General features: G+C 69.1%; 96 protein-coding genes and 3 pseudogenes (1 of these 99 running past the window's edge). 51 read left to right on the forward strand and 48 right to left on the reverse strand.

Features of this window, described 5'->3' with window-relative positions:
• Positions 1-87: 87 nt before the first annotated feature.
• Positions 88-1,380: an NAD(P)/FAD-dependent oxidoreductase gene (locus M8859_RS02575; protein WP_159920376.1), complete on the reverse strand. Its 1,293-nt coding sequence runs from the start codon at positions 1,378-1,380 to the stop codon at positions 88-90.
• Between the two features lie 112 nt (positions 1,381-1,492).
• Here M8859_RS02575 and M8859_RS02580 point away from each other — a divergent pair, with 112 nt between their 5' ends.
• Positions 1,493-2,350 (forward strand): LysR family transcriptional regulator, encoded by an 858-nt coding sequence (locus M8859_RS02580; RefSeq protein ID WP_223512355.1) that lies wholly within the window; start codon positions 1,493-1,495, stop codon positions 2,348-2,350.
• 88 nt (positions 2,351-2,438) lie between these two features.
• On the opposite strand, the gene M8859_RS02585 is transcribed toward M8859_RS02580, so the two are convergent.
• The 3 genes from M8859_RS02585 to M8859_RS02595 all read right to left on the reverse strand — a co-directional run bounded on the left by M8859_RS02585 (position 2,439) and on the right by M8859_RS02595 (position 5,504).
• Positions 2,439-3,494 (reverse strand): cobalamin-independent methionine synthase II family protein, encoded by a 1,056-nt coding sequence (locus M8859_RS02585; RefSeq protein ID WP_249643700.1) that lies wholly within the window; start codon positions 3,492-3,494, stop codon positions 2,439-2,441.
• Positions 3,495-3,723: 229 nt separating this feature from the next.
• Complete coding sequence (locus M8859_RS02590; RefSeq protein WP_195069328.1) at positions 3,724-4,680, reverse strand: electron transfer flavoprotein subunit alpha/FixB family protein; 957 nt, start codon at positions 4,678-4,680, stop codon at positions 3,724-3,726.
• A gap of 38 nt (positions 4,681-4,718) precedes the next feature.
• A complete protein-coding gene (locus M8859_RS02595) occupies positions 4,719-5,504 on the reverse strand; it encodes an electron transfer flavoprotein subunit beta/FixA family protein (RefSeq protein WP_159920384.1) in 786 nt (261 codons plus the stop codon).
• A gap of 267 nt (positions 5,505-5,771) precedes the next feature.
• Here M8859_RS02595 and M8859_RS02600 point away from each other — a divergent pair, with 267 nt between their 5' ends.
• Genes M8859_RS02600 through M8859_RS02610 form a run of 3 tightly spaced genes read left to right on the forward strand, consistent with a single transcriptional unit; the run spans position 5,772 to position 9,504 of the window.
• Positions 5,772-6,590, forward strand: coding sequence for a class I SAM-dependent methyltransferase (locus tag M8859_RS02600; RefSeq protein WP_195138983.1), 819 nt, complete (start codon positions 5,772-5,774; stop codon positions 6,588-6,590).
• Entirely contained in the window at positions 6,587-8,254 is a 1,668-nt protein-coding gene (locus M8859_RS02605; protein ID WP_249643701.1) for a 1,4-alpha-glucan branching protein domain-containing protein, read from the forward strand. The genes M8859_RS02600 and M8859_RS02605 overlap by 4 nt, the downstream gene beginning before the upstream one ends.
• Positions 8,251-9,504 (forward strand): glycosyltransferase family 4 protein, encoded by a 1,254-nt coding sequence (locus tag M8859_RS02610; protein WP_159920386.1) that lies wholly within the window; start codon positions 8,251-8,253, stop codon positions 9,502-9,504. The genes M8859_RS02605 and M8859_RS02610 overlap by 4 nt, the downstream gene beginning before the upstream one ends.
• A gap of 10 nt (positions 9,505-9,514) precedes the next feature.
• On the opposite strand, the gene M8859_RS02615 is transcribed toward M8859_RS02610, so the two are convergent.
• Positions 9,515-10,060 (reverse strand): DUF1697 domain-containing protein, encoded by a 546-nt coding sequence (locus M8859_RS02615; protein WP_159920388.1) that lies wholly within the window; start codon positions 10,058-10,060, stop codon positions 9,515-9,517.
• Between the two features lie 115 nt (positions 10,061-10,175).
• Positions 10,176-10,925: an acyltransferase gene (locus M8859_RS02620; RefSeq protein ID WP_159920390.1), complete on the reverse strand. Its 750-nt coding sequence runs from the start codon at positions 10,923-10,925 to the stop codon at positions 10,176-10,178.
• Positions 10,926-11,155: 230 nt separating this feature from the next.
• Here M8859_RS02620 and M8859_RS02625 point away from each other — a divergent pair, with 230 nt between their 5' ends.
• Together M8859_RS02625 and M8859_RS02630 are read left to right on the forward strand one after the other, a co-directional pair.
• Positions 11,156-12,463, forward strand: a complete 1,308-nt coding sequence (locus M8859_RS02625; protein ID WP_195138982.1) for an outer membrane protein assembly factor BamB family protein — start codon at positions 11,156-11,158, stop codon at positions 12,461-12,463.
• 150 nt (positions 12,464-12,613) lie between these two features.
• Positions 12,614-12,826, forward strand: coding sequence for a hypothetical protein (locus M8859_RS02630; RefSeq protein WP_195069331.1), 213 nt, complete (start codon positions 12,614-12,616; stop codon positions 12,824-12,826).
• A 170-nt stretch (positions 12,827-12,996) separates the two neighbouring features.
• Here the strand turns inward: M8859_RS02630 and M8859_RS02635 are convergent, their stop codons facing one another.
• The 9 genes from M8859_RS02635 to ctaD all read right to left on the reverse strand — a co-directional run bounded on the left by M8859_RS02635 (position 12,997) and on the right by ctaD (position 22,713).
• A complete protein-coding gene (locus tag M8859_RS02635) occupies positions 12,997-14,220 on the reverse strand; it encodes a class I SAM-dependent methyltransferase (protein WP_249643702.1) in 1,224 nt (407 codons plus the stop codon).
• 151 nt (positions 14,221-14,371) lie between these two features.
• Positions 14,372-15,349 (reverse strand): class I SAM-dependent methyltransferase, encoded by a 978-nt coding sequence (locus tag M8859_RS02640; protein WP_159920398.1) that lies wholly within the window; start codon positions 15,347-15,349, stop codon positions 14,372-14,374.
• Positions 15,350-15,386: 37 nt separating this feature from the next.
• Positions 15,387-16,163 carry an enoyl-CoA hydratase-related protein gene (locus M8859_RS02645; protein ID WP_249643703.1) on the reverse strand — a complete coding sequence of 259 codons (777 nt, stop codon included), beginning with the start codon at positions 16,161-16,163 and terminating at the stop codon, positions 15,387-15,389.
• A 266-nt stretch (positions 16,164-16,429) separates the two neighbouring features.
• Positions 16,430-17,197, reverse strand: coding sequence for an NUDIX hydrolase (locus M8859_RS02650; RefSeq protein ID WP_249643903.1), 768 nt, complete (start codon positions 17,195-17,197; stop codon positions 16,430-16,432).
• Between the two features lie 118 nt (positions 17,198-17,315).
• Entirely contained in the window at positions 17,316-18,149 is an 834-nt protein-coding gene (locus M8859_RS02655) for an ABC transporter ATP-binding protein (RefSeq protein ID WP_159921249.1), read from the reverse strand.
• A 136-nt stretch (positions 18,150-18,285) separates the two neighbouring features.
• Positions 18,286-19,095 (reverse strand): aminoacyl-tRNA hydrolase, encoded by an 810-nt coding sequence (locus M8859_RS02660; protein WP_249643704.1) that lies wholly within the window; start codon positions 19,093-19,095, stop codon positions 18,286-18,288.
• Positions 19,095-19,517: a protease inhibitor I42 family protein gene (locus M8859_RS02665; RefSeq protein ID WP_159921245.1), complete on the reverse strand. Its 423-nt coding sequence runs from the start codon at positions 19,515-19,517 to the stop codon at positions 19,095-19,097. Before M8859_RS02665 ends, M8859_RS02660 begins: the two co-directional genes overlap by 1 nt.
• 95 nt (positions 19,518-19,612) lie before the next feature.
• The gene (gene serB / locus M8859_RS02670; RefSeq protein ID WP_159921243.1) at positions 19,613-20,830 is read right to left on the reverse strand and encodes a phosphoserine phosphatase SerB; all 1,218 of its coding nucleotides are present in this window, start codon (positions 20,828-20,830) and stop codon (positions 19,613-19,615) included.
• Between the two features lie 140 nt (positions 20,831-20,970).
• Positions 20,971-22,713 carry an aa3-type cytochrome oxidase subunit I gene (gene ctaD, locus M8859_RS02675; protein ID WP_159921241.1) on the reverse strand — a complete coding sequence of 581 codons (1,743 nt, stop codon included), beginning with the start codon at positions 22,711-22,713 and terminating at the stop codon, positions 20,971-20,973.
• 305 nt (positions 22,714-23,018) lie between these two features.
• On the opposite strand from ctaD, the gene M8859_RS02680 reads away from it, so the two are divergent.
• The 8 genes from M8859_RS02680 (at position 23,019) to M8859_RS02715 (ending at position 42,722) form a co-directional block, all read left to right on the forward strand.
• Positions 23,019-23,825 carry a VOC family protein gene (locus M8859_RS02680; protein WP_159921239.1) on the forward strand — a complete coding sequence of 269 codons (807 nt, stop codon included), beginning with the start codon at positions 23,019-23,021 and terminating at the stop codon, positions 23,823-23,825.
• 49 nt (positions 23,826-23,874) lie between these two features.
• Positions 23,875-24,963 (forward strand): ABC transporter substrate-binding protein, encoded by a 1,089-nt coding sequence (locus tag M8859_RS02685; protein WP_159921237.1) that lies wholly within the window; start codon positions 23,875-23,877, stop codon positions 24,961-24,963.
• Between the two features lie 138 nt (positions 24,964-25,101).
• Positions 25,102-25,563: an AMP-binding protein gene (locus M8859_RS02690; protein ID WP_195069337.1), complete on the forward strand. Its 462-nt coding sequence runs from the start codon at positions 25,102-25,104 to the stop codon at positions 25,561-25,563.
• Between the two features lie 198 nt (positions 25,564-25,761).
• Entirely contained in the window at positions 25,762-39,066 is a 13,305-nt protein-coding gene (locus M8859_RS02695) for a non-ribosomal peptide synthetase (protein ID WP_249643705.1), read from the forward strand.
• Entirely contained in the window at positions 39,063-40,049 is a 987-nt protein-coding gene (locus tag M8859_RS02700; protein ID WP_159921231.1) for an ATP-binding cassette domain-containing protein, read from the forward strand. Before M8859_RS02695 ends, M8859_RS02700 begins: the two co-directional genes overlap by 4 nt.
• Positions 40,046-40,864, forward strand: a complete 819-nt coding sequence (locus M8859_RS02705) for an ABC-2 transporter permease (protein WP_159921229.1) — start codon at positions 40,046-40,048, stop codon at positions 40,862-40,864. The genes M8859_RS02700 and M8859_RS02705 overlap by 4 nt, the downstream gene beginning before the upstream one ends.
• Entirely contained in the window at positions 40,864-41,682 is an 819-nt protein-coding gene (locus tag M8859_RS02710; protein WP_159921227.1) for an ABC transporter permease, read from the forward strand. Before M8859_RS02705 ends, M8859_RS02710 begins: the two co-directional genes overlap by 1 nt.
• A gap of 80 nt (positions 41,683-41,762) precedes the next feature.
• Positions 41,763-42,722: a dioxygenase family protein gene (locus tag M8859_RS02715; RefSeq protein WP_159921225.1), complete on the forward strand. Its 960-nt coding sequence runs from the start codon at positions 41,763-41,765 to the stop codon at positions 42,720-42,722.
• A gap of 15 nt (positions 42,723-42,737) precedes the next feature.
• Here the strand turns inward: M8859_RS02715 and M8859_RS02720 are convergent, their stop codons facing one another.
• The gene (locus tag M8859_RS02720; RefSeq protein ID WP_159921223.1) at positions 42,738-43,130 is read right to left on the reverse strand and encodes a DUF7144 family membrane protein; all 393 of its coding nucleotides are present in this window, start codon (positions 43,128-43,130) and stop codon (positions 42,738-42,740) included.
• A gap of 517 nt (positions 43,131-43,647) precedes the next feature.
• Between M8859_RS02720 and nrdF the strand changes: the two genes are divergently transcribed.
• Complete coding sequence (nrdF, locus tag M8859_RS02725; RefSeq protein WP_159921221.1) at positions 43,648-44,610, forward strand: class 1b ribonucleoside-diphosphate reductase subunit beta; 963 nt, start codon at positions 43,648-43,650, stop codon at positions 44,608-44,610.
• 156 nt (positions 44,611-44,766) lie between these two features.
• On the opposite strand, the gene mgtE is transcribed toward nrdF, so the two are convergent.
• Entirely contained in the window at positions 44,767-46,131 is a 1,365-nt protein-coding gene (mgtE, locus tag M8859_RS02730) for a magnesium transporter (protein WP_159921219.1), read from the reverse strand.
• Between the two features lie 663 nt (positions 46,132-46,794).
• On the opposite strand from mgtE, the gene M8859_RS02735 reads away from it, so the two are divergent.
• The 4 genes from M8859_RS02735 to M8859_RS02750 all read left to right on the forward strand — a co-directional run bounded on the left by M8859_RS02735 (position 46,795) and on the right by M8859_RS02750 (position 50,737).
• Positions 46,795-47,877 carry an ABC transporter substrate-binding protein gene (locus M8859_RS02735; protein WP_159921217.1) on the forward strand — a complete coding sequence of 361 codons (1,083 nt, stop codon included), beginning with the start codon at positions 46,795-46,797 and terminating at the stop codon, positions 47,875-47,877.
• On the forward strand, positions 47,874-48,731 hold the full coding sequence (locus M8859_RS02740; protein ID WP_159921215.1) for an ABC transporter ATP-binding protein: 858 nt from the start codon (positions 47,874-47,876) through the stop codon (positions 48,729-48,731). The genes M8859_RS02735 and M8859_RS02740 overlap by 4 nt, the downstream gene beginning before the upstream one ends.
• Entirely contained in the window at positions 48,724-49,614 is an 891-nt protein-coding gene (locus M8859_RS02745) for an ABC transporter permease (protein WP_159921213.1), read from the forward strand. The genes M8859_RS02740 and M8859_RS02745 overlap by 8 nt, the downstream gene beginning before the upstream one ends.
• A gap of 175 nt (positions 49,615-49,789) precedes the next feature.
• Complete coding sequence (locus M8859_RS02750) at positions 49,790-50,737, forward strand: TauD/TfdA dioxygenase family protein (protein WP_159921211.1); 948 nt, start codon at positions 49,790-49,792, stop codon at positions 50,735-50,737.
• Between the two features lie 213 nt (positions 50,738-50,950).
• On the opposite strand, the gene M8859_RS02755 is transcribed toward M8859_RS02750, so the two are convergent.
• Positions 50,951-51,493 (reverse strand): hypothetical protein, encoded by a 543-nt coding sequence (locus M8859_RS02755; protein WP_195069340.1) that lies wholly within the window; start codon positions 51,491-51,493, stop codon positions 50,951-50,953.
• Positions 51,494-51,695: 202 nt separating this feature from the next.
• Here M8859_RS02755 and M8859_RS02760 point away from each other — a divergent pair, with 202 nt between their 5' ends.
• Positions 51,696-52,688, forward strand: coding sequence for an LLM class F420-dependent oxidoreductase (locus M8859_RS02760; RefSeq protein WP_159921209.1), 993 nt, complete (start codon positions 51,696-51,698; stop codon positions 52,686-52,688).
• Between the two features lie 105 nt (positions 52,689-52,793).
• On the opposite strand, the gene M8859_RS02765 is transcribed toward M8859_RS02760, so the two are convergent.
• The 7 genes and pseudogenes from M8859_RS02765 to M8859_RS02785 form a co-directional block, all read right to left on the reverse strand.
• Positions 52,794-53,615 (reverse strand): SAM-dependent methyltransferase, encoded by an 822-nt coding sequence (locus M8859_RS02765; protein WP_159921207.1) that lies wholly within the window; start codon positions 53,613-53,615, stop codon positions 52,794-52,796.
• A 142-nt stretch (positions 53,616-53,757) separates the two neighbouring features.
• Positions 53,758-55,374, reverse strand: a pseudogene (nrdE, locus tag M8859_RS37465) (class 1b ribonucleoside-diphosphate reductase subunit alpha); the annotation flags it as partial.
• Between the two features lie 24 nt (positions 55,375-55,398).
• Positions 55,399-56,604, reverse strand: a pseudogene (locus M8859_RS37470) (LAGLIDADG family homing endonuclease); the annotation flags it as partial.
• Positions 56,593-57,066: pseudogene (locus M8859_RS37475) on the reverse strand (ribonucleotide reductase N-terminal alpha domain-containing protein); the annotation flags it as partial. The pseudogenes M8859_RS37470 and M8859_RS37475, both read right to left, overlap by 12 nt.
• 62 nt (positions 57,067-57,128) lie before the next feature.
• Positions 57,129-57,590: a class Ib ribonucleoside-diphosphate reductase assembly flavoprotein NrdI gene (nrdI, locus tag M8859_RS02775; protein WP_159921205.1), complete on the reverse strand. Its 462-nt coding sequence runs from the start codon at positions 57,588-57,590 to the stop codon at positions 57,129-57,131.
• Positions 57,591-57,673: 83 nt separating this feature from the next.
• Positions 57,674-57,907 (reverse strand): redoxin NrdH, encoded by a 234-nt coding sequence (locus M8859_RS02780; RefSeq protein ID WP_039799742.1) that lies wholly within the window; start codon positions 57,905-57,907, stop codon positions 57,674-57,676.
• 391 nt (positions 57,908-58,298) lie between these two features.
• Complete coding sequence (locus tag M8859_RS02785) at positions 58,299-58,868, reverse strand: NAD(P)H-dependent oxidoreductase (RefSeq protein ID WP_159921203.1); 570 nt, start codon at positions 58,866-58,868, stop codon at positions 58,299-58,301.
• A gap of 144 nt (positions 58,869-59,012) precedes the next feature.
• On the opposite strand from M8859_RS02785, the gene M8859_RS02790 reads away from it, so the two are divergent.
• Entirely contained in the window at positions 59,013-59,618 is a 606-nt protein-coding gene (locus M8859_RS02790) for a TetR/AcrR family transcriptional regulator (RefSeq protein ID WP_159921344.1), read from the forward strand.
• A 22-nt stretch (positions 59,619-59,640) separates the two neighbouring features.
• On the forward strand, positions 59,641-60,465 hold the full coding sequence (gene nadE, locus M8859_RS02795) for an NAD(+) synthase (protein ID WP_195069342.1): 825 nt from the start codon (positions 59,641-59,643) through the stop codon (positions 60,463-60,465).
• Positions 60,466-60,469: 4 nt separating this feature from the next.
• On the opposite strand, the gene M8859_RS02800 is transcribed toward nadE, so the two are convergent.
• The 4 genes from M8859_RS02800 to moaA form a co-directional block, all read right to left on the reverse strand.
• Positions 60,470-61,705 carry an RNA polymerase sigma factor gene (locus M8859_RS02800; RefSeq protein WP_249643706.1) on the reverse strand — a complete coding sequence of 412 codons (1,236 nt, stop codon included), beginning with the start codon at positions 61,703-61,705 and terminating at the stop codon, positions 60,470-60,472.
• A 1-nt stretch (position 61,706) separates the two neighbouring features.
• Entirely contained in the window at positions 61,707-62,420 is a 714-nt protein-coding gene (locus tag M8859_RS02805) for a YciI family protein (RefSeq protein WP_159921197.1), read from the reverse strand.
• Between the two features lie 258 nt (positions 62,421-62,678).
• Positions 62,679-62,921, reverse strand: a complete 243-nt coding sequence (locus M8859_RS02810) for a MoaD/ThiS family protein (RefSeq protein ID WP_159921195.1) — start codon at positions 62,919-62,921, stop codon at positions 62,679-62,681.
• A complete protein-coding gene (gene moaA, locus M8859_RS02815) occupies positions 62,914-63,972 on the reverse strand; it encodes a GTP 3',8-cyclase MoaA (RefSeq protein WP_195069343.1) in 1,059 nt (352 codons plus the stop codon). The genes M8859_RS02810 and moaA overlap by 8 nt, the downstream gene beginning before the upstream one ends.
• A gap of 174 nt (positions 63,973-64,146) precedes the next feature.
• On the opposite strand from moaA, the gene M8859_RS02820 reads away from it, so the two are divergent.
• From M8859_RS02820 to M8859_RS02835, 4 genes are all read left to right on the forward strand, one after another.
• A complete protein-coding gene (locus M8859_RS02820; RefSeq protein ID WP_195069344.1) occupies positions 64,147-65,382 on the forward strand; it encodes a molybdopterin molybdotransferase MoeA in 1,236 nt (411 codons plus the stop codon).
• Complete coding sequence (moaCB, locus tag M8859_RS02825; protein ID WP_249643707.1) at positions 65,379-66,455, forward strand: bifunctional molybdenum cofactor biosynthesis protein MoaC/MoaB; 1,077 nt, start codon at positions 65,379-65,381, stop codon at positions 66,453-66,455. The genes M8859_RS02820 and moaCB overlap by 4 nt, the downstream gene beginning before the upstream one ends.
• Positions 66,442-66,876: a molybdenum cofactor biosynthesis protein MoaE gene (locus tag M8859_RS02830; protein WP_159921187.1), complete on the forward strand. Its 435-nt coding sequence runs from the start codon at positions 66,442-66,444 to the stop codon at positions 66,874-66,876. Before moaCB ends, M8859_RS02830 begins: the two co-directional genes overlap by 14 nt.
• 140 nt (positions 66,877-67,016) lie before the next feature.
• Positions 67,017-68,039 (forward strand): AraC family transcriptional regulator, encoded by a 1,023-nt coding sequence (locus M8859_RS02835; protein WP_249643708.1) that lies wholly within the window; start codon positions 67,017-67,019, stop codon positions 68,037-68,039.
• On the opposite strand, the gene M8859_RS02840 is transcribed toward M8859_RS02835, so the two are convergent.
• The 3 genes from M8859_RS02840 to M8859_RS37480 all read right to left on the reverse strand — a co-directional run bounded on the left by M8859_RS02840 (position 68,029) and on the right by M8859_RS37480 (position 70,892).
• Complete coding sequence (locus M8859_RS02840) at positions 68,029-68,220, reverse strand: hypothetical protein (RefSeq protein WP_159921183.1); 192 nt, start codon at positions 68,218-68,220, stop codon at positions 68,029-68,031. The genes M8859_RS02835 and M8859_RS02840 overlap by 11 nt on opposite strands.
• A 183-nt stretch (positions 68,221-68,403) precedes the next feature.
• Complete coding sequence (locus M8859_RS02845) at positions 68,404-69,438, reverse strand: CobW family GTP-binding protein (protein WP_249643709.1); 1,035 nt, start codon at positions 69,436-69,438, stop codon at positions 68,404-68,406.
• Positions 69,439-69,533: 95 nt separating this feature from the next.
• Positions 69,534-70,892 carry an N-acetylmuramoyl-L-alanine amidase gene (locus M8859_RS37480; protein WP_159921179.1) on the reverse strand — a complete coding sequence of 453 codons (1,359 nt, stop codon included), beginning with the start codon at positions 70,890-70,892 and terminating at the stop codon, positions 69,534-69,536.
• A 572-nt stretch (positions 70,893-71,464) separates the two neighbouring features.
• Between M8859_RS37480 and M8859_RS02855 the strand changes: the two genes are divergently transcribed.
• From M8859_RS02855 to M8859_RS02870, 4 genes are all read left to right on the forward strand, one after another.
• Entirely contained in the window at positions 71,465-71,836 is a 372-nt protein-coding gene (locus tag M8859_RS02855; RefSeq protein ID WP_195069347.1) for an Rv1352/Rv1906c domain-containing protein, read from the forward strand.
• Between the two features lie 64 nt (positions 71,837-71,900).
• A complete protein-coding gene (locus M8859_RS02860) occupies positions 71,901-72,650 on the forward strand; it encodes an SDR family oxidoreductase (protein ID WP_249643710.1) in 750 nt (249 codons plus the stop codon).
• Positions 72,651-72,750: 100 nt separating this feature from the next.
• Complete coding sequence (locus M8859_RS02865) at positions 72,751-73,950, forward strand: MFS transporter (protein ID WP_223521525.1); 1,200 nt, start codon at positions 72,751-72,753, stop codon at positions 73,948-73,950.
• Positions 73,951-74,004: 54 nt separating this feature from the next.
• Positions 74,005-74,406, forward strand: coding sequence for a PaaI family thioesterase (locus M8859_RS02870; protein ID WP_159921175.1), 402 nt, complete (start codon positions 74,005-74,007; stop codon positions 74,404-74,406).
• On the opposite strand, the gene M8859_RS02875 is transcribed toward M8859_RS02870, so the two are convergent.
• A complete protein-coding gene (locus tag M8859_RS02875) occupies positions 74,403-74,582 on the reverse strand; it encodes a hypothetical protein (protein WP_195138972.1) in 180 nt (59 codons plus the stop codon). The two genes, M8859_RS02870 and M8859_RS02875, sit on opposite strands and share 4 nt — an antisense overlap.
• A gap of 189 nt (positions 74,583-74,771) precedes the next feature.
• Entirely contained in the window at positions 74,772-74,969 is a 198-nt protein-coding gene (locus tag M8859_RS02880) for a hypothetical protein (RefSeq protein WP_195069349.1), read from the reverse strand.
• Between the two features lie 1,123 nt (positions 74,970-76,092).
• Between M8859_RS02880 and M8859_RS02885 the strand changes: the two genes are divergently transcribed.
• Positions 76,093-76,821 carry a TetR/AcrR family transcriptional regulator gene (locus tag M8859_RS02885; RefSeq protein WP_159921169.1) on the forward strand — a complete coding sequence of 243 codons (729 nt, stop codon included), beginning with the start codon at positions 76,093-76,095 and terminating at the stop codon, positions 76,819-76,821.
• A gap of 24 nt (positions 76,822-76,845) precedes the next feature.
• Here M8859_RS02885 and M8859_RS02890 read toward each other — a convergent pair whose 3' ends face one another.
• Positions 76,846-77,394 (reverse strand): ester cyclase, encoded by a 549-nt coding sequence (locus M8859_RS02890; protein ID WP_195069350.1) that lies wholly within the window; start codon positions 77,392-77,394, stop codon positions 76,846-76,848.
• A gap of 448 nt (positions 77,395-77,842) precedes the next feature.
• Between M8859_RS02890 and M8859_RS02895 the strand changes: the two genes are divergently transcribed.
• Genes M8859_RS02895 through M8859_RS02925 form a run of 7 tightly spaced genes read left to right on the forward strand, consistent with a single transcriptional unit; the run spans position 77,843 to position 91,114 of the window.
• Entirely contained in the window at positions 77,843-84,169 is a 6,327-nt protein-coding gene (locus M8859_RS02895; protein ID WP_249643711.1) for a type I polyketide synthase, read from the forward strand.
• Positions 84,166-85,596: an aminotransferase class I/II-fold pyridoxal phosphate-dependent enzyme gene (locus tag M8859_RS02900; protein WP_159921163.1), complete on the forward strand. Its 1,431-nt coding sequence runs from the start codon at positions 84,166-84,168 to the stop codon at positions 85,594-85,596. The genes M8859_RS02895 and M8859_RS02900 overlap by 4 nt, the downstream gene beginning before the upstream one ends.
• A complete protein-coding gene (locus M8859_RS02905; protein ID WP_249643712.1) occupies positions 85,593-87,605 on the forward strand; it encodes a CRTAC1 family protein in 2,013 nt (670 codons plus the stop codon). Before M8859_RS02900 ends, M8859_RS02905 begins: the two co-directional genes overlap by 4 nt.
• Positions 87,602-88,813, forward strand: coding sequence for an RnfABCDGE type electron transport complex subunit D (locus M8859_RS02910; protein WP_249643713.1), 1,212 nt, complete (start codon positions 87,602-87,604; stop codon positions 88,811-88,813). Before M8859_RS02905 ends, M8859_RS02910 begins: the two co-directional genes overlap by 4 nt.
• Positions 88,810-89,304, forward strand: coding sequence for a flavin reductase family protein (locus tag M8859_RS02915; RefSeq protein WP_195138967.1), 495 nt, complete (start codon positions 88,810-88,812; stop codon positions 89,302-89,304). The genes M8859_RS02910 and M8859_RS02915 overlap by 4 nt, the downstream gene beginning before the upstream one ends.
• A 33-nt stretch (positions 89,305-89,337) precedes the next feature.
• Complete coding sequence (locus tag M8859_RS02920) at positions 89,338-90,300, forward strand: DUF1702 family protein (protein ID WP_223521506.1); 963 nt, start codon at positions 89,338-89,340, stop codon at positions 90,298-90,300.
• A 10-nt stretch (positions 90,301-90,310) separates the two neighbouring features.
• Positions 90,311-91,114, forward strand: coding sequence for an SDR family oxidoreductase (locus M8859_RS02925; protein WP_249643714.1), 804 nt, complete (start codon positions 90,311-90,313; stop codon positions 91,112-91,114).
• Between the two features lie 77 nt (positions 91,115-91,191).
• Here M8859_RS02925 and M8859_RS02930 read toward each other — a convergent pair whose 3' ends face one another.
• Positions 91,192-91,629: a DoxX family protein gene (locus M8859_RS02930; RefSeq protein WP_195069354.1), complete on the reverse strand. Its 438-nt coding sequence runs from the start codon at positions 91,627-91,629 to the stop codon at positions 91,192-91,194.
• Positions 91,630-91,726: 97 nt separating this feature from the next.
• Between M8859_RS02930 and M8859_RS02935 the strand changes: the two genes are divergently transcribed.
• On the forward strand, positions 91,727-92,296 hold the full coding sequence (locus tag M8859_RS02935) for a TetR/AcrR family transcriptional regulator (protein ID WP_249643715.1): 570 nt from the start codon (positions 91,727-91,729) through the stop codon (positions 92,294-92,296).
• Positions 92,297-92,380: 84 nt separating this feature from the next.
• Positions 92,381-92,758 (forward strand): SUKH-4 family immunity protein, encoded by a 378-nt coding sequence (locus tag M8859_RS02940; RefSeq protein ID WP_249643716.1) that lies wholly within the window; start codon positions 92,381-92,383, stop codon positions 92,756-92,758.
• A 152-nt stretch (positions 92,759-92,910) separates the two neighbouring features.
• Here M8859_RS02940 and M8859_RS02945 read toward each other — a convergent pair whose 3' ends face one another.
• The 7 genes from M8859_RS02945 to M8859_RS02975 all read right to left on the reverse strand — a co-directional run bounded on the left by M8859_RS02945 (position 92,911) and on the right by M8859_RS02975 (position 101,574).
• Positions 92,911-94,194 (reverse strand): MFS transporter, encoded by a 1,284-nt coding sequence (locus M8859_RS02945; RefSeq protein ID WP_195069557.1) that lies wholly within the window; start codon positions 94,192-94,194, stop codon positions 92,911-92,913.
• Between the two features lie 312 nt (positions 94,195-94,506).
• A complete protein-coding gene (locus M8859_RS02950) occupies positions 94,507-95,295 on the reverse strand; it encodes a 3-oxoacyl-ACP reductase (RefSeq protein WP_370523763.1) in 789 nt (262 codons plus the stop codon).
• Complete coding sequence (locus M8859_RS02955) at positions 95,292-96,653, reverse strand: aldehyde dehydrogenase family protein (protein WP_249643717.1); 1,362 nt, start codon at positions 96,651-96,653, stop codon at positions 95,292-95,294. Before M8859_RS02955 ends, M8859_RS02950 begins: the two co-directional genes overlap by 4 nt.
• On the reverse strand, positions 96,650-97,396 hold the full coding sequence (locus M8859_RS02960) for a gamma-glutamyl-gamma-aminobutyrate hydrolase family protein (RefSeq protein WP_159921143.1): 747 nt from the start codon (positions 97,394-97,396) through the stop codon (positions 96,650-96,652). Before M8859_RS02960 ends, M8859_RS02955 begins: the two co-directional genes overlap by 4 nt.
• Positions 97,377-98,741, reverse strand: coding sequence for a glutamine synthetase family protein (locus M8859_RS02965; RefSeq protein ID WP_249643718.1), 1,365 nt, complete (start codon positions 98,739-98,741; stop codon positions 97,377-97,379). Before M8859_RS02965 ends, M8859_RS02960 begins: the two co-directional genes overlap by 20 nt.
• A 140-nt stretch (positions 98,742-98,881) precedes the next feature.
• Positions 98,882-100,270, reverse strand: coding sequence for a lipase family protein (locus M8859_RS02970; RefSeq protein ID WP_249643719.1), 1,389 nt, complete (start codon positions 100,268-100,270; stop codon positions 98,882-98,884).
• 167 nt (positions 100,271-100,437) lie between these two features.
• The gene (locus M8859_RS02975) at positions 100,438-101,574 is read right to left on the reverse strand and encodes an esterase/lipase family protein (protein WP_223521498.1); all 1,137 of its coding nucleotides are present in this window, start codon (positions 101,572-101,574) and stop codon (positions 100,438-100,440) included.
• A gap of 272 nt (positions 101,575-101,846) precedes the next feature.
• Here M8859_RS02975 and M8859_RS02980 point away from each other — a divergent pair, with 272 nt between their 5' ends.
• The 8 genes from M8859_RS02980 to M8859_RS03015 all read left to right on the forward strand — a co-directional run bounded on the left by M8859_RS02980 (position 101,847) and on the right by M8859_RS03015 (position 108,974).
• Complete coding sequence (locus M8859_RS02980; RefSeq protein WP_159921137.1) at positions 101,847-103,094, forward strand: PucR family transcriptional regulator; 1,248 nt, start codon at positions 101,847-101,849, stop codon at positions 103,092-103,094.
• Between the two features lie 48 nt (positions 103,095-103,142).
• Positions 103,143-103,841, forward strand: coding sequence for a hypothetical protein (locus tag M8859_RS02985; protein ID WP_195138959.1), 699 nt, complete (start codon positions 103,143-103,145; stop codon positions 103,839-103,841).
• Positions 103,842-103,928: 87 nt separating this feature from the next.
• Positions 103,929-104,327: a TOBE domain-containing protein gene (locus M8859_RS02990; RefSeq protein ID WP_159921135.1), complete on the forward strand. Its 399-nt coding sequence runs from the start codon at positions 103,929-103,931 to the stop codon at positions 104,325-104,327.
• A gap of 6 nt (positions 104,328-104,333) precedes the next feature.
• A complete protein-coding gene (gene modA / locus M8859_RS02995) occupies positions 104,334-105,110 on the forward strand; it encodes a molybdate ABC transporter substrate-binding protein (RefSeq protein ID WP_159921133.1) in 777 nt (258 codons plus the stop codon).
• Entirely contained in the window at positions 105,107-105,919 is an 813-nt protein-coding gene (modB, locus tag M8859_RS03000) for a molybdate ABC transporter permease subunit (RefSeq protein ID WP_201295157.1), read from the forward strand. Before modA ends, modB begins: the two co-directional genes overlap by 4 nt.
• A complete protein-coding gene (locus M8859_RS03005) occupies positions 105,916-106,965 on the forward strand; it encodes an ABC transporter ATP-binding protein (protein ID WP_249643720.1) in 1,050 nt (349 codons plus the stop codon). The genes modB and M8859_RS03005 overlap by 4 nt, the downstream gene beginning before the upstream one ends.
• Positions 106,966-107,049: 84 nt before the next feature.
• Entirely contained in the window at positions 107,050-108,237 is a 1,188-nt protein-coding gene (locus tag M8859_RS03010) for a thiolase family protein (protein WP_249643721.1), read from the forward strand.
• The gene (locus M8859_RS03015) at positions 108,234-108,974 is read left to right on the forward strand and encodes an SDR family NAD(P)-dependent oxidoreductase (protein WP_195069365.1); all 741 of its coding nucleotides are present in this window, start codon (positions 108,234-108,236) and stop codon (positions 108,972-108,974) included. Before M8859_RS03010 ends, M8859_RS03015 begins: the two co-directional genes overlap by 4 nt.
• 207 nt (positions 108,975-109,181) lie before the next feature.
• On the opposite strand, the gene M8859_RS03020 is transcribed toward M8859_RS03015, so the two are convergent.
• The 3 genes from M8859_RS03020 to M8859_RS03030 all read right to left on the reverse strand — a co-directional run bounded on the left by M8859_RS03020 (position 109,182) and on the right by M8859_RS03030 (position 111,795).
• The gene (locus M8859_RS03020) at positions 109,182-109,511 is read right to left on the reverse strand and encodes a transglycosylase family protein (RefSeq protein ID WP_159921125.1); all 330 of its coding nucleotides are present in this window, start codon (positions 109,509-109,511) and stop codon (positions 109,182-109,184) included.
• A gap of 527 nt (positions 109,512-110,038) precedes the next feature.
• Entirely contained in the window at positions 110,039-110,503 is a 465-nt protein-coding gene (locus tag M8859_RS03025) for a PaaI family thioesterase (RefSeq protein ID WP_159921123.1), read from the reverse strand.
• 146 nt (positions 110,504-110,649) lie between these two features.
• The gene (locus tag M8859_RS03030) at positions 110,650-111,795 is read right to left on the reverse strand and encodes an acyl-CoA dehydrogenase family protein (RefSeq protein WP_159921121.1); all 1,146 of its coding nucleotides are present in this window, start codon (positions 111,793-111,795) and stop codon (positions 110,650-110,652) included.
• Between the two features lie 111 nt (positions 111,796-111,906).
• Between M8859_RS03030 and M8859_RS03035 the strand changes: the two genes are divergently transcribed.
• A complete protein-coding gene (locus M8859_RS03035) occupies positions 111,907-112,578 on the forward strand; it encodes a TetR/AcrR family transcriptional regulator (protein WP_159921119.1) in 672 nt (223 codons plus the stop codon).
• A gap of 9 nt (positions 112,579-112,587) precedes the next feature.
• Here the strand turns inward: M8859_RS03035 and M8859_RS03040 are convergent, their stop codons facing one another.
• On the reverse strand, positions 112,588-113,154 hold the full coding sequence (locus M8859_RS03040) for a type 1 glutamine amidotransferase domain-containing protein (protein ID WP_159921117.1): 567 nt from the start codon (positions 113,152-113,154) through the stop codon (positions 112,588-112,590).
• 58 nt (positions 113,155-113,212) lie between these two features.
• On the reverse strand, positions 113,213-113,866 hold the full coding sequence (locus M8859_RS03045; protein ID WP_159921115.1) for a MerR family transcriptional regulator: 654 nt from the start codon (positions 113,864-113,866) through the stop codon (positions 113,213-113,215).
• A gap of 107 nt (positions 113,867-113,973) precedes the next feature.
• Here M8859_RS03045 and M8859_RS03050 point away from each other — a divergent pair, with 107 nt between their 5' ends.
• Positions 113,974-114,936 carry a hypothetical protein gene (locus M8859_RS03050; RefSeq protein ID WP_236565295.1) on the forward strand — a complete coding sequence of 321 codons (963 nt, stop codon included), beginning with the start codon at positions 113,974-113,976 and terminating at the stop codon, positions 114,934-114,936.
• Positions 114,933-115,343, forward strand: the 5' portion of a protein-coding gene (locus tag M8859_RS03055; protein WP_159921113.1) for an ABA4-like family protein. 36 nt of this gene lie beyond the right edge of the window; only the first 411 of its 447 coding nucleotides appear in the window; the start codon lies at positions 114,933-114,935; its stop codon lies beyond the right edge, outside the window. Before M8859_RS03050 ends, M8859_RS03055 begins: the two co-directional genes overlap by 4 nt.

Here is a 115,343-nt window from a genome sequence, read left to right on the forward strand (position 1 = left end):
GGACCTCTGGGGCGCCCGCACGCCGGACGCTGTGAAGCGCCCCGCCCCCGGGGGGGCGCGCCGCGATTCCTCAGGTGCGGGAAGCCGTTACGCGGCGCGGCTCTCCGAGGTGCGTACCTTCGTCGGGGTGGTGCGCTCTTCGGCGAAACCGGGACGTCCGGTGCCGATGAACGCGACCAGCCACGAGGCGACCGCGGCGAAGCGGTTGCGGAAGCCGACCAGGTAGAACAGGTGCACCGCGAGCCACATGAACCAGGCGATGACGCCACGGAAGGTGATGCGCTCGTTGAGCTTCGTCACCGCGCTGAACCGGCTGATCACCGCCATGCTGCCCTTGTCCCAGTAGGTGAAGGGGGTGCCGGGCTGCTTCTTGCGGCGGATGATGTCGGCGGCGTGCCTACCCTCCTGCATGGCCACCGGCGACTGGCCGGGGTAGCCGTTGAGCGAGGTCATGTCGCCGATGGCGTAGATGTCGGCGTACCCGCCGACGGTCAGGTCCGGGTTGATCAGCAGCCGGCCGGCCCGGTCGGTCGCCACGCCGGTGGCCTCGGCCAGGATCTTCGCGAATCCGCCCGCCTGCACGCCGGCCGACCAGACCACGGTCTCCGCCGCGATGCCGTGCTCGACGCCGTCGGTGTCCTTGACGGTGACCTTGCCGTGCTCGATGTCGGTGACGAACGTGCCGAGCAGCACGTCCACGCCGCTGCGGATCAGCGACTTCTTCGCGTACTCCGACAGCCCGCCGCCGAAGGGCGGGAGCACCTCACCCGCGCCCTCAACGAGCGTGACCGAGATCTCCTGGTGGAAATGCCGTTTCGCCAGTTCCTTCAGCTGACCCGCCACCTCGACGCCGGTCGCGCCCGCGCCGACCACGACGAAGCTCAACAGCCTGCGCCTGGTCTGCTCGTCGGCGCCCGCGGCTTCGGCGAAGACGCGCTCGATCTGGGCGCGCAGCCGCCGCGCGTCATCGATGGTTTTGAGCGAGAAGGTCTTCTCGGCGAAATCGTCCCGGCCGAAGTAGGACTGGCTGGCGCCGGTGGCCGCGATCAGCGAGCCGTAGCGGATGCGGTGGCGCATGCCCTCGTGCTCGTAGGTGACGATGGCCCGGTCGGGATCGATGTCGACCACCGTGCCCAGGCGCACGTCCGCCTCGCGATGGCGGCGCAGGATGCCCGCGATCGGCGGCGCGATCTCCTCCGATGTGAGCACACCCGTCGCTACCTGGTACAACAGCGGTTGGAACAGATGCTCGGGCGTGCTGGAGATCAGCACATAGTCCACCCCCGACTTGGCCAGCTGTTTGGCGGCGGCGAGCCCGCCGAACCCCGATCCGACAATGACGACACCCGCGGTTTCGATTCCCGCATCCACGTACTGCATGACAGCCTCCTTCTCTCATTACGAACCGCGATCCGGAGGGCGGATATTTCAGGTGTCTGGGCGCATAATTCAGATGACTCTTATCTTGATTCGTAATTAATAGGAGGCCGCTGTGGAACTTCGGCAGCTCACCTACTTCGTCGCGGTGTGCGAAGAGCTCAGCTTCAGCGGCGCCGCCGCGCGCTGCTTCATCTCGCAGTCGGCGATCAGCCATCAGATCTCCCGGCTGGAGCGCGACCTCGGCGTGCAACTATTCGAGCGCTCGACCCGCTCGGTGGTGCCGACCGACGCCACCGCCCGGCTACTTCCCCTCGCGAAACAAATGCTGAGCCTGGAATCAGCGATCCGCGCGGCCGTGCGGACCGTTGGTCCGCGCATCCGGCTGGCCGCGAACATGTCCTTCGCCACCCGCTCGCTGTCGGCGATCGCGGGGGCGCGCGCAGCGCACCCGGAGGCGGAGATCGAGTTCGTGATCAAACCCTTCCGTCAGCGCATCACCGCGGTGGCCGACGGCGACTGCGACCTCGCGTTGATCCGCGGCAGCGTCGACCAACCCGGGCTCGTGGTGGAGCAACTGTGGGTCGAGGATCTGGTGATCGCCACCTCCAGCGCGCATCCGCTGGCGACGAAGGACATGGTGACGCTGGCGGATCTGAGTTCGTATCCCCTGCTGCTGCCACCGGAGCAGGAACAGGTGTTGTTGCACACCGTGATTCGCAAAACGTTCGCCGAACTGCCCACCGGGCCCACGTTCGGGCCACCCATCCCCCCGGACCACACCGCGACGATGGAGCTGATCAACCGGCCCGACGCGTGGACCGTGCTCTACGCCGAGAGCGCCATCGAGGGCTTGGTCGCTTTGCGCTTGGCCGAGCCGAAGTTGCGCATCCCGGTGTCGGCGGTGCTGCGCGCCGACGCCCGGCGCTCACCGATCCTGGACACCCTGCTCACGGCGTTGCACCGCTGCTGACCGGATGGGGCGGGGTCGCGTCGGGCTGCTCTGAACCAGAACCGCAGGCATCGATGCCCGAGCGGTGGAGACGAGCGCGTCACACCGATCAGAGGCGCAGTTGTGTCGCCGCCAGCGCCGTGCCCTCGATGCGGACACGAATCTTGGCGAACGCGGTCTCCCGTGAGGTGGAGGTGTCGTCGGCGAACGGTGAGAACCCGCAGTCGTCACAGGTGCCCAATCGCTCGACGGGAAGGTATCGGGCGGCGAGCAGCACGCGGTCGCGCACTTGCTGCGGGGTCTCGACGACCGGGTCGATAGGGTCGGTGACGCCGATGAACACGCGCGCCGCGGCGGGCAGGTGCTCGGCGACCACGGCGAGCACCTTCTCCGGGTCCGGCTCGCCGGCGAACTGGAGATAGAACGCGCCGACCCGCAGTCGCAGCAGTTTGGGCAGCAGTTCGACGTAATCCACGTCCAGGCTGTGTGTGGAGTCCTGGTCGCCGCCCGGGCAGGTGTGCACGCCGATCCTGGCGCGCTCCTGGTCCGAGAATCGGTCCAGCACCAGGTTGTTCAACTCGATGAACTGATCGAGGACGCCTCCGCTGGGATCCAGCTTCAGCGACAGCCGCCCTTCGGTGAAGTCGAGCTGCACCAGGTGCGCGCCCGCGTCCAGGCAGCCGCGGATGTCGGCCTCGGCCGCGTCGGCGAGGTCGGCGAGGAACCGCTCACGGGGATAGCCTTCGATGCCGTCGGCCGGATACAGCAGGCTCAGCGCCGACGGCGCTATGACGGCTTGCTTCACCGGCACCGTGGCGTGCTGCTGGGCGGCGCGCAGATAGTCCACCGCATGGACGGCGTAGCGGAACGGTCCCGCGGTCAGGCGTGGCAGCTGCCGCTGGTGCCCGTCGGCGAACGGGATGATCGCCCCGTCCGGAGCCAGGTTGTCCAGCCCGGCGATGGGATAGGTGGCGAAGCTCGGCTTGCTCTGCTCACCGTCGGTGACGACGGGAGAGCCGAGTTCCTCCAAGCGGCGTATGGTCTCGGCAACCGCCCGCTGCTGGAGTTCGGCGAGCGCAGCGGCGTCGCCGGATCCGTCGGCCATGGCGGCCAGGAGGTCGTGCGGACGGGGGATGCTACCGATCGGTTCCGTGGGGATGCTCACCGGCCGAGTGTACGTCCGCAGGCTGTGCATCGACGTGAAACCGACTGCCGCCGAATCCTTTTCGCCCGCAGTCACGAGCGCCATACGCTAAACCTGGGACATTGCACCGATTTTGCGCCGACCTTTTCCGAACTACCCCAAAGACATGCGGATATCACCGCAGCCCCGAAGCTTCGGAACGCGAACGGCCCCGGACACGGAGTCCGGGGCCGTTCGACAGCGAGACCGATCAGCCCTTGTGCGACTTGACCGCTTCGGTCAGCTGGGGGGCGACGTTGAACAGGTCGCCCACGATGCCGTAGTCGGCGATCTCGAAGATCGGCGCCTCTTCGTCCTTGTTGACCGCGACGATGGTCTTCGAGGTCTGCATGCCCGCGCGGTGCTGGATCGCGCCGGAGATGCCGAGGGCGATGTACAGCTGCGGTGAGACCGTCTTACCGGTCTGGCCGACCTGGAACTGGCCCGGGTAGTAACCCGAGTCGACCGCGGCGCGCGAGGCGCCGACGGCCGCGCCGAGCGAGTCGGCCAGCGCCTCGACGACCGCGAAGTTGTCGGCGGAACCGACGCCGCGGCCACCGGAGACCACGATGCTCGCCTCGGTGAGTTCCGGACGGTCACCGGCCACGACCGGCTCGCGCGAGGTCACCTTGACCACGCCTTCTTCCTGCGCGGGCACCTCGACGGTCACCTTCTCGCCCGCACCGGCCTGCGCCGAGGCCTCGACGGCGCCGGGACGGACCGAGATCACCGGCACGTCGCCGGTGGCCTTGGCGTCGACGGTGAAGGCGCCACCGAAGATGGAGTGCACCGCGGTGCCGTCGGACTTGACCTCGATGACGTCGACCAGCAGGCCGGACCCGATGCGGGCGGCGAGGCGGCCCGACACCTCTTTGCCTTCGGCGGTGGCGGCGACGATGACCGCGGCGGGCGAGGCCGACTCGGTCAGCCCGGCCAGCACGTCGACCTTCGGGGTCACCAGGTAGTTGTCCACATCGTCGGACTCGGCGATGTAGATCTTCTCGGCGCCCGCGGCGGCCAGCGCGTCGGCCAGCTTCTCACCGGTGCCCGCGGTGCCGAGCACGACGGCGGCGGGCTCGCCGAGGGCGCGAGCGGCGGTGAGCAGTTCGGTGCTGACCTTCTTGATCGCACCGTCGGCGTGCTCCACGAGCACAAGTACTTCTGCCATTTGTGTTCTCTCCTAGGAAGTCTGCAGCGCTGCCGAGATCAGATGATCTTCTGGCCGATCAGGTACTGGGCGATCTTGGAGCCGCCGTCGCCTTCGTCCGCGATCTTCTCGCCCGCGGTGCGCGGGGGCTTCGGCGTGGCCGCGGTGACGGTGGTGCCCGCGTTCGCGACACCCACGGTCGACGGGTCGACGCCCAGATCGGCCAGCGTGAAGGTCTGCACTTCCTTCTTCTTCGCGGCCATGATGCCCTTGAACGACGGGAAGCGCGGCTCGTTGATCTTCTCGGTGACGCTGACGATGGCAGGCAGGCTGGCCTCCAGCTTGAACACGCCATCGTCGGTCTCGCGCTCGCCGGTGATCTTGTCACCGTCGACGGTCAGCTTGCGCAGGTGCGTCAGCTGCGGCAGGCCCAGGTACTCGGCGATGATCGCGGGCACGGCGCCCGCGCGACCGTCGGTGGCCTCGTTGCCCGCGATGACCAACTCGACACCTTCGACCTGGCCGAGCGCGCTGGCCAGCACCCACGCCGTCTGCACGGCGTCGGAACCGTGGATGGCCGGGTCGTTGATGTGGATGGCCTTGTCGGCGCCCATGGACAGCGCCTTGCGGATGGCCTCGGTGGCGCGGTCCGGACCGGCGGCCAGCACGGTGACCTCGCCGCCCTGAGCCTCCTTGATCAGCAGCGCCTCTTCGACGGCGCGCTCGTTGATCTCGTCGAGAACGGCGTCGGCGGCCTCGCGATCGAGGGTGTAGTCACCATCGGTGAGCTTGCGCTCGGACCAGGTGTCGGGAACCTGCTTGATGAGTACGACGATGTTCGGCATCGGTCTTCGTCGACCTCCTGTTCTGGGTACACGTATGTGGTGGCCGCACGAGCGGTGCCGTACGTCCGGGTGTTTTGTGGCTCAGGCCGTGAGATTACCCTACGTTAAGTTACTCGTGGGTAACTTAGTGGCTTCTCTCTCACCAACTGGGTACCACGCGTTACAGTCCGCCGATTCGGCGGGCCCGTCCCGGCCCCGCGAAGCCGCACATCGGGGCCGACCGGGTGGGGTGTTCCGTGCGGAGGCGGTGCCAGTAACGTCGGAGTGATGAGCGAGGCTGTGATCCCTGCCGCAGTGGGCGACCCGACCGGCATCACCGCGGACCCCGAGACGACCGTGGGCACCGCGGAACCGCTGCCGCTGACCGGCGAGCGCACCGTTCCCGGCATCGCCGAGGAGAACTACTGGTTCCGCAGGCACGAGATCGCCTACGCCCGCCTGCTGGACCGCTGCGCCGGAAAGACCGTGCTGGAGGCCGGCTCCGGAGAGGGCTACGGCGCCGACATGATCGCGGGCGTGGCCACCAAGGTGATCGGTGTCGACTACGACACCAGCGCCGTCGAGCACGTGCGCGCGCGCTACCCGCGCGTGGAGATGATCCAGGGCAACCTCGCCGAGCTGCCACTGGAGGACGCCTCGGTCGACGTCGTGGTGAACTTCCAGGTGATCGAGCACCTGTGGGACCAGTCGCAGTTCCTGCGGGAGTGCCTTCGCGTGCTGCGGCCCGGCGGCGAACTGCTGATCAGCACACCCAACCGGATCACCTTCTCCCCCGGTCGCGACACACCGCTCAACCCCTTCCACACCAGGGAACTGAACGCGGCCGAGCTGACCGAACTGCTGATCGACGCCGGTTTCGAAATCGCGCAGATGGTCGGCGTGCACCACGGGCCCGGCTTGAAAGCGTTGGACGCCAAGCACGGTGGATCGTTCATCGACGCGCAGATCGAGCGAGCGCTGGCCGGAGAACCCTGGCCCGCCGAACTGACCGCGGACGTCGCCGCCGTCACGATCGACGACTTCGCGCTGGTCGCCGCGGACATCGACGCGAGCTTGGATCTGGTCGCCATCGCGGTGAAGCCTTGACCGATCGCGGTACCGTGCCCGGCGGGCACGCGGCAAGCCCCGTGCCGGGCCAGTTCACCTTGGTCCTGCACTCCCACCTGCCCTGGCTGGCCCATCACGGCCGCTGGCCGGTCGGCGAGGAATGGCTCTACCAGTCCTGGGCCGCGTCCTACCTGCCCGTCGTCGAGGTCTTGCGAACCCTTGCCGCCGAAGGGCGTTCGCATCTGCTCAGTCTCGGCATCACTCCGGTGCTCGCGGCTCAGCTGGACGACCCGCACTGCCTGGCGGGTATGCACCACTGGCTGGGGAACTGGCAGCTGCGCGCCGACGAAGCGGCCATGGCGGGCAATGTCGCGCTGGGCAGGCACGAACACCGGCTCGCCGCAGCAGCCTTGGCCGAATTCGAGCGGCACTGGCGGCACGGCGCCGCGCCGGTATGGCGGGCGCTCATCGACGCGGAGACCATCGAACTGCTCGGCGGGCCGCTGGCCCATCCGTTCCAGCCGCTACTGGATCCGCGACTGCGGCAATTCCAGCTCACCGAGGGCCTGGCCGACGCGCGGCACCGCTGGGGTCGCACGCCGACCGGCATCTGGGCGCCGGAGTGCGGATACACCCCCGGCATGGAGGCCGGCTACGCCGCCGCGGGTGTGACGCATTTCATGGTCGACGGACCAGCCCTGCGCGGTGACACGACGCTCGGCCGCCCGGTGCGGGATTCCGATGTGGTCGCGTTCGGCCGGGATCTGCAGGTGAGTTACCGGGTCTGGTCACCGAAATCCGGTTATCCGGGCCACGGCGCCTACCGTGACTTTCATCACTACGACCACGCGACGGGTCTCAAACCCGCCCGGGTCACCGGCAAGACCGTCGCAGGTCCCGACAAAGCTCCCTACGATCCGGAACTGGCCGCGGCGGCCGTCGCCCGGGACGTGGAGGACTTCGTGCGCACCGTGCGGGAGCGGTTGGTCTCCGAGTCCGAGCGGATCGGGCGGCCCGCCTTGGTCGTCGCGGCGTTCGACACCGAACTGTTCGGCCACTGGTGGCACGAAGGCCCGCAATGGCTGGCACAGGTGCTGCGCGCGCTGCCGGAGGCGGGCGTCACCGTGGGCACCCTCGCCGACGCGCGGACACGCGGCTACCTGGGCGAACCGGTGCCGCTGGCCGACTCCTCCTGGGGCTCGGGCAAGGACTGGCGGGTGTGGGCGGGCGAGCAGGTGAGCGACCTGGTCGAGCTCAACGACGACATCGTCCGGTTGACCCTGGACACCGTCGACAAGATGCGCGCCGCGCAGGGCGGCGCGCCCGGGTTGCGCGACCACGTGGCCGACCAGCTGCTGCGTGAGGCGATCCTGACCGTCTCCAGCGACTGGGCGTTCATGGTCAGCAAGGACTCCGCGGCGGGTTACGCGCGCGACCGCGCACACCGCCACGCCCACGCGGTCCGGGAAATCGCCACGGCCGTCGGGGCGGGCCAACTCGCGAAAGCACGGCAGTTGGCGGCAGGATGGGGGGCAGCTGACGGACTCTTCCCCGGCGTGGACGCGCGACGACTCATCTCCGCGGGGTCCGTACCCAGCGTCACCGGGGCAGTATCCGCCGCCGCGCCAGGATCGGGCCCCGCCACCGCGGACCACGGACCGGACCCGGCGGACCCGGGCTCGGCCGCAGAAGGACTTGCATGAAGATTTTGATGGTGTCGTGGGAGTACCCGCCGGTCGTGGTGGGTGGGCTCGGCAGGCACGTGCATCACCTCGCCGTCGAGCTGGCCGCGGCGGGCCACGAGGTGGTCGTCCTGTCGCGACGTCCCTCCGGCACCGACGCCGCGACCCATCCCACGCACTCCTACATCGCCGACGGCGTGCTGGTGGTGGCGGTCGCGGAGGACCCGCCGGTGTTCGACTTCGGCGAGGACATGCTCGCCTGGACGCTGGCCATGGGCCACGCCATGGTGCGCGCGGGCGTCGCGCTCGGCAAGCCGGGCATCGGCGACGGCTGGACGCCCGACGTCGTGCACGCGCACGACTGGCTGGTCGCCCACCCCGGCATCGCCCTGGCCGAGTACTACGACGTGCCGCTGGTGTCGACCATCCATGCCACCGAGGCGGGGCGGCACAGCGGTTGGGTCGCGGGCAAGGTCAACAAGCAGGTGCACTCGGTGGAGTGGTGGCTCGCCAACGAATCCGACGCGCTGATCACCTGCTCGGCGTCCATGCAGGACGAGGTCGAGCGGCTCTACGGTCCGGAGCGGATCCCGATGACGGTGATCCGCAACGGAATCGACGTGAGCGCGTGGACGTTTCGTCCGCGCTCGCCGCGCAGCGGTCCGCCCCGGCTGCTGTACGTGGGCAGGCTCGAGTACGAGAAGGGCGTGCAGGACGCGATCGCCGCGCTGCCGCGCATCCGCCGCGCCCACCCCGGCACCACCCTGACCGTCGCGGGCGTCGGCACCCAGTTCGAGTGGTTGCGGGAGCGCGCCCGCGTGCACCGCGTCGCCCGCGCGGTGACCTTCGCCGGTCAGCTCGACCACGCCGAACTGCTCGGCTGGCTGCACGGCGCCGACGCGATCGTGCTGCCCAGCCGGTACGAACCCTTCGGCATCGTCGCGCTCGAGGCGGCCGCGGCGGGCACCCCGCTGATCACCTCGACGGCGGGCGGCCTGGGCGAGGCCGTGATCGACGGCGTCACCGGCGCCTCGTTCGCGCCCGCGGACGTCGACGGATTGGTCGAGGCGGTCCGCGCCACCCTCGACGACCCGGCCGCCGCGCAGCAGCGGGCCTACGCCGCCCGCGAACGGCTCACCGCCGATTTCGCGTGGGACGTGGTTGCCGCGGAAACCGCCCAGGTGTACCACTCGGCCAAGCGGCGGGTGCGCAATCCGCTCGGCCGGCCGACCATCGTGGAACGTCCGCTGCCGGAACGCGATCCGAAGTAGGGCCGCCCGGTCAGGCCGCGAGCTTCTTGACGATGCGCTCGACGGTGAGCCAGGTGCGGGTGGTGATGTCCTTGCCGTACGTCTTGTCCAGCCAGGCCATGAAGTCCGGCGTCTTGCCCGGCTCGCTGTTGTCGATGACCGCGAGGAAGGCGCGCGCTGCCTTGTCGTAGGCGACGATCCTGGTGAGCGGATCGGGTTGCTCGGGCAGTGTCGCCGGATGCTCGGCCGTGTCCTTGAGGAATGTGGCGATCAGATAGGTGCCGCGCCCGTGGGTCAGGCCGGGGAACGGGTCGCTGTCCAGCAGCGCGCGCAGTTCGTCGTGGCTGCGGATGATCGTGCCGCCGCCGATCCCGAGTTCGGCGGTCAGCGCCTGCTGGATACGCTCCTCCAACGCGGGCACGTCGGTCTCCGCGCTGCGGAACACGATGTTGCCGCTGGCCAGCACCGAACCGACTCCCTCGAATCCGAGCGCCTCGAATACCGCCCGCAACTTCGCGTTGCTCATGTTCGGGTTGCTCGGCGTGATCCCCCGCAGCAGGGCGGCATAGGCAGTCATAGCGCCGAACCTACTCGTCCGCACCGACGAATCCAGGGCTTCACCGAGCAGGTCCCACCGGCTCGGATGCCAGGGTGAGTCACCTCGCTGCGCGACTCGTCCGGCTGTTTCGCCGTCAGGCGGTCTGTGTGGCGCCGTTCTTCTTGCGCGCGATGTCCTCCAGCGCGGCGAAGTACTTGGCGCGCTCTTCAGCGCCCGCCTCCCAGGCCGCCTTGCGGTTCTTGACCACCTTGGCCGGTGCGCCGACGGCGATGCTGTAGTCCGGGATCTCGCCTTTGACCACGGCGTGCGCGCCGAGTACGCAGCCGCGGCCGACGCGGGTCTCGCGCAGCACGGTCACCTTGGCGGCGATCCAGGTGTCGGGACCGATGCGGACCGGGCTCTTCACGATGCCCTGGTCCTTGATCGGCACGGTGATGTCGTCCATCTTGTGGTCGAAGTCGCAGATGTAGCACCAGTCGGCCACCAGGGTCGAGTCCCCGATCTCGATGTCGAGGTAGGTGTTGACGACGTTGTCCTTGCCGAACACCACCTTGTCGCCGATGCGCAGCGAACCCTCGTGGCAGCGGATCGCGTTGCCGTCGCCGATGTGCACCCAGCGGCCGATCTCCATGCGGCTCAGCTCCGGCGTCGCATGGATCTCCACGCGGCGGCCGAGGAACACCATGCCGCGCAGCACGATGTGCGGGTTGGCCAGGCGGAATTTGAGCAGCCGGTAGTAGCGCACCAGATACCAGGGCGTGTACGCCCGATTCGCGAGCACCCAGCGCAGCGACGCCAGCGTCAGAAAACGCGCCTGCTGCGGATCCCGGCGGCGCGATCCCCGCCAGCGCGAGCGCAACGGTGCGCCCCACATGCTCGTCACGAACGGTTCTCCTGTCGTGGTCCTACGGCCGTCGCCCGCCTCGCGGCGACGGATAGAGCCTATCGCCCACGACGAGCACCGTGACGAGCACCCGCGACGACAACGCCGGGACGCGTTCACCCGCGCACGGGCCTCCCGTACAGTGACTCGTACGCCGGAGACGGCGACGGCGAACGCCAACGACGACAGGAGTGCGGCAGGTGCGAAGCGGCGGCGTACTGGCTACTTCCATGTGGCGACCGTCCCGGAAACGTGCCCCGGTCGTGCTGGCCGTGCTGGTTACGGTCGGTGCGCTGGCATCGACCGGTTGCGGCACCGATTACGACGACATCACCGTCGGCTCCGGCAAGGGCTGGACCGCCGCCTACCACGACGGCCGCAACAGCGGCACCAGTCCGGTCACCGGATCGCAAAAGATCGAGCTGAGCTGGTCGCGGCCGGTCGGCGGGCCGATCGCCCAGCCGATCACGCTGGGGCCCGACAGTCAGCTGTTCGTCACCACGCAACTGCCGAACTGTTCGATCTTCTCCTTCCAGATGGCCACCGGTCGCAAGCGGTTCTGCAATGCCTTGGGCTCGAGCGCGATCTCGGCGCCGTCCGCGGTCGACGGGATGACCAACGTCTACGTCGGCGACGACAGCAGGGTGATCTCGTTCAACTACCTGGGGCAGCCGCGATGGGCCACGCCCGTTGCCGGAACGCCGGTCTCGGTGCAGTTCACCGGTGACGGAAAGCTGCTGACGGTCACGCAATCCGGCCAGGTCGACGTGCTGTCGCGGCAGACCGGCGATCGAATGGTGCCGACCGTGCAACTGCTCGGCGAGCCGGACTTCCTCGCCCACGCCAACCTCGGCTGGCCTGCCGCAGGTCAGGGACTGGACGACTGCGCCGCCGGAGGGCCGCAGTGCCCCGTCGCGAACATCTCCCCGATCGACACCGCGAGCGGCCGTTTCTATGTGACGTTGTGGCAGCCGGGTCGGCCGTCCGGGGCGGTGGTCGCGCTGCGCTATGCCGATGGCAAGGTCGAGCGGGAGTGGAGCGCCGAACTGCTGCAGCGCGGCAGCGCGACCAGCCCGGCCCTGTCCGCCGACGGCGGCACCCTCTACGTCGGCGACAACAGCAATCGGCTGATCGCCCTCGATACCGCCGACGGGCGGACCAAGTGGGTCCACCAGTTGGAGTGGGCGCCGCGCGGCGGCATCTCGGTATCCGGCGACGGCCTGATCATCCCGTCCGGCGACGACGGCTACCTGCTCGGGCTGCGGGACAACGGCGACGCGGTTGAAACTGTTTGGGAGCGAAAAGATCTCGCGCTGCGCGGGCCTGCGGCGCAGACAGCGGGCGACACCGGATACGCCGCCGCGGCGATCGGAGACGGCCTGAATCTCGTCACCTTCGACACGCAGACCGGAGCCACCATCGACTCCGACGTCCTGCCGGGCGCGAAGGGGACCGTCACGGGCACGTCGGTGGGCGCGAAGGGCGAGGTCGTGGTCGCCACCCGGATCGGCGAGATCTTCGCGTTCGAACCGGAGTAGAGTCACCTCGAACTTGTCGTGTTCCGGTTCGAGCGGGGGGAACTATGGCCAGGGGCCGGAATTCTCCCGCGGCTCGGTAAGGCGACGATAGTCGCGATCGCTCTACTCACGTCTACCGCCGCGTGCGCTGACACGGTCGACGGGCAGCCGGTGGCAGTGCCGCGAAGCCCGGCCGCGACCACACCGGCGAAGGTGACCGGCGAGCCGTTCGCCGAACACGCCGTCGACGACGAATGCGTGCTCAGCGGTGGGGAAATCAGCGCCCTCGCGGATGTGAGCCTCGGCGACGGGCGAGACACCAGCACCGAACGCCACGACGGTTCCTATGGTCGAAGCTGCACCTACCACCTCACAGCCGGCTGAGTACTGTCCTTCAGCGCATCCATCGAAGTGGCGCGGCCACAACAGGGTTCGGTGACCGAGGCGACCATAGCGCGGCTGACGAATCCGACCGACCAGCGATGGGCGGCCGCTGCGAGACTCGTCGTCGCCGCCCTTCCCGCGTAGAAGCGATTCGAGCAGACATCCGATGATCACGGGGTGGAACAGAGGAAGACCGTCGCGGCGCGGCCGATGCGAGTGATAACCAGCGTATGCGGCCGGGTGCCGTGGAGTTTGAGTCGCGAACGCAGCGCGTCAGGATCCACATCGACGCCCCGGACGAGAATTTCGAGAGGCCCGCAATCGCGGCGATGCAGTTCGGCGCGCAGGATTTTCTCGCGAAAATCCATGCGATCGAGGATGCGGAAACCACGTACACCCTCGGGAACGGTGTCGCCGGTGAGATAGGCGATGCGTGGATCCAGTTGCCACAGGCCGTATTTCGAGGCGTAATGACGGACGAGCCCGGCGCGCACGATCGCACCGTCCGGATCGATGATCCACTGCCCCGGCGCGCGCTCATCGATGTCGTCGGGCTCGGCGTCGGTGATGGTCCACGCGGCTCCCTTGGCGGAGAGCACCGTCGCGCGACGGGTGACGCCGGACTCGGTGAGTCCCGCGGACCACAGGCATGCCTCACGCACCGAGCCGTCGAGCGAGACCACCTCCACCTCACCCGACCAGCCGAGCCGGTCGAAATCGAGACCGGGCGCGCACTTCACGGCCAGATCGCGACCCGCGTAGGCAGCGAGCAGGTCCGGCAGCGGCGGGCTCAGCGCGGCCGGGTCATGGGTGCGCCTGCCGTCGGCGCGCCGGGCGGGGTCGGCGATGATCACGGTGTCGCGACTGCTCGGACGCAGCGCATCCGCGCGGACCAGCATCACGTTTCGGGTTCGCTCCGCAGGTCCCCCGGCGGACGCGAGCGGACCCGGCTCCGCCGCCTCGTGCCAGTGCGGCCCCAGATTGTGCGCGGCGAAAGCCAGCCGCACTTCGTCCAGATCGCTGCCGAGCACCGCCGGGCACACCCGGGCCAGCTCGACGAGTTCGGCTCCGATCGAGCAGGTGACGTCGTGCACCGTCCGTCCGGCCAGCCGGGCGGCACGCTGCCGCGCGACGAGCGTCGGGGTGGCCTGTTGCAGCGCGTCGTCGGTGAAGAGCCACTGCGCGGCATCGAGGAGCTTCGCGCCTGCCCTGCGCCGCAAGCGCACGGTCTCGATCAGGGCCGCCGTTCGGTCGCCGTGCGTGCGGCGCACCTGTTCGAGATCGCGCAAGTGCGTCGCCGGGGTCAGCTCCAGCAGGGCCACCTCGGTCAGCGCGGCATTGCCTGCCGCGCTACCCAGGTACCGGACATCCTCGTGGGAGAAGCGATAGCCCACTACCGATCCCCCAGGACGTCCGTCCCACCGCTGTCGCGGCGTGCCGCCTCGGGAGCCCGGCGCGGGAATGCGACCAGGGGCTCGCACCCCTCGACTGCACCGACCGTGCCATCGTGGGGAGCGACATGGTCGCGAAGGGTGACGCGGCCCACTACTTTCCGGCGGAGCTCGGCTTCACGCCGGTGATCATGGCGTTGTAGAAGAACTGACGCGGAACCACGCGGCGCATGACGTTCTCGTCCACCCAACTCAGCCCCAGCCAGGCGCGGTACATCGCCATCCGGTAGCGCCAGGTGAGCTTCTCGGCGGGCACGGCCGCCTCGAAGGTGCGCACCGGCCAGCCCCACAGCGCGGCCGCGAATTCCTCGGTCTTGGCGGCCACCTCGACAGCGCCCGCCGAGCGGGCCATCGCCTCCAGGGCGCGCGGGTCGAAGGTGTGCAGGTCGACGACCGCTTCCAGGGCCGCGGCGCGCGAGGACTCGTCCAGCTCCTCCTGCGGGCGCCGCCAGTCGCTGAGCATCGGCAGCTTGGTGACCGTGGTGGTGGCCTTCCAGGTGATCCGGCCCAACCAGCGCGCGTAGAAGTTGCCGACCGTGGTCGGCTCACCGGCGAACACGAAGCGCCCGCCCGGCTTCAGCACGCGCAGGCACTCCTTGAGCGCCAATTCGACGTCCGGGATGTGGTGCAGCACCGCGTGACCGACCACCAGATCGAAGGTGTCGTCCTCGTAAGGGATGGTCTCGGCGTCGGCGACCCGGCCGTCCACGTCCAACCCGAGGTTCTGCGCGTTGCGCAGCGCGACCTTCACCATGCCCGGCGACAGGTCGGTGACCGAGCCGGACTTCGCCACGCCCGCCTGCATCAGGTTCAGCAGGAAGAAGCCGGTACCGCAACCCAGTTCGAGCGCCTTGTCGTAGGGCAGCGGGGCGGGACCGACGGCCGCGTCGAACCGGCCGCGCGCGTATTCGATACAGCGCTCGTCATAGGAAATGGACCATTTGTCGTCATAGGTCTCGGCTTCCCAGTCGTGGTAGAGAACCTGGGCCAGCTTCGTATCCTTGAGCGCTGCTTCGACCTCTGCCTCGGTGGCGTGCGGGTTCGGCGCGGGGTCGTCGGGACGTACCGTCATGGTCGGCAAGCCTACCCAAATCCCCAGTTGACGCCTGCTATCGCCCCACGAATTGCGCCGACCCCGGACCGTCGGCCAAATAGGAACCTGTTCCTATCAGGCGATCTTCCGTGGTGAACAGGACCGACCACTCGTCACGGGCGCGATCCAGACCGTGCGGACCGGCTTCGAAGACCGCTTTGGCGGCGGCCAGCGCGCGGGCGGGACCATCGGCGAACTGGCGCGCCCAACCCATCGCGGCGGTGTACACGTCGTCCGGCGCGACGACCTCGTCCACCAGGCCGAGAGCCTTCGCCTCCTCCGGCTCGACGAAACGGCCGGTGTAGACGAGGTCCTTGGCCGGGCCCGGCCCGATCAGCAGCGCCAGGCGCCGGATGCCCGCGAGCGGGATCAGGCCGGTTTTGATCTGCGGCAGACCCAGCTTCACGTTGTCACCGATGACGCGGCGATCCGCGCCCAGCGCCAGTTCCAGCCCGCCGCCGAGGCAGTAACCGCTGATCGCCGCGACAGTGGGCTGCGGGATCCTGGCCAGGCAGCCCACGGCCCGCTGGAGATCGGCCGCCATGGCGGTGGCCTCGTCACTGCCCAGCCCGCTCAGTTCGGCCACGTCGTCACCCGCCGAGAACACTCGTTCGTCGCCGTACACGACCACCGCGGCGACGCCCGGGTCCGCGGCGACGGCGTCGGCCGCCTCGGCCAGCTCGCGCACCAGCTGCAGATTCAGCAGATTCAGCGGCGGGCGATCGATCCGGAGGACGGCCACGCGGCGCGCGGCATCACCCTCGGGCAGATCCAGGGTCACGAATTCGGCCATGAGAGGTCACGCTACCGCGTGCTCACCGGCGTGGGCGGTCAGGTCCGGAGGAGGTAGCGCAGCGTAACCACGCAGGACCCCGCCCACGCCGACCAACAGACACAGCGTGGGCGGTCAGGTCCGGAGGAGGTAGCGCAGCGTAACCACGCAGGACCCCGCCCACGCCGACCAACAGACACAGCGTGGGCGGTCAGGACCGGAGGAGGTAGCGCAGCGTAACCACGCAGGACCCCGCCCACGCCGACCAACAGACACAGCGTGGGCGGTCAGCGCGCGGACCCCTTCAGCCGTCGAGCATCCGGAAGATCGGCGAAGTAGCGCTGGTTGTCCGGGAACGACAGCATCCGCTTGCCGTCCAGATCGGCCAGTACGGGCAGGATCGGATCGATGGCCCGCTGCGCGGCCAGGATGTCGGCGGTGGAGCGGAACGCACCCAGCGCGACCAGCTGCGACCAGGTCGGCGGCAGCAGCACGTCGGCGCCCGAACGCCATCGGTCCAGCGCCGCCGCCGGGGTGCTCCAGCGCACCTCCGCCGCCTCGGACGTGGCGCCGTCGGCCCGCTGTCCTTGCGGCAGCACCGCGACGAAGAACCGGGTGTCGTAGCGGCGCGGCTCGATGACCGGGGTGATCCAATTCGCCCACGGCCGCAGCAGGTCGGCGCGCAGCACGAGCCTCTCCTCGGCGAGGAACGACGCCAGCGACAGTTCCCTGCGCTCGAGCCTGCCGCGCGCGTCCCGGTACCCGGCGGTGTCGGAGACGACGCTGTCGGCGGTCGGGCCGGCCAGCAGCACACCGCACTCCTCGAACGTCTCCCGCACCGCCGCGCAGACCAGCGCCTTGGCCCTCGGCTCGGTGGTGGCGAATCGCTCGGCCCACCAGGCGGGCTCCGGTCCGGCCCAGGCGATGTTCGCGGTCGCGTCGGACGGGTCGACGCCGCCACCAGGGAACACGGTCATGCCCGCGGCGAACGCCATGGCGCCGACCCGGCGCTGCAGGAAGATCTCGGGCCCGTCGACGCCGTCGCGCACGAGCATCACCGTTGACGCGTCCTTCAGCGGCGGCGCCTGTTGCTGAGAGTCTGCCTGCGCTTCTGTCTCACTCACGTCTGCACCCTAACGCGCGCTTGGTGAGCGACGACACGGCCGTGGCCGGTCAGCGGGTGCGGTGCCTGCCCGCGCGCCGCGCACGCCGCGCGAAGTAGCGGCCGTCGACTCGATCCAGCGCGATCGATTGCCGGAAGGCGTCGCTGAGGTTCTCCGCGGTGAGCACGTCGGAGAGCAAGCCCTGCGCGACCACTGAGCCTTCGTTGAGCAGCAGGCCGTGGGTGAATCCGGGCGGGATCTCCTCGACGTGATGGGTGACCAGCACGATCGCGGGCGAGTCCGGGTCCGCGGCCAGATCGCCGAGCCGCTCGACCAGTTCCTCCCGGCCGCCCAGATCCAGGCCCGCGGCCGGTTCGTCGAGCAACAACAGCTCGGGATCGGTCATCAGGGCGCGGGCGATGAGCACCCGTTTGCGCTCGCCCTCCGACAGCGTTCCGTAGGTGCGGTCCGACAGGTGCTCGGCGCCGAGACTTTCCAGCATGTCGATGGCGCGATCGGTGTCCATGTCGTCGTAGCGCTCGCGCCAGCGGCCGAGCACCGCGTAACCGGCGGACACCACCAGATCGCTGACCTTCTCATCGATCGGGACCCGGCTGGCCACCGCGGCCGAGGACAGGCCGATGCGCGGACGCAACTCGCTGACGTCCACTTTCCCGATCCGCTCGCCGAGCAGATGGGCGACGCCCGCGGTCGGGTGCATCTCGGCGGCGGCCATTCGCAGCAGCGAGGTCTTGCCCGCGCCGTTGGGGCCGAGGACCACCCAGCGTTCGTCGAGCTCGACCTGCCAGGTGACCGGACCGACGAGGGTATGCCCCGAGCGGCGGACGGTCACGTCGGTGAAATCGATGAGCAGATCGGGATCCGGTTGCGGCACGGGCTCCATCTTGGCCCACCTGAGGGGGCACTTGCCAACGCGGGGAGGGGAAAGCCGAGCCGTGGCTGGAATCCGTGCCCGATCGCAGCCATCAGGGCCGTATCGCCCGAGCGTCCGACACGCCCGCGACGTCACCGCGCGATGTTCACCAGGATCGGGCGGGTACGGCGATCACCGTCATGGAGCCCGGCGCAACCTCGGTGTAGCCCGCGTCGCGCACGGCGACCGCGCCGCCCTCGGCCACCTGCTCGACCAGCGCGGCCCAGCGTCCCGCGTCGGCCTCGCGCACCGCGCAGCGGAAGCCGAGTTCGGCCCAGCGCCGCGCGTGCTCGACCGGCAGCGCGCCCGCCAGCAGCATGCTCGCGTGGCCCACCTGGGCGGCCGCCTTGCCCAGTGTCATCCCGAGCCCGGTGTTCACCCACAGGACGGGCAGGCTCGGATCGGGCGGCCCGGGCTCGTCGTGCTCGAGATCGGTGCCGCCGATCTGCAGACGCTTGATCCGTGGATCGACCCGGCCCACCGGCCCCGGGACCAGCGCCCGCGCCCGCGCACCGTCGATCTCGACGGTGACGCCGTCCACCGCGCAGGTCGCCTGCCACTGGGCGCCCCGCGCGCGACGAGCCACCTTGCGGATGCGGGATCGCTTCCACGCCCGATACGGCTCTTCCCATTCGCCACCCGGCCCGACCCGCTCGTCCAGGCACAGCGCCACCGCGGCGGCCGCCGCCGCGGCCAGCAGGGCGCTGCGCGGGGGCGGATCGGCTTTGGGCAAGTGCAGGACCATCTGCATCGCCTGCACCATGGCGGGGTCGTCCGGGTCGGCCGCCCCGTAGTAGCCGCGGGCCAGTTCCGCATGCCGGGCGTCGAATGCCGCGATATCCGATGTCGTTGTGGTGACGTCCGATGTGGCTGCCGCCGCGGATGGCTCGGCGCCGCAGTCCGGCATGCTCGTCATCACCGCACCTCGATCGTCAACGAGAACGTCCGGGCCGGCTCCAAACCCTGGTCCCACGGACGCGTGTACTCCATCTTCAATGTGGTCGCACCCGTCCCGACGCCTACGAAGCTCCACACGGCCGTGCCGCCGGCGCCCGGCGCGACCGGCGCGGCCGCATCCGGTTCGAAATCGGCCTCGCCGTCCGGTTTCACCACCGACGAGTCGAGTGCCGCGACGCTCCAGGAGTATCCGGTCGACGGGTTGGCAGGCAGGGCGACCACGAGCCGCTGTCCGGCCGACAGCCGCCGCTGCTGCGCGTTGTCGGCCTCACCTACGCGCACAACGGCATTCGCGACCTCGGCGGTGGTCGTCTCCGACGAGCCGTTGCCGCACCCCGCCACCGCCGATCCGATCAGCAGCACAAGCAGGGACTTCCGCACCCTTCCTCCGATCGCCGAATGATCAACCCGCAGTGAGCCTACCGATCGGCGGCTGCGCACACCGGCGCGCTGTCCGGGGTGTGGGTCCGGACCGCTCACCCCAGCGGGACGCGACGCAGCAAACCGTCCCTGGCGTCGGCGGCTTCCACTTCGTGCCGGGTGACTCCGAGAATGAACAGGACGGCGTCCAGGTACGGGTGCGAGAGCGCGGCGTCGGCGACCTCGCGCAGCGCGGGTTTGGCGTTGAAGGCGACGCCCAGCCCGGCGGCGTTGAGCATGTCGATGTCGTTGGCGCCGTCGCCCACCGCGACGGTCTGTTCCATCGGCACCCCGGCCTCGGCCGCGAACTTGCGCAGCGCGGTCGCCTTGGCCGCGCGGTCGACGATCTCGCCGACGACCCGGCCCGTCAGCTTGCCGTCGACGACCTCCAGCGTGTTCGCCTGCACGAAGTCCAACTCCAGCTCGTGCGCCAGCGGTTCGATCACCTGACGGAAACCGCCGGATACCACGCCGCAGCGGAAACCGATCCGGCGCAGCGTGCGGATGGTGGTGCGCGCGCCGGGGGTCAACGCGATCCGGTCGGCCACCTCCTCGATCACCGACTCGTCCAATCCGGCCAGCGTCGCGACCCGCTGCCGCAGCGATTCGGCGAAGTCGATCTCTCCGCGCATGGCGGCCTCGGTCACCTTGCGGACCTCGTCCTCCACACCCGCGTGTGCGGCGAGCATCTCGATGACCTCGCCCTGGATCAGGGTCGAGTCGACGTCGAACACGATCAGCCGCTTGCCGCGGCGGGCCAGACCGGCCCGCTCCACCGCGACGTCCACCTGCTCGGCCACCGCGACCTCGGCCAGTGCCGTGCGCAGCCGCGAATCAGTGTCCGGGCCGGAGTCGATGGCGGTGACCATCAGCTCCATGCCGGTCACCGGGTAATCGGCGATGCCGCGAATGGAGTCGATATTGGCGCCGAGGGCGGCCAGTTGCCGCGACACCGCGCTGAACGCGCGCGCGGTCACCGGGCTACCGAGGATGACCACCGCGTGGGTGGACATCGGCTGCCTGCCGATCGCCGCGTCCACTTCCACGTCGACGTGCATGCCGACGGTGTTCATGGCCTCTTCGAGCTCGTCCTGCAACGCCTCGGCGTCGGTCGGGCAGATGACCAGGACACCCAGGGTCAGCCTCCCCCGGATCACGACCTGCTCCACGTCCAGCAGACTCACCCGGTGCCGGGACATCGCCGCGAGCAGCACGGACGTCACACCGGGGCGGTCCGGCCCGGTGACGGTGACGAGAACGGTGGTGTCGGCCAACTGATGCGCTCCAAACTCGGTGTTCGCCGTCGCTGTCGGTGGACATCGTTGTCGTGACGCCAACGGTGCGTACTGCTCTCCACAAAAGAGTGTGCACCCGCTGTCACCAGCAGGTGCACACTCATGGCGGTATCTTTCGCCTACTTCGTCAACGCGGCCGTCTCGTGGACCTCGGTGGCGTGCTTGCCCGCACCCCAGCCCACATGGGCCTCGGCGCGCATGCGCTCGATCATGTGCGGGTAGTGCAGCTCGAAGGCGGGACGCTCGGAGCGGATGCGCGGCAGCTCGTAGAAGTTGTGCCGCGGCGGCGGGCAGGTGGTGGCCCACTCCAGCGAGTTGCCGTAGCCCCACGGGTCGTCCACGGTGACCACCTCGCCGTAGCGGTAGCTCTTGAAGACGTTCCACAGGAACGGCAGCATCGACGCGCCGAGCACGAAGGCGCCGATCGTGGAGATCGTGTTCAGCGTGGTGAAGCCGTCGCTGGGCAGGTAGTCGGCGTAGCGGCGCGGCATGCCCTCGGCGCCCAGCCAGTGCTGGACGAGGAAGGTGGTGTGGAAGCCGATGAACGTCGTCCAGAAGTGCCACTTGGCCAGGCGCTCGTCCAGCATGCGTCCGGTCATCTTCGGGAACCAGAAGTAGATGCCCGCGTAGGTGGCGAACACGATGGTGCCGAAGAGCACGTAGTGGAAGTGCGCCACGACGAAGTACGAGTCGGTGACGTGGAAGTCCAGCGGCGGGCTGGCCAGGATGACGCCGGACAGGCCACCGAAGAGGAAGGTGACGATGAACCCGATGGAGAACAGCATCGGCGACTCGAAGGTCAGCTGACCGCGCCACATCGTGCCGATCCAGTTGAAGAACTTCACACCGGTCGGGACCGCGATGAGGAAGGTCATGAACGAGAAGTACGGCAGCAGGACCGCGCCGGTGGCGTACATGTGGTGCGCCCACACCGCGATGGACAACGCGGCGATACCCAGGGTGGCGTAGACCAGCGTGGTGTAACCGAAGATCGGCTTACGCGAGAAGACCGGGAAGATCTCCGAGACGATGCCGAAGAACGGCAGCGCGATGATGTACACCTCGGGGTGGCCGAAGAACCAGAACAGGTGCTGGTAGAGCAGGATGCCGCCGGTCGCGGGGTCGTAGATGTGGCCACCCAGGTGGCGGTCGTAGGCCAGGCCGAACAGCGCGGCGGTCAGCAGCGGGAAGGCCAGCAGCACCAGGACGCTGGTGACGGCGATGTTCCAGGTGAAGATCGGCATCCGGAACATGGTCATACCGGGAGCACGCAGGCAGACCACGGTGGTCAGCATGTTCACGCCACCGAGGATGGTGCCCAGACCGGACACCGCGAGGCCCAGGATCCACAGGTCGGTTCCGACGCCGGGCGAGTGCAGGATGTCGGTCAGCGGCACGTACGCCGTCCAGCCGAAGTCCGCGGCGCCGCCCGGGGTGATGAAGCCCGCGGTCGCCATGCTGGCGCCGAACGCGTACAGCCAGTAGCTGAAGGCATTCAGGCGGGGGAAGGCGACGTCGGGGGCGCCGATCTGCAGCGGCAGGATGATGTTGGCGAAGCCGAACACGATCGCGGTCGCGTAGAACAGCAGCATGATCGTGCCGTGCATGGTGAACAGCTGGTTGAACTGCTCGGTCGACAGGAACTGCAGGCCGGGGCGCGCGAGCTCACCGCGCATCAGCAGCGCCATCAGGCCACCGATGAGGAAGAAGCCCATCGACGTGGTCAGGTACATGACACCCAGGACCTTGGGGTCCGTGGTGGTGACCATCTTGTAGATGAACGAGCCCTTCGGCCCGGTCCGAGCCGGATAAGGCCGAGTCGCTTCCAACTGAGGGACTGGCTGGGGCTCTACGGCAGTCACTGATCCTCCTGAAAGGTGCCTTTAGGTCGCTCCGCAGGCTCCGCTGATCGCATCCATCCGCTATGTCGGGACAGACGACAGTTCGCTTGCGCTCTTCGAATCGTAAACCGTGGCGATGGAGCGAGCCGAACGGGTCCTACTCTCTGTCGTATTTGTTCGGCCGCACCTGCGGCACGGCGTGTTCGCGGTCCCCTCGGGGCTCGGGTTGCGATTCTGGTCCTACTGCGGTCGGCACCGATCAGTTCGGCGGGCCGGGTCCGTCTGTACCGGTGACATCAGTTCACCTCGCAGCCAGGAGACCAGTGATGACGAAACCGAACGACACCAAGCCGGGCGATCCCTGTTGGGTAGAGCTGTACACCTCCGATCCCGACCGGAGCATCGCGTTCTATCGCGACCTGTTCGGGTGGACCGCCGAGAGCGCGGGCGAGGAGTTCGGCGGCTATATCACCTTCCGCAAGGACGGGCGCGCGGTGGCGGGCGCGATGGCCAGGATGCCCGGCGACACCGACAGCCCGGAACAGTGGACGGTGTATCTGGCCAGTCCCGATGCCCAGGCCACCGCCGACGCGGCGACCGCGGCGGGGGCGTCGCTGGTCGTGCCGCCGATGGCGGTCGGCGAGCTGGGCACGATGGCCGTGCTCGGCGACGTCGGGGGCGCGGGCGTCGGCATCTGGCAGGCCGGGACGTTCCCCGGTTTCGAGACCATGGGCCTGGTCTCCGGCGGGCAGTGGCGCGACCACGCGGGCGCACCGTCGTGGTTCGAGTTGCACACCCGCGCCTACGACGCCTCGCTGACGTTCTACCGCGACGTGTTCGGCTGGTCGGACGTCTTGACGATCTCCGACGTCCCGGAATTCCGCTACTCCACCATCCACGCGGAGAGTCCGATGCTCGGCGGCGTCATGGACGCCTCGGCGTTCCTGCCCGAAGGCGCACCCGCCGGCTGGACCGTCTACTTCGGCGCCGACGACGTGGACAAGACCGTCGACCGGCTCGCCGAACTGGGCGGCTCGGTGCTCTCGCCCCCGGAGAACACCCCCTACGGCCGCATGGCCGCGGTCACCGACGCCACCGGCGCCCGCTTCAGCATCGGCGGCGAGAAAGCGTGATTCACGGCGCCGTCCGGCGCTGCGAATCAGACACGGTACCCTCAGCCGCATGCCGCTGAGCGCCTTCGTTCGCTTCCGAAACCGCACAGCTTCTCCCACACCCGCCGCCGCGGGTCGCCGGGTGATCGTGGTCGCCGCCGTGTGCGCGACCGTTCTGGCGGCGGGCTGTGGCGGCAAGAGCGACGACGACGTCTCGATCGTGCGCACCACCACGAATATCGCGGGTGCGGGCGTGGTGGGTCTGGAGCGTGACACCACCCGGGCGTGCGCGTTGCCGAGCGCGCCGGACCCGGCGGATGCGCAGACCCGGAGCGTCACGCATGCGGCGGGGGTCTCCGAGGTGCCCGCCGATCCACAGCGCATCGTCGTGCTCACCACCTCCGCGCTGGACGCGGTCTGCGCGCTCGGCCTGTGGGAGCGGGTCGTCGGCACGGTGACCCTCGACGGGCCGAGCCCGCAACCGGCCTATCTGGGGACCGGCGTGCTGAAGATTCCCGGCGTCGGCACCGCCGCGCAACCCGACCCGGCCCGGATCGCCGATCTGCGCCCCGACCTGATCCTCGGCGAGATCCCCACCGGCGCGGCGAGTTTCGCCGCGCTCCAGGCCATCGCCCCGACCGTGCTGGTCGGCTCGAACAACAGCTGGCAGGCCGAATTCGCGGCTTTCGCCGCGGGTTTGGGACGTCTGGGCGCGGCGGAGACCGCCCTGCAGAACTACCGCACCGAGGCGCGCGACACCGGTGTCGCGCTGGCGGCGGGCCAGACCCAGGCATCGGTCATCCGGTTCACCGCCGACACCGACCAGGTGCAGGGCGGCGACAGCTTCGCGGGCCAGGTGCTCGGCGATGGGGGCGTGCAGCGGCCCGCCGCCCAGCGCGGCGCCTCGTTCGACGTGCGCGGGGGCGAGTTCGCCACGAAGGTGGAAGGCGACGTGATCTACGTGATCCTCGCGGGCCGGGAGGGCAAGGAGCACGGTGAAGCGGTGCTGCGCACCGACGAATGGAAGGAACTCGGCGCCGCCACCGACCGCCGGGTGTTCGCCGTGGAGGACAGCGTCTGGCACGGCGAGGGCCTCACCGCCGCCCGCGCCCTGCTCACCGATCTGCGCAACACGCTCAACGGCTACGTGACCGACTGAGCGCCACACCCTTGGGTGGGATTTCGCCCACCCTGGGAGTGCCCGGACCAGCGCTGGGGTTGCTGTCGGAAGGGCCGCTCGAGGACGAGATTAAGAGGTACGCAGAACAACCTCTCAATCGACACTCGAGGACACGAAATGCACACGCTGACCGATTCGCTCGCCGACAACCTCTACGTCCTGCCGCTGGCCGAGCCCGTCGCCGAGGTCGATCCGCAGGCGGTCGTGGTGTCCACCGCCGATTGCGACCTCACCTACGCCGAACTGGATCGCTGGTCCAACCGCCTCGCCCGCCTGCTGCTCGGCATCGGCGCGGGCCCCGGCACCCGCATCGCGGTGGCGATCGACCAGCCCATCGAGTCCGTCGTGGCCGAGCGGGCCGCCACCAAGATCGGCGCAGTGACCGTCCCCGTGACCGAAGACGGCTCCTTCGCGCTCGGCACCCCGGTGGGCGTCACCACCAAGGATCAGCGGCCCGACCAGGCCGGCGCGATCACCTGGCTGGTGCTGGACGAGCGCTCCACTCTCCAGCGCTACCTCACCAGTTCCTCCGCCCCGCTGGGCACCGCCGACCTGGATCTTCTTCCCGCATCCGCCTGACCGGGCATATCCCTCCCCACGCGACCCGAACAGCGATGTTCGGGTCGCGCAGTGTGCGCAATACCCCCGCAGCGCCGACCGCGCCGGTTCAGAATTGACTTGCCGCGAGCTGTGCGGCGGCAGGTACTACCGCAACCGCGGCGGCTACGGGCGGTCATCGCCGAGTAGTCCGACCGCGGTCTGAACGTAGGACACGTCATGCAACAGCCTTCCCTTTCGGCGAAAAATACGGACACGGTTCTTCCCGACGGGGCCTTCGCCTTGTCGGCGGCACAGCGCGGCATCTGGTTCGCCCAGCACGTCGCCGGTGACACTCCGATCTCCATCGCCCAGTACGTCGAACTGAACGGACCGATCGACCTCGACCTGCTCGCGCGTTCGGCGCAGCAGGCCGGGCGCGAGTTCGGCACCGGCTACCTCCGCCTCGTCGAAGTGGAGGGGCACCCGTTCCAATTCGTCGACCCCACCCTCGACGACAGCCTGGAAACGTTCGACTTCCGCTCCGAACCCGACCCCGAGGCGGCCGCGCACACCTGGATGCGCGCCGAGTACGAGGCGCCGTTGGAACTGACCCGCGACCGCCTGGTGCGCATCGCCATGCTGCGCGTCGGAGCGGAACGCTGGTTCTGGTATTCCCGGATCCACCACATCGTGCTGGACGGTATGGGCGCGCTGACCATGGTGCAGCGCACCGGAGAGCTCTACAACGCCGCCGTGGAGGGCCGTGCAGCGCCGCCGGCGAAGGCGGAGGACCTGCGCAAGATTGTCGACGCGGACCTGGCCTACCGCAGTTCGGAGCGGTTCGTCGCCGACCGCGAGCACTGGCTGGCGCATCTGGACGGCATGGCCGATCCGGTGAACCTGGCCGGTCGCACCGCGGGCGTGGACGGGCATCCGAGGCGGGTCGCGGGCGCGCTGCCCGCCGACACCGCCCGACTGCTGGCTGACGTCGCCGAGCAGGTGTCCTCCGGCGTCGCGCCGACCGTGGTCGCCGCGTTCGGCGCGTACCTGTCGGCGATGACCGGCGCACCCGAGGTCGTGCTCAGCCTTCCCGTGTCCGCGCGCACCACCGCCACGCTGCGGCGTTCCGGCGGCATGATCGCCAACGTCGTTCCGCTGCGGCTGCGCCTGACGCCCTCCACGACGGTGGGCGACGTCATCCGCGCCGCCCAGGGCGAGTTGACGGGTGCGCTGCGGCGCCAGCGTTACCGGCAGGAAGACATCTTCCGCGACCTCGGCTGGCCGATGGACGAGGCCGCGTCTTTCGGCCCCTCGGTGAACCTGATGATGGTCGACACCAGGATTCAGCTCGGCCAGGTCACCGGGCGGCTGCACGTGCTGACCTCCGGTTTGATCGATGACCTGTTCGTCAACCTGTATCCGGGCGTCGGCGGCGAGAGCACGCATGTCGACTTCCAGGCCAACGGCAACCTCTACACCGACGCCGAGCTGACCGGGCAGCACCGCCGGTTCCTGTCCTTCCTGCACCGCTTCCTCGCCGCGGGACCGGACGCGCCGTTGGCGACCGTCCCGGTGCTGTCGGCCGACGAGCGCGCGGACTTCGCCCCCGCGCGCGGCCCCGTGGGCGTCGCGGCGCGGACGCTGCCGGACATCCTCGCCGAGGGCGCGGCCCGGAATCCGCTGGCGACCGCGCTCGTCGAAGGCGAGACCGCGCTGACCTACCGCGGGCTGGACGACTACACCAACCGGCTGGCGCGGGTGCTGATCGCCGCGGGCGCCGGCCCCGAACACACCGTGGCGATCTCGATTCCGCGGTCGATCCAGTCGGTCCTGGCGACGATCGCGGTGGCCAAGACCGGCGCGGCGTTCGTGCCGATCGACCCGACCTATCCGGCCGACCGGATCGAGCACATGGTCGGCGACAGCGGAGTCGTCGCCGGGGTGACGACGGCGTCGGCGCGAAAGTCGTTGCCGGATCGGGTGTCCTGGCTGATCCTCGATGACGAGGGCACCGAGCGGGCGTTGGCCGAGCAGGACGCCGCACCGCTGACCGACGCCGAGCGCACCGCCGCGCTGCGTCCCGACCAGGTCGCGTACGTCATCTATACCTCCGGCTCCACCGGACTCCCCAAAGGCGTGCTCGTCCCGCATCGCGGCCTGGCCAACCTGGTGGCGAGTTCCGGCGCCGGTTTCGGCATCGACGCGAATTCGGTTGTCGCCCATGCTGTATCATCGAGTTTCGACATCTCCGTCGAGGAGATTCTGGTCACGCTCGCGGCGGGCGCGACGCTGGCCGTTGTGCCGCCGTCGGCGTACGCGGGCGCGGAGCTGGCTCAGGTGCTGCGCGCCCACCGCGTGACCCATCTCAACGTGACCCCGGCCGTCGTCGGATCGCTCGACCCGGCCACGCTGCCCGACCTGCGCACCGTGATCGTCGGCGGCGACGCCTGCCCGCCCGAGCTGGTCGCGAAATGGTCGGGCCGGACCTTGCTGAACGGCTACGGCCCCACCGAGACCACCGTCACCGTGACCCTCAGCGCCCCGCTGACACCCGACGGCCCGATCACCATCGGCGGTCTGGCCCGCGAGGTGTCGGCCGTCGTCCTCGACCCGTGGCTGCGGCCGCTGCCGCCGGGCACGACCGGCGAACTCTACCTCGCCGGTCCCGGTGTGGCCCGCGGCTATCACCGGCGCAACGGGCTCACCGCCGACCGATTCGTCGCCAACCCCTACGCGACCGGCGAGCGCATGTATCGCACCGGAGACCTGGTGCGCTGGGTCGAGCACGACGGTCGTGCCGAACTGGAGTACCAGGGGCGCAGCGATTTCCAGGTCAAGGTGCGCGGCTTCCGCATCGAGCTCGGCGAGATCGACGCCGCCCTGCAGCGGCATCCCGACGTCGACTTCGCGCTCAGCCTCGGCGTCGAAACCGGTTCGGGCGCGACCGCGCTCGTGTCGTACGTGCTGCCGAAGCCGGGCGCGGAGTTGCATCCGGAGGCCCTGAAAGCCGCTGCGGGCGAAACACTCCCGGCCTACATGGTGCCCTCGGTGGTCATGGTGCTCGACAGCCTCCCGCTCACACCGCTTGGCAAGGTGGACCGCAAGGCGCTGCCCGCACCGGAGTTCGGTGCGCGCACGAGCACGACCAGGCCGCCGTCCACGCCACGCGAGGAGCTCCTCGCCGCGTTGTTCGCGGAGGTGCTCGGGCTGGAATCGGTAGGTGTCGACGAGAGCTTCTTCGCACTCGGCGGCGACAGCATCGTCTCGATCCAGCTGGTGTCGCGGGCGAAGGCGGCAGGGCTCGGGCTCAGCGCGCGCGATGTCTTCGAGCGCAAGACCGTCGCCGCGCTCGCCGCGGTGGCCGCCGAAGTACCGACCGGGGTGGTGCACGAGCTGCCCGGCGGCGGGGTGGGCGAGGTGGAGCCGACGCCGATCGTGCACGCGATGCTCGAGCACGGCGACACGTGGCAGCGGTTCGCCCAGGCCGTGCTGATCGATCTGCCCACCGGCATCGAGCGCGCGAGTCTGGTCGCCGCGCTCCAGGCGCTGCTGGACCGGCACGACGTGCTGCGCTCGACGCTGCGCCGCACGAGCGACGGCTGGAACTGGGTGGTCGCCGAACGCGGTGCGGTGCACGCGGGCCACCTGCTCGACGTCGTGACCGCGGAGACGGATCTCGAGGCGACCTGCGAGGGTGCGTTGCAGCGCGCCGCCGACCTGCTCGACCCGGAGGCGGGCGTGGTCGCGCGCTTCGTGTGGATCGAGCGCGCCGGCGCCGCGCCGCTGCTGTGGCTGGTGCTGCACCATCTCGTCACCGACGGCATCTCCTGGCGCATCCTGCTGCCGGATCTGGCCACCGCCGCGCTGGGCGCCGAGCTCGCGCCGGTCGGTACCTCGTTCCGGCGCTGGGCCCACGGACAGCGCGAGCACGCGGCCACGCGCACCGCGGAATTGCCGATGTGGCAACGCGTTCTGGCCACGCCCGACCCCGCGCTCGGCTCGGCGCCGATGGACCCCGCCCGCGATGTGGTGGGCTCGATGGCGAATCTGACGACCCTCGTTGCGCCGGACATCGCGCGGACCGTGCTCACCACCGCGCCGGACCGTTTCCACTGCGGCGCCGACGACGTGCTGCTGGCAGGGCTCGTGCTGGCGCTGGCCCGTTGGCGAGGGCGCACCTCGGCGCTGTTCACGCTGGAGGGCCACGGCCGCGAGGAGACCATCCTGCCCGGCGCCGACGTGGCGCGCACGGTGGGCTGGTTCACCAGCGTCTACCCGGTCGCGATCGATCTGACCGGCATCGACGTGGCGGAGGCGTTCGCGGGCGGCCCCGCGGCGGGCGCGGCGATCAAGGCGACCAAGGAACAGCTGCGCGTCCTGCCGGACAAGGGCATCGGGTTCGGCATGCTGCGCTACCTGGTCCCGGAGACCGCGGCGGCGCTCGCGGACGCGCCCACCCCCCAGATCAGCTTCAACTACCTCGGTCGCGCGTCCACCGGCGGCGACGCGCAGCCGTGGCTGCCGCGCCGGTTCGCCGCGACCCAGGACGACCGCGCGCCGCTGGCCGCCGCGGTGGACATCAACGCCGTGCTCACCGACGCGGGCCTGGAAGTGACCTGGGCTTACGCCGCACGGCTGTTCGACGAGGCCGACCTCGGCGAGCTCGCCGCGCTGTGGGGGCAGGCGCTGGCCGCGCTCGCCGAGCACGCCGGGTCCGCGAGCGCGGGCGGACGCACACCGTCGGACTTCGACCTGGTCACCGTCACCCAGGCGCAGATCGATGCCTGGGAGCGCGACTACCCGAACCTCGCCGACGTGTGGCCGCTTTCGCCGCTGCAATACGGTCTGCTCTTCCACGCGCTCTACGACTCCGACACCGCGGACGGTTACACGGTGCAGTCGCTGCTCACCCTGGCGGGCACCGTCGACGCGGCCCGGTTGCGTCGCGCCGCACAGGCTTTGGTGACCCGCCACGAGAACCTGCGCGTCGCCTTCGTCGAGACCGAGGAGGGCCCGCGCCAGCTGGTCCTGGCCGACGCCGAGATCGAGTGGCGGGAAGCGGATCTCACCGGCATGGCCGACGAGGACGAGCGCGCCAGGGAGCTGGACCGGCTGATCGCGCTGGACGCGCGCACCCGGTTCGAGCTCACCCGTCCCCCGCTGCTGCGCTGCACGCTCATCCGGATCGCACCCGACACCTACCGCTTCGTGCTGACCAATCACCACTTGGTGCTGGACGGCTGGTCGACGCCGCTGCTCGTGCGCGAACTGCTCACCCTCTACGTCACCGACGGCGACACCACGGCCCTGCCGCAGGCGCATTCCTATCGCGAGTTCCTGACCTGGCTGGCGAGCAGGGACGACAGCGAATCCCTCGCGGCATGGACCGATTCGCTGGCCGGCATCGACACGCCGACCCGCGCGGTGCCCACCCTCGCCGGAATCGAATCGACCGAGACCGGGATGATCTCCGTCGACCTGTCCCGCGCCACCGTCGCCGGGCTGGAGACCACGGGCCGGGAAGCGGGCGCCACGGTGAACACCTTGGTGCAGGCCGCGTGGGCGATGCTGCTGGCCATGCTCACCGGTCGCACCGACGTGGTGTTCGGCGGCACCGTCTCGGGACGGCCGCCGGAACTGGCCGGAGTCGAGGAGATGGTCGGCCTGTTCATCAACACGCTGCCGGTGCGGGTGCGGCTGGATCCGTCGGAGAAGGTCACCGACCTCCTCGCGCGCCTGCAGTCCGAGCAGGTGCGGCTGCTGGACCACCAGCACGTGGGACTGGCCGCCATCCACCAAGCGGTGGGGCTGGCCGAACTGTTCGACACGCTGACCGTTTTCGAGTCCTATCCGATCGATCGCGAGGCGCTGTCGCAGGCGCTGGACATCGCGGGCATGCGGGTGCTCGACGTGGAAGGCACCGACGCGACGCCGTACCCGTTGAATCTCATGGTGATTCCGCTGCGCGGCGACAACGGTCGGGACACGCTGCGGATCACGCTGAAGTACATGGCCGACCAACTTCCGCGGGAAGCGGCCCTGCCGCTGCTGGATCGGTTCGTCCGGCTGCTCACCCAGCTGGCGGACAACCCCCACGCGCTGGTCTCGCAACTGCAGTACTGCGACGAGGCCGAACGCGCCGCGCTCGTGCCGGTGCGCGGCCCGGAGTCGGTGCCGCAGGCCACCATGCCCGAGCTGCTCACCGCGGGCGCGCGGATCGATCCGGACGCGATCGCGATCACCGCCGGTGAACTCACCATGTCCTACGGCGAACTCGACGCCTGGTCCAATCGCTTCGCCCGGATGCTGCTGCGCCGGGGTGTCGGGCGCGAGGTGTTCGTCGTGCTGGCACTCACCCGCTCACTGGAATCGGTGGTCGCGGTGTGGGCGCTGGCCAAGACCGGCGCGGCGTTCGCCCCACTGGACCCGAACTACCCCGTGGAGCGCATCGAGCACATGCTCACCGACTCCAAGGCCCCGATCGGCGTGACGGTCACCGCGACCGGCGAGACGCTGCCAGGCACGATCGACTGGCTGCTGCTCGACGACCTCAACACCATCCGGCGGGTGATGACGGTCTCCGAAGCGCCGATCACCGACGAGGAGCGCGGCGGGCCGATCGACCTGGACCAGACGGCCTACCTGATCTACACCTCCGGCTCCACCGGCAAACCGAAGGCCGTGCTGCTCAGCCACCGCGGAATCGCGAACCTCGTCGCCGCGCAACGGGAGACGCTCGGGTTGGATCACACCGCCAGCGCGCTCCAGGTGGCCTCCCCCAGCTTCGACGCCTCGGTGTTCGAGCTGCTCACCGCGCACGGCGCGGGCGGCAGGCTGGTGGTGTCGCCGCCGGACGTCTACGGCGGAACGGAATTGGAAACCCTGCTGCGCACCCAGCGCGTCACCCACGCGGTGATCACGCCGTCGGCGCTGGCCACCATGGAACCCGCCGGCCTGGAACATCTGCGCGTGCTGGCGGTCGCGGGCGAGGCGGCGACGCCGGAGCTGATCGAGCGATGGGCGCCGGGCAGGCGCATGGTGAACCTGTACGGCCCCACCGAGTTCAGCATCTGGGCGACCGGCCCTGGCGAACTCGTCTCGGGTGAGCCGATCACGATCGGCGGACCGATCCGCGGATCGGCCACGGTGGTGCTGGACACCTGGCTGCGTCCGGTGCCCGTCGGAGTGCCCGGTGAGCTGTATCTGGCGGGCCCCGCGCTCGCCCGCGGCTACTTCAACCGCTTCGAGATGACCGCGAGCCGGTTCGTCGCCGACCCGTTCGGCGAACCCGGCGGCCGGATGTACCGCACCGGCGATATGGTGCGCTGGGTCGACAACGGCAACGGTTACGAGCTGGAGTATCTGGGCCGCAGCGACTTCCAGGTCAAGATCCGCGGCCTGCGCATCGAGCTGGGCGAGATCGACGCGGTGCTCTCCCGTGACGACGAGGTCGAGTACGCGGTGACCATCGGGCGCACCGGCCCTGCCGGGACCACCGTGCTGGTCTCCTATGTGCTGCCCGTCGAGGGCGTTCGGTTGGACGTCGAGCGGCTGCGCGCCCAGGTGGCCGCCGAGTTGCCCGGCTACATGGTGCCCGGCTACCTGGTGGTGCTCGACACGATTCCGCTCACCCCGGTCGGCAAACTGGATCGCAAAGCCCTTCCGGTGCCGGACTTCTCCGAGAGCCACCGCCCCTACCTCGCGCCGCGCACACCGGTCGAGGAGGCGGTGGCCGCGGTGTTCGGCGAGGTGCTCGAGCGCGAGCGAGTCGGCGTCGACCAGTCGTTCTTCGAACTCGGCGGCAATTCGCTCAGCGCGACGAAAGTGGTGGCGCGGGTGAACGCGGCGCTCGGCTCGCGGATCGCGCTGCGCGAGGTGTTCGACGCGCCGACCGTGGCTCAGCTGTCCGCCCGGGTGATCCCGGCCACCGGCGATGCGCCGGGCCGATTCGCCCTGGCGCCGCGGATCCGGCCCGATCGCGTTCCGCTGTCCCCCGCGCAGCAGCGCATGTGGGTGCTCAACCGGATGGATCCCGCCTCGCCCGCCTACAACATCGCGGTGGCGCTGCGGCTCACCGGCGAACTCGACGTCGACGCGCTGCGGGCCGCGCTCGTCGATGTGGTCGACCGGCACGAGAGCCTGCGCACGCTCTATCCGGCGGACGCGGAGGGACCGCGTCAGGTGGTGGTCGGCGCCGACGTCGCCGTGCCCGACATGCCGGTGGTCGGCACCGAGGACGGCGCGGCGCTGCGCGCCCGGATCACCGAACTGGCGGGCACCGGATTCGATCTCGCCACCCAACCGCCGCTGCGGGTGAGCCTGTTCCGGCTCCACGGTGGCCCGGAGCCTTCCGTGAGTGCCGCGCCGGTGTCGTCGGGTCATTCCACCGGTGCGGCGCCGGTCTCCTCCGGCCCCTCCGCGGGCACCGCACCGGTCGCGTCGGGCCATACGGCGAGCCCCGGCGAGATCGCGGCCGCCACGCCGGCGGTGCACGTCGTCGTGCTGGTCGTGCACCACATCAGCGCGGACGGCGCGTCGATGGCGCCGCTGGCCGCCGACCTGGTCGCCGCCTACTCCGAGCGGGCGGGCGGCGGGCACGCCATCCGCGTCCCGCTGCCGGTGCAGTACGCCGACTTCGCGCTCTGGCATCGCGAGGTGCTCGGCGACGAGGCGGACCCGCAATCACTGGCGGCCGATCAGATCCGGTTCTGGCGCGAGACGCTGGCGGGCGCGCCCGAGGTGCTGGAACTGCCCTCCGACCGGCCGCGCCCCGCGGTGCAGACCATGCACAGCGCCGATCACGGCTTCACCGTCGACACCGAGACGCACCGAGCGCTGGTGGACTTCGCCGCCGCGCACAACGTCAGCCCGTTCATGGTCGTGCACGCCGCGCTCGCGGTGCTGCTTGCCCGGCTCGGCGGCACCGACGACGTGGTGATCGGCACCCCGGTCGCCGGACGTGGCGAAGAAGCGCTCGACCAGCTCGTGGGCATGTTCGTCAACACTCTGGCGTTGCGCACTCCGGTCGATACCGCAGCAGGCTTCGTGGCGTTCCTGGACGCCGTCCGGTCCGCGGACCTGGACGCCTTCGCCAACGCGGACGTGCCGTTCGAGCGGCTGGTCCAAGTGCTGGACCCGCCGCGATCGACCGCGCACCATCCGCTGTTCCAGGTCTCGCTGTCGCTGCAGAACTTCGTCGAACCGGTCCTGGAGCTGCCCGGCCTGCGCTTCGAGGTGGAGGATTTCGACCGCAACGCCTCCCAGTTCGACCTGACCCTCGACCTGCGCGAGCGCTTCGCCGACAGTGGTCCGGCCGGCATCGACGCCGTGCTGACCTACGCGACGGATCTGTTCGACTCGGCCACGATGGCCACGTTCGCCAACCGGTGGCGGCGAGTGCTCGCGGCGGTCCTGGCGCGGCCCGAGGTTCGTATCGCCGATATCGACCTCCTCGACGACGGCGAACGCGCGACGCTGGTGCCGGTGCGCGGTCCCGAATCCACCGGGACGACAACGCTCGCGAGGCTGCTGGCCGAGACCGCACACCGATACCCGCAGCGGCCCGCCCTGGTCGTCGGCGGATACACCACCACCTATCGGGAGATCGACGCGCACGCCAATCGCCTGGCGCGGGTGTTGCGTGAGGAAGGCGCGGGCCCGGAAACCGTGGTGGCACTCGGGCTTCCGCGTTCGGCGGAACTGTTGACCGGCGTGTGGGCCGCTGCCAAGGCCGGCGCGGCGTTCCTGCCGGTCGACCCGAAGCACCCGGTGGACCGCATCGACCACATGCTCACCGATTCCGGCGCGACGCTGGGCCTCACCCTCGCCGCGTTCCGCCCGATGCTGCCCGACAGCACGAATTGGCTGGTGCTCGACGACCTGGCCCTCGTGGAACGCTGGAGCGCCGCGAGCAGCCGCCCACTGGACGCGCGTGAACTGCCCAACCCGATCCGGCTGGACAACGCGGCCTGGATGATCTACACCTCCGGCTCCACCGGCACGCCGAAGGGTGTCACGGTCTCGCACCGCGGCATCGCCGATTTCGTCGCCGCGCAACAGAAGTTACTCGAATTGGACGAGCACTCCCGGGTACTGCAAGTGGCGTCGCCGAGTTTCGACGCGTCGCTGTTCGAAGCGCTCATGGCGTTCGGCTCCGGTGGCGCGTCGGTGGTCGCGCCGCCGGAGGTGTTCGGCGGCAGCGAGCTCGCCGAGCTGATCGCCGCCGAGCAGGTCACGCACCTGGTGATCACACCGTCCGCACTGGCCACCCTCGATCCCGCCGAACTGGCCGGCGTGCGGGTACTCGCGTCGGTCGGTGAAGCGGTCAGCGCCGAGCTGGTCGAACGCTGGGCCACCGGACGCACCATGGTCAACCTGTACGGCCCCACCGAATTCACCATCTGGGCAACGGGTTCGACGCCGATGGAGCTCGGCCTGCCCGTTTCCATCGGGACACCGGTCCACGGCGCGGCCGCGCTGGTGCTCGACGACCGGCTGCGCCCGGTCCCGGTGGGCGTGGCGGGCGAGCTGTACCTCGCAGGCCCCGCGCTGGCTCGCGGCTACCACGCGCGGCCGAGTCTCACCGCCGCCCGCTTCCACGCGAACCCGTTCGGCGCGGCGGGCGAACGGATGTACCGGACCGGCGACTTGGTGCGCTGGATCCGCGGCGAGGTGGGACTGGAACTGGAATATCTGGGCCGCACCGATTTCCAGGTGAAGGTGCGCGGCCAGCGCATCGAGCTCGGCGAGATCGATGCGGTGCTCGGCCGCGCCGAGGGCGTGGATTTCGCGCTGACGCTCGGCGTGCCCGGCCCCACCGGGGCGACCGCGCTGGCCGCGTACCTGGTCCACGCGCCCGGGGTCGAACTCGACGTGGCGAAAGTGCGCGCGTTCGCCGCCGACATCCTGCCCGGCTACATGGTGCCCTCGGCGTTCGTGGTGCTGGACGAGATCCCGCGCAACGCGGTCGGCAAACTGGACCGCAAGGCGCTGCCCGAACCGGAATTCACCACCGACCGCACCGAATACCGCGCACCGTCCACGCCGACCGAACAGCAGCTGGCCGGAATCTTCGGTGAACTGCTCGGCGTGGCGAAGGTCGGCGCCGACGATTCGTTCTTCTCCCTCGGCGGAGACAGCATCCTGGCCATCCAGCTGGTGTCGCGGGCCAAGCAGCAAGGCATCAACTGCACGCCTTTGCAGGTGTTCGAGCACCGCACGGTGGCGGCGCTGGCCGCGGCGGTCGACGCCGCGGGCACGACGGTGACGCTGGAGGAACTGCCCGGCGGCGGCGTCGGCGAGCTGCCTGCCCCGCCGATCGTGCACTACATGCTCGAGCGGGGCGGGAACTACGACCGCTTCGCCCAGACCGCGGTTTTGGAACTGCCGGTGGGAATCGAGCGCTCGCAGATCGTCGCGGTGCTCACCGCCGCGGTGGACCGGCACGACATCCTGCGCGCCCGGCTGCTCGCCGACGCCGAAGACGGCCCGCGCATCGTGGTCGGCGCGCCCGGCTCGGTCGACGTGGACGCGCTCGTGCACCGCATCGAATTCGACGCGATCGAGCCGATCGAGCTGCACGAGTTCGCCATGACCGAACTGGACGCCGCGGCCGACCGGCTCGATCCGGCGAACGGCACCGTGCTGCAGTTCATCTGGCTGGACCCGGTGGGCGCCGCGGGCACGCGCACCGGCGCGGGACGGCTGATCGTGCTGGCGCACCACCTCGTCATCGACGGCGTGTCCTGGCGCATCCTGGTGCCGGATCTGGTGGCCGCCTGGGCTCAGGTGTCGGTCGGCAACACCCCGGTGCTCGCCGAGACCGGGACCTCGATGCGGCGGTGGGCGCACGCGCTGGCCGAGGAGGCGCGCTCGGAACATCGGGTCGCCGAGCTGGCGTACTGGCATGACGTGCTCGACGGACCCGATCCGTTGATCGGCGGGCGGGAGCTGGATCCCGAGCTCGACCGGACCGGCACACTGCGCATGGTCGAGCGGGAGGCGTCCGAGGAGGTCACCGCCGCGCTGCTCACCACCCTGCCCGGCTTGTTCCAGGGCAGTGTCAACGACGCGCTGCTGGCCACTTTGGCGCTGGCGCTGGTGCGCTGCCGACAGTCCGACCCGTCGGCGTTGCTGCGCCTGGAAGGTCACGGCCGTCAGGAAGAAGTGGTGCCCGGCGCCGATCTCTCGCGCACCATCGGCTGGTTCACCAGCATGTACCCGGTTCGCCTCGACTTGGCGGGGATCGACATCGAGGACGCGCTCGCCGGCGGGCCCGCGCTGGGCAGGGCGATCCGCGCGGTGAAGCATCAACTGCTCGCGGTCCCGGACAAAGGCATCGGCTTCGGCTTGCTGCGCTACCTCAACCCCGAGACCGCGCGGCAGCTGCCGCGACGGCTGCCGGGACGGGTCGGGTTCAACTACCTCGGCCGGTACTCCACCGGCGACATCCCGGCCGGGCTCGAGGGCCTGGGCTGGCTGCCGGCCGAAGATCTGGGTGACGTGCACGTCACCGAGGATCCCGGCGTGCCCTTGCAGGCGGCGATCGACGTGAACGCCGTGGTGATCGGGGACCGGCTGCGGGCGAGCTTCGGCTTCCCGTCGTCTCTGCTCGGCCGGGACGAGGTCGCCGAGCTGGCCGATCTGTGGATCGACACGCTGCACGCGGCGGCCCGTTTCGCGCAGTCCGCGGCGGCGCGGATCGCCGCCGAGGAAGAAGCGGCGGCCACGGCGCGTCCGGCCCTTCCGGCGGCGGGCGGACTCGGGCTCGACGTGGTGCTGCCGATCCGGCTCGGAGGCTCGCAACCGGCGCTGTTCTGCATCCACCCGTCATCCGGGATGTCGTGGACCTACCTGGGGTTCGCGGACGCGCTCGCGCCCGGCCGCCCGATCTACGGCCTGCAAGCGCCCGATCTGAGCGGCAACGAACCACCCGCGCGCTCGATCGAGGAGTTCGCCGAACGCTACGTGCGCGAGATCCGGACCCTGCAACCCGAAGGGCCCTACCACCTGCTCGGCTGGTCGTTCGGCGGCCTGATCGCCCACGCGGCCGCGGTGAAACTGAAGGCCGAGGGCGCCGAGGTGGGCGTGGTCGCGCTGCTGGACGCCGACACCTCCGATATCGACGGCCACAGCATCGAACGGCTCACCGCCGGGTCGTTCGTCCACTCGTTCGGCGCGGTGTTCGGCATCCACGACGTACCCGCGGACGCGACCGCGCAGCAGGCGGCGGACCTGATCCGGGAACGACTCGGCGGCGTCTCGCTGATCGACGCCCCCACGCTGGAGCGGATGGCCGGGTCGTACAACGCCGCCGCGCGCACCAGAACCGGTTACCGCCGCCCGGTGTTCGACGGCGACATCGTGTACTTCAGCGCGACCGTCGGCACCTCCGACATCTTCGGTCCCGACGGCTGGCGGCCGTATGTGACCGGCGAAATCATCAACCACGACATCGACGTCACCCACGACGAGATGACGGCGCCGCAGGCGCTGCCGATCATCGCGCGCGCACTCGATGCACATCTGGGAGGCCGAGGATGAATTCCGACCAAGGAGTCGTCGTCGAGGGGATCGAGAAATCCTTCGGCGCGGTCAAGGCATTGCGCGGAGTCGATTTCGCGGCCGAGCCGGGCGAGGTGCTCGGCATTCTCGGACCGAACGGCGCGGGCAAGACCACCACGGTGAACATCCTGTCGACGCTGATCCGGCCGGACCGCGGGCGCGCCGTGGTCGCCGGGTACGACGTGGTGGCCGACCCGGCGGCGGTGCGGCGCAGCATCATGCTGACCGGGCAGTACGCCGCGCTGGACGACATGCTCAGCGGCTACGAGAACCTCGTGATGTTCGGCAGGCTGATGGGCCTGCGCAAGCGGGCCGCCCGCGCCCGCGCGGACGAGCTGCTGGCCGAGTTCGATCTCGAGCGCGCGGCCGGCCGCCGGGTCGGCACCTACTCCGGCGGTATGCGCAGGCGCATCGACATCGCCTGCGGTCTGGTCGTCCGGCCCGACGTGGTGTTCCTGGACGAACCCACCACCGGGCTGGACCCGCGCAGCAGACAGGGCGTGTGGGATCTGGTCTCCGGCTTCAAGAAGGCGGGCATCACCACCTTGCTCACCACCCAGTACTTGGAAGAGGCCGACGCGCTCAGCGACCGCATCATCGTCATCGATCACGGCGTGGTGATCGCCCACGGCACCGCCGACGAGCTGAAGTCGCGGACCGGCGGCAGCTACTGCGAGGTCGTACCGCTGGATCTGAAGGATCTGCCCGCCATCGCCGCGGCCCTGGGCTCGCTGCTGCCGCAGGAGACCCGGGCCGCGCTGACCCCTGAGTCCGACCGGATCGCCGTGCCCGCCCCGGACGGCGCGCGGACGCTCGCCGAAGCGCTGCGCCGCCTGGACAGCGCGGGCGTCGAACTGGTGGACATCGCACTGCGCCGCCCCTCGCTCGACGACGTCTTCCTGCAGCTCACCGGGCATCTGGCAACGGTGGAGCAGACCGCGCAGCCGGAGGTCGTGGCGTGACGGCGGCGACCTGGCTCAGCCAGACCCGCGCCGCGCCGCTGCGACCGCAGCAATGGTGGGTGCTGACCACCCGGCTGATCGTGCCCTCGGTGCAGACCGGCGAGGTGCTCACCTCGGTGCTGGCCCCCGCGGCCTTCACCGCCAGCTTCTACATCCCGCTGAAGACGATCATGACCGTCATCGGCACCGGGTTCAGCAGCTACGCGCAGTACATGATGCCGCTGGTGATCCTCCAGGCCGCCGCGTTCACGGCCGTCTCGGCGGCTTTCCGCGCCGCCACCGATTCGGTCGCCGGGCTCAACCGGCGCTTCGGCTCGATGCCGATCGGCCCGCTGGTCCCGGTCGCAGCGCGCCTGTCCGGCAGTGTCTTCCGCCTGAGCATCGGACTGATCACCGCGCTGATCTGCGGCTACGTCATCGGGTTCCGTTTCTACCTCAGCACCGCGCACACGATCGGTTTCGTGCTGTTCTCCTTGCTCATCGGCCTCGCGCTGATCTGGGGCGGGGACGTGATCGGCACCGTCTCGCGCAACCCCGAGGCGACCGCACAGGCGCTGGTGTTGCCGCCTCTGATCTTCGGCATGCTGTCCACCGGGATCGCTCCGGCCGACCAGTTTCCGGCCTGGGTTCAACCGTTCGTGCGCAACCAGCCGGTCTCGCAATGGGCCATCGCGTTGCGGGCGTTCGCCGGTGACATCGGGCCGAACGCCGGGCAGGTGAGCTGGTCGCTGCTGGGACCGCCGCTGGCATGGGCGCTCGGCATCCTCATCGTCTGCGTTCCGCTGTCGATCCGGCTGAGCTCGAGGAGGGCGTGATGGTACTGCTGGCGGATCGCAAGGACGAAGCGCGCACCGCTTCGGAGGTGTCGGTGTCGGCGCTGCTGCGCCACACCCTGATCCAGACCCAACGACTGCTGCTGCGCTGGGCGCGCAATCCGGTCACGCTGCTGGAGACGCTGATCATCCCGTGCCTGCTGTTGGTCATGCTGAACACGGTGATCGGCGGACAGATCCGGAAGTTCACCGGCGAGAGCGCGCTGTATGGGTCGGTGCCCATGGTCGCCCTGGTGGGCGCGCTGTCCGGCGCGGTGGCGGGAGGTGTCCTGCTCGGCCGCGAACGCGACGCGGGCCTGCTCGCACGGTTCTGGGTGCTGCCGGTGCACCGGGCATCGGGTCTGGCCTCCCGAATCCTCGCGGAGGGCTGCCGTATCTTCCTGTGCACCCTCGCCGTCGTCCTGGTCGGCTCCGTGATGGGATTCCGCTTCCACCAGAGCGTCGCGGCGACGATCGTCTTCCTGTTCATTCCGGTTCTGTTCGGCTTGGCCTTCGCCACCATCGTCACCTCCGTGGCCGTCTTCACCGCGAAGTCGACGCTGGTGGAGGGCATCACGATCCTCACCTCACTGATGATGTTCTTCAGCACCGGCTTCGTCCCGCTGGCCGCCTTCCCGAAGTGGATCCAGCCGGTGGTCCGCAACCAACCCATGTCGGTAGCGGTCGACACCATGCGCGCGCTCGCCTCCGGTGGGCCCCTCGCCCGCTCGCTCACCCTCACCGTGGTGTGGTCGCTCGGCGCGATCATCCTGTTCGCAGTGCCCGCGACGATCGGCTACCGCAGGGCCAGCCGACGCTAGATCCCGGCCGCCGGTTCACAGCGAACTCCCAGCGCGATCCCAGCCGATCACGAGCGCACGTTCCTAACGTCACGGGGACGATGTCGACCGACGAAAGGCAGACTGTGGGCGTACGACGCGGTGAGAGGCACGAGCACGATCTCGGCCTCGCACACGATATGAAGGTTCTGGTGTCCCGGCGCCGCGCCCTGTTCTTCCTCGGGGCGACGGCGGGCGCGGCGGCGGTCGTGGGCGGCTGCGCGACGGGATCGGACGAGACGGCGGCCACGACCTCCGGCACCGGATCAGCGACCACCGCGCGATCCGGCGACATCGCCGCCGCGCCACAGGAGACCGCGGGACCGTATCCGGGCGATGGGTCCAACGGACCCAACGTCCTCATCGAGTCGGGTGTGGTGCGCAGCGACATCACCACCTCGTTCGGTTCGTATTCCGGTGTCGCGCTGGGTGTTGCGATGACGCTCGAGTTGACGCTGCGCGATCTGGCGAACAGCGGGGCGGCTGGAGCGGGCATGGCGGTGTACGTCTGGCATTGCGACCGGGACGGCAATTACTCGCTCTACAGCAGCGGTGTCACCGAGCAGAACTACCTGCGCGGCGTCCAGGTGGCCGACGGCGACGGCAAGGTGTCGTTCACGTCGATCTTCCCGGCTTGCTACTCGGGACGGTGGCCGCACATCCATTTCGAGGTCTACGACTCGCTCGAGACCGCGGTCGCCGGCCAGAACGCGCGACTGACCTCGCAGATCGCACTGCCGCAGAACACCTGCGAGGCGGTATTCGCCCACGACTCCGGTTACGCGCGCAGCGTGGCGAACCTTTCGCAAGTCACGCTCGCCTCCGACAACGTCTTCGGCGACGGCTGGGACGCGGAACTGGCCACGGTGTCGGGCGAGCCGTCCTCCGGGATGCGGGCCTCGCTCACCGTTGGCGTCGCCGAGCGATCACAGAACACCCGGTCGGACAACGGTTCCGGTGCCCAGCCCGGTGGACGCCCGCCCGGCGGCAGCGGAGGGCCCGGCGGCCGCCCACCGCGGTAGCCGGGCGGCCCGCGATCACGCGGTGGCGAGTTGCCTGGCCAGCGCCCAGATCACGAGGACGTCGATGGCGATCAGCACCAGCGCCCAGAACGGGTAGATCGACACGAACAGGAAGTTGTCCAGGATGCTGATCGCCGCCAGCCCGATACCGGCGAGAAAACCCCAGGTCCTGCCCGACACTACGCCGAGTGCCGCGCACACCGCCAGCACCCCGATCGTCACATGGATCCATCCCCAGGTGGCGACATCGACCAGAAACACCTGATCCTCGGTCACCAAGAAGACGTCGCGTCCCCCGATCGCCGCCATGGCCGTCAACAGATGCAGGACACCGGCGACGAGGATGAGCACGCCCGCGAAGATCGTCATGTCGCTGAGCACCGGACGGGTGGTGATCGGACTGGTCATGGCAACTCACTCCTTCCGAACACAGGGGACATCCTGCGCCCAACGTAGCCGCTCGCCCGGCCGGATCGGCGCAGGTGGACGGGTGGGTCCGTGGCCGCGCGGCAGCGGTGCGATCCCCGGATCGTCCCGCGGCGGTCGTGACTTCCGGCACGATCGACGCCTCGGCACGCCGGTGGCATGACGAATGGACGGATCCGGCAACGCTTTCGCGGCCGCGGGGCAACGAGCATCCGCCCCTGTGAGTCGCGTCGGCGGTCCACCGATACCAGCTCCCCGGACACCGTATGGCAAACATTCGGCGATCGATTCGTGCGCCGGTGCCGATGTGGCCGCCCGGGGGTGCGTGCCGCACAATGGGTGGCCGCGCGCGGCGCGTCCCCGCGTTCTTTCCCAGGTGGGACACCGGTCGCGGCGACACAAGGTGTTGTGCTGAGCGGAGATGTCACCCCCAAGGAGTAGTGTCCCGGGGGTAGGAATTCCGTGACGGCAGCGTGCTCGGGAAAGGCGTGGAGGCAGGATGAAACTGATCGATCGGGTGTCGGCCATCAACTGGAATCGGGTGCCCGACGAAAAGGACGCCGAGGTCTGGGACCGGCTGACCGGCAACTTCTGGCTGCCGGAGAAGGTGCCGGTCTCCAACGACATTCCGTCGTGGAACACCCTCACCGCCGACGAGAAGCAGCTGACCATGCGGGTCTTCACCGGCCTCACCCTGCTGGACACCATCCAGGGCACGGTCGGCGCGGTGAGCCTGATCCCGGACGCGCTGACCCCGCACGAAGAGGCGGTGCTGACCAACATCGCGTTCATGGAGTCGGTGCATGCCAAGAGCTACAGCTCGATCTTCTCCACGCTGTGCTCCACCCGCGAGATCGATGAGGCGTTCCGCTGGTCGGAGGAGAACCGCAACCTCCAGCGCAAGGCCGAGATCGTGCTGGGGTACTACAACGGAGACGATCCGCTCAAGCGCAAGGTCGCCTCCACACTGCTGGAGAGTTTCCTGTTCTACTCCGGCTTCTACCTGCCGATGCACTGGTCGTCGCGGGCCAAGCTCACCAACACCGCCGACATGATCCGGCTGATCATCCGCGACGAAGCCGTCCACGGTTACTACATCGGCTACAAGTACCAGAAGGGCTTGGAGCTGGCCTCTCCAGCCGAGCGCGCCGAGCTCAAGGACTACACCTTCGAGCTGCTGTTCGAGCTCTACGACAACGAGGTCGAATACACCCAGGACCTCTACGACGAGGTCGGCCTCACCGAGGACGTCAAGAAGTTCCTGCGCTACAACGCCAACAAGGCGCTGATGAACCTCGGCTACGAGGGCCTGTTCCCCAAGGACGAAACCGAGGTCAACCCCGCCATCCTCTCGGCGCTGTCCCCCAACGCCGACGAGAACCACGACTTCTTCTCCGGCTCCGGCTCGAGCTACGTCATCGGCAAGGCCGTGAACACCGAGGACGAGGACTGGGAGTTCTGAACGACCGCCACGATGCGACGCGGCGGCGGACCGGTCCGCCGCCGCGACCCGTTCGGCACACCCCGGGCTGACCCTTTCACGAAACGGTCGGCATCGATCCCGATACGAAGCCGGCTCCCGGCGCGGAATCCCTTCGGGGTCCGCGCATTCGGACCTTCAGATTCCCAGCACCAGTTTCGCCGTGGTGAAGTAGATGATCAGGCCGGTGGCGTCGACCAGGGTGGTGACCATCGGCGCGGACACGACTGCCGGGTCGATGCGCAGCTTCTTGGCCAGCAGCGGCATGGTGCCGCCGATGGTGGCGGCCCAGCCGCAGATCAGGATCAGGGTGATCCCGACGACCAGAGCGATGCGCGGGCCGACGAACAGGGCGCCGATCGCCAGGCCCACCGAGGCCAGCAGCGAACCGAGCACCAGGCCGACCCGGCATTCCCGCCAGATCACCTTCAGCAGGTCCGACGCCCGGACCTCGCCGACCGCGACCGCGCGCACACAGGCGGTGGCGGCCTGCGCGCCCGCGTTGCCGCCCGCGCCGATGAGCAGCGGGATGAACAGCGCGAGGTGCGCGGCCTGCTGCAAGGTGCCCTCGAAGAAGTCGGTCACGCTCACCGTCAGGGTCGCCGCGAACAGCAACAGCAGCAGCCACAGCGCGCGATAGCGGGCCAGCTGGAACACCCCGGCGGCCATGTAGTGGCCCTCCCACGGCGCGGAACCCGCCTGCAGCGCGACGTCCTCGCTGTCGGCGGCCTCGATCACCTCGACCGCGTCATCGATGGTCAGCAGCCCGACCAGCCGGTCCTCGCTGTCCACCACCGGCAGGTTGATGTCGTTGGTCTCGCGCATCAACCGGGCGGCCTTCTCCGCGGAATCGGTGGCGCGAGCGAAGGCGGGCTCGGTGACGACCAGCTCCGACACCATCGTCTCGGGCTTGCTGAGCACCAGCTCGCGCAGTTCGACGATGCCGGTCAGCCGCCTGCCCCCGTCGACGACGGGCAGCGTGTACACCGTCTCGGCGTTGGCGCCTTTGGCTCGCACCATGGCGAGCGCCGCGGCCACGGTGAGGTCGCGCGGCAGCGCAACCACCTCCGGCGTCATGTATTGACCGGCGGAGCCCTCCGGGTAGCCGAGCAGGCTCGCGGTCATCCGCCGCTCGCGCGGGCTCAGCCCGGCCAGCGCCTTCTTGGCGACCTTGGCAGGCGCTTCGCGCAGCATGCGGGCGCGGTCGTCGGGCGCCATGCCCTCGACCAGGTCGCGGAAGCTCTGATCACGCAGCCCCTGCAGGATCTGCTGCTGGTCCACCGGCTCGAGCTCCTCGAAGACGGCCAGCGCCAGGTCTTTGTCGAGCAGGCGGAACGCCATCCCGGCCCGCACCGCGTCCATGCGGGCGAGCTGATCGGCGATGACGTGCGGCGGATGGTTGCCGAGCCAGTCCAACGCGGCGTCCACGCGTCGGGTTTCGACGATGTCCTGGAGGGATTCGGACAGCGTCGGACGTACTTCGATGATGTCGGTCTGCGACATGGGAGGACCTCAGCACATGCGTGAGTGAACAGAGAACGCGAAAATTCACACCGCGGGCGCCGGCCCCTGCCGTCGCGACCTGATCAGGAATGCGAAGGGGCGGCGCCGCGCGGCCTTCGACTGGGAGGTTCGCTGCGCATCGCTACCCCACCTCCCTCTCGTCGTCGCCGCGGATCTCGGATATCCGCACCATTCGGATCAACATCTCGCGGACGCGAAACGTCCTCGTGCAGCTTACATCGCTTCGCAGACAATGATCGCCTTCGATCGGGCGTTGTGACCGAACCGGCTTTCGCGCACCGCTCACGCGGACCATCGGGAGCGCAAGTTTGGACGCACCCGGCGTAGAACTGTTGCTCCCACGCTTGGGAACCGGGACAGTATGAGCCGAGCAGGCCCCGGACCCGGCAAGGTCACCGGAGCAGGCCCACGCCTCAGCACAGCTCACGGAAGTCTCGAAGTGTCGACAGCAACAGCACTGATCCGCCGTCGGGCGGTCGACTTCATGCGCGTTCCGCACGGAATCTGTTGCCGCTGACGTAGCGCGGCCACCGGTCCCGACCGGATCCGCGTGGACATCAACCGCCGCTGCTTCCGCCGCGGTGTCGCCGCATGCCGAGCATCCCCCCGCACGGTGTCTTCTCGTCTTCGAAAGTACGAACAATGCCTCTCCCCCTATCCTCCCGGCGCGTCGCCCGCGCTCTCTCCGCCGCCGCAACGGTGCTCACCGGCCTGTCCGTGCTCACCGGATGCGGTGAGTCCGCTCCCGCCAGAACCGCCGACGGCAAGACCGTGCTCCGCTACCAAGGAAGCACCGGGCAGGTGAACCCCTTCGAACTGGCCGACGACCTCGGTTACTTCACGAAGATCAGCTTGCGGTGGGAGGGCGACACCACCAGTGGCCCGGCCAGCATCCAGGCCGCGGCCACGAATCAGGTCGAGGTCGGCAGTGCGTTCAACGGTGCGGTGGTGAAGCTGATCGCGGGAGGGGCGAAAGTCACCTCCGTGCTCAGTTCCTATGGCGCGGACGAGGAGTCGTTCACCGGCTATTACGTGCGTGACGACTCCGGCATCACCTCGGCACGCGATCTGATCGGCAAGAAGGTCGCCGTCAACACTCTCGGCGCACACCATGAGTTCATCACCAGGGAGTGGCTGCATCGGCAGGGCCTGTCCGACGACGAGATCAAGCAGGTGGAACTGGTCGTCGTGCCACCGGCCAACACCGAGGACGCGGTGCGCAAGGGGCAGGTCGACGTCGGCGCCTTGGGCAGCGTCTTCCGGGACACCGCCCTGCAACGCGGCGGCATCCATCCGCTGTACACCGACAAGGCCATCTTCGGCACCTTCGGCTACGGCACGTATGTCTTCCGTGACGACTACATCGCCAAGAATTCCGAAGCGGTGGAGGACTTCGTGCAAGGCACCGCGCGCGCGATCCGCTGGTTGCAGGTGACGCCCCGTGACCAGGTGCGCGAGCGGTTCGTCCAGATCATCGGCAAGCGCGGCCGCAACGAGAACACCAGCTTGGTGCCGTACTGGCTCAGCTCCGGCATTCCGGCGCCGGGCGCGGTGGTCGCGGAGAAGGAACTGCAGATCTGGATCGACTGGCTGGTGCGCAACGGCGAACTGCCGGACGGCAAGTTGAAGGCCGCGGATCTGTACACCAACGAGTTCAACCCGTACGCCAACGGCAGATATCAACCGGAGGCCGGGCCGACCGGAGAGGCGGTGGCCGCGAAATGACCACGGCGACAAAACTATCGCTGACCGCGGTGGGCAAGCAGTTCGCGGTGCGCGGCTCGCACGAGCGGCTCACCGCGATCGAGGACATCTCGCTGGAGCTGCGCGAGGGCGAGTTCCTGGTGCTGGTCGGCCCGAGCGGGTCGGGCAAGTCCACCCTGCTGGACCTGCTCGGCGGGCTGAGCAAGCCGACCTCCGGTGAGATCCTGCTGGACGGCAAGCCGATCACCGGGCCAGGCCTGGATCGCGGGATCGTCTTCCAGCAGTACGCGCTGCTGCCCTGGCGGACCGCCCGCGCCAACATCGAATTCGGCTTGGAAGCAAAAGGGTTGCGCCGCAAGGCGCGCCGCGAGCTCGCCGAGCACTACCTGGAGCTGGTCGGCCTCTCCGGTTTCGGCGACCGCTACCCGCACGAACTGTCGGGCGGCATGAAGCAACGCGTCGCGATCGCGCGCAGTCTCGCGTTCGATCCCGAGGTGCTGCTGATGGACGAGCCGTTCGCCGCGCTCGACGCGCAGACCAGGGAGTCGTTGCAGGACGAGCTGTTGCGCATCTGGCGGGCCACCGGCAAGACCGTCCTTTTCATCACCCACGGCATCGACGAGGCGGTATACCTCGGCCAGCGGGTGGCCGTGCTGACCTCACGACCCGGCCGGGTCAAGGCCGTGGTCGAGGTCGAGATCGACCGGGACGCCGCCGACGACATCCGCTCCTCCGAACGCTTCCGCGACTACCGCCACGAGATCTGGACGCTGCTGCACAGCGAGGTCCAGCGGGCCGCGAGCCTGGAACGGGAGTCCCTGTCGGACCGCACCGCCGACATCGAATCCACCACCGAGAGGACGGCCCATGTCTAGTGCCATACAGCTGAGCGAGCGGCCGGTGCGGGAGAAGCCGGCCGCGCCCACCCGGCCCGCCTCGACGCCCCGGGTGAAGGCGGCGTCCGCCCCGCTGACCCGAGCCGTCCGGATCGCGAGCCGCTTCGCCTGGCGGGTGTTCAAACCGACGTTCGTGATCGCGCTGTTCTTGCTGCTGTGGCAGATCGCCCCGGCCCTCGGGCTGGTGGACGAGGTGTTCCTGCCGCCGTTCTCGGTGGTCGCCCAGGCGTTCGCCGATTTGGTGGTGAGCGGGGAGATGTGGACACACATCTCCGCGAGCCTGAATCGTTCGCTGGTCGGGTATTCGCTCGCGTTGGCCGCGGGCATTCCGGTGGGCATCTCGATCGCCTGGTACAAGCCGGTGGCGGACTTCCTGAACCCGATCCTCGAACTGTTCCGCAACACCGCGGCGCTGGCGTTGCTCCCGGTGTTCCTGCTGATCCTCGGCATCGGTGAGACCTCGAAGGTCGCCATCGTCGTCTACGCGAGTTTCTTCCCGATTCTGCTGAACACCATCACCGGCGTGCGCACCGTGGATCCGTTGCTCGTCAAATCCGCCGCTTCCCTGGGATTTTCGCCGCTGCGCCTGTTCCAGAAGGTGATCCTGCCCGCGGCGCTGCCGTCCATCTTCACCGGTCTGCGGATGGCCGCCGCCAGTTCGATCCTGGTACTGCTCGCCGCGGAGATGTTCGGGGCCAGAGCCGGTCTCGGCTATCTGATCACCGCCGCGCAGCAGAACTTCGCGATACCGAACATGTACGCGGGCATCCTCGCCATCTCGCTGCTCGGTCTCGGGTTCAACGGCCTGCTGGTCGCCCTCGAACGACGCCTCTCGCGGTGGCGCGCCCCGGCGAACGGCTGACCATGACCGCCCGGTTCCAGGATCGTCGCATCCGGAAGGGGTCGCCGTGCGGGCGCTGACCAAACGGCGCGTTGTCGACTTCATGCGGGTGTGCGGCAGCGCTTGTCACCTTGCCGGACACCCGCTTCTCCGGTCTACACCGGCCCGATCCTCTATTCCGAAGTGAGTTCTCCCGATGACCGCCGTACACGAAACCCCTCTCTCGATCGCCACCGATAACGCGGTGCACGTCGCTCCCGTCGCCGGTTACCTCGGCGCCGACGTCTCCGGCGTCGATCTGCGCGAGCCGCTGACCGACCAGCAGGTCGCGGCCATCACCGACGCGCTGCACACCTACAAGGTGCTGTTCTTCCGTGATCAGCACATCGACCACGCTCAGCAGATAGCCTTCTCCCGCCGGTTCGGCGCGGTCACGCCGTCGCACCCGTACGATGACGACGCGCCCACCGATCACCCCGAGATCCTCGCGGTCGACAGCCGGCTGTACGAGAAGCGCTTCGGTGTGCGGAAATTCAGCTACACCAACCACTGGCACACCGATGTCTCCGCGCTGATCAACCCGCCCGCGGCCTCGATCCTGCGCGCCGAGATCGCCCCGGAACGCGGCGGCGACACCGGCTGGACGAACCTCGTCGCCGCCTACGAGAACCTGCCGGAGTCGCTCCAGCGTTTCGTCGAAGGGCTGCGCGCCGAACACCGGTTCGGCGGCAGCAGGCCGGTCTGGGATGCCGACAGCGACTACGCGAAGAAGGTCGCGGCCGCGCCGCTGGTCACCGAGCATCCGGTCGTCCGGGTGCACCCGGTGACCGGCGAACGGGCCCTGTTCGTCAACCCCGGCTTCACCACCAGGATCGTCGGACTCGCCCCGCATCAGAGCGACGCCGTGCTGAAACTGCTGTTCGACGAAGTGACCAACCCGGCCTACACGGTGCGGTTCCGCTGGCAGAAGGGCAGCATCGCGTTCTGGGACAACCGCGTCACCGCGCACCTCGCGCCGAGCGATCTCGACCACCTCGACGTCACCCGGGTGCTGTACCGCACCACACTCGAGGGCGACATCCCGGTCGGCGTGGACGGTGAGCCGTCGAAGTCCATCGCCGGAGCGAAGTTCACCGGCGCGTAGGAACCGGACAGGCGGAATCGGCCGGGTACCGCGCAGGACGCCCGGCCGATTCGCGCCGTCACGACATGTGCGAGCCGACCAGAACTACGGCCGGCCGACTCGGGAACCGCTGCCAGGGGAATCATGCGGTACTCGGCCGTCACGGCGAGCTTCTCGAACTGCCGAAAGCCTGCTCGACCGGGCTCATCGACAGGCACCAGGCCGCCCACTGGGCTACGGGTGCACCGGCGGCGTCGGATCTGTCGTCGCCAGCACGGCTCGCTCCACCTCGTCCCAGGTCGGGACGTGGAGCACCCACTCGGGAATCGGCTCCGGCTGCACGCCGAACAGCAACCGGTACGGCACCAGATCACGCAGCACGCGGTGCACGTCGAGGCGGTCGTCGATCATGTGCGTGATGCCGAGTTCGGCGCAGTGCACCGCCTTGTCCCCCCGGGCACGGCAGAAGCGCACATTGTCGCGGGCGATCCCGGTCCGGTCGTAGAAGTCGTGGTGGTCGAGCCACTGCCGGGTGCGCTGCTCGATCTCGGGGCCGCATTTGGAGATGACCCACGCGCGTCCCTCGAAGCGCTGCACCAAGCGCGTCAACACCTCGAAAGCGCCCGGGCTGGGCGGGGTGCGCAGCGCCTGCTCGAGACCGCCGGAAAGAAACACCGTGTCCTCGTCCCCGGGCGCCATGGCCGCCCCTTGGATGACCCGGCCGAAATCGACGCCGAGCCGGGGCTGCCTTCCATCGTTGTGAAGTCTTTCGTTCATACAGTTCCAGCGTGCGGCATGCGCCCCGTCTCCCGCCAGCGGATTTCACCACAGGCGACCGGCGGCGCGGCCTGGTCCGCCGTGCGCGGAATTGGGTGCGTCGAGCGCCGAACGGTTGCCGGCGAGCGGCGCACTCGCGACAGTGGGAAGGAAAGCCGCGGCGCTCGCCGCGGCGGCTCGGGTACATATGAAGGAGATATTCGTGCGCTTCGGCATCTTCATTCCGCAGGGGTGGCGGCTCGATCTGGTCGGCATCGACCCAGCCGACCAGTGGGGGGTGATGCGAGACCTCGCCCAGCGCGCCGATGCGAACTCGACGTGGGAATCGCTGTGGGTGTACGACCACTTCCACACCGTTCCGGTCCCCACCGAAGAGGCCACGCACGAAGCATGGACGCTGATGTCGGCGTTCGCCGCCACCACCTCGCGCATCCGCCTGGGCCAGATGTGTACCGCGATCAGCTACCGCAACCCCGCCTACCTCGCCAAGGTGGCCGCGACGGTCGACCTCATCTCGGGCGGCCGTGTCGAGATGGGTATCGGCGGTGGCTGGTACGAACACGAGTGGCGCGCCTACGGCTACGGCTTCCCGTCCGCGGGCGAACGACTGGGCCGCCTCGACGAGGGTGTACAGATCTTCCGCCAGGCCTGGACCACCGGTTCGGCCACTCTCGACGGCAAGTACTACCAGGTCGACGGCGCTATCGTCCGTCCGCTTCCGTTGCAGGAGGACGGTATTCCGTTGTGGATCGCGGGCGGCGGGGAGAAGAAGACGCTGCGCATCGCCGCGAAATACGCCAAATACACCAACTTCAGCGGTGATCCCGACGAATTCGCGCACAAGTCCGAGGTGCTGCGCGCGCACTGCGCCGACGTCGGCAGCGACTTCGACGCTATCGTCCGCAGTTCGAACTTCAACGTCGCCATCGGCTCGACCCAGGCCGAAGTCGAGGATCGCCTCGCCGCGCTGACCGCACGCCTGACTCCCGTCATCGGCGCCGACTCGGCCGAGACCTACCTGGACATGCTGCACAGCAGCGGCGCCACGATCGGCACTCCCGAGCAGATCATCGAGAACCTACGCCGAGTTCGCGACCTCGGCCTCGGCTACGCCATCCTCAACTTTCCCGAAGCCGCCTACGACACCTCCGGCATCGAACTCTTCGAACGCGAAGTGATTCCCGCGTTGAGTTGATCGCCCACGAACAGGTCTTCCGAGCGGCCGAGCCCGCGAAATCCACGCTCGGCCGCGAGACCGGAGGCCGCCGACGCTCCGCGCGGGCGCGGCGAACAGCACAGTTCACCGTTTACGGGCGACCGCGCTCCAGCAGTTGACTTGCGAGTCGAGCCATGCCGGTGACGCGGTGGCCGGGCGCCACTGGTTGGCGACGACGATTCCCGGGTCCAGAAGTTCCAATCCGGTGAAGAACCGGGCGAATTCGTCCCGCGTGCGCGTCTGCGCATAGACCCCGCTCTGCCGATACACGTCGAGCGCATTGTCCATGATCTCGGGTTCGAGGTCGGCGGTGATATGCGAGACCACGAGGAACGAACCGGGCGCGAGGGCATCCAGCAACGTCTCGACGATGCCGTAGGGGTCCTGCTCGGCGGACAGGAAGTGCAGCACCGCGACCAGGCTCAACGCCACCGGGCTCTTCAGGTCCAGGGTGTCGGCGAGTTCGGGCGCGGACAGGATCGCTCCCGGGTCCTTCAGGTCGGCGTCGATGTAAGCCGTGCGTCCCTCCGGCGTACCGGTGAGCAGCGCGCGGGCGTGGCTCAGCACGATCGGGTCGTTGTCCACGTAGACCACCCGCGCTTCGGGGCTCGGCGCCTGGGCCACCTGGTGCAGATTCGGTTCGGTGGGGATGCCGGTACCGATGTCGAGGAACTGCACCACACCCATCGCGGTGAGAGCGTTCACCGCGCGGTGCATGAAAAGCCGGTTCTGCCGAGCCGCGACACGAGCGGTGGGAAACGCCGCGATCACCTTCTCGGCCGCGTCCCGATCCACTTGGTAGTGGTCTTTCCCGCCCAGGACGTAGTCGTATATTCGGGCGCTGCTCGGCACGCTCGAGTCATGGATTGCCCTGAGCGGCTCACCGTTGCCGCCGAGATCGGTCATCGTCGTTCCCATCACTACCGGATCGCCTCTGCGCCAGCATATTCCAGATGCGGACCGGACACCGCACCACAACGGAGGCCCGGCATGGGAATAGGCCGCCGGGTGGCCCCCGGGCGGGAGGCCACCCTGTTCGCTACGCCGATCACAGCATGCAGGAGACGCAACCCTCGACTTCGGTTCCCTCCAGGGCCATCTGGCGCAGCCGGATGTAGTAGAGGGTCTTGATGCCCTTGCGCCAGGCGTAGATCTGGGCGCGGTTGAGATCGCGGGTGGTAGCGGAGTCCTTGAAGAACAGCGTCAGCGACAGGCCCTGGTCCACGTGCTGGGTGGCCGCGGCATAGGTGTCGATAATCTTCTCGTAGCCGATCTCGTAGGCGTCCTCGTAGTACTCGAGGTTGTCGTTGGTCATGTAGGGCGCCGGGTAGTAGACGCGCCCGATCTTGCCCTCCTTGCGGATCTCGATCTTCGACGCCACCGGGTGGATGGAGCTGGTGGAGTGGTTGATATAGGAGATCGACCCGGTCGGCGGGACCGCTTGCAGGTTCTGGTTGTAGATGCCGTGCTCCATGACCGAGGCCTTCAGCTCACGCCAGTCGTCCTGGGTCGGGATGTGCACGCCCGCGTCGGCGAACAACTGGCGGACGCGATCGGTCTTCGGCTCCCACGCCCGATCGGTGTACTTGTCGAAATACTCGCCGCTGGCGTACTTCGATTCGGGGAAGCCGCCGAAGTAGGTACCGCGCTCGATCGCGATCCGGTTCGACGCCCGGATCGCGTGGTAGACCACGGTGTAGAAGTAGATGTCGGTGAAGTCGATGCCCTCTTCGGACCCGTAGTGGATCCGTTCCCGCGCCAGGTAGCCGTGCAGGTTCATCTGTCCGAGACCGATGGCGTGCGAGGAGTTGTTGCCCTGTTCGATGGACGGCACCGAGTAGATGTGGGTCTGGTCCGACACCGCGGTCAACGCCCGGATGGCCACCTCGATGGTCTGTGCGAAGTCCGGTGAGTCCATCGTCTTGGCGATGTTCAGCGACCCGAGGTTGCAGGAGATGTCCTTGCCCACCTTGGCGTAGGACAGGTCGTCGTTGAACTCCGAGGGCGTGGAGACCTGCAAGATCTCCGAGCACAGGTTGGAGTGGGTGATCTTGCCCGCGATCGGGTTGGCCCGGTTCACCGTGTCCTCGAACATGATGTACGGGTAACCGGACTCGAACTGCAACTCGGCGATGGTCTGGAAGAACTCGCGCGCCTTGATCTTCGACTTGCGGATGCGCTTGTCGTCGACCATCTCGTAGTACTTCTCGGTGACGTCGATGTCGGCGAACGGCTTGCCGTAGATGCGCTCCACGTCATAGGGCGAGAACAGGTACATGTCCTCGTTCTTCTTGGCCAGCTCGAAGGTGATGTCCGGGATGACCACGCCCAGCGAGAGCGTCTTGATGCGGATCTTCTCGTCCGCGTTCTCCCGCTTGGTGTCCAGGAACCGGTAGATGTCCGGGTGGTGCGCGTGCAGGTACACCGCGCCCGCGCCCTGACGCGCGCCGAGCTGGTTGGCGTAGGAGAACGAGTCCTCGAGCAGCTTCATGATCGGGATGACGCCCGAGCTCTGGTTCTCGATCTTCTTGATCGGCGCACCGTGCTCGCGAATGTTGCTCAGCAGCAGAGCGACACCGCCGCCACGCTTGGACAGCTGCAGCGCGGAGTTGATCGAGCGCCCGATGGACTCCATGTTGTCCTCGATGCGAAGGAGAAAGCAATTGTGGACGACGGCGCCGCGAATCGTGTAGGTGTGCGTGCGCTCCACGTGGAGGTTGTACACCTTATCGGGAGCGTACTCGGTGCGCTCGATCGCTCGGACACCGTACACGTGGCGGCCGTGAACGACCTGGTATGTTGTGCGCTTCGTGCCTTTTCGCCCGGTGTAGTTGTACAGGTTCTTGCCGATGTCGAAGATGAACTCTTCATTGGTGCCGGGCAGGCCGGGCACGAATATCTGCCCGGTTGGGTTCCCGGCCTGATTGAGGTAGCTGCGGACCACCGACACGATGCCCAGGCGCCGCAGAATCAGCTGTACCTGATCGATCAGCTCGGGATTGACCAGATCGAGCACCATTCCACCGCTGGTGCTGCATCCGTCGCCACGGAAGAGGCCGGCTACCAGGCCACGCAGGAAATCTTCGTCGGCGGTCATCACTTCGTGTGACAGCCGCTTGGTCGCGTAGCCCGTGCCGGCCAGCGACAGCATCAACGATGCGACGACCTTGCTGTTGCATACCATTCGGGTGGAGTGGTCGGAATGGTTGGTGTGCAGGGTCAACTCGGCCCCGAACACCTGCTTGAAGGCCATGCCCAACTCGACGTGGTACTCGGCTTCGTGCGCGCCGAGAGTGAAGTGAACGCCGTTCGGCGCGACCCCGTCCACACCCGAGCGCTTGGACACATGTCCTTCGGCAAGGTACCAACCGAGGATCAGGCCGAACTCGTAGGACTCCTCGACATACCGGTTGACCGCTACGAAATTCTGGTTGTACCGCTGCTTGTTCCGATGCTTGGCGTCCACATTCACTTTACGAATCAGCCCGTCGACCTCCTCGTAGCGGCCCGCCCCGACGACGTCCATCAGATCGAAAACGCGGCGGTCACGCGTGTCGAGCGGAGCGGTCGTCACGATGAAATCGGACGGGTGCACATCCTGAGCCGCCAACCATACGAAACCGTTGAACGGGTCGGCACCGTCGCCATCGATCAGGGTTTCGACGTCACGGGTGGTCCAGACCAGGATCGGATGCTCCGGGGTGCACCGGATCGGCTCCTTGTGCCCGAAGTGCGAAATCGAGACCAGCGCCTGATCGTTCGGGTTCTCGATGAGCTTCTCGACTACCGCGTACGAGCCGTCGTGCGACAGCACACGGTCGCCCGGGCGCAGGCTCTCGATCGGGCGGGGGCCCTCGCTGGTGTCCACCGGGGTACCGGCGGGGAAGCACGACACCGGCTCGCCGCGCTGCTTCTTGCCCGAGTTCAGGAAGGTCGGGGTGGCCGGCTGGAAGCGGCCCTCGATGATCTCGTCGACCAGTTTGCCCGCCAGCGCCTCGTCACCGGCGGCGAGGGTGAGCGCCACCATGCACACCCGGTCCTCGAACCGCTCCAGGTAGCGCTTGCCGTCGAAGGTCTTCAGCGTGTAGGAGGTGTAGTACTTGAAGGCGCCGAGGAAGGTCGGGAACCGGAACTTCTTGGCGTAGGCCTGCTTGAACAGTTTCTTGATGAACTCGCGGCTGTACTGGTCGAGTACCTCTGCCTCGTAGTAGTTCTCCTCGACCAGGTAGTCCAGCTTCTCGTCCAGATTGTGGAAGAAGACGGTGTTCTGGTTGACGTGCTGCAGGAAGTACTGGTTGGCGGCCTCACGGTCTTTGTCGAACTGGATCTCGCCGTCCGGACCGTACAGGTTCAGCATGGCGTTGAGGGCGTGGTAGTCGAGGACCTCGCCCGCTTCGGCGCCGCGGACCGGGGGCTGCTCTAAGCGAGCTGTTTTTCCGGCCGGTGCTGTCGTTGCTGTTGCCAAAACAATCCCAATCCCTCTCGGACGCGTTCGACGTCCTCAGCGGTTCCCATGAGTTCGAAGCGATACAGGTACGGCACCCCGCACTTGCGTGCGATCAGCTCGCCCGCGTAGCAGAAGGTGTCGCCGAAGTTCGTGTTGCCCGCCGCGATGACACCGCGCAGCAGGGCGCGGTTGTGCGGATCGTTGAGGAACTTGGCGACCTGCCGCGGTAGGAAATCCTTATCGGATCGGTCGCCCCCCAGCACGTGCCGACCGCCCCCATAGGTGGGGACGATCAGCACGTACGGTTCCTCTACGCGCAGCGAGTCGGCGGTGTGCAGTGGTATGCGAGTCGCCGGGAGTCCCAGCTTCTCGACGAAGCGATGCGTGTTCTCCGAAGCGCTGGAGAAGTAGACCAGCGCCGTCGTCTCCGACATGGTCGCCTTCCTTCTTCTCGGGAGTGCCGCGCGGCGGACCACCCGGCGCTCGCCCCTCGGATGAACAGGAAGCTGCGCAGGCTTCAGGCCGCCACGGTCGCGAGCGACTTGATGCGGTCGGGCCGGAAGCCCGACCAGTGATCGTCCCCCGCCACCACGACCGGCGCCTGCAAGTACCCGAGGGCCATGACGTAGTCACGCGCCTCGTCGTTCTCCGAGATGTCGATGACCTCGTAGTCCACCCCGGCCTTGTCGAGGGCCTTGTAGGTGGCGTTGCACTGGACGCAAGCGGGCTTGGTGTACACGGTGACGGTCATTGATGTCCCTCTCTCCTTGTGCCTGATCCACAGCCTGAGATCCGTATGCATGCACGATCGACGTATGCTGCGCAAACTCCTGGAGCCGGACCCGAATCCCCTGATCAGCCACGCGTGGCCGACCTCTGATGAGCGGGGCCTCTCACCGTCTTCCAGTAGCGAAGACACTACACCTAGTGGCCGACAGATTCCTACAACACGACATGTAGCGAGTCACATCGGTGAAATTCCATCGAGAGAAGTACCAGGACGCTCGATTCACCCCCGCATCAAACAGTGGCGCAGATCACTGATCGGCGCTTCAGCTTACTTTCAGCAACCCCCCAGGCGTGCGAAGAGGGCCACCGCCGCGCAGGCCACGGTGACCCTCGTTCGAAACCGGAGATGGAGCTTACACCGACGCCAGTTCGCCGCGCGTGGCCTCGACCAGTTCGCGCACGGTGCCGGCCAGCTGGGTCAGCGCCTCGGCATCGTCGCGCGGATGCGCGGCGCCGAACCGCTCGCCGATGACGCCGAAGTGCAGATGCGCGGACTCGACCACCCGCGCACCCGCTACGCCGAGCGCCTTGACCGCGTCGCCGTGCGCCCACTGCGCCGCGTTCGGGCTGATCGACGCGCTCACCACGGCGGTGGGCTTGCCCTTGATGGCGCCCGCGCCGTAGGGGCGAGAGGCCCAGTCGATCGCGTTCTTCAACACCGCCGACAGCGTGCCGTTGTACTCCGGGGTCACCACCAGCAGGCCGTCCGCCTCGGCGACCGCGTCGCGCAGCGCCTGAGCGGCCACGGGAACCGAACCGGGCACGTCGATGTCCTCGTTGTAGAACGGGATGTCGGCGAGTCCGTCGTAGAGGGTGACCTCGACACCCTCCGGCGCGGTATGTGCGGCGGCCTCGGCCAGCCGCCGGTTGACCGAGGCGGCACGCAGGCTACCGACGAGTGCAAGAATGCGGGTCTGACTCATGACGACTCCTGGTGTACTGAATGAGGTGGTGTCCGTACGTTCATCACACACTAACCGGACCATGGTCCGATTACTTCCCGCGGAGTCTGCGTGAGCGCTGTGAACTACCCCACACCCGACGCGTCGCCATCCGGCGTACGTGGGCTGCTCGACGTCGGTGCGCCGCTGCCCGGCACGTCGGGGCCCGCCGAACGCGCCGACGCGGCGCGCAACCGCCGCCTGTTGCTGGACGCGGCGCAGCAGCTGGTGCGTGAACAGGGCGTCGACAGCCTCACCATGGACGCGCTGGCCAAACGCGCCGGGGTCGGCAAGGGCACGGTATTCCGCCGGTTCGGCAACCGGTCCGGCCTGATGCTCGCGCTGCTGGACCACTCCGAGCAGAAGTTCCAGGAGGCGTTCATCTTCGGGCCGCCGCCGCTCGGCCCGGGCGCACACCCGGTGGAACGACTGGTCGCCTTCGGTCGAGCCCGGCTGCTGGACATCGAAGTGGAAGGCGAACTGCATCGCGCCGCCGAGATCGGCGAGGCCGGTGACCGCTATTCCGGCGGGCCGTACGGATTGCTGCGCGCGCATGTCGCGATGCTGCTGCGGCAGGCCGACGTGACTGGAGACGTCCCGCTGCTCGCCGACGGACTGCTGGCGATGATGGGCGCGGCGCTGGTAATACACCAGATGCAGGTTCTCGGCTATACCCGCGAGCAGATCGGCGACAACTGGGAGAGCGTCGTTCGGCGCGTCGTCGCCCGGTGAAACGCCTATAGACTCGGGCGCCATGGGGAACCTGCGCGAACAGATCATCAGTGAATTGGGCGTCCGGCCGACGATCGAACCGAAGGACGAGGTACGACGCCGCGTCGATTTCCTCAAGGACTATCTGAACGCCACCCCCGCACGAGGTTTCGTTCTGGGCATCAGCGGTGGGCAGGACAGCGCGCTGGCAGGCCGGCTGTGCCAGCTCGCGGTCGAGGAACTGCGCGCCGACGGCGTGGACGCCACCTTCCTCGCCGTCCGGCTGCCCTACGGCGTGCAGGCCGACGAGGCGGACGCGCGAATCGCGGTGCGGTTCATCCAGCCCGACCGCGAAGTCGTGGTGAACATCCGGCCCAGCGCGAACGCCGCGGCCGCCGAGACGGCGACCGCGTTGCAGGTCCACGAACTGCGGGACTTCGTGCGCGGCAACATCAAAGCGCGCGAACGCATGGTGATCCAGTACGCGCTGGCCGGACAGGAGAACCTGCTCGTGGTCGGCACCGACCACGCGGCCGAGGCGGTCACCGGATTCTTCACCAAGTACGGTGACGGTGGCGTCGACCTCACTCCGCTCACCGGCCTCACCAAGCGTCAGGGCGCCGCGCTGCTCCAAGAACTCGGCGCACCGGCCAGCATCTGGTCCAAGGTGCCCACCGCCGATCTGGAGGACGACCGCCCCGCCCTGCCCGACGAGGAGGCGCTCGGCCTGCGCTACAGCGAGATCGACGACTACCTGGAGGGCAAAGAGGTCACTCCGGAGGTCGCCGAGCGGCTGGAGACCATCTTCCGCGGCACCCGGCACAAGCGCACTGTCCCGGTGACTCCGCTGGACACCTGGTGGCGTTAGAGGCCTAGCGAGCCGCCTCGCTTTCGGCGAGACGGCGAGCCAGGAACCGCCGCGCTTGATCGTTGCGCGCCAGTGCCAACGCCACGCGGTAGTTCGCCGCGGCCTCCCGCCACCGGCCGCTGCGTCGCAGCAGGTCGGCGCGGGTCGCGGGGACCAAGTGCGATCCGGCCAGCCGCGGATCGTCGGCGACCTCGTCGAGGGCGGCCAAACCCGCGTCGAATCCGCGGGAGAATCCCACGGCCACGGCGCGGTTCACCGACACCGCCGGTGACGGGGCCAGCCGCAGCAGTTCGTCGTATTCCGCGGCGATCGAGTGCCAGTCGGTCCGCGCCCAACTCGGCGCTGTCGCATGCGCGGCGGCGATGCGCGCCTGCACCAGGTACGGGCCGCTGCCCTCGGCTTCGGCGGACCGCAGGCACGCCAGCCCCGCCCGCACCATCGCGTGGTCCCACCGCGGCCGATCCTGTTCCTCCAGTGGCACCGATTCCCCGTCGTCGCGCCGACGCTGCTCCCGGCGGCTGTCCTGCAACAGCATCAGCGCCAGCAGCGCCCGCGCCTCGGGTTCCCCTGGAAGCAACTCGCACAGCAGCCTGCCGAGCCGGATCGCCTCGTCGCACAGCTCGTCGCGCACCGCGGTGGGACCCGAAGTGGCGGAATACCCTTCGGTGAACACCAGATACACGCACGCCAGCACACCCGGCACCCGCTCCGGCATCAGGTGCGCGGGCGGAACCCGCAGCGGGATGCCCGCCTGCCGGATCTTCGCCTTCGCACGCGTGAGCCGTTGCGCCACCGTGTGTTCCGGTTGCAGGAAGGCACGCGCGATCTCGGCCGTCCGTAACCCGCACACCAGGCGCAGCGTCAGGGCCACCTGCGAGGGTCGCGCCAGTGCCGGATGGCAACAGGCGAAGATCATCCGCAGCTGGTCGTCCGGCACCGGTGACACCTCGTTCTCCTCGCTCGGCGTCCGGGTCAGGACCGCGTCGTATTCCTTGGCCGCCCGCGCCGACTCGCGCCGCAGCCGGTCCAGCGCTCGATTGCGGGCGGCCGTGGTGATCCACGCCCCCGGGTTCGACGGCAGCCCGCGCTCCGGCCAGGTGCGCACGGCGTCGGCGAATGCCTCCTGCACGGCGTCCTCGGCCAGTCCGATGTCGCCGACGGTCCTGGCCACCGTCGCCAGAGCCCGGCCGAACTCGGCGCGGTAGACGGCGTCGATCGTCGCGGCCTGCCCCGTCCGCACGTCAGTCGCCCAAGTCCACGACCCGGCGCAGCTCGGTGCGCCCGCGCTCGCCGAGCGGGATGGCCGCCGCGATCCGCACCGCCTGCTCCCGGTCCGGCGCGGCGAACAGGTACAGCCCGTCGACCACCTCGGCCGACTCCGCGTACGGACCATCGGTGAGCAGCAGCTTCCCGTCGCGCACCCGCACCGTGGTCGCCGAGGACGGCGGTTGCAGCGCCCCGCCACCGCGGAGGGCCGCCGCGTGCTTCTCACCGAACCGCTCATGGTCGGCGACCGCGTCGTCCCACTCCGGGCTGCCCGGCGCGATCACCGCGTCCGGCACTTCCCACAGCAGCGCCAACCACCAATCCGCGCGCGGGGTGTCGTGGGGCGACCACATCACCATGGGGCGCACCTCGACCGCTCCGTCCTCGGCGGCGGGCACCTGACGCGCCAGCCGGATGGCCTCGTCCAGGTCGGCGGCCTCGAAGACGTAGAACCCGCCGACGACCTCGGCCTGCTCCGCGAACGGGCCGTCGGTGACGAGCGTCCGACCGTCGGCCCGCCGGATGTGCAGCGCGTCGGCGGAGGGGTACAGCGCCACGCCGCCCGCGACCGCCGCGGCCTCGCGTTCCTCGAACGCCGCGTACTTCGCCACCTCCGCGTCGAACTCCGGGGTGCCGGGCCGGACCCCGGGGCCGTCTTCACGTCCTACCAGTGTCGCCAGGTAGTGCATAACGTCATCCTTCCTCGCAGCGAGGGGCTCGGATACCCCTTCTACTCGGACGACGAAACGCGCGGGCCGATCTCTACACTTCGCCCGGAGAAATCCCGCGCGGCCTCAGCGGACTCGCCCGCCGTTCGCCTCGGCGGTCGCGCAGCAGATCGCGGATCAACTCGACATAGATCCGCTCCGGCGCGGAAACGCAGGCACCCTCTGCCCATGTCGTGTCCTGCCGAGCGGTCGGCGAAGGCCTTTATCCCGCCCCAGCGCCTATCCGCCCGCGAAGGGTGGCAGGACGTCGACACTCGGGCTGAGCGCGGCCGTGGGGTCGCGGGTGAGTTCGTCGCCGATCAGGTAGGCGCACACCGACAGCATCTTCTCCAGGTCCGTGCCGTAGGTCGCCGACAGGGCGGCCCGCAGGTCGGCCACCGTGGCTCCGGCCGGGAGATCGAGGGTTTCGCTGTCCTTGCCGACGGCGTCGGCGATCGCGGCGAAATAGCGGATCTCAACCACCGATGGCTCCCATCGTCCGCTCCGGAGGAACGAAGCCTTCGGCGTCGATCCCGTGACCTGCCCACTTGTCCCACATCGCGCCGCGCCAGAGGGTCGCGACCTCCTCGTCGCCCGCGCCGGAGCGCAGCGCCTGGCGCAGGTCGAATTCCTGGTCGCTGAACAGACAGGAGCGCAGCATGCCGTCGGCGGTGAGCCGGGTGCGGTCGCAGGTGTCGCAGAACTTGCGGGTCACGGTCGCGATGATGCCCACGGTGCCGGGCCCGCCGTCGACCAGCCACTTCTCCGCGGGAGCCGACGGGTCGGCGCGGCCGACCTCGGTGAGTTCGAACCGGGCGCCCAGTACGTCGAGCAGTTCGGCGGCGGTGACCATGTTGGCGCGGGCCCACTCGTGGTCGGCGTCGAGCGGCATCTCCTCGATGAAACGCAGCTCACAGCCCTCGTCCAGGCACCAGCGCAGCAGATCCGGTGCTCCGGCGAGGGTTTGGCGCATCAGGACGGCGTTGACCTTGATCGGGGCCAGCCCAGCGGCCCGGGCGGCACGGATGCCCGCGAACACCGATTCGAGGCGGTCGCGGCGCGTCAGCCGCGCGAAACCGGCCCGGTCCACCGTGTCCAGCGACACGTTCACCCGGCGCAGGCCCGCGGCGGCGAGGCCGCGCGCGCGGTGTTCGAGCCCGATACCGTTGGTCGTCATCGCCAACGGGATGTGCGGCACCTCGGCATGGCACCCGGAGATGATCTGTTCCAGATCGCGGCGCATCAGCGGCTCACCCCCGGTGAAGCGGACCTCACGCACCCCCAGATCCCGCACCGCGAGGCGCACCAGCCGAACGATCTCCTCCACCGTGAGCAGTTCGTGCCGCGGAATCTCCGGCAGCCCCTCCTCGGGCATGCAGTAGGTACAGCGCAGCGAGCACTTCTCGGTGATGGATACGCGTAGGTCGCGGGCGACGCGTCCGAAACGATCCAGCAAGTAAGGGGTATCGGGCCGGCCGGCGAGCGAGGGACGCCCGGAACGCACGGCGGGAATCCCGATCTCGACCAGAGTCACACGTCCATTATGACCGCCTGTCCCGATTCGTCTGCGGGCGGAATGGCGCGCCGGCTGCTCACCATGGGGACGGTCCCGCGGTGAGGCCCGCGTCCGGGTGGGGTGACCTGCGCACGGACGGCGCACGGCCACGGAGGCGGAGAATCGCCCGGATCGGGCGTTAGGCTGACTCGCATGAACCCTCGGCCCGCCGACGTCTCGGCCAGGCCCGTCGACGACTACCGCGCCGCCATCGAACAGCTGCTGCGGCCGCTGGCCGCGCGCGCGGTCGAGTCCGTCGAGGTGCCGCGGGCGCTGGGCAGGCAACTGGCCGAGGATGTCCGTTCGCCGATCGACCTGCCGGTGTTCCGCAACTCCGCGATGGACGGATACGCGGTGCGCGCGGAATCGGTGCTGGTCGCCCCGGTCACCCTGCCTTTGACCGGCGTGGTCGCGGCAGGTGCCGCGGGCCGCACGCCCCTGCCGCCGGGCGCGGCGATGAAGGTGATGACCGGCGCGCCGATCCCGCCCGGCGCGGACTGCGTCGTGCCGGTGGAGGACACCCGAGCGGGCGACGGCACGGTGACCATCGAGCGTGGCCGCGGCGCAGGCGACTTCGTGCGTGAGCCGGGCACCGACGTACGCAGCGGCGACCTGCTCGTGCGTACCGGGACCAGGCTCGCGCCCCGGCATGTCGCCGCCCTCGCCGCGGTCGGCCTGCCCGCGGTGACGGTCTTCCGCCCGGTGCGCGGCGCGGTGATCACCACCGGCGACGAGCTGGTCGAGGCCGGAAAGAGGCTGCGTCCCGGGCAGATCTACAACTCCAACGGCGTCGCCCTCGCCGCGGCGCTCGCGGCGAACGGCGTCGAGGTGGTCTCGGTCGCGCACAGCACCGACGATCCGGCGCGTTTCCGCGCGCTGCTGTCGGCCGCGACGGAGGCCGCCGATGTGGTGTTCACCTCCGGCGGGGTGTCCAAGGGCGACTTCGAGGTGGTCAAGGACGTGCTCGAGCCCATGGGCGGGCAGTTCGGTTCGGTCGCGATGCAACCGGGCGGCCCGCAGGGGCTGACCGTCGTCGAGGGTGTGCCGGTGCTCAGCTTCCCCGGCAACCCGGTCAGCACGATGGTGTCGTTCGAGGTGTTCGCCCGCCCGATGCTGCGCCACCTCGCCGGGCTGCCCGAGGTGGACGCCTACGAGCTTCCGCTGCGCAACGCCGTGGCGCGCTCGCCGGAGGGGAAGCGTCAATTCCTGCGCGGCAAGCTGGTCGGCGCTCCGCGCAAGGCGCACCGGCATCCGGAGGCGGTCGAGGTGGTGTCCGGGCCCGGCTCACACCTCGTGGCGGCCATGGCGTGGGCCGACGTGCTGATCGACGTGCCCGCCGAGGTCACCGCGCTGCCCGCCGGAGCGTTTGTGCGAGTGTGGTCCTTATGAGCGAGTTGTCCCATGTCGATCACGAAGGTCGCGCCCGCATGGTCGATGTGAGCGCCAAGAGCGAGACCACCCGGATCGCCGTCGCCGCGGGCGAGTTGCGCACCACGGCCGAGGTGGTCGCGCTGGTGCGAGCCGACGACATGCCGAAGGCGGACGTGCTGGCCACTGCCCGCATCGCGGGCATCGCGGGAGCGAAGAAGACCGCCGAGCTGATCCCGCTGTGCCATCAGCTGGCGCTGTCGTCGGTGCGGGTCGAGTTCGGTTTCACCGACACCGCCATCACGATCGAGGCCACCGCGAAGACCAAAGGCCCCACCGGGGTCGAGATGGAGGCGCTCACCGCGGTCGCGGTCGCCGGGCTCACCCTGCACGACATGGTGAAAGCGGTCGACCCCGCCGCTACGCTCACCGACGTGCGGCTGCTCACCAAAGAAGGCGGCAAGCGCGGGCACTGGGAGCGCCCGGCCGAAGCGGCCTCCGAGGAGAGCGAGATCCTGCCTTCCGCTGATGACGAGCTGTCCTCCGATGACGCGGATGACGCGGATGACGCGCAGGACACCCCGGAGTACGCCGAGCCGGAATTCGACGGGGAGGAACGCTCGGCGGTGGTGCTGGTCGCGTCGACCGGCGTCGCGGCGGGCACCCGCATCGACACCACCGGCCCGGCGCTCGTGGACTGGCTGGCCGGTCTGGGCTTCTCGGTGCGCGGTCCGCTGGTCTACGCCGACGCCGAGATCGAGATCGGGTTGTCCGACGCGTTGCGGTTCGAACCCTCCCTCGTCATCAGCACCGGCGGAACCGGCGCCTCGCCGACCGACGGCACCCCGGAAGCCACCCTCGCCGTGCTCGATCGCGAACTTCCCGGTGTGGCGGAGGCGATCCGGCAGCGCGGTACCGCGAAATTCCCGCTCGCGGCCCTCAGCCGCGGTGTGGCCGGGCTCGCCGGCCGCTCGGTGATCGTGAATCTGCCGGGATCGCTCGGCGGCGTCGAAGACGGCATGGCGGTGCTGGAACCGCTGTTGGATCATCTGCTCGCACAAGTTGCCGGAGGTGGAAGTCATGACAACGGCTGAGGCCACGGTCCGGCTCGCCCGGATCAGCGACCAGCCGCTCGACCCGGCGGAGGTCGAAGCGGCGGTCACCGGACCGCATTACGGCGCGGTCGTGGTGTTCACCGGCAAGGTCCGCGATCACGATGGCGGACAGAGCGTTTCGTCCCTGGAATACTCCGCGCACCCGCAAGCGGAGCGTTTCCTGCACACCGTCTGCGCCGAAATCGCCACCACGCACGGCTTGCCGGTCGCCGCCGTGCACCGCGTCGGGTCGCTCGGCATCGGCGACCGCGCGATCGTCGTCGCGGTGGCGGCGGCGCATCGCGGCGAAGCGTTCGCCGCGTGTGCGGAACTGGTGGACCGGATCAAACACGAGGTGCCGATCTGGAAGCGCCAATTGTTCGCCGACGGCCTGTCCGAATGGGTGAACGCCTGCGGGTGATCTGTCCGTGACATGAATCTCATGACGAATCAACACGGCCGGTATAGCGTGTGCGCCGGGCTGCGATCGGAATGCGCTTCCGTCTCGCTTCGCTCGTAAGCCGAGGTGGGCCGATCGGTTGCGTTGGGAAGGAGCACGCGATGGGAACCGACCAGGTTTTGCTCCACCGATTCGTCATCTCGCAACTCACCGCGGTAGGCGTGGACCGCGACCGGCTGCTGCGGGAATCCGGTTTACCGGAGTGGACCATGGCGGGCGAGGATCTGCACCTGCCCAGCCAGACGTTCTCTCGGCTGTGGGAGATCGCCGAACACGAATTGGGTGACCCCGACGTCGCGTTGAACGTGGCGAGCCGCTACGAGCTGACCTGCCTCGGCCTCTACGACTATCTGTTCTCCTCGGCCCCGACGCTGGGGGCCGGACTGGCGACCTGCGGGCCGTACGTCACCGCGGTGACCACCAATCACCGATTCGACCTGGTCGCGGAGAACGACGAGGAGGTCACGCTCTACCTCGACATGATCGATGGTGCGGGCCGTGGCCGTGACCTGACCCAGCTGTGGGGCCTGAGCGCGGTGCTCAGCCGGGCGCGGCGCGTGGTGCGTGAACCGCTGGCCCCGCTGCGGGTCTCGCTGCGCCAGCACGCCCCCGCACGAATCGAGACCTTCGTCGAGGTGTTCGGCACCACCGCGATCGAGTTCGACGCGCCGGTGGACGCCATGACCTTTCGCGCCTCGGACATGGATCTACCGTTGACCACCAGCGATCCGGTGCTGGCCGGCATACTGCAGCCGCTGGCCGCGGCTCTTCCGCCGCCGCCACCGCTGGCCACGGCATGGCCGGAACGGGTCGCGACGGCCCTGGCGGACTGCCTGGACGAAGGCGACGCCTCCCTGGAGCGCGTGGCGCGCAGGCTGGCCACCAGCCCGCGCACCCTCCAGCGCCGGTTGCGGGAGGCGGGCACCACGTGGCGCGCGGAACTGGATCGGGCGCGTGGCGCACGGCTGGTCGCCGCGACCGCCGCCGGGCCGCTGAGCGCGTCGCGCCAGGCGGAGATTCTCGGCTACTCCGATCCGGCATCGATGCGGCGAGCGGCTCGGCGGTGGTCGCTGGCCATCACCGAGCATCGCACCGAGCGGGCGGATCGGACGTTCACGTCCTGAGGAAACGCGCCGCGATCGACCAGAACGTCGCGTCCTCGATCGCACGGAAATCCCAGCTCTTGGCGATGGCGTGGGTCTCGGCGACGATCGCGGGAACATCGAAGTCATCGCGGGTGGCGGTGCCCTTGGCCTCGAGCGCCTGGATGACGTACGCGGTGGCGCTCTCCATGGAATCTGACACGGAACTCCCATCGGTCGCAGGACGATTCGGTCGGTGACGGATCGGCTGCCGGGCGGCGCCGCGCGCGGCAGTACGCTCCCGTGCCCCCGGACCGGCGGACACGCCTTCAGTCTCACGAAAAGACCACTCGGTCACCAGCACCGAACGCGCCATGTCGCGACCGAACGCGCCAATCTGGCGCGTTCAGTGCGGCGTATAGCGCCACACGCCGAGCATGCTCTGCGGGTCGAGCGGATCTGCGGCGTCGTGCACGGTGTCGTGCAGCCGGGCCAGGGCCGTGTCGGTGTGCAGGCCCGCCCCGATGAGCACCAGCTGCGCGCCCCGCGATTCGCCGCGCGACCAGCTGCCCGACTCGAAGACGATGTGGCGACCGACCATGTGCATGACGAATTTCCTGCGCTCGTCCGCAACCCCGAAGGCGGCGAAGCCTTTGGCCCGGAACAATCCCGGTGGCGGGTCCTCCAGGAAACCGATCAGCTTGCGCGGGTCGAGCGCTCGTGCGGTGGTGAACGAGACGCTGGTGTAGTCGTCGTGCATGTGGCGGTGCCCGGCATCGTGGTCGTGGTCGTGGTCGAGGAGTAGTTCGTCGAAGCTCAGTTGCTCGGCCACCAGCGGCCGTTCGCGCAGCGGTTCGTCGAACAACAGCCCGGGATCGATCCGGCCGTAGGTGGTCGCGTACACGGGCACCGGGCCGACGAGTGCCGCGATGTCCGCACGCAGTCGCGCGAGTTGCTCGGGCGCCACCCGATCGGCCTTGTTCACCACCACCAGATCGGCCAGGCGCAGATGGGTGCGCAGTTCCGGATGACGGGCGCTGCTGTCCGGGAACTGTTCGGCGTCGACCACTTCGACCAGTCCTCCGTAGCGCAGGCGCGGGTTGTCGCTGCCGAGCACCATCCGGATGAGATTGCGCGGCTCGGCCAAGCCACTGGCTTCCACCACGAGGACGTCGATTCCGGCGCGCGGCTGCGTGAGCCGGGTGAACAGCTCGTCCAGCTCGGTGACGTCGACCGCGCAGCACACGCAGCCGTTGCCGAGCGAGACCATGGCGTCGACTTGCCCCGCGACCAGCATCGAATCGATGTTGATCGCTCCGAAGTCGTTGACGACGACGCCGATCCGCGTCCCCCGGTTGTCTCGCAACAAGTGATTGAGCAGCGTGGTCTTCCCCGAACCGAGAAACCCCGCGACGAGCACAACAGGAATCCGGTCTGCCATTCCGCTCACCCTAGTGCGCCCGCCCGACCCGCGAAAAATGCCGGACGCCACCCTCATGGTGGTGAGGATGGCGTCCGGTGGGTTCGGTGTGCGGACTATTTCGAGGGGCCCAGCAGCATGGCCGCCAGGCTGTAGCCGAGGTTGATCAATTCCGTGGTGATGGCGTTGTCGTCCAAGCCCAGCATCTTCGCCAACGGCATCAGCAACTCCATGATCGAGGCGTTGCCGCCCGCGGTCCCCGGGGACTGCTGGGCGTACGGCGTGTCCGGCGACTGGGCTCCGGACGCGCCCGGCGCATCCGGTGTCGCCGAAGTGCCCGGCGACTGCGGTGTCGCCGCGCCCGGCGCCGACTTCGGCGTCGAGGCGCCCGGAGCGGACTGCGCCTGCGGCACCGCGGGGGCCGCGGGGCTCTGGGGCACCGCCGGGATCGTCTGCGCCTGCGGGATCGCCGGGTTCTGGGCCTGTGGAGTACCGGGGGTCGTCTGGGCTTGCGGAGTACCGGTGTTCGTCTGGGCTTGCGGAGTACCGGTGTTCGTCTGCGCTTGCGGAGTACCCTGATTCGCCTGGCCCTGCGGCGTGCCCGGGTCCGAGGCGGGGCGATCGAACGACGTACCCGGCGGGATGGGCTGCGCTGCCTGCTGATCCGGCGAAGCGCCGGCTTGCGGTCCGCCGAGCAGGTAGCCGACCAGGCCGGTGGTCAGCGCGATCGCGTGCTTGAGCTGCCCGTCCGGGGTCTCCAGCAGCGCCGCGTCCTCGGGATTGGCGCCGTTGCCCATCTCGAGGAACACCACCGGAACGGTGGTCAGGGCGGGCCCTGCCACGTCCTTGCGGGTCTGCAGCCCGTCCACCACGCCGCCATAGTTCGCGGGCGGGAATCCCGCCTGGCGATACGCGTCGCGCACCGACGTCGACGCGGCGCGTCCCGCACCGGACTGCGCCTGGTCGACGATCAGATTCGGGATGGGCAGCTCCGGGACGATCAGGTGGAACCCGCGATACTGCGCGGGCGCGCTGTCGGCATGGATGCTCACCGCCACGTCTGCGCCGGACTGGCTCGCCGCGCGGGCGCGGTCGTCGACGCAGCCGCCCCAGTTCGTGTCGTCCTGGCGGCTCAGCACGACGCGCGCGCCGAGTGTCTCCAGCGACGTCTTGACGACCTGTGCGACGTTCCAGTTGATGGTGTGCTCGGGAACGCCGTTCATGGTGGTCATGCCGGTGGTCTGGCAGTCCTTGGTGCCGCCGCGACCATCGCTGACCTGTCTTGCCAGGTCCTGGGAATGGTTCGGCCCCTGATGTCCGGGGTCGAGGAACACGGTCTTGCCCGCGAGTTTCTTCGACATGTCCAGCGCCGACGGCGCCGCGTGCGCGGTGACCGGCAGCAATCCGGACAACGTCACCGTTACCGCGGCCGTGACGGCGGTACAGATACCGGCCTTGACGATGCTTGGCTTCATAGTGCGGTCGGCGCCCCGGGACGGGGCGCCCCTCCCTTCCCACTTGTAACACCAAACCCACTGGTTACTCTGACAACACGTGTATCAGCGAAGCAAGTTACGTAATCGAAGTGTTACGGCATGCGCAGCGCCCGGTCGGCGAACGCGCCGAGACAGTTTGCGCAGAGATAGCAGAGCGTAATGCATTCGGAGCCACACCGTGCCGATCGGCACGCAGAAGACGTCGAAGTTGCTGCTGGATACGGGCAAGCCGGACTACCTTCGCGACAACCACGCGCCGCGGCACGGAACAAAGCCAGTAGCTGGTACACCAGAAGACCCCTTGCCAAGCCTGTCGGCGAACTCGTGGTTGCGTAAGGCGGGACTCGACGAGTTCGGGTCGGCATCGCCCGGCCACACCGACCGATCGCCGGGCAGCCGAGCCCGCGTCCACCCGCGCGAAATCGCGAATTCGGGCCACACCACCCGGTCCGTTCTGGTATTCCTGGCCGCGGAGATGCGGGGATCTCCCGAGTCGGCCGCGGCGGCGGAAGTACGTGGACGCGGCGGTAGTACAAGTCAAGGAGAACGGTATGCGTGCAAGCGCCCTCCTACTCGCGGGAGCCATGACCTGCGCGGCGACCCTGCTCGCCACGGCAACGGCGGCGGCCGAACCCGCGAACACCATGCCGCACGACGGCGTCTACCTGGTCGGCGTCGATATCGCCCCCGGCGTCTGGGAGGCGCCCGGCGCCTCCGATCCGGCCTACGCGTGCGACTGGCGCAGGCTGTGGAAGGTCGAGGGCGACAACACGAACATGCAGTACATCATCGCCAACAACTACACCCGGCTCAGCCCCGTCCGGGTGGAGATCGAGCCGACCGATGTCGGCTTCAAGACCGAGAACTGCGGTCCGTGGCGGTTGTCGCCGACCCCGCCGCCGACCGGATCGTTCGGCGGCTGAGCAACGGCGCACGTCCCGTCGGCGGCGTATCGCCGCGCGTTCGGCGAACGCTAGGGTCAGCCGCATGACGAGGAGCAGGATTCTGATCACCGGCGCGAGCACGGGTCTCGGGGCCGCCATGGCGCGGGACTTCGCGGCAAAGGGCCGCGACCTCGCGCTGTGCGCCCGCAGGCTGGACGCGCTCACGACGCTGCGCGACGAGCTGCGGGCCACTCATCCGGAGGTCACCGTCGCGGTGCGCGCACTCGACGTGGACGACCACACGGCGGTTCCGCGCGTCTTCGGCGAACTGCGTGACGAGCTGGGTGGCCTCGACCGCGTGATCGTCAACGCCGGGATCGGCAAGGGAGCGCCGGTCGGCAGCGGAAGGGCGGATGCGAATCTGGCCACGGCGACCACCAACTTCGTCAGCGCGCTGGCGCAGGCGGAAGCGGCGCTGGAGATCTTCCGCGCGCAGGATGCCGGGCACCTGGTTCTCGTCTCATCGATGAGCGCGGTGCGCGGGCTGCCCGGCAAGAAGGCGGCCTACTCGGCGAGCAAGGCGGGCGTCGCCGCACTCGGTGCGGCATTGGCCACCGAATTGGCCCGTTCGCCGATCGCCGTCACCACGCTGTTACCGGGTTTCATCGCCACCGACATGGCGGCCAAGGCGGGCGACGCGCGAATGGTCGCGCCGCTGGACAAGGGCGTCGCGGCGATGGTGGCCGCCATCGAGCAGGAGCGGCGCCGGGCCTGCGTCCCCGGGTGGCCGTGGCGGCTGCTCGATTTCGCGCTCCCCCACCTCCCCGACGCGCTGGTGGCGCGGATGAGCTGAACAAGGTAGCGGGGCGCGAGCGCACCGGCGCGGCCGGGCGCCGACGGTGCTGTCGGGAACTCGCCAGCTCGGATGCCGCGGAGCTGCTGGACTCGACGCCGTGTCCACACTCCGCACCACTGAACGCACCGCCCGCAGCGCACCCACCGGTTGGCCCGCGGTTGTCGCGGTGATGCTCGGGATCTTCTCGATCGTCACCACCGAGATCCTGCCGATCGGGCTGCTCACCTCGATCGGCGCCGACTTCACCGTCTCCGATGGCATGGCCGGCCTGATGATGACCATGCCGGGGCTGGTGGCCGCCGTGGCGGCGCCGGTCGTCACCGTCGCCACCGCAGGCATCGATCGACGGCGGATGTTGTGCCTGTTCATGCTGCTGCTGGTGCTCGCCGACACGCTGGCCGCGGCCGCACCGGATTATCGGGTGCTGCTGGTTTCACGGATCCTCGTCGGCATCACCATCGGCGGCTTCTGGTCCATCGCGGCCGGACTGGCCGAACGGCTCGTACCCGCGGACTCGGTCGCCAAGGCCAACGCCGTGATCTTCTCGTCGGTGCCGCTCGGCTCCGTGTTCGGCGTCCCCGCGGGTACCTTGCTGGGTGAGATCGCCGGTTGGCGAACGACTTTCCTCGTGGTGGGCGCCTTCGCGGCCGTCGTGCTGGCCATGTTGATCGCATTCCTGCCCGCGCTGCGCGCCGAACAGGTCACCCGGGCCGCGGTTCTCGGTACCCTGCTGCGCCGCCCGGGTATCCACTTCGCCCTGCTGGTGACATTCCTCGTCGTCTCGGCCCATTTCGGCGCATACACCTACGTGACGCCATTCCTCGAGCAGGTCACCCGGGTCGGCCCCGGCACGATCACCTTGCTCCTGCTCGTCTACGGCGCGGCCGGTATGTGCGGCAACTTCCTCGGCGGGGCCTCGATCGCGCGCAGACCCCGCGCCACCCTCGCCGCAGCCACGGCGCTGATCGCGGCCGCCACACTGCTGCTTCCCTGGCTGGGCCAATGGTCGTTCGGCGCGGCAGTTCTGCTCGTCGTGTGGGGCGTCGGGTACGGCGCGGTGCCGGTGTCTTCGCAAGCATGGTTCGCGAAAGCGGCCACGGACGCACCGGAAGCGGCCTCGGTGCTGTTCACCGCCTCCTTCCAAGCGACGATCTCGCTCGGCGCGCTCGCGGGTGGCGTGCTCGTGGACCGTTCTTCGCCCGGACTCGTCATGGCCTGCGGCGGATCGACCGCGTTGTCGGTCGTCGCGGTCGTGTGGGCCCACCGCCGCCGAGACCGGAGACAGTTGGCGCACTGACGATTACCCGCAAGGTAATCGACTCGGCGACCGGTGGCGGGCAGGATCGCGGCCATGATCGATGAGACGGGCACCGCGCTGTTCCACCAGACCATGCCGTTCACCGAGCGCCTCGGCGTCGAGGTGCTCGCCCACGGACCCGAACTGGTCCGTAGCCGCCTGGCTTGGGACCAATCACTGTGCACGCTCGGCGGCGTGCTGCACGGCGGGGTACTGATGTCGCTGGCCGACGCCACCGGCGCGGTGTGCGCGTTCCTGAATCTGCCCGAAGGAAAGCAGGGCACCACCACGGTGGAGTCGAAGACGAATTTCCTGCGCGCGGTCCGCGCCGGCCATGCCATCGCGTCCGCGGCGCCGCTGCACGCCGGACGCTCGTTCATCGTGGTCGAGACGGTGATCCGGGACGACGCGGACAAGCTGGTCGCGAAGGTCACCCAGACCCAAGCGGTGCTCTAGCCCGCCACCAGGGCCGGCGCCGCCCCGGCCGCAGCGCGGGCGGTCGGCCACACCCGGGCGAGATCGAGCAGTTGCCGCAGCCCGGCGTCGAAATCCGCCGCGGGGACCGGCGGCTGGACCGAGGTCGACGCGAGCGGCGCCGATCCCGCCTTCCGTGCGATTACCGCGCACGCCACTCGGTGTGCGTAGTCGGTCAGCGGACCTCCCAGCCCGCGGTCGCCGGGGCTAGCGACCGAGTTGCGACAGCACGTCCTGGATTTCCACCGTCATCCGCATCAGCCGGGTACTCGCGTCGACCCGCTCGTCGGGGCGGGCGGCAGCACGATCTCGGTGACCGCGGCGGTGAGATCCCGCCGCGGCCCAGATCATCGCCCGCACACCAGCTTTCCCGCCGGGCCGATGCCGTCGGACCGCAACTCCGGTAGGAACATACGGGCCGACAGCCAGATGTTCATCAGCAGCGGGAGTCCGAACGCGGTCCACACCACCAGGCCTTCCACGTCCGGCGTCAGGTCGACGAGCCTCCCCTCGCGCCGAGCCGATGCGCCCGCCAGCAGGATCACGGCGGTGGACCCGGCGGCGATCGCAGCAAACGCGGTGCCTGCGCCGGACCGCCCCCAGCTGCACGTCCGCGGCCCAGACGCGGACGACTCCTTGCAGGCACATCGAGGACATCACGGTGCAGCCGAGGACGAGTTGGTGCGCCGGACTCGCGCTTGCGGGCGTCATGGCGCACCGGTACAGCAGCAGGCTCAGCAGACCCCAGACGAACAGGCGATTCACCAATTGGTCGACGACCGTGTCGCGCAGGAGCATCAGCCGGAACGCGACGACCGCGGCGACGAGGCAGATCGCAGGCCAGGCGACGACTCCCGGAATCGATGACGACATCGACCGACCTCCCGCCCACTATCTGTCCCGCTTGACGGGACCGTTGCCGGATGTTTGTGACCGCGCTCTCCAGACCCGGCGGCAGCTGATGACCGCGACGCGGCATCCCCTCGGCGGCTTCGCCCGTCCCGGCCCTGCTCCGGATCGGCGAGTCACTTGTCCCGCATCAGCACGTTCGAGGTCGATCTTGACAAATACGCGATCCACTCTTTACCGCACCGAGCGCAGGTCCCACTTGTCCCATTTGCGACAACATATGCCGATCACAGGACGGATTCGCAGACCAATTGTCACCGAATCCAGAACTAAGCGGCTTCGCTCGTCGATCAGCACAATAGCGCGTGTCCCGGCGAATTCCGGGATGCCGCAAAACATTCGGCTGATCCAGCGTGGGTGTTACCCTCTATCACATAGAGTTTCAGTGACGACACTCACCTCCGACACGCACCTCTCGGCGGGTGCACCTGCTCTTCGTAGCCCGCGAACGCGGTCCCACCTCATGCTCTGTCCGCCCGTTCGTGCGGCAAGAACGGAGAAATCTGTGCGCGATGAACCACGATCAGCTTCCCTGTCCGAGCGAATCGACGGTGCATCGATCGAAACCCACGCCCTTTCCCCGGTACCGCGAAGGCCGGGCCGAGCGATCCGGCCACGAGCGTCCGCGCCGCTACCGGCCGTCTTCGCGGTGACCACGACCAAGGCGTCCTCGGCCGAGCCGCGGTACCGCCTTCCCGAGGACAGCGCACCAGCAGACCTACGCGTCACGGCTTGACCGTATTTGGGGAAACGGAAACGATGAGCAAGCAGACTGCCGGAACAACTGAACTAGCCGTGCGCCCAGCCGCCGGAACGGACGCGATGAACACCGCCCTGCGCGATCGCCTGATCGACGCGACAGTCGAGGTGGTGTCGACCGAGGGTCTGCACGCGCTCACCGTCCGCCGCGTGTCGCGAATGTGCGGGGTCTCCACGATGGCGGTGTACTCCAACTTCGGCGGGATGCCCGGCCTGATCCGCGCGGCCGGTTCCGCCGGCTTCGCGCGGTTGGCCGCGCGCATGACCGCGGCGGGGGTGAGCGAGGAGCCGATCACCGATCTGCTCGTACTCGGCCTCGTATTCCGGGACGAGGCCCAGCGCAGGCCGGAGCTGTTCGGGCTGATGTTCGGCACCGGGACGCGCATCGATATGAAGATCAACCGCGGCAATGTGCTCGTGGCCGGGCACGATTCGGAGTTCGAGCACTACACGGAAACCTTCGACCACGTGGTCGGCGCGGTGCAGCGCGCTCAGGACGCCGGGTTGATCAACACCGCGGACGTCCGCTCCGCCGCGGCGCAACTGTGGATGGGCCTGTTCGGCTTCGTCCAATTGGAGATGGCCGGGCATCTGGGCGACGACGGCCTGCTCGAGGTTCTGGTACCTGCGATCGTGAATCTTCTCGTCGGCATGGGCGCCGAACTGGAAACCGTCGGCGCGTCGGTTCTGCTCGCGGTGGAGCGCTTCGCCGCCCAGTCCGGAGACTGACCGCCGGCACGGGGCGAATGCCGGTCAGAACGGCAGCCGGGACCTCAGCCGCTGGGCGCGTGCCATCGCGCGCTCCGCGGCGCTTCCGCGCGGCGGCATCAGACCCAACTGCAGCAGCATCTCCGTCAGGTCCCAGGTGGCCTGGCTGCGCCAGATCAGCCCGGAGCGGAACTGCCACACATCGATGACCAGCAGGTCGATGCGCTTGCCGGTCGGGCCGAAACCCGGCGGGTCGATCGGGCCCAGATGGGTGCCGGTCATCCGCCACGGCACCAGCGCGATCCGGTCGTCGGCGGCCAGCACCGGCGGAAACGGGTTGGTGTAGGCCACGTCCGGGAACGAGCGCACCGTGTCGGCGACGAACTTCTCCACGCCCGCCCGCCCGTGCGCGGGCGCGTCCAGGGATGGGTCGCGCCAGATCGTGTCCTCGGTGACGCATTTCGCGACCGCCGCGCCGTCCCCACTGTTCCATCCCGCGATGTATTGCTCGGCGAACTCGATCAGCCAGGCGAGGCTTTCGATGGGCTCGGCCTCCGCTTCGATACGGAACTGCCCGGTGTTGTACGGATTCACGCCCATCACCTTTCACCTCGGTGCGCGTTCGACGCGTCATCGTAGGCACGAATCGAGCCGCTACTCAACAGCTTCGCGCGCTGAATGTTCTCAAAAACGTGGGAATAACGATGTAATCCATCCTATTTAATTGGGCAATAACCGTGTAATAACAGCGGAATAATACTGTCATACCTGTCTCTACCTGCATTGATGATGGAGTTGTCTTTACCTGTCAGACAATGCTTTTCGATTACCGACGGCTCGATTCCGTATTGACCTTCGCGAATCGGGCCTCCTACCATGGGTGGACACTCACCTCCTACCGCGGAACCACTTCACCTCCGGGCGACGCTCATGGCCGAACAGGTTTACCGGCGTCGCGAATCCGATTGTCTCCACGCTGATTCGTCGACGCCGACGCCCGACCGGCGGCGCTTTCGAATGCCTGAGCATCAGGGGATTTTGCATGCCCAATGTAGCAATTGTCGGTATCGGCTGCCGTTTTCCGGGCGGCATCGACGGGCCGGACTCTTTCTGGGATCTCGTCGTGCACAGGGGCGACGGAATCGTGGAAGTACCGACGGACCGCTGGAATCTCGCGAAGTTCTACGACCCCGACCCCGACGCGCCGGGCCGGATGTACACCAGGCACGGAGGCTTCCTGACCCAGTCGCTGTGGGAGTTCGACGCCGAGTTCTTCGGCATCTCCCAGCGCGAGGCGTCGATCATGGATCCCCAGCAGCGGCTGCTGCTCGAGGTCGCCTGGGAGGCGCTGGACGACGCCGGGATGGCGGGGCGGGTCAGCGGTCGTGAGGTCGGCGTGTTCGTCGGCGGCTTCATGAACGACAACGCGCTGGTGCGCAGCGGCTCGATCGCCCGGGCCTCCATCAACAGTCACAGCCCGACCAGCTCCTCGCACACGCTGCTGTCGGCCCGCATCGCGTTCCTGCTGGACCTGCTCGGACCCACGATGACCATCGACACCGCCTGCTCGTCCTCCCTGGTCGCCCTGCACCAAGCGATGCTCGCGCTGGAAGCGGGCGAGTGCGAGACGGCGATCGTCGGGGGCGCCAACGCGATGTTGCGGCCCGAGGCGTTCATCTCCATGTGCAAAGGGCGCTTCCTCGCGGTGGACGGCCGGTGCAAGTCCTTCGACGCGGCCGCCGACGGCTACGGGCGCGGCGAGGGCGCGGGCGCCGTGGTGCTGAAGACGCTGGACGCGGCGGTGCGCGACCGCGACCGGATCTACGCGGTGGTGCGCGGCAGCGGCGTCAACCAGGACGGCCGCACGCTGGCCATCCCGGTGCCCAACCCGGTCGCGCAGGAGGCCCTGGCCCGGCGGGTGCACCGGCTGGCGGGCGTCGACGCCCGCGACATCCGCTTCGTGGAGGCGCACGGCACCGGCACGCCGGTCGGCGACCCGCTCGAATTGGCCGCCCTGGGCGCGGTGTACGGCGCGGTCGAGGGCCGCGACGAGCCACTGCCGGTCGGCTCGGTGAAGAACAACATCGGGCACACCGAGGCCGCCGCGGGCGTCGCGGGCGTCATCAAGGCCGCGCTGACCCTGCACCACGGCGTCATCGCCCCGCAACTGCGGCTGGACAACCCGAACCCGGAGATCCGGTTCGACGAACTGCGCGTACGCATTCCGCTGGAGACCGAACCGCTGCCGAACGGCGACGGCCGGGCCGCGGTGGCGGTCAACAGCTTCGGCTACGGCGGCACCAACGCCCATGCGATCCTCACCCGCGCGCCCGAGGTCCCCGCGACGCCCGCGCAGGCCGCGCGCACACCGATCACCGTGCTGCCGCTGTCGGCCCGCAACGAGACCGCGCTGCGCACGATGGCCACACACCTGCACGACCTCACCGAGACCGCCCCCGTGGACGTGGTGACCGAGGCCGCGTGGGTCCAGCGCGCGCATCATCCGATCCGCGCCGCGTTCGCCTACCGGGATACCGGTGACCTGCGTGCGCAGCTGGCCGATTTCGCCGTGGGAGCGGGCAAGACACCCGTCCGCGCGCTCACCGACGGGTCGACCCGGCCGGTATTCGTGTTCAGCGGCATGGGCCCGCAGTGGTGGGGCATGGCCCGCGGCCTGCTCGAGGCCGACGGGCACTTCGCCGCCGCCGCGCGGTCGATCGACGAGATCTTCCGCGAGATCGCGGGATGGTCGATCGTCGAGGAACTGCTGCGCCCGGAGCAGGAGTCGCGGATCACCAGGACCGAGTACGCGCAGCCGGCGAACTTCCTGGTCCAGGCCGCGCTCCTGGCCGAACTCGCCGAAGCCGGCATCCACCCCGCCGCGGTGGTCGGCCACAGCGTCGGGGAAGTGGCCTCGGCCTACGCCTCCGGCTCGCTGTCACTGCGCGACGCCCTGCTGGTCAGTTGTCACCGCGCCCGGTTGCAGGCCACCACCGCGGGCACCGGCGGCATGCTCGCCGTCGGGCTCTCGGAGGAGCAGCTGAACGAGCGTCTCGCGGGCGTCGAGGGCGTCTGCGTCGCGGCGGTCAACAGCCACTCCGCGGCGACGCTGTCGGGTGATTCGACCGAGTTGGACCGCATCAGGGCCGAACTCACCGACGAAGGCGTCTTCGCCAAGGCGTTGCGTGTCGAGGTGCCCTACCACAGTCACCTGATGGACACGATCCTCGGCGACCTCACCACGGCGCTGGCCGGCCTCACGCCGCAGCCCGCGCGCGTGCCGATCTGGTCCACCGTCACCGGCGGCGAACTGTCCGGCCCGGACTGGGACGCCGAGTACTGGTGCCGAAACGTGCGCGAGCCGGTGCGCTTCGGCGCGGCCGTTGACAGCCTGCTCGACGCGGGCCACCGGGTGTTCCTGGAGGTGGGACCACACCCGGTGCTCAGCGGCAACATCAAGGAGGCGTTCGTGCGCCGCGGCCTCGACGGCGCGGCGATCAGCACGCTGTCGCGCGACGCCGACGATCGCGACAACCTGCTGCGCGCGGTGGGCGAGCTGTACCAGGTGGGCGGGCTGGACACCACACGCGCGCCCGGCGCCCCCCGAACGCCTGTCGCGCACGTGGATCTGCCGCGTTACCCGTGGCAGCGCCGCACGCTGTGGACCGAGGACCCCGCGATCGAGGCGGACCGCGTCGGCGCCGTCGACGGGTACGTCATGCTCGGTCAGCGCACGGCGGCGTCCGCGCCGGAGTGGGAGGTCGAGCTGTCCGTGGCCGCCTTGCCGTGGCTGCCGGATCACGTCGTGGACGGGTCGGTCGTGCTGCCGGGCGCGGCCTACCTGGACGCCGCGCTCAGCGCCGTCGCGGTGCGCACCGGCCGCACCACGTTCGGGCTGGAGTCGGTGCAGTTCGTCGCGCCGCTGGTGATCGGGCAGCACGACGTGCCGGTACTGCGCCTCACCGTCGAGGAGACCACCCACCGGTTCACGCTGCGCTCGCGCGCCGCCACGGCGACCACCTGGACGGTCAACGCGCACGGCAGGCTGATCGAGGCCGACGTCGACGCGCGCACGATCGACCTGACCCCGGCGGCGGACGCGGTGGACGTGGCGGCGGCGACGCTGTACGACGGCCTCGCCGCGCACGGCCTGGCCTACGGCCCGAGCTTCCGGTTGATCACCGCGGCGCAAGTCGGGGGCGACTCCGTCGTGGCCCGGCTCGATCTCACGCCACTGGCCGGTCGCGCGCCGAGCCTGCCGCATCTGGCCCACCCGGCGGCGGTGGATGCCGCGCTGCAATGCTTCGCCGCCCTGTACGCCCAGACCGCGCGCGGCGCGAGCGTCGTGGTGCCGTCCTCGGTCGCCGGGGTCCGCTGGACCGGGCCGCTGCCGGAGCGGGCGGTCGTGCTGGTGCGCCGGGTGGACGGCGACCCGCTGTGCGCCGACATCACCGTCGCTTCACCGGAAGGCGTTGTCGCATTGACGCTTTCGGGCGTGCGGTTCGCCAGTCTCGCGGCCGAGCCGGATCTGCACGACCAGCTCGACGGCCTGTTCTACGAGCCGGTGTGGTCCATCGTCGACGACACCACGGCCGTCGACGAACCCGTGGGCGCGGAGGAGTTCCTGCTCGTGATCAGCCTGGGCAGCACCGTCTCCCAGCGCGCGAAGGAAATCGCCAGCGCCCGAGCCGCGTCGGAGATCCTCACTTTGGAACCGGAGGAGGCCGCCGCGCGGCGCGTCCTCGCGACCCTACGGGCCGCCCACGAGCGGCCCGGCGTGACACGCAGCCGCGTGGTCGTGGTGTCCGGCGCCGAGCTGGACGCGGTGCCCAATGCCTACGGGCTCGCGCTGGTCGCCAAGGCGCTCGGCGAGCTGGTGGTCGGCGAGGACGAAGACGACGCCCCGGCGGCCGAGGTACGCGCCGTGGTGGTCACCGAGCAGGCGTTCTGCCTGCCGATCGACGCCTTCGCGCATCCGGCGCAGGCGGCGCTCACCGGCGCCCGGCGCACCTTGCGCAACGAGCAACCCGCGGTGCACTGGCGACTGGTCGACACCGAACCGGCCACGCGCGCCGCCGACATCATCGAGCAGGTGCTCGGCGACGGACGCGCCGACGAGGTCGCGCTGCGGGCGGGCGCGTGCTGGGCGCTGCACCTGCGCAAGTCTCTGCGCGATCATCTGGCGGTCTGGGACGAGGCCGCACCGCTGACCGACCCGGAAGCCTCGTTCCGCTTGGAGATCGCGCGCTCACGGCTGTTGTCGGACCTGGCGTGGCGCGCGGTGGATCGGGTCGCGCCCGGTCCCGGCGAGGTCGAGATCCGGATGGACGCGGTGGGCCTCAACTACAAGGACGCGCTCAAGGCGCTCGGCGTGCTCACCGAAAAGGAGCTGGCCGGAACGTATTTCGGCACCGAGCTGGGCATGGACGGATTCGGCGTGATCGAGCGGGTCGGTCCAGGGGTGACCGATGTCGCCGTCGGCGACCAGATGTCGGTGTGCGCCAAGGATCTGTTGCGCCGCCACGTCACACTCCGGCCCGACGAGGGAGCCACGATGCCCCTCAATTACCCCGACTCCGTGCTCGACCCCTGCCATTCCAGCTCGGTGCTGCCCTTCCTCACCGCCGAATTCGCCTTCGGCGAACTGGCGCACCTGCAACCGGGTGAGACGGTGCTGATACACGGCGCGGCGGGCGGCATGGGCATGGCCGCGGTCCAGGTGGCGGTGCGCCTCGGCGCGCGGGTGATCGCGACGGCGGGCTCGGACGAGCGCCGCGCGGTGGCCACGGCGGCGGGCGCGCACGAGGTGGTCAACTCACGCTCGATCAGCTTCGTCGACGACGTGCTCACGCTGACCGGCGGGCGCGGCGTCGACGTGGTCTACAACTCCTCCCCCGGTGAAATCCTCCAGCAGAACCTGCGGGTGGCCGCCGAATTCGGCCGGGTCGTCGAGATCGGCAAAGCCGACATCTACGGCGGCGGGGCGATCGACCTGCGCCCGTTCGACCGGAACCTGTCGTTCTTCGCCGTCGACATGGACCGCGCCCTTGCGGTGCGTCCCGAACTGGTCCGGCGCGCGGCGCGCCGGGCGATGGACGCCTTGAACGAAGGCACCTACGACTACCTGCCCTACACCGCGTTCACGCTGGATTCGACCGCCGAGGCGTTCGAAACGGTGGTGCGGTCCAAGCAGATCGGCCGGGTCGTGCTCGACCTGCGCGAACCGGAACCGACGGTGCTGGCGAAGCGGCCGAGCCTGCCGATCGACCCTGCGGCCAGCTACTTGGTCACCGGCGGCTTCGGCGCGTTCGGGCTGGCGACCGCGCGCTGGCTGGTGCGGATCGGCGCGCGTCGCCTGGTGCTTGCCGGGCGCAGCGGCGCCACGGGGGACGCGGCCCGCGCCGCGGTCGCCGAATTCGCCGCCGCCGGCGTGGAAGTCGTCGAGGAACGCATCGACATGGCCGACTACGACGCCGTCGCCGCGCTCATCGAGCGCATCCAGGCCTGCGGCCGTCCGTTGCGCGGCATCTTCCACGCCGCCGGTGTGGTGAACAACCTCGAGGTCCCGCAGATCACCGTCGAGTCGCTGGCGGAGATCTTCGGGCCCAAGGTCGCGGGCGCGGTCAACCTGGACACCGCGGTGACCGCCGCCGGCATCGATCTGGACATGTTCGTGCTGTTCTCCTCGGCGAGCAGCATCGTCGGCATCTCGCCCCAATTCGGTTACGCGGCGGCCAATTCGGTGCTCGACATGATCGCCGCCGCCCGCCGCGCCCGTGGCGCGGCCGCACTGGCGGTGAACTGGGGCTTCATGAGCGGTGGCGGCGGCATGGCCGACTACGAGGCGGTCAGCCGGTACGCGGAGATGACCGGTTACCGCTCAGTGGACATGGACGTGGCCACCGATCTGCTCGGCGAGTGCCTGCGGCTGGACCTGCCGCAGATCGTGCTGTTCGACGTGGACTGGAGCCAGTGGGCGCTGGCGCACCGCCCGTCCACCCGCACGCCGCGTTTCGCCGAGCAGGTGGCGGCCGCGGGCGGCGGAGCGTCGGGCGCGGGTGCGCTGCGGGCGGAGATCCTGCGATTGGGTGTCGAACAGCGCGGGGAGGTGGTGGCCTACCTGCTCGCCGAACAGCTCGCCGCGGTGCTCGGCGTCGACGCCGAGACGGTGGACCTGAACACCCCGCTGCCCGAACTCGGCATGGACTCGCTGATGGGCATGGAGTTCGGGGCCCGCGTGGTGCAGGTGCTCGGCACCCAGCTATCGGTGCTCGCCGTGATCGGACTGACGTTGCGCGGGCTCGGCGCGCGAATTGCCGAGCAGATTGCCCAGGAAGAAGAGCGCGCGGCGAGGAGCGAGGACGAATGACCGACAACAACCCCCGGGAGCTGGCCCGCGCACTGCTGGCCAGGCACGCGGGCGGTGAGACCAGCGCCGCCCCGGCGACGACCAACGGCGCACGAGCTACGAACGGCTCCGCCACCCCCACCCCGGCCCCCGCCAACGGCGGCACCGCGCCGCGCGGGGCCGCGCACACCTCCTTCCGTGATCACCCTGGCGTGCTCGAGGCCGGGCAGCGGTTCGGGCGATTCGACGCCTGGGTGCGGCAGGTGGGCCTGATCAACCCGTACTACCTGCCGCACGAGGGCATCAGCGGCGCGGTGACGCGGATGGCAGACCGGGACGTGGTCAACTTCAGCAGCTTCGGCTATCTGGACTTGGCTGCCGACCCGCGGGTGCGCCGAGCCGCCAAGGACGCGATCGATCGGTACGGCACCTCCGCCGCCGCCGTCCGCATCGTGGCGGGCGAGCTGCCGATCTATCGCGAGCTGGAAGCCGAGATCGCCCGCGTCTACGACACCGAGGCGGCCCTGGTGACCGCGAGCGGCTACCTCACCAACGCCGCCGCGGTCGGATTCCTGCTCGGCAAACGTGATCTCGCGGTGTGCGACGCGCTGATCCACCACAGCGTGGTCTCGGGCACCGAGTGGTCGCGCTGCAAGCGGGTTTCCTTCCGGCACAACGATCCGGAGTCGCTCGAGACCATCCTCAAGATGTCGCGCCGCAGCTTCGACCGGGCCATGGTGATCATCGAGGGCCTCTACAGCATGGACGGCGACGTGGTGCGGCTGCCCGAGATCATCGAGGTGGCCCGGCGCTACGACTGCTCGATCATGATCGACGAGGCGCATTCGTTCGGCACGCTCGGCGCCACCGGGCACGGCGTGCGTGAGCTGTTCGACCTGCCCGGCGACGCGGTGGACGTCTGGATGGGCACGCTGTCCAAAGCCCTCGGCAGCGTCGGCGGTTATCTCGCGGGCAACCGGGAACTGGTCGACGGATTCAAGTACGTCGCGGGTGGATTGAGCATGTACACCGCCGCCCCCGCCCCGTCGGCCATCGGCGCGGCACTGGCCGGACTCGAGGTGCTGCGCGACGAGCCCGAACGCGTGACCCAGTTGCGGCGCAACAGCGAGTACTTCCACCGCCGCGCCGAGGAATACGGCTTCGACATCGGCATGTCGTCGGATTCGCCGATCATCCCGGTCATGACCGGCGCCGACGAACCCGCCGTGCTCGCGGCGTTGGCCATGCTGCAGCGCGACTTCAGCGTGAACGCCATCACCCACCCGGTCGTCCCGGCCGGGGAGGCCAGGTTGCGGTTCTTCATCAACTGCAGGCACACCGAGCAGCAAATGGACCAAGCGCTGGCCACGCTGCGCGAGGTGCTCGACGGACTCGCGGACACCGCGGGACAGCAATTCACTCTCGCCCATGAGGAGCAGCACTCGTGAAAATTCCCATCAACCGATCCGTCCTCCGAAAAGCGGTGGTCCCCGCGGTATCCCTGCTGCTGATGGGCTCGCTGTTCATTCCCGCGCGTTCGGCGCTGCTGCCGACGCACGACGTGGCGGGCGGGCCGATCGCGAGCAAGTTCGACTTCACCGCGATGCCGATCGCGCTGCCCAAGGGATTGCCGACCGACCGCAAGATCCGTGAGCTGCGCGAACCGTACAAGCACCTGTCGGCCTGGATCTCCTCGGTCGGCGCGGCCATCGCGATGAACGACCTCGACGGCAACCGGCTGGCGGACGACCTGTGCGTAGTCGATCCCCGCTCGGACACGGCCTTCATCACGCCGACCCCGGACAGCAACACCAGCCGGTACGAGCCTTTCGTGCTCGACCCCGAGCCGCTGCCCGCGGATTCGTCCACGGTGCCCTCGGGCTGCGTTCCCGGCGACTTCAACGGTGACGGCCGGATGGACGCGCTGGTGTCGTACTACGGCCGCACGCCGATCCTGTACCTGCAGCGCGCCAACGCCACCCGCCTGGACGCCAAGGCCTTCCGCCCGATCGACATCGTCGCTTCGCCGAACACCCCCGACGGGCACTACGAGGGCGAGCGCTGGATCACCGCGGCGGTCTCGGTCTCCGACTTCGACGGCGACGGCAAGCCGGACATCTACCTGGGCCAGTACTTCAACGACATGGACGTGCTCTCCGAGGAGGGCCAGCTCGCGCTGTGGATGACCGACTCGCTGTCCAACGCCCGCAACGGCGGCAAGGACCGGATCTTCACCCTGGCCTCCGCCAAGGCGGGCGAGGAACCGACCGCCGACTACCGCGAGGTGGCCAACCCCTTCCCGATCGGCATGGACACCGGATGGGCGCTGGCGGCGGCCGCGGCCGACCTCAACGGCGACCAACTGCCCGAGTTGTACGTGGCCAACGACTTCGGACGCGACCGCTTGTTCGTCAACGAGTCCACGCCGGGCCGGATCCGCTTCGGATTCGCCGAGGGCGAGCGCGGGCTCACCGACCCGAAGTCGTATGTGCTGGGCCATGATTCGGACAAGGGCATGGCAGCCGACTTCGGCGATATGAACGGCGACGGCATGCCGGACCTGTTCGTCAGCAACATCGCGGTGCGCTTCGCTCTGATGGAAGGGCACTTCGCGTTCTACAACACGGCCGAGGACACCGCCGACGCGGCGCGGCAATTGGCCGAGGGCGTCGCGCCGTTCGAGAATCGCGCGACGGACGTCGGATTGGCTTGGGAGACCTGGGGCTGGGACGCGAAGATCAACGACTTCGACAACGACGGTCGCAACGAGGTGGTCCAGTCCACCGGCATGATCAAAGGCGAGGTCAACCGGTGGCCGCAGATCCAGGAACTCGGCACCATGAACGACGACCTGACCAAGTACCCGTGGTCCTGGCCGATCATCGGCGAGGACGCCGACTTGGCGGGCAGCGATCCGGTCGGCTTCTTCAGCCGCGGTGACGACGGCAAGTTCGCCAACCTCACCCACGCGCTCGGCATGGACACCCCGATCCCCTCGCGCGGCATCGCCGTCGGCGACACCTCCGGCAACGGCGCGCTCAGCTTCGCCGTCGCCCGCCAGTGGGGCGATCCGACCTTCTACCACAACAACAAGGCGGACAACGGCCAGTTCCTCGGCCTGAAACTGTTCAAGCCGGTCTGGGAGGGCACCACGACCACGACGACGGCGGCCGGCCTTCCGGTCCAGGGCGTTCCGGCGGTGGACGCCCAGGTCGAGGTGCGCACGGCGGACGGCCGCCTGCTCACCAGCCACCTCGACGGCGGTAGCGGGCACACCGGCAAGCGCGCCACCGAGGTGCACATCGGCCTCGGCGAGGTCGATCCGGCCGCTCCGTTGAACGTCGTGCTGCGCTGGCGGGAGACCAATGGCACCCCGCACGAACAAACCCTCCAGCTCGCACCGGGCTGGCACACCGTGAACCTCGCCTCGAACGCGCAGGAGGTCAAGCAGCGATGAGCGACAACGACAAGAAGGATCCGGGCGACGCGGCAGCCGCGTCGAACGGGCAGCACGAAACCGCGGCGATCGAAGGCAACGGCAGCGCCTCCGCCAACGGCGCGGCCGCCAACGGCGCGGCCGCCAACGGCGCGGCAGGCAACGGCGCTGCCCCGGAGAGCAAAACGACGGCCGCCGAACGCATCTCGGCCGTTCAGCGTTCGGGGACCGAATTCGCCAAGGAGTGGGTGGAAACCCCCGCGCCGACCAAGGACACGCGCTACCTGGCGCTGCGCAACTTCGCCATCTCGATCACGATCTTCAATCTGATCGGATTCCCGCTGCTCGGCTTCGAGCAACCGTTCCTGTGGCCGTTCATCGCGCTGGCCACCGCGTACTCCACCGAGATCGGGCTGGAAGTCCTGGCGGCCTGGGCGTACAAGCGGTCGCCCGCCTTCCTGGGCCGGGGGCCGCGCGGGCTGTTCGAGTTCCTGCTCCCCGCGCACATCACGGGTCTGGCGTTCAACTTCCTGACCTTCGCCCACGACAAGCTGTGGCCGGTGATCTTCGGCATCGTGGTCGCCGTCGGCACGAAGTGGGTGCTGCGCGCCAAGATCAACGGCAAGGTGCGCCACTTCATGAACCCGTCGAACTTCGGCGTGGTGGTGTGCTTCCTGGTGTTCCCGATGATCTCGGTCGCGCCGCCCTACCACTTCACCGAGTACATCTCCGGCCCGGCGGACGCGCTCATCGTGCTCGGCCTGTTGATGACCGGCACCCTGTTGAACGCCAAGCTGACGCTGAAGATGCCGCTGATCATGGCGTGGGTGGGCGCGTTCGCACTCCAGGCCATCGTGCGCGGGATCATCGAGCCGAACATCTCGATCCTGGCCGGCCTGAGCATGATGACCGGCCTGGCATTCGTGCTGTTCACCAATTACATGGTCACCGATCCGGGCACCACCCCGTCGGGCAAGAAGCAGCAGATCATGTTCGGCGCCTCGGTAGGCATCATGTACGGCGTGGTCACCGCGCTGCACATCTCCTACGGGTTGTTCATCGCGCTGGTCGTCGTCTGCGGCGCTCGCGGCGTCTACTGGTGGGCACGCGGCATCGCCGAGTGGTGGCGGCAACGCGGCGCGGCGCCGAGCGCGCCGGCGCAGTCCGGTCCCGTCGCTCCCGACGAGGACGAGCCCGCCGAGCTGGTGACGGAGGCTGCCCGCTCATGACCGACAGCGCCGAGCTGCGCCGCGTGCTCGGCGCTTTCACCACCGGTGTCACCGTGGTCACCACCGGGTGGCCACGGCCACACGGTATGACCGCCAACGCGTTCACGTCCGTCTCCCTGGATCCCCCGCTGATCCTGGTGTGCGTGGCCCACACGGCACGTCTGCACCGGGCGATCCACGAGGCGGGCGCGTTCGCCGTCTCCGTGCTCTCCGCGCGGCAGGAGGCCGTGGCGCGATATTTCGCCGACTCCACCCGCCCCGACGGCAGCGCGCAATTCGACCGGGTCGGGTGGTTCCCCGGCCCGCACACCGCGGCGCCGATGCTGGCGGACGCGGCCGCGGGCCTGGAATGCAAGCTCGACACGGTCTTCGACAGCGGCGACCACAGCATCGTGATCGGTGAGGTCGTGCACGCCGAACGCTCTGCCGAACCGGCCGCCACCGGAGCGCTGACGTTCTTCGACGGCGGCTTCCGTCGTTTGCTCCTCTGACGACCCCATACTCCCCCGACGATTGGAGATCCCATGCCCTCGCCGTTGGGTCCGCTGCGCGCGGCCCTGCTCGTCCCCAGTCCGGCCAGTGTCCGCATGGTGCTCAGCGGATTCGAGCAGCCCGACCAGCACACCGCGCTGGAACTCGAGCAGGTGACCTTGCACCTGGTCGGCGGCATCGACTCCGCGGTCCGCAGCTCGGACAACGAGGAGCTGATCGCCGCGCTGCTGCAGGTGCCGCCGAAGTACCGCGGCTTCGCTTACGAGGGCGCCGCGGTCGGGCTCACCGCCATCGACTCGCTCTCGCCCGGCCGTCGCGCCGCCGACTTGATCGATGGGCCGGCCTGCGACTACGCCCTGACCATGTACGTGGGAGTGGGCCTGGCCATGGCGAAGATCCCGAAGTTCCGGTGGAAGAAGCTGTTCCCGCGGCACCCGCTGTTCCGCTGGCTCGCCATCGACGGCTACGGCTTCTACAAAGCCTTCTTCCAGATGCAGCGCTACGTGCGGGACAAGCACGTCGAGACCCGCTACCCCGGCTGGCTCGGCGACCGGGACAACCTGAAGCGCATCGCCGATCAGGGCATGGGCCGCGCGCTGTGGTTCATCGGCGGCGGCAACCCGGCCGGTGTCGTGCGGCTGATCGACGAGTTCGACCCGAAGCGCCACACCGATCTGTGGAGCGGCGTCGGCATCGCGGTCACCTTCGCGGGCGGCGTGGAACCGGCCGCGATGGAGGAGCTCTGGGATATGGCCGGTGAATTCCGGCCGCAACTGTCGCTGGGTTCGGCCATGGTCGCGCGCATCCGGCAGCAGACCAACAGCGTCAACGAGCACAGCGAGGCGGCGGCGCGGGTCTTCTGCGGCACCACCGTGGCGAAAACCGATGCGCTGATCGAGAGTTCGCTCGACGGCCTGCCCGACGACGGCACCTCCGGCACCTACCTGCTGTGGCGGGACCGGATCGCCGACATCGTCACCGCCAGTCGAGCCTGAGGACCGCGCGATGGCACGGGTCGAGGACTGGGCAGGCAAGCACGTCATCGTCACCGGCGGATCGGAAGGGATCGGCGCCGCGGTGGCGGAGGCCTTCGCGCGGCGTGGCGCGCGGGTGTCGATCATCGCGCGCCGGAAGCTTCCGCTGCGCGACGCAGCGAAACGATTGGGCGCGGACCGGGCCGCCGCAGACGTGACGCATCCGGACCAACTGGCCTCGGCCATCACGGAATTGGAGCAGCGCAACGGGCCGTGCGAGGTCATCGCCTGCTGCGCCGGTCTCGCGCTGCCCGGCAGATTCCTCGAAGTGGACGCCGCCGAGTTCGAGGTGCAGATGTCGGCCAACTATCTCGGCGCGGTGCACGCGGTGCGCCGGGTGCTGCCCGGCATGGTGGAGCGGGGCGGCGGAAAGATCCTGCTGGTCAGCTCGACTTCGGCGTTTCTCGGGATCACCGGCTACACCGCCTACGGGCCCACCAAGGCGGCCATCCGGCAGCTGGCGCTGTGCCTGCGCTATGAAGTCGAGCCGAAGGGCGTGGACGTCACGGTGATCTATCCCGCCGACACCGACACGCCAGGGCTGGCCATGGAGAACCAGCGCAAGCCGGTGGAGACCAAGGCGATCACCGGGTCGATCGAACCGATGACGGCCCAGCGGGTCGCCGAGGCCGCCGTGCGGGGCTTGGAACGCGGCCGTCACCACATCGCAGTCGACCCGCTGACGCGGTTCTTCCTGGCCTGGGCGAACCTGCCCGAGGATCTGGCACGGCCGTTCATGCGGCGCACCATCGCGAAGGCGCTACGCTCCGGCTGAGCGTCCTCAGCTCGAAGGCCCGCTCATCCACCATCTTCTCGGTGGGTGAGCGGGCCTTCAGCCGTACTCGGCCGTACTCAGCCGACCATGACGACCACGCAGGCCCCGATGAAGAGGACCTGAACCAGTGCCCGCAGGGGCAGGGGCATGGTCTTGATGCCCAGTCCGGCGCGGGCGGCGCGGACATTCGCCGGGAACAGCGCCACCAGCAGCGCGATCAGGCAGGCCGCGGCCACGTCAGCGGTCGCGGGGATCAGCACGCCGGCCGCACCCGCCAGTTCCAGGACGCCGGTCAGCGTCACCAATGCGGGCGCGTTCGGCAGTCGCGGCGGCACCATGGCGATCAGGGCATCGCGGCGCGGCTGGAGGAAGTGCGCGCTCGAGGTGAGCACGAGCATCGCGGCCAGCCCGAGTGCGGTCGCGTGCGCCCACGAATCGAGCCAGTCGTTGCCGCTCAGCCAGCCGACGAGCCGAGCGATTGCGGTGACGGCGGCGAGGACAACCAGCGGTGCCATCGGGATCTCCTGTGCGTTCGAACAAACTTGACAGTGGAAAGATTAGAATTGCGGTCACCAACTTGTCAATGTCTAGATGATCGGCCACCATCGAGGGATGGCGAAGGACAGCTATCACCACGGCGATCTCCGCACGACGCTACTGACGGCGGCCGCCGAGCGAATCGCCGCCGAAGGCGTCGACGCTCTCTCCCTGCGCAACCTGGCGCGGCACGCGGGCGTCTCGCACGCCGCACCGGCCCACCACTTCGGTGATCGGGCAGGTCTGCTCACCGCGTTGGCCACCGAGGGTTTCGACCTGCTGGCCACACAGCTCATGCGGGCGGCCGACGATTTCCGCGAGGTCGCGGTGGCGTATATCCGCTTCGCACGCGAGCATCCCGGCCACTTCGACGTGATGTTCCGGCACAACCTGTTGCACGCGCAGGACCCGCAATTGCGCGCGGCGCGCGAGCGTTCCGCGCTGGCGCTGCGCTCCGGCGTCTCCGCGATCCAAGCGGAGCACGACCGTACCCATCAGCAAGCGACGCAACTGGCCGCATGGTCACTGGTGCACGGCTTCGCTTCGCTGTGGCGCGAAGGGGCACTGCATAATTCGTCACTGGCCGACGATCCCGATCCGGAGGCCCTCGCCCGCAGGATGCTGTCCACCATCCGGTTCGACTGACCGGAAACGGCTCGCGGCGAGCCGCCACCGTGTTATCCAGAGACCCGGAAGGAGCGGCGGCCCCTCCCCAGCCGCCATCTACTCATGGACATCCATGCCTACCCGACCGAGGCGACCACACCGGTGGACCTCAGCGAGGCGCACCTGATCGCCGACCGCCATCTCACCAACGGCGACTACACCGATCGCGGAATCACCTACCACCTAACGGAATTCGACGCCTGCTTCGTCGCCGTCGCCACCTTCCCCCGCCCACCGCACGCCGACCCGAGCAGCCCGCCGGTGTTCGTCGGCGGTTCCGTCTGCGTCATCGACAAGCCCACCGGCGCGGTCTCCTACTGGCCGACCTATCCGGCCGACGTGGTCGCCGGCCAGTACACGACCGCGCTGGAAGATGGGCACCTGATCATCGAGGACAGCTGGCCCGAGGACTTCGACGACACCGAACCGCCTTCCGCGTGAGCCGACAGCCGGACCGGATGCGGCCACCCGACGGCCACCCGCACGCCACCGCTTGTCCAAACCATTTCCGGGTCGGTCGTTCGACGCCTCAGCCACACCCGCCGCATCGCCGCAGACCACACATGGGCGGCCATGTGCGCGTGCGGAGCGGTTCAGTACGCGGGTTGGGCGGGTAGGTCTGGGTCGGGGTCCGGAGTGGGTTCGCCCGCGTCGGGGACCTCGGTGCCGCGCAGCGAGGTTCCGGCGGTTTCGCGCAGGTAGTTCCAAGCCACCAGGCCGACCAGGGACGCGCCGACCGTGTAGACGGCGGGGAACAGCGCCCAGCCGGTGGCATCGATGACGGCCTCGTTGACCAGCGGGGCAGTGCCGCCGAAGGCCGCGGTGGAGACGTTGTAGGCCAGCGCGAAGCCCGCGTAGCGGACATGGGTCGGGAAGATGGCGGGGAAGGTGGAGCTGATGGTGGCCAGCTGCGGCACGTACAGCAGGCCGAGCACGATGAAGCCGAAGATCGCCCACGCGGTTCCCTGGCCCATCAGCCAGTACATCGGCACCGCGAACACGGCCAGACCCAGCAGCGAGAACAACCACAACGGGCGGCGGCCGACGCTGTCGGACAGCCTGCCGAAGAACGGCAGCACCAGCATCATCACCAGCTGCCCGACCAGCATCATCGCGGTGGTGGCCGACTCGCCCATGCCGATGGTGTTCTGCAGGTAGGTGGGCTGGTAGGTCAGCAGCGTGTAGTTGACCACGTTGAGCGCGACCACCAGTCCGGCCAATGTGAGAGTCTCGCGCCGATAGGTGGTCAACACCTCGCGCAGGCCACCGGGCGGACGCTTGTGGTCGGCGACCTCGGTGAACACCGGGCTCTCCTCCAGCTTGGCGCGCAGGTACCAGCCGGTGAGTCCGAGCGGGATGGCGATCAGGAACGGTATGCGCCAGCCCCACTCGTGCATGGCGTCCGAACCGAGGGCGAGCTGGCAGGCCAGTACGGTGGCCGAGCCGCCCACGAAACCGGCGAGCGTGCCGAATTCCAGGAAACTGCCGAGGAAACCGCGTTTGCGGTCCGTCGCGCACTCGGCCAGATACGTGGCCGCGCCGCCGTATTCACCACCGGTCGAGAAGCCCTGCACCACGCGCAGCGTGATGAGCAGGACCGGGGCAAGCACCCCGACGGACGCGTGGGTGGGCAGCAGGCCGATGGCGCCGGTGGCGGCGGCCATCAGCAGAATCGTGGTGGCCAGCACGGCTTTGCGACCGATCCGATCACCGAGGGGCCCCCACACCATGCCGCCGAGCGGTCGGAGCACGAACGAGATGGCGAAGCCGAGCATGGTGCCGAGCGTGCCCAGTTCCCCGGGGAAGAAGGCGTGGGTGAGATACGTCGCGGTCGCGGCGTAGACACCGTAGTCGAACCATTCGGTGGCGTTGCCCATGGCGGAGGCCGCCACGGAACGCCGCAGCGGGAAACTCTCCGATGTCCGGTCGGTCACGTGCACGTCCTCTCCAGCCCGTCCACGGACCTCGGTTCGTTTCACCTCGGTCCGACAGACCGTAGGTGTGGCACGAAACAGACCGATACCCAGGATTAGCGGGCGGTAAACCAGCACGAGCCGCGAAACACCCGGACATCGAGACTCCGACCAGCGCATTCGAGATGTTATGTGACTCCGGTCACATGAAGTCGGATGTGGTGCGTGTCGCGCTGTGGCTCACGCGCGGCAGCGCCGAAAAGGGAAGCCCCGGTCCTACAGCGGCGTCACGTACGCGCCCGCGATGCCACCGTCCACGAGGAACTGGGAGGCGGTGATGAACGAGGAATCGTCGCTGGCGAGGAAGGCGACGGCGGCGGCGATCTCCTCCGGCTCGGCGAACCGGCCGAGCGGAACGTGCACCAGTCGCCGCGCGGCGCGCTCCGGGTCCTTGGCGAACAGTTCCCGCAGCAGCGGCGTGTTCACCGGCCCGGGGCACAAGGCGTTGACCCGGATGCCGTTGCGGGCGAACTGCACTCCCAGTTCGCGGCTCATCGCCAGCACGCCGCCCTTGGAAGCGGTATAGGAGATCTGCGAGGTCGCCGCGCCCATCACCGCGACGAACGAGGCGGTGTTGATCACCGAGCCCTTGCCGCGCTCGAGCATGTGCCCGATGGCGTATTTGCTGCACAGGTACACGGAGGTCAGATTGACCTCCTGCACCCGCCGCCAGGCCTCCAGGCCGGTGGTCAGGATCGAATCATCGTCCGGCGGGGAGATGCCCGCGTTGTTGAACGCGACATCCAGCCCGCCGTAGGTGTCGACGGCCGATTGGAACAGGGCTTGCACCTGGGCCTCGTCGGTGACGTCCACCTGCACGTACCGCCCGCCGACCTCCTCGGCGGCCGCCTTGCCGGTCTGCGCGTCGATGTCGGCGACCACCACCTTCGCCCCTTCCGCCGCGAAACGACGGACCGTGGCCAGACCGATACCGCTCCCGCCGCCGGTGACGACGGCGACTCGATCCTGTAAGCGCTGCAACGTATCTCCTGTCGGATGTGTCACTGAGTGGCGAGGAAGACGTTCTTGGTCTCGGTGAACGCCAACGCGGCGTCCGGCCCGAGTTCCCGTCCCAGCCCGGACTGCTTGAAACCGCCGAACGGGGTCCAATACCGGACCGAAGAATGCGAATTCACCGACAGATTGCCCGCCTCCACACCGCGGGCCACGCGCAGCGCACGGCCGACATCCCGGGTCCAGATCGAGCCGGACAGACCGTAATTCGTGTCGTTGGCGATCCGCAGCGCGTCGGCTTCGTCCTCGAACGGAAGCACCGCCACCACCGGGCCGAACACTTCCTCGGTGAGCACCCGGTCGGTGGGTGCGCCGGGCAGCACAACCGTCGGCGGATACCAGAACCCAGGACCATCGGGCATGCTTCCGGTGAACGCGACCTTCGTCGAGGGCTGCACGAATTCCGCGACGCGCTCCCGGTGCGCGGCCGAGATGAGCGGGCCCATCTCGGTGGATTCATCGGACGGGTCACCGACCCGAACCCCCCGCACCGCGGGTTCCAGCAGTTCCAGGAATCGATCGAACACGCTGCGCTGCACCAGGATCCGCGAACGGGCACAGCAGTCCTGCCCGGCGTTGTCGAAGACGCCGTAGGGCGCGGTCGCCGCCGCCTGTTCCAGGTCCGCGTCGGCGAACACGATGTTCGCGCTCTTGCCGCCCAATTCCAGCGTCACCCGCTTCACCTGCCGCGCGCAGCCCGCCATGATCTGCGTGCCGACCTCGGTGGAACCGGTGAACACCACCTTGCGGACGGCGGGATGGGTGACGAAGCGCTGCCCCACCACCGAGCCCTTGCCGGGCAGCACCTGGAATACGCCCTCGGGCAGACCCGCCTCGAGCGCGAGTTCACCCAGCCGCAGGGCGGTCAGCGGCGTGATCTCGGCGGGCTTGAGCACCACCGTGTTGCCCGCGGCGAGCGCGGGCGCGAAGCCCCAGGCCGCGATCGGCATCGGGAAATTCCACGGCACGATGACTCCGACCACGCCGAGCGGTTCGTGGAAGGTGATGTCGACCCCGCCCGCGACCGGAATCTGGCTGCCCAGCAGCCGTTCCGGCATCCCGGCGGCGTAGTGCAGGACGTCGCGGACGTTGCCCGCCTCCCACCGCGCGTTGCCGATGGTGTGCCCGGCGTTGACCACCTCGAGCCGCGCTAGGTGCTCCAGATCCGACTCGACCGCCTCGGCGAACCGGCGCAGCAACCTCGCCCGATCACCCGGCGCCACCTCCCGCCACGCGCCCGAGGCAAGCTGGGCTCGAGCGATGGCCGCGTCGGTCTCGGCTTCCCCGACGAGTTCGACGGTGGTGACCACCTGTTCGGTCGCGGGATTGATCACCTGCGCTGTCGTCACGACTGCCGCTCCCTTCCATAGGTGTCCGCCGCCTCGACCAGTGCCCGGGTCAGCCTGCGGTCGGTGGCGTCGGCCTCCGGATGCCACTGCACACCGACCAGGAACGAACCGTCGGTGGCCTCCGCGGCCTCTATCGTGCCGTCGGCGGCGTACGCGGTCGCGGCCAGGCCTTCGCCGAGCCGATCGATGGCCTGATGATGGTGGCAGTGGACCTTCACTTCCGGACCAGCCGACCGCGCGACCCGGCTACCCGCGATCGTCAGCACCCGCGTGGCGGTGAATCCGCCCTCGACACCGGAGTGCTCCTCGTGTCCGACGACGTCGGGCAGATGCGGAATCAACGTGCCGCCGAGCGCCACGTTCGCCAGCTGCAGACCGCGGCAGACCGCGAGGATGGGCATGCCCGCGGCCCTGGCCAGCTCGAACAGGCCGAATTCGGATTCGTCCCGGTCCGGTCTGGTGTAGCCGGGTATCCCGGTCGAAGGACCGCCGTAACGCGCGGGATCGACGTCCGCGCCGCCGGTCAGCACCAACCCGTCGAGCCTGCGCACCAGCTCGGGGCGCGGGACGCCCGCGGGCGGCAGCAACACCGGGATGCCACCCGCGGCCACCACCATGTCGACATAGGCGTGCGGCAGGACAGCGCTCGGCAGATCCCACGCGTTGAAGCGAGTCCGCTCCACATAGGTGGGCAGGCCGATCACGGGACGGGCTCCCGCGACCTCAGAGTCGTTCGAAACCACGGATACGCTCCCAGTCGGTGACCGCGGCGTCGTAGGCTTCCAGCTCGACGCGCGCGGCGTTGCGGTAGTGCTCCACTACATCATCACCGAAGGCCGTACGGGCCACCGTGCTGCCCGCGAACAGCTCGGCCGCTTCGCGCAGCGTACGCGGCACTCGGGGCCGCTTCGAGTGGTAGGCGTTGCCGTGGAACTCCGGCTCCAGCGGCAGCCTCCGCTCGACGCCGTGCAGTCCCGCCGCGATCAGGGCGGCCACGGCCAGATACGGGTTCACGTCGCCGCCGGGCACCCGGTTCTCGAAGCGCAGCGAATGGTCCTCGCCGACGACGCGAATGGCGCAGGTCCGGTTGTCCCGGCCCCACGCGATCGCGGTGGGCGCGAAGCTGCCCGCGACGAATCGCTTGTAGGAGTTGATGTTCGGCGCCAGCAGGTAGGTGAACTCGCGCAGGCAGTCCAGCTGGCCCGCAATGAAGTGGCGCATGAGCGGCGACATGCCGTCCGGCCCGTCACCCGCGAAGACGGGCTCGCCCGAGTCACTGCGCAGACTCAGGTGGATATGGCATGAGTTACCCTCACGCTCATTGTATTTCGCCATGAAGGTGAGACTGCGCCCCGCTTGCGCCGCGATCTCCTTCGCGCCGGTCTTGTAGATGCTGTGGTTGTCGCAGGTGACCAGCGCTTCGTCGTAGCGGAACGCGATCTCGTGCTGGCCGGGGTTGCACTCGCCTTTGGCCGACTCGACATACATTCCGGCGCCGTCCATCTCCTTGCGGATGCGGCGCAACAACGGTTCGACCCGGCCGGTGCCGAGCATCGAGTAGTCGACGTTGTATTGGTTGGCCGGCGTCAGGCCGCGATACCCGGCGTTCCACGCCGCTTCGTAGCTGTCGTCGAACACCAGGAACTCGAGTTCGGTCCCGACGAAAGCCCGCAGACCACGCTCGCTCAGCCGGTCAAGCTGCTTGCGCAGCACCTGGCGCGGCGAAGCCGCTACGGCTCGCCCCTGCGGCACCACCTGCTCGACGTCGCACAGCACGAGCGCCGTGCCCGGCCACCACGGCGCCGTCCGCAGCGTGTGCAGATCCGGCCGCAGTACGACGTCCCCGTATCCGGTCTCCCAGGACGACAAGGCGTATCCGTCGACGGTGGCCATGTCCACGTCCACCGCGAGCAGGTAGCCACATGCTTCGGTGGCGTGCTCGACCACTTCGTCCAGGAAATATCGCGCCGCGCAACGCTTCCCCTGCAACCGCCCTTGCATGTCGGTCATGGCGACCAGCACCGTGTCGATCTCACCCGTGTCGACCCGGTCCCGCAACTGCGCCACACTCAGCATCCCGCTACGCATCCACGACCCCTCTCGGCACCAACCGTGCTCACGCTAGAGCAAAACCGGCACGTTTGTGAGGCGACGCGTGAATCTCGGCCTCGCCGCACGGTGGGGTGCAATCAGCCCAGCTCAGCGACGCCTTCGTAGTGCGCGCCGGGTCAGGCCGAGGGATTGCGCACGGCGGCGGAACGGACGGACGGACGGCGTGGGCGCGGACGGGACATCACCGGCCGGCGCGGTGCGCGGATCGGTCGTCCCAGCCACATACGGACGAGCAGGGCCGCGAAACGCAGGTGGCCGCTCAGCGCCGGACCGGCGAAAGCGAGCGACCAGTGCGTCCGCGTACCGGCCGCGGGCAGCTCGCGGTCGGTGAATCGACCGGCGAGCCAGTCGACCATGACCGGCAGCGCCAGGAATTGCAGCAGCAGATGGGTGCTGAGCCGATCGCGCAGGTAGCGCACGTGGGCGCCCGCGGCGACGTAGCGCGCGACGTGGCCGTCCACGTCCGCGACCGCGATCACCTCGTCGTGCACGCCTTGGAGCACGAGCACGGGCATGGCGGGCGCCGCGCGGCCGGGATGGATGTCGTCGAGAATCCGCCACAATCCGTCCTGCGCGATCATGGCGGCGAGTCCCGCTCTGCTGTGCTTGTCGATGTCGCGCCGGGCGAAGCGGTACAGCAGCGGGAACGTCGCGGTGGTCTCGGTCTCGGCCAGCCACCCCAGATATCGCGCGTCCAAGTGAGCGCGCAGCATGCGGTCCAGTTCCGGGTACCCGCGACGCAGTCCGGCGGTGAAGACGGCCGCGAATCCGGCGAACAGTGTGCCGTTGAGCCGGACGAAAGCTGCGGCCGGATCGCCCACCGGCGACCCGGCGACCGCGCCGACGACGTTCAGTTCCGGGGCGTACTCGGCGGCCACCTCTGCGGCCCACGCGGTGGCCAATCCCCCGCCCGAATATCCCCACAACGCGACGGGTGTGCTGGAATCCAGCCCCAGCGGGCCGAAGGCGAGGCCGGCGCGGACCGCGTCCAGCGCGCGGTATCCCGGCTCCCTTGCCACACCGAACCGGCCCGCGGTTCCACCGTGATCCGGCACCGACACCGCCCAGCCCCGCGCCAGGGCACTGGTGATCAGCGGTAGCTCGAGTTGCGGGATCGCCCCCGCCGCCCGCGCACCACGCCGCAGCGAGTAGGAGGGAAGGCATTTCGAGGCCACCGCGTCGATCGCGCACTGGAACGAGACCAGCGGACGCGGCTGGGCCGGATCCGCTCCCCATGGCAGCAGCACGGTGGTCACCGCCACCTCCGGCTCACCGTGCAGATCACCGGTGCGATAGAGCAATTGCCAGGCCGAAATGCGCTGGGGCACAAGCCCGAAGAAACCTATCTCCACCCGACGCGAGCGGACGATCGCGCCGGGACGCAGACGCCCGAGCGCGGGCGGAGGGACGTAGAACGGATCCTCTTCGGGCAGCATCGGCCGCCGCGAGAACGCCGCCGGATCGTGCGGCGCCGGGCCGCCGTCCCACTCGGGCTCCACACTCATCCCGTTGTTCCTTTCCGACGGCACGGCCGTGAGCACGGGCACCCCCGCGCCGGTGACGCGGCCGGATGCCCGTGTTCCAGCCAACCAAGGTCGCGACCGGAAAAGAATTGTCCCCGGAGCCAATCAGCCGGTCGTGATTTCTCGTGACGATGCAGTGACAGCGCCGCTCAAAGGCTGCCGTTACCGCCGATCAACCACGGATTGAAGGTGCATTCCAGCGCCGGATGCGCGACCGGATCGAGCGCGCGCAACACGATCGATGCCGTCCGCGGGGAATACATCATCGTCAGGTGGTCCGACAGATCCTGGTCGCACCCTTCTTGCAGCGTGATGTTGTCCACCGTCGCGTCGGGACCCGCTTGCAGGAATGTCCAGTGGTAGGGGTTGGTGACCTCGTCGTGCCGGGAACCGACCGCCGTGTAGGCGACGCCGGGAACCGTGTCGCCCTGTGCGTTCAACCTGGCGTAGAACGGCGAGCCCACCGCCTGCTGGATATTGGCGAATCCCACCAGCGGCTCGTAGAACCCGAGAATGTCGACGCCCAAGTTGTTGATGATCCGGCCCAGTGTCGCGATGCCCATCAGCGAGGTGCCGTGATGGGTGGCGCCCAGGCTCACCAGCTTGCCCACTTTGCCCTGGCCGCCTTCGAATTTCAGGTAGTGGTTGGCGATCGTGCCGCCTTGGGAATGCCCGACGATGTCGACGGCCTGCGCACCGGTCGCGGCCAGCACCCGATCGATGAAGTCGCGCAACTGCGACGCCGAGTCCTCCATCCGGCCGACACCGTAGCGCCCGGGCAGGACCGGTCCGAGCCCGCCGCCTTGCAGCAGGCCGGAGCGTCCGTAGTTGAAGGCGAACACGCAGTGCCCGGCGCGCGCCAGGCGCGGCGACAGGTAGGAGAAGGTGTCGTAGGCGTTCAACCAGGTGCCGTGCAACAGCACCACCGGCCGCGGGTGTTCGGCGGTCGGCGCGCAGTTCCAGCGGTTGGCGCCTGCGGGAGCCGAGTCGGGATGGGTCAGTCCGTAGGCGAACGCGGCCAGGTACGCCGACATCTCCGGGCCTTCGCCGGAGGCGTCGGAAGCGACGCTGGTGGCCCAGCCCGAGCTGCCGGTGTCCACGATCGCGCGGGGCAGGCTGCCGTCCGGGGCGGGTGTCAGTCCCGCGCTGATGTAGTCCGCGAGCGCCTGCTGTGTCGGTTCGATCTCCTCCTGCGCGTGCGCCGCCCCGCCGCCCAGTGCGGCGGCCATTGTCACGCCGGCGATCACCGCGGCACCGAGAATCGCCCGCCGAGCGTTGTGCATCATTGCCAACATCCAGTTCACTTCCATTCGCGCCGAAATAGCGCGGCCCGGCGGGTAATCGAGCACCGCCACAGAATGTCTCCCACGCCACTTTCGGATGTCGATGTGACCGAGACCATAGTTGCGAGCCGCCTCCCGAATGTATGGCGCGACCCGCAGGGATGTCACTGCACGCCGAAGAGAACATTTCATCCGGAAATTGGTGTGCGAACCAAAATTCGCGCGACAGCGCGCACGACCTTGCCGCGCGTTCGGTGGTCGGAAACAATCGGCCCATGCCCGTCGCGTTGTCCCCGGTGGCCGGGGACGCCCCGCTCGTCAGCCGGTTGCTCACTCGCTGGCCGCAGATCGCCGAGCGCATGCTCGCCGCGGGCCTCGGCACCACCCCGCCGGCCGCCGACCTGCCGGAGGGGCATTTCACGGCCGAGGTGCTTCCGGCGATCTACGCCTGCGGCCGGGCGGCGCTCCAAGCGATCGGCGAACAGCGCAGCTTCACTCGGGCCGAGGTCGCGACCTTCGTCGCCCCGGTGGCCGAGCGGCACGCCGAGGACCGGTTTCCGCTCCCCGTGCTGATCGAGGCCATGCACGGTTCCGCGCAGTCGGTGCTCCAGGAGGCGGCCGCGCTGGCCTCCCCCGAGGAGCTCGACGATCTCGTCCTGGTCGGCAGCCGCCTGCTCGATCTGCTCATGCGGATCAACATCACGGTCGTGGAGACCTACGCCGAGGTCGAGCAGTCCATCTACAACGCGGAACGGGAGGCGCGCCGCGCGCTGTGCTCGGCGCTGCTGCACGGATTGCCCGCCGCGGAGCTGGCGGCGCGGGCCGACACCGCCTTGGCCGAGCACTACACGGTGCTGGCGATCCACATCCGGCACGACGACCAGCCGAGTCCCGTCGCGACGCTGGTCGGGCGGCGCCGCATCCGCATCCTGCACCGCACGTTGGACGCCCTGGCGGGCACCACGACGCTGGCCACCTTCGACGGCTGGACCGGAATCGCGTTGTTGCCCAGCGCTTCCGAAGCCGAGCTGGACGAGACCCGCCATACCCGGCTGGCCGCGGAACTGACCGAGCGCTTCGGCGTCGCGGTGTTCCTCGCCGAATATCCGTCCGCGCCCAGGGACGCCATCCCGCAGACCGCGAAAGAAGCGACCGACCTCGCCGAACTCGCGCGCCTGCTCGGCAGGCCCCCGGGCGTCTACCAGCTCGACGACCTGTTGCTGGAGTACCAGCTCACCAGACCGGGTACCGCGCGCACGCGGCTGGCCGAGCGCATCGCCCCGATCCTGGACAGCCCGCACCTGCTCGACGCGCTCGACGCCCACCTGCGGCACGGTTCCGACCGCAAGGCCGCGGCCGCCGAAATCCACGTGCACCCCAACACCTTCAGCTACCGCCTGCGCCGCATCGCCGAACTCACCGGCGTCGATCCCACCGATCCGCACGACTCGCGGCTGCTCGCGGCCGCGCTGACGATCCAGCGCCTCTACCCGAGCCGGCCAACCGGCCCCGACCAGACCTAGGGCGAAATTCCCTCGCACCGTCCCCGGCGCGTGGCTACCGTCCGACGCGTGGGAGACGAGCAGGATCCGCTGGGCGATGGCCGCTATCTGCTGACCGGTCGATCGCTGAGCGAGTACCGGGCCATGTTCGCACTCACGGACGACGACCTGCGCGGCGACATCCTCGACTGCCCAGGTGGCGCTGCCGGCTTCGCGGCGGAGGCGGCCGCACTCGGCGCGCGGGTGGTCGCGGTCGATCCGGTCTATCGCATGCCCGCCGCGGAACTGACCGCCCTGGCGTCCGCGGAACTGGACCGCAACGCGTCCTACACCACAGCCGCCGCCGACCGCTTCGTATGGGACTTCTACGGCGACCCCGAGGGCCATCGGCGGCTGCGGCAGGCCGCGGCCCGTCGCTTCACCGAGGACCTGCACGCCAACCCGGGGCGCTACCACTTCGGTGTGCTGCCCGCCCTCGACTTCCCCGACCGCGCCTTCGATCTGGTGCTGAGTTCGCATCTGCTGTTCACCTACGCCGACCGGCTGGATTTCGGCTTCCACCTGGCCGCCCTGCGGGAGCTGGCGCGCACGAGCCGTGGCGAGGTCCGGGTGTTCCCGCTCGTCGGCCATGCGGGCAGGCGGCTGGACGACCTGCTCGACCGCCTCCGTAACGCATTGCGCGCCGACCGCATCCGGTCGGACATCGTCGACGTCGATTTCGAATTCCAGCCCGGTGCGCGTTCGATGCTGCGGTTGACCGCGGCCTGAGACGGACCGATCGCACGCGGCGGCCGACGTCACATCACGTTCTCCACCCGGCTTGATTTCCGCAGATACGGAAATAAACTGCACTTCATGTCGAATTTGCGGATCAGCGAGGCAGCCTCGCTGCTCGGGGTCAGCGACGACACCGTGCGGCGCTGGATCGATCAGGGCAAACTGACCGCGCTCCAGCTCGGCAACGGGCGCAAGGGCGTCAGCGGGCGGGAACTCGCCGAGTTCCTCCGGGCCAACGCGGAGGCTCCCCAGCCGGGGGTCACCGTGGCCGCGTCGGCGCGCAATCGCATGCGCGGCATCGTCACGCGGGTGGTCAAGGACACCGTCATGGCCCAGGTCGAAATGCAGGCCGGGCCGTTCCGCCTGGTGTCGCTGCTGAGCCGGGAGTCGGTCGAGGAACTCGGGCTCGAAGTCGGCAGCGTCGCGGTGGCGTCGGTCAAATCGACACACGTCGTCGTCGAGATACCGGAGAGTTGACCAGGGATGATTCGATCGCTGAGCGTGGTGGCCGCTGCCGGAGTCGCCGCGATGGCGTTGACCGGCTGCGGCTCCGACGACGCGGGCTCCGCAGATGCGGACCGGATCGGCGGCACCGTGACGGTGTTCGCCGCGGCCTCGCTGACCGAGACGTTCACCGAACTCGGCGACCGGTTCGAGGCCGCGCACCCGGGGGTGCGGGTGGTCTACAGCTTCGGCGCCAGCTCCGCGCTCGCCGAACAGATCATCCAGGGCGCACCCGCCGACGTCTTCGCCGCGGCCGCGCCGAAGAACATGCAGCAGGTCGTGGACGCGGGCGAGGTCACCGCCGCACCGGCCACCTTCGCGCGCAACAGGCTGGAGATCGCGGTGCCGAAGGGCAATCCCGGCGGGGTCACCGCACTGGCCGATTTCGGCAGGACCGAGCTCGAGATAGCGCTGTGCGCCGAGCAGGTGCCGTGCGGCGCGGCCGCGAAGACGGTCTTCCAGGCGGCGGGCGTCGACCCCCGGCCGGACACGCGCGAGACCGACGTGAAAGCGGCGCTGACCAAGGTGAAACTCGGCGAGGTCGACGCCGCCCTGGTCTATCGCACCGACGTGCGAGCGGGCGGCGCTCAGGTGGAGGGCATCGCCGTCCCGGAAGCAGGCAAGGCGATAAACGACTATCCGGTGGCACCGCTGGCGCACGCGCCCAATGCCGCGGCGGCGGCCGCGTTCGTCGAATTCATACGTTCCGACCAGGCGCGTGCGGTGTTCGCGGAGGCGGGATTCGAGACACCGTGATCCGCGCGGCACGGCGACGGACACCCGCGGGACGACGCCCCCTCGTCCTGGTGCTGCCCGCGGTGGGCGCGCTGGCGTTCCTGGTCGTACCGCTGCTGGGATTGCTGTTGCGCGCGCCGTGGCGGACGCTGCCCGACCGGCTGCTGACCGCGGAAGTCGCCCAGGCGCTGCGCCTTTCGCTGGTGTGCGCGAGCGTGGCGACGGTGATCTGCCTGGTATTCGGCATCCCGCTGGCCTGGCTGCTCGCGCGCGGCGAGGTACCGGGAAGCGGGCTGATCCGGGCACTGGTCACCGTTCCGCTGGTGTTGCCCCCGGTCGTCGGCGGCGTCGCCTTGCTGCTGGTGCTCGGCAGGCGCGGACTGGTCGGCCGCTACCTGCACGAATGGCTCGGCGTGTCGTTGCCTTTCACGACCGCGGGCGTGGTGGTCGCGGAGGCGTTCGTGGCGATGCCGTTCCTGGTGATCTCGGTGGAGGGCGCGCTGCGGGCGGCCGATCCGCGCTTCGAAGAGGCGGCCGCGACCCTCGGCGCGTCGCGCTGGCTGACCTTCCGGCGGGTCACGGTGCCGTCGGTGCTGCCCGGCATCGTCGCGGGCGCGGTGTTGTGCTGGGCGCGGGCGCTGGGTGAATTCGGCGCCACCATCACGTTCGCGGGTAACTTCCCCGGGCGGACCACCACGATGCCGTTGGCGGTCTACCTGGCGCTGGAGACCGATCCGGCCGACGCGATCGTGCTGAGCCTGGTCCTGCTCGGCGTCTCGGTGGCGGTGCTGGTCGCGCTGCGGGAGCGGTGGATCCGAGGTGTGATGTGACGCTGGACGCGCACCTGCGGATCACCCGGGAGTCGTTCCGGCTCGACATCTGCGTGACCGTCGCGCCGGGTGAGGTGGTCGCCCTGCTCGGCCCCAACGGCGCGGGCAAGACCACCGCGTTGCGCGCGCTGGCCGGGCTGACGCCGCTCACCGAGGGCGCGATCCGGCTCGACGACGAAACCTGGGACGCGCCGCCGAAGGTGTTCGTCCCCGCCGAGCGGCGACGAATCGGCGTCGTCTTCCAGGACTACCTGCTGTTCTCCCACCTCAGCGCTCTGGAGAATGTCGCGTTCGGGCTGCGCGCTCGTGGGCACGGTCGCGCCGCGGCCCGCGCACGCGCCGCGCACTGGCTCGAGCGCGTCGGGCTGACGCCGCAGGCCGCCGCCGAACCGCGCGCCCTGTCCGGAGGCCAGGCGCAGCGAGTGGCGCTGGCCCGGGCACTGGCCACCGACCCGGCGCTGCTGCTGCTCGACGAACCACTGGCCGCGCTGGATGCGAGCACGCGGCTACGGGTCCGGTCGGACCTCGCCCACCATCTGGCCGACTATCCCGGGCACACCGTGCTCGTCACGCACGATCCGCTCGACGCGATGGTCCTGGCCGACCGCCTGGTGATCGTCGAGGACGGCGCGGTGGTGCAGCACGGTCCGCCCGCCGAGGTCGCACGGCGGCCGCGCTCCGACTACGTCGCCAACCTGGTCGGTCTCAACCTCTATCGCGGGACCGCCCGGGACACCACCGTCCACCTCGCGGACGGGGGTTCGTTCACCGTGGCCGAGCCGGGCAGCGGACCGGTGCACGTCGCCTTCGCACCGACCGCGGTCGGCCTGCACCCGGCGCCTCCCGCGGGCAGCCCGCGCAACGCCTGGCCGGTCACCGTCGCCGCGATCGAACAGCACGCCCACACCGTCCGAGTCCGGCTCGACGGCGCCCCACCCGTGCTCGCCGACGTCACCCCGGCCACCGTGGCCGAGCTGCGACTTCGGCCCGGCCTGCGACTGTGGGCAGCGGTCAAGGCCACCGAAACCCACACCTACCCGGCGTGAGAGTGCCATCAACATGGTTCGCAGACGCGAATTCGTGTTAACTTAGTCGAGAATAGCAATTAACTTAGCTGATCGGAGAGGGCTATGAGATTCGCGAGGTCCGCGAGGTCCGCCGTCATCGTCGATGTCGTCCGCACACCGTCCGGTAAGGGCAAGGCAGGCGGCGGCCTGTCGGACGTGCATCCGGCCACCTTGCTGGCGGGCGTGCTCGCCGAACTCGTCGCCCGTAACGACCTCGATCCCGCGATGGTGGACGACGTGGTCGGCGGATGCGTCACACAGAGCGGCGAGCAGGCGTTCAACATCAGCAGGACCGCCGCGCTGGCCGCGGGGTTCCCGGAGTCGGTGCCCGCCACCACGATCGACCGGCAGTGCGGGTCCAGCCAGCAGGCCGCGCACTTCGCGGCCCAGGGTGTCATCGCGGGCGCCTACGACATCGCGATCGCCTGCGGCGTCGAATCGATGAGCCGCGCGCCGATGTTCTCCAACGGCCAGGGCAAGGACGCCAACCGCGGCCCACTCGCCCACCGCTACCCGGACGGCCTGATCCAGCAGGGCATCGCGGCCGAGGTGATCAGCGCCCGGTGGAAGTTCGATCGCACCGCGCTCGACGAATTCGCCGCCCGCTCGCATCAGCTCGCCGCTCGAGCCGCGGCGGCAGGCGGATTCGACAACGAACTGGTGCCCGCGGGCGCGCTGACGGCCGACGAGACCATCCGGCCCAGCACCACCGGTGAAAGCCTCGCGAAACTGCGGCCCGCCTTCGCCGACGATCAGTACACGACGCGCTTCCCCGAGATCGAGTGGTCGATCACCCCGGGGAACTCCTCCCCACTGACCGACGGCGCCTCGGCCGCACTGATCATGAGCGAGGAAGCGGCGGCGAAGCTGGGCTTGCGCCCGCGCGCCCGATTCCACTCGTTCGCCGTGGTGGGCGACGACCCGCTGCTGATGCTCAGAGCCGTCATCCCGGCCACTCGCAAAGTACTCGAGCGCGCCGGACTGGGCATCGACGACATCGACGCCTACGAGGTGAACGAGGCGTTCGCGCCGGTGCCGCTGGTCTGGCAGCACGAGTTGAACGCCGACCCGCAGCGGCTGAACCCCCGCGGCGGCGCGATCGCCCTCGGCCATCCACTGGGCGCCTCGGGCACCCGCATCCTGGCGACGCTGGTCAACCACCTGGAGCAGACCGGCAGCCGTTACGGTCTGCAGACGATGTGCGAGGCGGGCGGGTTGGCCAACGCCACGATCATCGAACGTCTCGGATGAGCGTCCGTACCGCGCTGGTCACCGGCGGGTCGCGCGGCATCGGCGCCGAGGTGGCGCGCCGCCTGGCCGGCGAGGGCTATCACGTGACTCTCGCCGCGCGCACCCGCGACACCCTCGAGCAGACCGCGGCCCGTCTGCGCGACGAGACGGGCGCCGACGTGCATCCGGTGGTCGCGCAGATGAACGACCTCGATCAGCTGCGCGACCTGGTGCGAGCACACGAGGAACGCTTCGGTGGCATGAACGTGCTGGTGCTCAGCGCGGGCACCGGCACCGCCGGCACCGTGGCCGACCTACCGCCGAAAAGCTGCGAGCGCATGCTGGAGGTGAATTTTCGCGCACCGCTCACGCTGATCCAGGCGGCGCTTCCGCTGCTGCGCAAGAGCGCGGACACCGATCGGGAGCGCGGCGCGAAGATCGTCGCGCTCGCGTCGATCACCGGTGTCGCCGCAGAGGCGGGCCTGGCCGCCTACGGAGCCACCAAAGCGGCGCTGATCTCGCTGTGCGAAACCGTGTCGCTGGAGGAGTCCGGGAACGGCGTCAGCGCCACCGCGGTGTCCCCCGGCTACGTCGACACCGACATGACCGCGTGGAAGCGTGATGTTCTCGACCGGTCCGCGATGCTTACCACCGGCGACGTCGCCGAGATGGTCCTGGCGATCACCCGGTTGTCCCGCAACGCGGTGGTGCCGAACATCGTGCTGTCCCGCGCCGGTGACCGGCTGTGGCGTGCCTGAGCACCGTTACCCGGCAGCGACCGGACCCGAGCTCAGGCATCAGAATATAACGCCGAATTCGGGCACGGCGAATAACGATTCGCTGTGAATAATCGGATTCCGAATTGCGGATGCGATTTTCGAGAGCACCTATATATGGCGATCAGTATTATCGCCATGAAATAGCTCGGCGCCTACCGCGGATTCGCGGTAGGCGCCGGTGACGCATCAGAGGTAAGCGCCGCACACAGGCCAGGCGCCCGGGCCCTGGGTCGCGAGCACGTTCTCGGCGACGCGGATCTGCTCCTCGCGGCTGGCGTTGGACGGGCTGCCGGTGCCGCCGTTGGCCTCCCAGGTGCTCTGGGTGAACTGCAGGCCGCCCGAGAAGCCGTTTCCGGTGTTGGTGGACCAGTTGCCACTGCTCTCGCACTGCGCGACGGCATCCCAGTTGTGGGCCGAAGCGGTGGCGGTGGACAGGCCGAACGGCACGGCGACGAGAGCGCCGAGAGCCGCGGTGAAGCCGAGAACACGAGTGGTGAATTTACGGTTATGCGACATGAGATTTCCCGCCTGCGCCCACCGGCTCGGCGAAGTTCGCCGCGCCCCTGTCCCCAGGAAGGTTGTGGACACTCGAACCGCGGGACAGGGTTTCCGGCGTTCTGCGATTCGATCTCGATCTCGGTGTTGCCCCGAGCCGTGACCGACGTTAGCGGAGATGTCGCGGCAGATCACGTTCGAATAACGTGGGACCACGTTTAACCCCTGGTCGAGAGTTCGCGCCATCACCCCAGGTCGCTCGCGGGAAACGGGGCTGTGCCGATCCGCTGTTATGGGGGCGTTATGTGTTCGAGATCACTCGGAAATCGTGAAACGAGTCGCATTTTCCCAGGTCCACGACTTGCGGTAGTAGGCATGCCTGTGCCGGATACCGGCGCGAAGGGGAGCCCAGCGACCGGTTCGTTACCTTCCGGACGAGCCAAAGATATGACCGTGACCGCAGATGGCGACGCGGGCGATTCGCGATCCCGGCGCAGGACCGGACCGGCCAGGAGGCGCGTCGGACGCGCCTCCGGCTCAGGCGCCGACTACTTCCCGTGCGCCCGCAACTGGTAGAGCCCCTCGGTTTCGGCGACGACCACGCCGTCGGCGTCGGTGACCACCGCCCGCAAGGTGAACTCGGATTTGCCGTTCTCCGCCGCCTCCGCGGTGACGCGTGCGATCTCCGCCTCCGACAGCGTCGCCTCCGCCCGCACGTCGGTCCTGGCCGGCTTGCGGAAGAACACGCGCAGGTCCTTCACCAGCGGATAGAACGCGGAGTTGTCGAAGGTCGCCACCGCGATCGCGCCGCCGAGGATCTCGGCGACGGTGAACAGCACACCGGCGTACATCACGCCGAAGTGGTTGCCGTTGCCCTCGGCGGGCACCGAGGTCGCCGCGAAACCCCGCCGCACCTCCACCGCCCGGACACCCATCTTGTGCGCGATCGGGATGGTGTATTCCAGTGCCCCGTTGACGATGTCCTCGAACGGAGGAGTCCCGACGTCGCTCATCGCAACCGTCCCTTCACGCCGGAGGTGGCCGGCACCTCGTTGTCTCTGCCACGGCCACCGTGGTGGACGTCACCGAAGCGTAGGCCCTCGAACGCGCGCGCCGACAGAGTGTTGACAGTTTGCCAACACCGTCGGCCGCGGGAGGGTCACAGGCTGCGGGCGATGATCTCCTTCATGATCTCGTTGGTGCCGCCGTAGATCTTCTGCACGCGGCTGTCGGTCCACATCCGCGAGATCGGGTATTCGGTCATGTAGCCGTAGCCGCCGTGCAGCTGTAGGCATTCGTCGGCCACCGACATGGCGCGGTCGGTGGTCCACCACTTGGCCATGGCGACGGTCGGGATGTCCAGCTCCCCACGCAGGTGCCGCGCGATGCAATCGTCCAGGAAGACCCGGGCCACCCGGGTTTCTGTGGCCACCTCGGCGAGCTTGAACTTGGTGTTCTGGAACGCGAACACCGGCTTGCCGAAGGCGTGCCGCTCCTTGGTGTAGCGCAACGTCGCCTCCAGCGCGGCCTCCATGCCCGCCACCGATCCGACGGCGATGATCAGCCGTTCCTGCGGAAGCTGCTGCATCAGCTGGATGAAGCCCTGCCCTTCCCGAGTGCCGAGCAGGTTGGACACCGGGACGCGGACGTCCTCGAAGAACAGCTCCGAGGTGTCCTGACCTTTCTGGCCCACCTTGTCCAGCACCCGTCCGCGCCGGAAGCCCGGCCGGTCGGCCTCCACCAGGATCAGCGAGATGCCCGCGGCGCCCGCGCTGGTGTCGGTCTTGGCGACCACGATGACGAGATCGGCTTGGCTGCCGTTGGTGATGAAGGTCTTCGAGCCGTTCACGACGTACTCGTCGCCCTCGCGGATCGCCTTGGTCTTGACGTTCTGCAGATCCGATCCCGTACCCGGCTCGGTCATGGCGATCGCGCCGACGACCTCGCCGGTGGCCATCTTGGGCAGCCACTGCCGTTTCTGCTCTTCGGTGCCGTAGTGCAGCAGGTAGTGCGCGACGATCCCGCTGTGCAAGGTGGCGCCCCAGGAGGTGTCGAACGCCTTGGCCTGCTCCTCGATGAGCACGGCCTCGTGCGCGAAGGTGCCACCGCCACCGCCGTACTCCTCCGGGATCGACGCGCACAGCAGGCCGAGCGCGCCCGCCTTGGTCCAGAAGTCGCGGTCGACGTGGTGCTGCTCGATGAACTTGTCGATGTTCGGCGTCAACTCCTTCGCGAAGAACGAGCGGGCGAGCTCGCGCAGGGCGTCCAGGTCGTCGTCGAGCCAGGCGGACCGGTAGGTCGTCATCGGGGGTGTCCTTGCGAAAGTCTGATACCGATAGTTACGGGTACAGTGTGTACCAATAGCTGACCGGGTACAAGGTGTACCACCGGATTGCCCGGCGGATACGCTCACCCTGTGGCACGACAACCCTGGGTGGACACCGCCGACGCTCGGCGTTCCACCAGCAATCGGCCCGGCCGCGACGAGCGCCGCCGCGCCATCGTGCAAGCCGCGATAGCGGCGATCGAGGAGGACGGTCCGCACGCGCTGACCGGCCGGATCGCCGACCGGGCCGGACTGGCCCGAACACATGTCTATCGACACTTCGCCAGCAAGGAAGAGCTGGACTTGGCGGTCGCCCGGTACGCGCACCACGATCTGACCGAGCGGATCCGGGCGCGATTGGCGGTGCACGGCACGCCACTGGACGTCATCCGCGAGCCATTGGCCCAGCACGTACGGTGGGCCGCCGAGCACCCCAATCTGTATCGCTTCCTGGTCGGACGCGATTACCGGCGGGGCCGCAACGAGCCGCGCGTCGGCGGAAGCGCTTTCGCCGCCGAGATCTCCGCGGCGGCGGCGCGCTACCTGCCGGAGTTCGGGGCCGACCCGATGGCCGCGGACCGGCTGGTGGTCGCCCTGCTGGGCCTGGTCGACGCCTCGGTGCGCTGGTGGCTGGAACACCACGACACCACCGAGTCCGCCCTCGTCGACCGCCTGACCACCGAATGCTGGCTGCTCATCGACAACCGGCTCCGCGATCTGGGCATCGCGATCGACCCGCGAGAACCATTGCCGGACAAGTGAACCAGTGCATCACCGGGAGGCAGGTACCACTTCCCGCGTAATGGCATGGACGAAATCGGGGAGATCACCCGGGTTGCGGGAGGTGAGCAGCGTCCACCCGCCCTCGGCGGAGCGGACCGCCGGTTCGTCGACCCACGCGCCGCCCGCGTTGACGATGTCGGCCCGGAGCGAGAAGTACGAGGTCAGCGTCTTGCCGGACACCAGCTCGGCGTTCACGAGCAGCCAGGGGCCGTGGCAGATCGCGGCGATCGGCTTGCCCGCGCCCGCGAACTCCTTGGCCAGCTCGATCGCCCGGTCGGTGACCCGCAGCTTGTCCGCGTTCACCGTGCCGCCGGGCACCACGAGCACGTCGAAGTCGTCCACGGAAACCTCGTGCAACGACGAATCCGGTTGTACAGCAGCGTCTTTCTCCGTGTCGTGGCGGAAAGTCTGCACCTGCTCGCGCTTCGGCGCGGCATGGGTGACCCGCGCGCCGCGCTGACGCAGTTCGTCGCGCGGCACCAGCAGTTCGTCCCGCTCCACTCCCGTGTTCGAGGTGATGATCAGGACCCGCGTCCCATCCAGCTGATCGGCCATGAGCGCCTCTCCTTTCGGTCGAATGATCCTGTTCCCGTCATGCCGCGCGAGGGCTCCGCTAAACCTCGGTGCGGCCGGAAGCGTCGTCCGGCGGCAACAGCGTGCGGGAGAGATGCTCTTGCGCCAGCCGGCGCAGCGCGGCGAGCAGGGTGTCACCCAAGATCGTTCCGACGATCGCGGTTTCGGTCATCCGCTCGACGGCGGGTTCGTTGCGGACCAGGGCGAGGTCGGTGGCGGCGATGGCCTCGCTGGCGCCCGCGTAGTCGTCCAGCGCGCCGACCACGTCACCGTGGCCGAGCTGGCGCAGCGCGGCGCAGACATCGATGAGGGTGCCGAGGGCCGGGCTCTCGTCGTGGATTCGCCAGCCGCGCCCGTCCAGCAGTGCCGCGACGTCCTCGGCGGCGGCCGCCCGCTGCTCGTCGGCGACCGGAGAGCGCCGCCCACCCAGCGCGTACTGCACATGACCGAGGGAATCGCGCGCGGACAGGTTGCCGCTGTCGAGCGCCGCGAGCAGTTCCCTCGCCGCTTCGATGGACACGCCGCCGATATCCACCAGTGCCCGGATCAGCCGCAGCCGACTCACGTGTGCCTCGCTGTATTCGGCCTGGTTGCGGTGGGTTCGCACGCCGGACGGCAGCAGGCCTTCCCGCACGTAGTACTTGATCGTCGCGGGAGAAACACCGCTGGCGCGGCTGAGTTCGGCGATCCGCATCGGACTCCTCGGGCTCGGTCGACATCTTGACACTGGATAGTACCGCTATCCATAATCTTACTGATAGTTTAACTATCGATAGTTCTAGTTCCCGAAAGGCCCTGTGCGTGACTACCCTCTTCCGGCGCTTCCCCGCCCTCTCCTGGCACCGCCCGCTGATGCTGCTCGCCGTCGCGATGGCACTCCTGGTCGTGTGGTCGATCGCGGGCATCGTCGTCGATGACCGCACCCTGACCGGGCTGCCGATTTGGGCCAAATCCGCGAAATTCGCCCTTTCGGTGTTGATCTACGCCGTGACGTGGGCGTGGTTGATCGCCCAGCTCACTCGCTGGCGCCGCGTCGCCTGGTGGGCCGGGACGGTCGCGGCGCTCGGCCTGGCGGTGGAGTTGCTGGTCATCACCACCCAGATCGTGCGGGGCACGACCAGCCACTTCAATTTCACGACGCCGTTGAACGCGGCGCTGTGGGAGATCATGGGCTCCTCGATCGTGGTCGTCTGGGTGGCCACACTGATCGCGTCCGCGGCGGTGTTCGTCGACCCGGCGAGCGACCCCGCCCGCAACGCGGCGATCCGCTACGGCGCCGTCCTGTCGCTCGCGGGCGCCGCACTAGGGATGTTGATGGTCGGACCGACACCCGAGCAACGAGCAGCGGGCAGCTCGATCAGCGGCGCCCATACCGTCGGGCTTCCCGACGGCGGGCCGGGGTTGCCCATACTCGGCTGGAGTACCGCCGGAGGCGACCTGCGCATCCCGCATTTCCTCGGGATGCATGCGTTGCAGGTCATTCCGCTGGTTCTGCTCGCCGTCGAGTACGGCTCACGCCGCATTCCGGTTCTGCGATCGGCGGATACCAGGCGAAGGCTCGTCACGGTCGCGGCGGCGACCTACGCCGCGCTGCTCGCGGTGCTGACCTGGCAAGCGTTGCGCGGACAGTCGGTGGTCCATCCCGACGCGGCGACTCTTCTCGCCTTCGCCGTCATCACTCTCGCCGCAATCGTGTCCACAGCCATGGCGGTGCGCTCGAAAGCCGTTGTGGTGAACAGACTTCCCGCAGGAGCGAGCCGATGACGGAATCGCTCTTCGACATCACCTTCTGGTTGGCGGCGCCGTTCTGGGCACTGATGGTCCTGGCGCCGACGTGGCGGCGGACCGGTGCGATCGTCGCGTCACCGCTCATCTGCCTCCCGCCCCTGATCGTCTACGCGGCACTGATCGTGCCCGAGTTCGGCTCGTTCGCCGAGGCGTTGATCAACCCGAATCTGCCTGGGCTGCAAACCGTTCTCGGTGAAAGCTCCGGGGCCGCGGCGGCATGGGCGCACTTCGTGGCCTTCGATTTGTTCCTCGGACGCTGGATCTTCCTGGACAGCCGCGCCCGCGGACGCACACCGCTGCTGATCAGCCCGCTGCTCGTGCTCACCATCCTGTTCGCGCCGATCGGCGTCCTGATCTACCTGCTCATCCGACTCACCACCACA

The sequence above is a fragment of the Nocardia sputi genome (assembly GCF_023501985.1).

Bases quoted from the DNA above. Each gene is read 5' to 3' on its own strand.
- M8859_RS02575 (WP_159920376.1), bottom strand. From the start codon at position 1,380: ATGCAGTACGTGGATGCGGGAATCGAAACCGCGGGTGTCGTCATTGTC.
- M8859_RS02590 (WP_195069328.1), bottom strand. From the start codon at position 4,680: ATGGCAGAAGTACTTGTGCTCGTGGAGCACGCCGACGGTGCGATCAAG.
- M8859_RS02595 (WP_159920384.1), bottom strand. From the start codon at position 5,504: ATGCCGAACATCGTCGTACTCATCAAGCAGGTTCCCGACACCTGGTCC.
- M8859_RS02600 (WP_195138983.1), top strand. From the start codon at position 5,772: ATGAGCGAGGCTGTGATCCCTGCCGCAGTGGGCGACCCGACCGGCATC.
- M8859_RS02610 (WP_159920386.1), top strand. From the start codon at position 8,251: ATGAAGATTTTGATGGTGTCGTGGGAGTACCCGCCGGTCGTGGTGGGT.
- M8859_RS02615 (WP_159920388.1), bottom strand. From the start codon at position 10,060: ATGACTGCCTATGCCGCCCTGCTGCGGGGGATCACGCCGAGCAACCCG.
- M8859_RS02625 (WP_195138982.1), top strand. From the start codon at position 11,156: ATGTGGCGACCGTCCCGGAAACGTGCCCCGGTCGTGCTGGCCGTGCTG.
- M8859_RS02640 (WP_159920398.1), bottom strand. From the start codon at position 15,349: ATGACGGTACGTCCCGACGACCCCGCGCCGAACCCGCACGCCACCGAG.
- M8859_RS02645 (WP_249643703.1), bottom strand. From the start codon at position 16,163: ATGGCCGAATTCGTGACCCTGGATCTGCCCGAGGGTGATGCCGCGCGC.
- M8859_RS02650 (WP_249643903.1), bottom strand. From the start codon at position 17,197: ATGCTCGTGCGCGACGGCGTCGACGGGCCCGAGATCTTCCTGCAGCGC.
- M8859_RS02655 (WP_159921249.1), bottom strand. From the start codon at position 18,149: ATGGAGCCCGTGCCGCAACCGGATCCCGATCTGCTCATCGATTTCACC.
- M8859_RS02660 (WP_249643704.1), bottom strand. From the start codon at position 19,095: ATGACGAGCATGCCGGACTGCGGCGCCGAGCCATCCGCGGCGGCAGCC.
- M8859_RS02680 (WP_159921239.1), top strand. From the start codon at position 23,019: ATGACGAAACCGAACGACACCAAGCCGGGCGATCCCTGTTGGGTAGAG.
- M8859_RS02685 (WP_159921237.1), top strand. From the start codon at position 23,875: ATGCCGCTGAGCGCCTTCGTTCGCTTCCGAAACCGCACAGCTTCTCCC.
- M8859_RS02690 (WP_195069337.1), top strand. From the start codon at position 25,102: ATGCACACGCTGACCGATTCGCTCGCCGACAACCTCTACGTCCTGCCG.
- M8859_RS02695 (WP_249643705.1), top strand. From the start codon at position 25,762: ATGCAACAGCCTTCCCTTTCGGCGAAAAATACGGACACGGTTCTTCCC.
- M8859_RS02700 (WP_159921231.1), top strand. From the start codon at position 39,063: ATGAATTCCGACCAAGGAGTCGTCGTCGAGGGGATCGAGAAATCCTTC.
- M8859_RS02710 (WP_159921227.1), top strand. From the start codon at position 40,864: ATGGTACTGCTGGCGGATCGCAAGGACGAAGCGCGCACCGCTTCGGAG.
- M8859_RS02715 (WP_159921225.1), top strand. From the start codon at position 41,763: ATGTCGACCGACGAAAGGCAGACTGTGGGCGTACGACGCGGTGAGAGG.
- M8859_RS02720 (WP_159921223.1), bottom strand. From the start codon at position 43,130: ATGACCAGTCCGATCACCACCCGTCCGGTGCTCAGCGACATGACGATC.
- nrdF (WP_159921221.1), top strand. From the start codon at position 43,648: ATGAAACTGATCGATCGGGTGTCGGCCATCAACTGGAATCGGGTGCCC.
- mgtE (WP_159921219.1), bottom strand. From the start codon at position 46,131: ATGTCGCAGACCGACATCATCGAAGTACGTCCGACGCTGTCCGAATCC.
- M8859_RS02735 (WP_159921217.1), top strand. From the start codon at position 46,795: ATGCCTCTCCCCCTATCCTCCCGGCGCGTCGCCCGCGCTCTCTCCGCC.
- M8859_RS02740 (WP_159921215.1), top strand. From the start codon at position 47,874: ATGACCACGGCGACAAAACTATCGCTGACCGCGGTGGGCAAGCAGTTC.
- M8859_RS02745 (WP_159921213.1), top strand. From the start codon at position 48,724: ATGTCTAGTGCCATACAGCTGAGCGAGCGGCCGGTGCGGGAGAAGCCG.
- M8859_RS02750 (WP_159921211.1), top strand. From the start codon at position 49,790: ATGACCGCCGTACACGAAACCCCTCTCTCGATCGCCACCGATAACGCG.
- M8859_RS02755 (WP_195069340.1), bottom strand. From the start codon at position 51,493: ATGAACGAAAGACTTCACAACGATGGAAGGCAGCCCCGGCTCGGCGTC.
- M8859_RS02765 (WP_159921207.1), bottom strand. From the start codon at position 53,615: ATGACCGATCTCGGCGGCAACGGTGAGCCGCTCAGGGCAATCCATGAC.
- nrdI (WP_159921205.1), bottom strand. From the start codon at position 57,590: ATGTCGGAGACGACGGCGCTGGTCTACTTCTCCAGCGCTTCGGAGAAC.
- M8859_RS02780 (WP_039799742.1), bottom strand. From the start codon at position 57,907: ATGACCGTCACCGTGTACACCAAGCCCGCTTGCGTCCAGTGCAACGCC.
- M8859_RS02785 (WP_159921203.1), bottom strand. From the start codon at position 58,868: ATGAGTCAGACCCGCATTCTTGCACTCGTCGGTAGCCTGCGTGCCGCC.
- nadE (WP_195069342.1), top strand. From the start codon at position 59,641: ATGGGGAACCTGCGCGAACAGATCATCAGTGAATTGGGCGTCCGGCCG.
- M8859_RS02805 (WP_159921197.1), bottom strand. From the start codon at position 62,420: ATGCACTACCTGGCGACACTGGTAGGACGTGAAGACGGCCCCGGGGTC.
- M8859_RS02820 (WP_195069344.1), top strand. From the start codon at position 64,147: ATGAACCCTCGGCCCGCCGACGTCTCGGCCAGGCCCGTCGACGACTAC.
- moaCB (WP_249643707.1), top strand. From the start codon at position 65,379: ATGAGCGAGTTGTCCCATGTCGATCACGAAGGTCGCGCCCGCATGGTC.
- M8859_RS02830 (WP_159921187.1), top strand. From the start codon at position 66,442: ATGACAACGGCTGAGGCCACGGTCCGGCTCGCCCGGATCAGCGACCAG.
- M8859_RS02835 (WP_249643708.1), top strand. From the start codon at position 67,017: ATGGGAACCGACCAGGTTTTGCTCCACCGATTCGTCATCTCGCAACTC.
- M8859_RS02845 (WP_249643709.1), bottom strand. From the start codon at position 69,438: ATGGCAGACCGGATTCCTGTTGTGCTCGTCGCGGGGTTTCTCGGTTCG.
- M8859_RS37480 (WP_159921179.1), bottom strand. From the start codon at position 70,892: ATGAAGCCAAGCATCGTCAAGGCCGGTATCTGTACCGCCGTCACGGCC.
- M8859_RS02855 (WP_195069347.1), top strand. From the start codon at position 71,465: ATGCGTGCAAGCGCCCTCCTACTCGCGGGAGCCATGACCTGCGCGGCG.
- M8859_RS02860 (WP_249643710.1), top strand. From the start codon at position 71,901: ATGACGAGGAGCAGGATTCTGATCACCGGCGCGAGCACGGGTCTCGGG.
- M8859_RS02870 (WP_159921175.1), top strand. From the start codon at position 74,005: ATGATCGATGAGACGGGCACCGCGCTGTTCCACCAGACCATGCCGTTC.
- M8859_RS02885 (WP_159921169.1), top strand. From the start codon at position 76,093: ATGAGCAAGCAGACTGCCGGAACAACTGAACTAGCCGTGCGCCCAGCC.
- M8859_RS02895 (WP_249643711.1), top strand. From the start codon at position 77,843: ATGCCCAATGTAGCAATTGTCGGTATCGGCTGCCGTTTTCCGGGCGGC.
- M8859_RS02900 (WP_159921163.1), top strand. From the start codon at position 84,166: ATGACCGACAACAACCCCCGGGAGCTGGCCCGCGCACTGCTGGCCAGG.
- M8859_RS02910 (WP_249643713.1), top strand. From the start codon at position 87,602: ATGAGCGACAACGACAAGAAGGATCCGGGCGACGCGGCAGCCGCGTCG.
- M8859_RS02915 (WP_195138967.1), top strand. From the start codon at position 88,810: ATGACCGACAGCGCCGAGCTGCGCCGCGTGCTCGGCGCTTTCACCACC.
- M8859_RS02920 (WP_223521506.1), top strand. From the start codon at position 89,338: ATGCCCTCGCCGTTGGGTCCGCTGCGCGCGGCCCTGCTCGTCCCCAGT.
- M8859_RS02925 (WP_249643714.1), top strand. From the start codon at position 90,311: ATGGCACGGGTCGAGGACTGGGCAGGCAAGCACGTCATCGTCACCGGC.
- M8859_RS02930 (WP_195069354.1), bottom strand. From the start codon at position 91,629: ATGGCACCGCTGGTTGTCCTCGCCGCCGTCACCGCAATCGCTCGGCTC.
- M8859_RS02935 (WP_249643715.1), top strand. From the start codon at position 91,727: ATGGCGAAGGACAGCTATCACCACGGCGATCTCCGCACGACGCTACTG.
- M8859_RS02940 (WP_249643716.1), top strand. From the start codon at position 92,381: ATGGACATCCATGCCTACCCGACCGAGGCGACCACACCGGTGGACCTC.
- M8859_RS02945 (WP_195069557.1), bottom strand. From the start codon at position 94,194: ATGGGCAACGCCACCGAATGGTTCGACTACGGTGTCTACGCCGCGACC.
- M8859_RS02965 (WP_249643718.1), bottom strand. From the start codon at position 98,741: ATGCGTAGCGGGATGCTGAGTGTGGCGCAGTTGCGGGACCGGGTCGAC.
- M8859_RS02970 (WP_249643719.1), bottom strand. From the start codon at position 100,270: ATGAGTGTGGAGCCCGAGTGGGACGGCGGCCCGGCGCCGCACGATCCG.
- M8859_RS02975 (WP_223521498.1), bottom strand. From the start codon at position 101,574: ATGATGCACAACGCTCGGCGGGCGATTCTCGGTGCCGCGGTGATCGCC.
- M8859_RS02980 (WP_159921137.1), top strand. From the start codon at position 101,847: ATGCCCGTCGCGTTGTCCCCGGTGGCCGGGGACGCCCCGCTCGTCAGC.
- M8859_RS02990 (WP_159921135.1), top strand. From the start codon at position 103,929: ATGTCGAATTTGCGGATCAGCGAGGCAGCCTCGCTGCTCGGGGTCAGC.
- modA (WP_159921133.1), top strand. From the start codon at position 104,334: ATGATTCGATCGCTGAGCGTGGTGGCCGCTGCCGGAGTCGCCGCGATG.
- M8859_RS03010 (WP_249643721.1), top strand. From the start codon at position 107,050: ATGAGATTCGCGAGGTCCGCGAGGTCCGCCGTCATCGTCGATGTCGTC.
- M8859_RS03015 (WP_195069365.1), top strand. From the start codon at position 108,234: ATGAGCGTCCGTACCGCGCTGGTCACCGGCGGGTCGCGCGGCATCGGC.
- M8859_RS03020 (WP_159921125.1), bottom strand. From the start codon at position 109,511: ATGTCGCATAACCGTAAATTCACCACTCGTGTTCTCGGCTTCACCGCG.
- M8859_RS03025 (WP_159921123.1), bottom strand. From the start codon at position 110,503: ATGAGCGACGTCGGGACTCCTCCGTTCGAGGACATCGTCAACGGGGCA.
- M8859_RS03030 (WP_159921121.1), bottom strand. From the start codon at position 111,795: ATGACGACCTACCGGTCCGCCTGGCTCGACGACGACCTGGACGCCCTG.
- M8859_RS03040 (WP_159921117.1), bottom strand. From the start codon at position 113,154: ATGGCCGATCAGCTGGATGGGACGCGGGTCCTGATCATCACCTCGAAC.
- M8859_RS03045 (WP_159921115.1), bottom strand. From the start codon at position 113,866: ATGCGGATCGCCGAACTCAGCCGCGCCAGCGGTGTTTCTCCCGCGACG.